The organism is Luteococcus sp. H91, assembly GCF_038433135.1.
Classification (GTDB): Bacteria; Actinomycetota; Actinomycetes; order Propionibacteriales; family Propionibacteriaceae; genus Luteococcus.
Genome location: NZ_JBCDMV010000021.1, coordinates 1 through 113,308, shown reverse-complemented (window position 1 = coordinate 113,308; position 113,308 = coordinate 1). Strand labels below are relative to the sequence as shown.

General features: G+C 66.9%; 106 protein-coding genes, 1 tRNA gene and 1 pseudogene (1 of these 108 cut by a window edge). 55 read left to right on the top strand and 53 right to left on the bottom strand.

What is annotated here, in order from left to right:
- A protein-coding gene (locus AAEX57_RS11855) for an amino acid permease (protein WP_342092338.1) crosses the window boundary here: on the bottom strand, window positions 1-1,244 show its 5' portion. The gene continues 262 nt to the left of window position 1, outside the view; the window shows 1,244 of its 1,506 coding nt (coding positions 1-1,244); it begins with the start codon at window positions 1,242-1,244; the stop codon falls past the left edge of the window.
- Window positions 1,245-1,457: 213 nt separating this feature from the next.
- Here AAEX57_RS11855 and AAEX57_RS11850 point away from each other — a divergent pair, with 213 nt between their 5' ends.
- Window positions 1,458-1,940 carry an acyl-CoA thioesterase gene (locus AAEX57_RS11850; protein ID WP_342092337.1) on the top strand — a complete coding sequence of 161 codons (483 nt, stop codon included), beginning with the start codon at window positions 1,458-1,460 and terminating at the stop codon, window positions 1,938-1,940.
- Window positions 1,941-1,943: 3 nt separating this feature from the next.
- On the opposite strand, the gene AAEX57_RS11845 is transcribed toward AAEX57_RS11850, so the two are convergent.
- Window positions 1,944-2,966: a lactonase family protein gene (locus AAEX57_RS11845; protein WP_342092336.1), complete on the bottom strand. Its 1,023-nt coding sequence runs from the start codon at window positions 2,964-2,966 to the stop codon at window positions 1,944-1,946.
- Between the two features lie 223 nt (window positions 2,967-3,189).
- Between AAEX57_RS11845 and AAEX57_RS11840 the strand changes: the two genes are divergently transcribed.
- Complete coding sequence (locus tag AAEX57_RS11840; protein ID WP_342092335.1) at window positions 3,190-4,425, top strand: carboxylesterase family protein; 1,236 nt, start codon at window positions 3,190-3,192, stop codon at window positions 4,423-4,425.
- A 13-nt stretch (window positions 4,426-4,438) separates the two neighbouring features.
- Here the strand turns inward: AAEX57_RS11840 and AAEX57_RS11835 are convergent, their stop codons facing one another.
- The 10 genes and pseudogenes from AAEX57_RS11835 to efeU all read right to left on the bottom strand — a co-directional run bounded on the left by AAEX57_RS11835 (window position 4,439) and on the right by efeU (window position 13,618).
- Window positions 4,439-4,747, bottom strand: coding sequence for a DUF202 domain-containing protein (locus AAEX57_RS11835; protein WP_342092334.1), 309 nt, complete (start codon window positions 4,745-4,747; stop codon window positions 4,439-4,441).
- A 23-nt stretch (window positions 4,748-4,770) separates the two neighbouring features.
- Complete coding sequence (locus tag AAEX57_RS11830) at window positions 4,771-5,130, bottom strand: YidH family protein (protein WP_342092333.1); 360 nt, start codon at window positions 5,128-5,130, stop codon at window positions 4,771-4,773.
- On the bottom strand, window positions 5,127-5,768 hold the full coding sequence (locus AAEX57_RS11825; RefSeq protein ID WP_342092332.1) for a cytidylate kinase-like family protein: 642 nt from the start codon (window positions 5,766-5,768) through the stop codon (window positions 5,127-5,129). Before AAEX57_RS11825 ends, AAEX57_RS11830 begins: the two co-directional genes overlap by 4 nt.
- 13 nt (window positions 5,769-5,781) lie before the next feature.
- The gene (locus AAEX57_RS11820; protein WP_342092331.1) at window positions 5,782-7,203 is read right to left on the bottom strand and encodes a glycoside hydrolase family 1 protein; all 1,422 of its coding nucleotides are present in this window, start codon (window positions 7,201-7,203) and stop codon (window positions 5,782-5,784) included.
- Window positions 7,204-7,231: 28 nt separating this feature from the next.
- A complete protein-coding gene (locus AAEX57_RS11815; RefSeq protein ID WP_342092330.1) occupies window positions 7,232-9,130 on the bottom strand; it encodes a beta-glucoside-specific PTS transporter subunit IIABC in 1,899 nt (632 codons plus the stop codon).
- A 149-nt stretch (window positions 9,131-9,279) separates the two neighbouring features.
- Window positions 9,280-10,191, bottom strand: a complete 912-nt coding sequence (locus tag AAEX57_RS11810; RefSeq protein ID WP_342092329.1) for a MurR/RpiR family transcriptional regulator — start codon at window positions 10,189-10,191, stop codon at window positions 9,280-9,282.
- Between the two features lie 85 nt (window positions 10,192-10,276).
- The gene (gene efeB / locus AAEX57_RS11805; protein ID WP_342092328.1) at window positions 10,277-11,455 is read right to left on the bottom strand and encodes an iron uptake transporter deferrochelatase/peroxidase subunit; all 1,179 of its coding nucleotides are present in this window, start codon (window positions 11,453-11,455) and stop codon (window positions 10,277-10,279) included.
- A gap of 117 nt (window positions 11,456-11,572) precedes the next feature.
- Window positions 11,573-12,127: an EfeM/EfeO family lipoprotein gene (locus tag AAEX57_RS11800; RefSeq protein WP_342092327.1), complete on the bottom strand. Its 555-nt coding sequence runs from the start codon at window positions 12,125-12,127 to the stop codon at window positions 11,573-11,575.
- A gap of 1 nt (window position 12,128) precedes the next feature.
- Window positions 12,129-12,737: pseudogene (locus AAEX57_RS11795) on the bottom strand (imelysin family protein); the annotation flags it as partial.
- Window positions 12,734-13,618: an iron uptake transporter permease EfeU gene (gene efeU, locus AAEX57_RS11790; protein WP_342092326.1), complete on the bottom strand. Its 885-nt coding sequence runs from the start codon at window positions 13,616-13,618 to the stop codon at window positions 12,734-12,736. The gene efeU and the pseudogene AAEX57_RS11795, both read right to left, overlap by 4 nt.
- A gap of 256 nt (window positions 13,619-13,874) precedes the next feature.
- On the opposite strand from efeU, the gene AAEX57_RS11785 reads away from it, so the two are divergent.
- Complete coding sequence (locus AAEX57_RS11785) at window positions 13,875-16,151, top strand: aminotransferase class I/II-fold pyridoxal phosphate-dependent enzyme (protein WP_342092325.1); 2,277 nt, start codon at window positions 13,875-13,877, stop codon at window positions 16,149-16,151.
- Here the strand turns inward: AAEX57_RS11785 and AAEX57_RS11780 are convergent.
- The 9 genes from AAEX57_RS11780 to AAEX57_RS11740 form a co-directional block, all read right to left on the bottom strand.
- Window positions 16,087-19,221: a hypothetical protein gene (locus AAEX57_RS11780; RefSeq protein ID WP_342092324.1), complete on the bottom strand. Its 3,135-nt coding sequence runs from the start codon at window positions 19,219-19,221 to the stop codon at window positions 16,087-16,089. The two genes, AAEX57_RS11785 and AAEX57_RS11780, sit on opposite strands and share 65 nt — an antisense overlap.
- Window positions 19,222-19,257: 36 nt before the next feature.
- Window positions 19,258-21,000 carry a glycoside hydrolase family 3 protein gene (locus AAEX57_RS11775; RefSeq protein ID WP_342092323.1) on the bottom strand — a complete coding sequence of 581 codons (1,743 nt, stop codon included), beginning with the start codon at window positions 20,998-21,000 and terminating at the stop codon, window positions 19,258-19,260.
- On the bottom strand, window positions 20,997-22,532 hold the full coding sequence (locus AAEX57_RS11770; RefSeq protein ID WP_342092322.1) for a glucoamylase family protein: 1,536 nt from the start codon (window positions 22,530-22,532) through the stop codon (window positions 20,997-20,999). The genes AAEX57_RS11775 and AAEX57_RS11770 overlap by 4 nt, the downstream gene beginning before the upstream one ends.
- Window positions 22,533-22,624: 92 nt before the next feature.
- The gene (locus tag AAEX57_RS11765; protein ID WP_342092321.1) at window positions 22,625-23,452 is read right to left on the bottom strand and encodes a carbohydrate ABC transporter permease; all 828 of its coding nucleotides are present in this window, start codon (window positions 23,450-23,452) and stop codon (window positions 22,625-22,627) included.
- A 1-nt stretch (window position 23,453) separates the two neighbouring features.
- Entirely contained in the window at window positions 23,454-24,398 is a 945-nt protein-coding gene (locus tag AAEX57_RS11760; protein ID WP_342092320.1) for a carbohydrate ABC transporter permease, read from the bottom strand.
- Window positions 24,399-24,402: 4 nt separating this feature from the next.
- Entirely contained in the window at window positions 24,403-25,689 is a 1,287-nt protein-coding gene (locus AAEX57_RS11755) for a sugar ABC transporter substrate-binding protein (RefSeq protein ID WP_342092319.1), read from the bottom strand.
- On the bottom strand, window positions 25,686-26,711 hold the full coding sequence (locus AAEX57_RS11750) for a LacI family DNA-binding transcriptional regulator (RefSeq protein WP_342092318.1): 1,026 nt from the start codon (window positions 26,709-26,711) through the stop codon (window positions 25,686-25,688). The genes AAEX57_RS11755 and AAEX57_RS11750 overlap by 4 nt, the downstream gene beginning before the upstream one ends.
- Window positions 26,712-26,892: 181 nt before the next feature.
- Window positions 26,893-27,099, bottom strand: coding sequence for a cold-shock protein (locus AAEX57_RS11745; protein ID WP_342092317.1), 207 nt, complete (start codon window positions 27,097-27,099; stop codon window positions 26,893-26,895).
- Between the two features lie 238 nt (window positions 27,100-27,337).
- The gene (locus AAEX57_RS11740) at window positions 27,338-27,901 is read right to left on the bottom strand and encodes a sugar O-acetyltransferase (RefSeq protein WP_342092316.1); all 564 of its coding nucleotides are present in this window, start codon (window positions 27,899-27,901) and stop codon (window positions 27,338-27,340) included.
- Between the two features lie 332 nt (window positions 27,902-28,233).
- Between AAEX57_RS11740 and AAEX57_RS11735 the strand changes: the two genes are divergently transcribed.
- Window positions 28,234-29,631, top strand: a complete 1,398-nt coding sequence (locus AAEX57_RS11735; RefSeq protein WP_342092315.1) for an HNH endonuclease signature motif containing protein — start codon at window positions 28,234-28,236, stop codon at window positions 29,629-29,631.
- 208 nt (window positions 29,632-29,839) lie between these two features.
- A complete protein-coding gene (locus AAEX57_RS11730) occupies window positions 29,840-29,977 on the top strand; it encodes a hypothetical protein (RefSeq protein ID WP_342092314.1) in 138 nt (45 codons plus the stop codon).
- 170 nt (window positions 29,978-30,147) lie between these two features.
- Here AAEX57_RS11730 and AAEX57_RS11725 read toward each other — a convergent pair.
- A tRNA-Leu gene (locus AAEX57_RS11725) sits at window positions 30,148-30,230 on the bottom strand.
- A gap of 194 nt (window positions 30,231-30,424) precedes the next feature.
- Between AAEX57_RS11725 and AAEX57_RS11720 the strand changes: the two genes are divergently transcribed.
- Entirely contained in the window at window positions 30,425-30,910 is a 486-nt protein-coding gene (locus AAEX57_RS11720; protein WP_342092313.1) for a lamin tail domain-containing protein, read from the top strand.
- A gap of 22 nt (window positions 30,911-30,932) precedes the next feature.
- Here the strand turns inward: AAEX57_RS11720 and sucD are convergent, their stop codons facing one another.
- Together sucD and sucC are read right to left on the bottom strand one after the other, a co-directional pair.
- On the bottom strand, window positions 30,933-31,814 hold the full coding sequence (sucD, locus tag AAEX57_RS11715) for a succinate--CoA ligase subunit alpha (protein ID WP_342092312.1): 882 nt from the start codon (window positions 31,812-31,814) through the stop codon (window positions 30,933-30,935).
- A gap of 8 nt (window positions 31,815-31,822) precedes the next feature.
- The gene (sucC, locus tag AAEX57_RS11710; protein WP_342092311.1) at window positions 31,823-33,007 is read right to left on the bottom strand and encodes an ADP-forming succinate--CoA ligase subunit beta; all 1,185 of its coding nucleotides are present in this window, start codon (window positions 33,005-33,007) and stop codon (window positions 31,823-31,825) included.
- Between the two features lie 114 nt (window positions 33,008-33,121).
- On the opposite strand from sucC, the gene AAEX57_RS11705 reads away from it, so the two are divergent.
- Window positions 33,122-33,502, top strand: a complete 381-nt coding sequence (locus AAEX57_RS11705) for a globin (protein ID WP_342092310.1) — start codon at window positions 33,122-33,124, stop codon at window positions 33,500-33,502.
- An 81-nt stretch (window positions 33,503-33,583) separates the two neighbouring features.
- Here the strand turns inward: AAEX57_RS11705 and rfbA are convergent, their stop codons facing one another.
- Window positions 33,584-34,450: a glucose-1-phosphate thymidylyltransferase RfbA gene (rfbA, locus tag AAEX57_RS11700; RefSeq protein ID WP_342092309.1), complete on the bottom strand. Its 867-nt coding sequence runs from the start codon at window positions 34,448-34,450 to the stop codon at window positions 33,584-33,586.
- 83 nt (window positions 34,451-34,533) lie between these two features.
- On the opposite strand from rfbA, the gene rfbB reads away from it, so the two are divergent.
- The 8 genes from rfbB (at window position 34,534) to pknB (ending at window position 44,768) form a co-directional block, all read left to right on the top strand.
- Entirely contained in the window at window positions 34,534-35,532 is a 999-nt protein-coding gene (gene rfbB / locus AAEX57_RS11695; protein WP_342092308.1) for a dTDP-glucose 4,6-dehydratase, read from the top strand.
- The gene (locus tag AAEX57_RS11690) at window positions 35,533-36,915 is read left to right on the top strand and encodes a bifunctional dTDP-4-dehydrorhamnose 3,5-epimerase family protein/NAD(P)-dependent oxidoreductase (RefSeq protein ID WP_342092307.1); all 1,383 of its coding nucleotides are present in this window, start codon (window positions 35,533-35,535) and stop codon (window positions 36,913-36,915) included. It begins immediately after the preceding gene.
- Window positions 36,916-37,055: 140 nt separating this feature from the next.
- Window positions 37,056-37,769, top strand: a complete 714-nt coding sequence (locus AAEX57_RS11685; protein WP_342092306.1) for a DUF3662 and FHA domain-containing protein — start codon at window positions 37,056-37,058, stop codon at window positions 37,767-37,769.
- A 3-nt stretch (window positions 37,770-37,772) separates the two neighbouring features.
- Complete coding sequence (locus AAEX57_RS11680; protein ID WP_342092305.1) at window positions 37,773-38,264, top strand: FHA domain-containing protein FhaB/FipA; 492 nt, start codon at window positions 37,773-37,775, stop codon at window positions 38,262-38,264.
- A gap of 1 nt (window position 38,265) precedes the next feature.
- Window positions 38,266-39,702 (top strand): PP2C family protein-serine/threonine phosphatase, encoded by a 1,437-nt coding sequence (locus tag AAEX57_RS11675; protein ID WP_342092304.1) that lies wholly within the window; start codon window positions 38,266-38,268, stop codon window positions 39,700-39,702.
- Complete coding sequence (locus AAEX57_RS11670; RefSeq protein WP_446721142.1) at window positions 39,702-41,120, top strand: FtsW/RodA/SpoVE family cell cycle protein; 1,419 nt, start codon at window positions 39,702-39,704, stop codon at window positions 41,118-41,120. The genes AAEX57_RS11675 and AAEX57_RS11670 overlap by 1 nt, the downstream gene beginning before the upstream one ends.
- The gene (locus AAEX57_RS11665) at window positions 41,117-42,544 is read left to right on the top strand and encodes a peptidoglycan D,D-transpeptidase FtsI family protein (protein WP_342092302.1); all 1,428 of its coding nucleotides are present in this window, start codon (window positions 41,117-41,119) and stop codon (window positions 42,542-42,544) included. The genes AAEX57_RS11670 and AAEX57_RS11665 overlap by 4 nt, the downstream gene beginning before the upstream one ends.
- A 40-nt stretch (window positions 42,545-42,584) precedes the next feature.
- Window positions 42,585-44,768 (top strand): Stk1 family PASTA domain-containing Ser/Thr kinase, encoded by a 2,184-nt coding sequence (gene pknB / locus AAEX57_RS11660; RefSeq protein WP_342092301.1) that lies wholly within the window; start codon window positions 42,585-42,587, stop codon window positions 44,766-44,768.
- On the opposite strand, the gene AAEX57_RS11655 is transcribed toward pknB, so the two are convergent.
- Window positions 44,765-45,412 carry an aminodeoxychorismate/anthranilate synthase component II gene (locus tag AAEX57_RS11655; RefSeq protein WP_342092300.1) on the bottom strand — a complete coding sequence of 216 codons (648 nt, stop codon included), beginning with the start codon at window positions 45,410-45,412 and terminating at the stop codon, window positions 44,765-44,767. The genes pknB and AAEX57_RS11655 overlap by 4 nt on opposite strands.
- 28 nt (window positions 45,413-45,440) lie before the next feature.
- Complete coding sequence (locus tag AAEX57_RS11650; RefSeq protein ID WP_342092299.1) at window positions 45,441-46,160, bottom strand: DUF881 domain-containing protein; 720 nt, start codon at window positions 46,158-46,160, stop codon at window positions 45,441-45,443.
- A 64-nt stretch (window positions 46,161-46,224) separates the two neighbouring features.
- Here AAEX57_RS11650 and AAEX57_RS11645 point away from each other — a divergent pair, with 64 nt between their 5' ends.
- Window positions 46,225-46,512, top strand: a complete 288-nt coding sequence (locus tag AAEX57_RS11645; protein WP_342092343.1) for a cell division protein CrgA — start codon at window positions 46,225-46,227, stop codon at window positions 46,510-46,512.
- A 7-nt stretch (window positions 46,513-46,519) separates the two neighbouring features.
- Here AAEX57_RS11645 and lysS read toward each other — a convergent pair whose 3' ends face one another.
- A complete protein-coding gene (lysS, locus tag AAEX57_RS11640) occupies window positions 46,520-47,986 on the bottom strand; it encodes a lysine--tRNA ligase (protein WP_342092342.1) in 1,467 nt (488 codons plus the stop codon).
- 189 nt (window positions 47,987-48,175) lie between these two features.
- Here lysS and AAEX57_RS11635 point away from each other — a divergent pair, with 189 nt between their 5' ends.
- The 4 genes from AAEX57_RS11635 (at window position 48,176) to AAEX57_RS11620 (ending at window position 53,567) form a co-directional block, all read left to right on the top strand.
- Window positions 48,176-48,460 carry a hypothetical protein gene (locus AAEX57_RS11635; protein WP_342092298.1) on the top strand — a complete coding sequence of 95 codons (285 nt, stop codon included), beginning with the start codon at window positions 48,176-48,178 and terminating at the stop codon, window positions 48,458-48,460.
- Between the two features lie 212 nt (window positions 48,461-48,672).
- Window positions 48,673-49,746 (top strand): ABC transporter substrate-binding protein, encoded by a 1,074-nt coding sequence (locus tag AAEX57_RS11630; protein ID WP_342092297.1) that lies wholly within the window; start codon window positions 48,673-48,675, stop codon window positions 49,744-49,746.
- Window positions 49,747-49,764: 18 nt separating this feature from the next.
- Window positions 49,765-51,498: an ABC transporter ATP-binding protein gene (locus AAEX57_RS11625; RefSeq protein WP_342092296.1), complete on the top strand. Its 1,734-nt coding sequence runs from the start codon at window positions 49,765-49,767 to the stop codon at window positions 51,496-51,498.
- Window positions 51,495-53,567 (top strand): ABC transporter ATP-binding protein, encoded by a 2,073-nt coding sequence (locus tag AAEX57_RS11620; RefSeq protein WP_342092295.1) that lies wholly within the window; start codon window positions 51,495-51,497, stop codon window positions 53,565-53,567. Before AAEX57_RS11625 ends, AAEX57_RS11620 begins: the two co-directional genes overlap by 4 nt.
- Before the next feature lie 3 nt (window positions 53,568-53,570).
- Here AAEX57_RS11620 and AAEX57_RS11615 read toward each other — a convergent pair whose 3' ends face one another.
- Entirely contained in the window at window positions 53,571-54,215 is a 645-nt protein-coding gene (locus tag AAEX57_RS11615; protein ID WP_342092294.1) for a glycoside hydrolase family 19 protein, read from the bottom strand.
- A gap of 103 nt (window positions 54,216-54,318) precedes the next feature.
- On the opposite strand from AAEX57_RS11615, the gene AAEX57_RS11610 reads away from it, so the two are divergent.
- Entirely contained in the window at window positions 54,319-54,846 is a 528-nt protein-coding gene (locus tag AAEX57_RS11610) for a flavin reductase family protein (RefSeq protein ID WP_342092293.1), read from the top strand.
- On the opposite strand, the gene AAEX57_RS11605 is transcribed toward AAEX57_RS11610, so the two are convergent.
- Window positions 54,826-55,140, bottom strand: a complete 315-nt coding sequence (locus tag AAEX57_RS11605) for a BlaI/MecI/CopY family transcriptional regulator (RefSeq protein ID WP_342092292.1) — start codon at window positions 55,138-55,140, stop codon at window positions 54,826-54,828. The genes AAEX57_RS11610 and AAEX57_RS11605 overlap by 21 nt on opposite strands.
- Window positions 55,141-55,230: 90 nt before the next feature.
- On the opposite strand from AAEX57_RS11605, the gene AAEX57_RS11600 reads away from it, so the two are divergent.
- From AAEX57_RS11600 to AAEX57_RS11560, 9 genes are all read left to right on the top strand, one after another.
- Window positions 55,231-56,763: a cytochrome ubiquinol oxidase subunit I gene (locus tag AAEX57_RS11600; RefSeq protein ID WP_342092291.1), complete on the top strand. Its 1,533-nt coding sequence runs from the start codon at window positions 55,231-55,233 to the stop codon at window positions 56,761-56,763.
- Window positions 56,764-56,779: 16 nt separating this feature from the next.
- Window positions 56,780-57,832 carry a cytochrome d ubiquinol oxidase subunit II gene (gene cydB, locus AAEX57_RS11595; protein ID WP_342092290.1) on the top strand — a complete coding sequence of 351 codons (1,053 nt, stop codon included), beginning with the start codon at window positions 56,780-56,782 and terminating at the stop codon, window positions 57,830-57,832.
- A gap of 10 nt (window positions 57,833-57,842) precedes the next feature.
- Window positions 57,843-59,471: a thiol reductant ABC exporter subunit CydD gene (gene cydD, locus AAEX57_RS11590; RefSeq protein ID WP_342092289.1), complete on the top strand. Its 1,629-nt coding sequence runs from the start codon at window positions 57,843-57,845 to the stop codon at window positions 59,469-59,471.
- Window positions 59,468-61,075, top strand: coding sequence for a thiol reductant ABC exporter subunit CydC (gene cydC / locus AAEX57_RS11585; protein WP_342092288.1), 1,608 nt, complete (start codon window positions 59,468-59,470; stop codon window positions 61,073-61,075). The genes cydD and cydC overlap by 4 nt, the downstream gene beginning before the upstream one ends.
- A gap of 118 nt (window positions 61,076-61,193) precedes the next feature.
- Window positions 61,194-63,506 (top strand): LuxR C-terminal-related transcriptional regulator, encoded by a 2,313-nt coding sequence (locus AAEX57_RS11580; RefSeq protein WP_342092287.1) that lies wholly within the window; start codon window positions 61,194-61,196, stop codon window positions 63,504-63,506.
- A 21-nt stretch (window positions 63,507-63,527) separates the two neighbouring features.
- Window positions 63,528-63,851, top strand: a complete 324-nt coding sequence (locus tag AAEX57_RS11575) for a thiamine-binding protein (RefSeq protein ID WP_342092286.1) — start codon at window positions 63,528-63,530, stop codon at window positions 63,849-63,851.
- A gap of 116 nt (window positions 63,852-63,967) precedes the next feature.
- A complete protein-coding gene (locus tag AAEX57_RS11570; protein ID WP_342092285.1) occupies window positions 63,968-65,626 on the top strand; it encodes an NAD(P)-binding protein in 1,659 nt (552 codons plus the stop codon).
- Between the two features lie 92 nt (window positions 65,627-65,718).
- On the top strand, window positions 65,719-69,354 hold the full coding sequence (nifJ, locus tag AAEX57_RS11565) for a pyruvate:ferredoxin (flavodoxin) oxidoreductase (RefSeq protein WP_342092341.1): 3,636 nt from the start codon (window positions 65,719-65,721) through the stop codon (window positions 69,352-69,354).
- A 1-nt stretch (window position 69,355) separates the two neighbouring features.
- On the top strand, window positions 69,356-70,525 hold the full coding sequence (locus tag AAEX57_RS11560) for a dihydroorotate dehydrogenase-like protein (protein WP_342092284.1): 1,170 nt from the start codon (window positions 69,356-69,358) through the stop codon (window positions 70,523-70,525).
- 195 nt (window positions 70,526-70,720) lie between these two features.
- Here the strand turns inward: AAEX57_RS11560 and AAEX57_RS11555 are convergent, their stop codons facing one another.
- The 3 genes from AAEX57_RS11555 to AAEX57_RS11545 are packed head-to-tail and all read right to left on the bottom strand — an operon-like array spanning window position 70,721 to window position 73,564.
- Window positions 70,721-72,976, bottom strand: a complete 2,256-nt coding sequence (locus tag AAEX57_RS11555; RefSeq protein ID WP_342092283.1) for a heavy metal translocating P-type ATPase — start codon at window positions 72,974-72,976, stop codon at window positions 70,721-70,723.
- Window positions 72,977-73,023: 47 nt separating this feature from the next.
- Window positions 73,024-73,233: a heavy-metal-associated domain-containing protein gene (locus AAEX57_RS11550; RefSeq protein ID WP_342092282.1), complete on the bottom strand. Its 210-nt coding sequence runs from the start codon at window positions 73,231-73,233 to the stop codon at window positions 73,024-73,026.
- A 37-nt stretch (window positions 73,234-73,270) separates the two neighbouring features.
- Window positions 73,271-73,564 (bottom strand): metal-sensitive transcriptional regulator, encoded by a 294-nt coding sequence (locus AAEX57_RS11545; protein ID WP_342092281.1) that lies wholly within the window; start codon window positions 73,562-73,564, stop codon window positions 73,271-73,273.
- Window positions 73,565-74,071: 507 nt separating this feature from the next.
- Here AAEX57_RS11545 and dnaB point away from each other — a divergent pair.
- Window positions 74,072-75,847 (top strand): replicative DNA helicase, encoded by a 1,776-nt coding sequence (gene dnaB, locus AAEX57_RS11540; protein ID WP_342092280.1) that lies wholly within the window; start codon window positions 74,072-74,074, stop codon window positions 75,845-75,847.
- 373 nt (window positions 75,848-76,220) lie between these two features.
- Window positions 76,221-76,535 (top strand): hypothetical protein, encoded by a 315-nt coding sequence (locus tag AAEX57_RS11535; protein ID WP_342092279.1) that lies wholly within the window; start codon window positions 76,221-76,223, stop codon window positions 76,533-76,535.
- Between the two features lie 234 nt (window positions 76,536-76,769).
- Here AAEX57_RS11535 and AAEX57_RS11530 read toward each other — a convergent pair whose 3' ends face one another.
- From AAEX57_RS11530 to AAEX57_RS11505, 6 genes are all read right to left on the bottom strand, one after another.
- The gene (locus tag AAEX57_RS11530) at window positions 76,770-77,780 is read right to left on the bottom strand and encodes an SRPBCC family protein (RefSeq protein ID WP_342092278.1); all 1,011 of its coding nucleotides are present in this window, start codon (window positions 77,778-77,780) and stop codon (window positions 76,770-76,772) included.
- Window positions 77,777-78,022 (bottom strand): RNA polymerase subunit sigma-70, encoded by a 246-nt coding sequence (locus AAEX57_RS11525; RefSeq protein WP_446721141.1) that lies wholly within the window; start codon window positions 78,020-78,022, stop codon window positions 77,777-77,779. Before AAEX57_RS11525 ends, AAEX57_RS11530 begins: the two co-directional genes overlap by 4 nt.
- Before the next feature lie 508 nt (window positions 78,023-78,530).
- Window positions 78,531-78,863 carry a GIY-YIG nuclease family protein gene (locus tag AAEX57_RS11520; RefSeq protein WP_342092277.1) on the bottom strand — a complete coding sequence of 111 codons (333 nt, stop codon included), beginning with the start codon at window positions 78,861-78,863 and terminating at the stop codon, window positions 78,531-78,533.
- A gap of 146 nt (window positions 78,864-79,009) precedes the next feature.
- Complete coding sequence (locus tag AAEX57_RS11515; RefSeq protein ID WP_342092276.1) at window positions 79,010-79,165, bottom strand: hypothetical protein; 156 nt, start codon at window positions 79,163-79,165, stop codon at window positions 79,010-79,012.
- Between the two features lie 183 nt (window positions 79,166-79,348).
- Window positions 79,349-79,747, bottom strand: a complete 399-nt coding sequence (locus AAEX57_RS11510) for a DUF6176 family protein (protein ID WP_342092275.1) — start codon at window positions 79,745-79,747, stop codon at window positions 79,349-79,351.
- A gap of 77 nt (window positions 79,748-79,824) precedes the next feature.
- Complete coding sequence (locus tag AAEX57_RS11505) at window positions 79,825-80,187, bottom strand: hypothetical protein (protein WP_342097786.1); 363 nt, start codon at window positions 80,185-80,187, stop codon at window positions 79,825-79,827.
- A 526-nt stretch (window positions 80,188-80,713) separates the two neighbouring features.
- Here AAEX57_RS11505 and AAEX57_RS11500 point away from each other — a divergent pair.
- From AAEX57_RS11500 to AAEX57_RS11470, 7 genes are all read left to right on the top strand, one after another.
- Window positions 80,714-81,496, top strand: coding sequence for a sensor histidine kinase (locus AAEX57_RS11500; protein ID WP_342092273.1), 783 nt, complete (start codon window positions 80,714-80,716; stop codon window positions 81,494-81,496).
- Window positions 81,493-82,146 (top strand): response regulator transcription factor, encoded by a 654-nt coding sequence (locus AAEX57_RS11495; protein ID WP_342092272.1) that lies wholly within the window; start codon window positions 81,493-81,495, stop codon window positions 82,144-82,146. The genes AAEX57_RS11500 and AAEX57_RS11495 overlap by 4 nt, the downstream gene beginning before the upstream one ends.
- A gap of 76 nt (window positions 82,147-82,222) precedes the next feature.
- Complete coding sequence (locus AAEX57_RS11490) at window positions 82,223-82,927, top strand: ATP-binding cassette domain-containing protein (protein WP_342092271.1); 705 nt, start codon at window positions 82,223-82,225, stop codon at window positions 82,925-82,927.
- The gene (locus tag AAEX57_RS11485) at window positions 82,924-84,411 is read left to right on the top strand and encodes a hypothetical protein (RefSeq protein ID WP_342092270.1); all 1,488 of its coding nucleotides are present in this window, start codon (window positions 82,924-82,926) and stop codon (window positions 84,409-84,411) included. Before AAEX57_RS11490 ends, AAEX57_RS11485 begins: the two co-directional genes overlap by 4 nt.
- The gene (locus AAEX57_RS11480) at window positions 84,408-84,911 is read left to right on the top strand and encodes a DUF6578 domain-containing protein (RefSeq protein ID WP_342092269.1); all 504 of its coding nucleotides are present in this window, start codon (window positions 84,408-84,410) and stop codon (window positions 84,909-84,911) included. Before AAEX57_RS11485 ends, AAEX57_RS11480 begins: the two co-directional genes overlap by 4 nt.
- Window positions 84,912-84,981: 70 nt before the next feature.
- On the top strand, window positions 84,982-85,884 hold the full coding sequence (locus AAEX57_RS11475; RefSeq protein ID WP_342092268.1) for a tyrosine-type recombinase/integrase: 903 nt from the start codon (window positions 84,982-84,984) through the stop codon (window positions 85,882-85,884).
- Window positions 85,885-86,030: 146 nt separating this feature from the next.
- Window positions 86,031-86,453: a hypothetical protein gene (locus AAEX57_RS11470; protein ID WP_342092267.1), complete on the top strand. Its 423-nt coding sequence runs from the start codon at window positions 86,031-86,033 to the stop codon at window positions 86,451-86,453.
- Between the two features lie 315 nt (window positions 86,454-86,768).
- Here the strand turns inward: AAEX57_RS11470 and AAEX57_RS11465 are convergent, their stop codons facing one another.
- Genes AAEX57_RS11465 through AAEX57_RS11450 form a run of 4 tightly spaced genes read right to left on the bottom strand, consistent with a single transcriptional unit; the run spans window position 86,769 to window position 88,098 of the window.
- Window positions 86,769-87,161 (bottom strand): type II toxin-antitoxin system VapC family toxin, encoded by a 393-nt coding sequence (locus AAEX57_RS11465; RefSeq protein WP_342092266.1) that lies wholly within the window; start codon window positions 87,159-87,161, stop codon window positions 86,769-86,771.
- Window positions 87,158-87,385 carry a FitA-like ribbon-helix-helix domain-containing protein gene (locus AAEX57_RS11460; protein WP_342092265.1) on the bottom strand — a complete coding sequence of 76 codons (228 nt, stop codon included), beginning with the start codon at window positions 87,383-87,385 and terminating at the stop codon, window positions 87,158-87,160. Before AAEX57_RS11460 ends, AAEX57_RS11465 begins: the two co-directional genes overlap by 4 nt.
- A gap of 54 nt (window positions 87,386-87,439) precedes the next feature.
- Window positions 87,440-87,865, bottom strand: a complete 426-nt coding sequence (locus AAEX57_RS11455; RefSeq protein WP_342092264.1) for an O-methyltransferase — start codon at window positions 87,863-87,865, stop codon at window positions 87,440-87,442.
- A complete protein-coding gene (locus AAEX57_RS11450) occupies window positions 87,862-88,098 on the bottom strand; it encodes a hypothetical protein (protein ID WP_342092263.1) in 237 nt (78 codons plus the stop codon). Before AAEX57_RS11450 ends, AAEX57_RS11455 begins: the two co-directional genes overlap by 4 nt.
- Window positions 88,099-88,194: 96 nt before the next feature.
- Here AAEX57_RS11450 and AAEX57_RS11445 point away from each other — a divergent pair, with 96 nt between their 5' ends.
- Window positions 88,195-88,521, top strand: a complete 327-nt coding sequence (locus tag AAEX57_RS11445) for a HEAT repeat domain-containing protein (protein ID WP_342092262.1) — start codon at window positions 88,195-88,197, stop codon at window positions 88,519-88,521.
- Here the strand turns inward: AAEX57_RS11445 and AAEX57_RS11440 are convergent.
- A complete protein-coding gene (locus tag AAEX57_RS11440; protein WP_342092261.1) occupies window positions 88,472-90,217 on the bottom strand; it encodes a DUF4241 domain-containing protein in 1,746 nt (581 codons plus the stop codon). The genes AAEX57_RS11445 and AAEX57_RS11440 overlap by 50 nt on opposite strands.
- Window positions 90,218-90,400: 183 nt before the next feature.
- On the opposite strand from AAEX57_RS11440, the gene AAEX57_RS11435 reads away from it, so the two are divergent.
- The 4 genes from AAEX57_RS11435 to AAEX57_RS11420 all read left to right on the top strand — a co-directional run bounded on the left by AAEX57_RS11435 (window position 90,401) and on the right by AAEX57_RS11420 (window position 94,237).
- Entirely contained in the window at window positions 90,401-91,444 is a 1,044-nt protein-coding gene (locus tag AAEX57_RS11435; protein ID WP_342092260.1) for a LacI family DNA-binding transcriptional regulator, read from the top strand.
- Entirely contained in the window at window positions 91,441-92,748 is a 1,308-nt protein-coding gene (locus AAEX57_RS11430; protein WP_342092259.1) for an MATE family efflux transporter, read from the top strand. The genes AAEX57_RS11435 and AAEX57_RS11430 overlap by 4 nt, the downstream gene beginning before the upstream one ends.
- Window positions 92,749-92,981: 233 nt before the next feature.
- Window positions 92,982-93,425, top strand: a complete 444-nt coding sequence (locus tag AAEX57_RS11425; protein ID WP_342092258.1) for a cupin domain-containing protein — start codon at window positions 92,982-92,984, stop codon at window positions 93,423-93,425.
- A gap of 23 nt (window positions 93,426-93,448) precedes the next feature.
- Window positions 93,449-94,237 carry a thioesterase family protein gene (locus AAEX57_RS11420; protein ID WP_342092257.1) on the top strand — a complete coding sequence of 263 codons (789 nt, stop codon included), beginning with the start codon at window positions 93,449-93,451 and terminating at the stop codon, window positions 94,235-94,237.
- Here AAEX57_RS11420 and AAEX57_RS11415 read toward each other — a convergent pair whose 3' ends face one another.
- Window positions 94,238-94,816: a DNA-3-methyladenine glycosylase gene (locus AAEX57_RS11415; RefSeq protein WP_342092256.1), complete on the bottom strand. Its 579-nt coding sequence runs from the start codon at window positions 94,814-94,816 to the stop codon at window positions 94,238-94,240.
- A gap of 114 nt (window positions 94,817-94,930) precedes the next feature.
- Here AAEX57_RS11415 and AAEX57_RS11410 point away from each other — a divergent pair, with 114 nt between their 5' ends.
- Entirely contained in the window at window positions 94,931-96,310 is a 1,380-nt protein-coding gene (locus AAEX57_RS11410; protein ID WP_342092255.1) for a hemolysin family protein, read from the top strand.
- Window positions 96,307-97,338, top strand: coding sequence for a CNNM domain-containing protein (locus tag AAEX57_RS11405; RefSeq protein WP_342092254.1), 1,032 nt, complete (start codon window positions 96,307-96,309; stop codon window positions 97,336-97,338). The genes AAEX57_RS11410 and AAEX57_RS11405 overlap by 4 nt, the downstream gene beginning before the upstream one ends.
- 9 nt (window positions 97,339-97,347) lie before the next feature.
- On the opposite strand, the gene AAEX57_RS11400 is transcribed toward AAEX57_RS11405, so the two are convergent.
- The 4 genes from AAEX57_RS11400 to AAEX57_RS11385 form a co-directional block, all read right to left on the bottom strand.
- Window positions 97,348-98,937 (bottom strand): ABC transporter permease, encoded by a 1,590-nt coding sequence (locus tag AAEX57_RS11400; protein ID WP_342092253.1) that lies wholly within the window; start codon window positions 98,935-98,937, stop codon window positions 97,348-97,350.
- The gene (locus AAEX57_RS11395; protein ID WP_342092252.1) at window positions 98,937-99,890 is read right to left on the bottom strand and encodes an ABC transporter ATP-binding protein; all 954 of its coding nucleotides are present in this window, start codon (window positions 99,888-99,890) and stop codon (window positions 98,937-98,939) included. Before AAEX57_RS11395 ends, AAEX57_RS11400 begins: the two co-directional genes overlap by 1 nt.
- Entirely contained in the window at window positions 99,887-100,507 is a 621-nt protein-coding gene (locus AAEX57_RS11390; protein ID WP_342092251.1) for a TetR/AcrR family transcriptional regulator, read from the bottom strand. Before AAEX57_RS11390 ends, AAEX57_RS11395 begins: the two co-directional genes overlap by 4 nt.
- Before the next feature lie 247 nt (window positions 100,508-100,754).
- Window positions 100,755-102,674: a BCCT family transporter gene (locus AAEX57_RS11385; protein WP_342092250.1), complete on the bottom strand. Its 1,920-nt coding sequence runs from the start codon at window positions 102,672-102,674 to the stop codon at window positions 100,755-100,757.
- Window positions 102,675-102,815: 141 nt separating this feature from the next.
- Between AAEX57_RS11385 and AAEX57_RS11380 the strand changes: the two genes are divergently transcribed.
- Both AAEX57_RS11380 and AAEX57_RS11375 read left to right on the top strand, forming a co-directional pair.
- Window positions 102,816-103,274: a hypothetical protein gene (locus AAEX57_RS11380; protein ID WP_342092249.1), complete on the top strand. Its 459-nt coding sequence runs from the start codon at window positions 102,816-102,818 to the stop codon at window positions 103,272-103,274.
- A gap of 343 nt (window positions 103,275-103,617) precedes the next feature.
- Window positions 103,618-104,244, top strand: coding sequence for an HAD-IA family hydrolase (locus AAEX57_RS11375; protein WP_342092248.1), 627 nt, complete (start codon window positions 103,618-103,620; stop codon window positions 104,242-104,244).
- Between the two features lie 18 nt (window positions 104,245-104,262).
- Here AAEX57_RS11375 and AAEX57_RS11370 read toward each other — a convergent pair whose 3' ends face one another.
- Window positions 104,263-105,141: an aldo/keto reductase gene (locus tag AAEX57_RS11370; RefSeq protein WP_342092247.1), complete on the bottom strand. Its 879-nt coding sequence runs from the start codon at window positions 105,139-105,141 to the stop codon at window positions 104,263-104,265.
- Between the two features lie 230 nt (window positions 105,142-105,371).
- On the opposite strand from AAEX57_RS11370, the gene AAEX57_RS11365 reads away from it, so the two are divergent.
- Both AAEX57_RS11365 and AAEX57_RS11360 read left to right on the top strand, forming a co-directional pair.
- Window positions 105,372-106,025 carry a hypothetical protein gene (locus tag AAEX57_RS11365; protein WP_342092246.1) on the top strand — a complete coding sequence of 218 codons (654 nt, stop codon included), beginning with the start codon at window positions 105,372-105,374 and terminating at the stop codon, window positions 106,023-106,025.
- A gap of 599 nt (window positions 106,026-106,624) precedes the next feature.
- Window positions 106,625-107,050 (top strand): hypothetical protein, encoded by a 426-nt coding sequence (locus AAEX57_RS11360; RefSeq protein WP_342092245.1) that lies wholly within the window; start codon window positions 106,625-106,627, stop codon window positions 107,048-107,050.
- Window positions 107,051-107,176: 126 nt separating this feature from the next.
- Here AAEX57_RS11360 and AAEX57_RS11355 read toward each other — a convergent pair whose 3' ends face one another.
- A complete protein-coding gene (locus tag AAEX57_RS11355; RefSeq protein ID WP_342092244.1) occupies window positions 107,177-107,617 on the bottom strand; it encodes an aromatic ring-opening dioxygenase LigA in 441 nt (146 codons plus the stop codon).
- Between the two features lie 354 nt (window positions 107,618-107,971).
- Between AAEX57_RS11355 and AAEX57_RS11350 the strand changes: the two genes are divergently transcribed.
- The 4 genes from AAEX57_RS11350 (at window position 107,972) to AAEX57_RS11335 (ending at window position 111,118) form a co-directional block, all read left to right on the top strand.
- Window positions 107,972-109,003 carry an ERCC4 domain-containing protein gene (locus AAEX57_RS11350; protein WP_342092243.1) on the top strand — a complete coding sequence of 344 codons (1,032 nt, stop codon included), beginning with the start codon at window positions 107,972-107,974 and terminating at the stop codon, window positions 109,001-109,003.
- A 60-nt stretch (window positions 109,004-109,063) separates the two neighbouring features.
- Complete coding sequence (locus AAEX57_RS11345) at window positions 109,064-109,795, top strand: carboxymuconolactone decarboxylase family protein (protein ID WP_342092242.1); 732 nt, start codon at window positions 109,064-109,066, stop codon at window positions 109,793-109,795.
- A 268-nt stretch (window positions 109,796-110,063) separates the two neighbouring features.
- On the top strand, window positions 110,064-110,576 hold the full coding sequence (locus AAEX57_RS11340; RefSeq protein ID WP_342092241.1) for a hypothetical protein: 513 nt from the start codon (window positions 110,064-110,066) through the stop codon (window positions 110,574-110,576).
- Between the two features lie 35 nt (window positions 110,577-110,611).
- A complete protein-coding gene (locus tag AAEX57_RS11335) occupies window positions 110,612-111,118 on the top strand; it encodes a GNAT family N-acetyltransferase (protein WP_342092240.1) in 507 nt (168 codons plus the stop codon).
- A 63-nt stretch (window positions 111,119-111,181) separates the two neighbouring features.
- On the opposite strand, the gene AAEX57_RS11330 is transcribed toward AAEX57_RS11335, so the two are convergent.
- Together AAEX57_RS11330 and AAEX57_RS11325 are read right to left on the bottom strand one after the other, a co-directional pair.
- The gene (locus AAEX57_RS11330) at window positions 111,182-112,027 is read right to left on the bottom strand and encodes a phosphatidylinositol-specific phospholipase C/glycerophosphodiester phosphodiesterase family protein (RefSeq protein ID WP_342092239.1); all 846 of its coding nucleotides are present in this window, start codon (window positions 112,025-112,027) and stop codon (window positions 111,182-111,184) included.
- A gap of 229 nt (window positions 112,028-112,256) precedes the next feature.
- Entirely contained in the window at window positions 112,257-112,565 is a 309-nt protein-coding gene (locus tag AAEX57_RS11325; protein WP_342092238.1) for a hypothetical protein, read from the bottom strand.
- Window positions 112,566-112,949: 384 nt separating this feature from the next.
- Here AAEX57_RS11325 and AAEX57_RS16250 point away from each other — a divergent pair, with 384 nt between their 5' ends.
- Window positions 112,950-113,270 carry an HTH domain-containing protein gene (locus tag AAEX57_RS16250; RefSeq protein ID WP_446721140.1) on the top strand — a complete coding sequence of 107 codons (321 nt, stop codon included), beginning with the start codon at window positions 112,950-112,952 and terminating at the stop codon, window positions 113,268-113,270.
- Window positions 113,271-113,308 lie beyond the last annotated feature (38 nt).

Here is a 113,308-nt window from a genome sequence, read left to right as displayed (position 1 = left end):
GGCAACTCGTCGAGCGAACGGCCCTGGGCGACGAAGGCGCGACGGAATCGGTAGTGGCACCAGGCCACGCCCATCCAGGTGATGAACCCGGCCAGGCCGGAGGCGTTGACCAGCCACAGGTAGGCGCCGCCGTCGCCGATCAGGCTGGCGATGAAGCAGAAGGCGCCGATCACGGTGGTGGCCAGTAGCGCTGCCAGCGGCACACCACGTCGGGTGGTGCGGCCGAAGAGCTTGGGGGCCTTGCCGGAGCGGGCCATGCCGTAGAGCATCCGGGTGGAGACGTACATGCCGGAATTGCCCGCGGACAGGATGGAGGTGAGGATCACCGCGTTCATCAGCGATGCCGCCCCGGCGATGCCGGCCCGCTCGAAGATCAGGGTGAAGGGGCTGACGGCAATGTTGTCGATGTCGGCGCTGAGCAGCCGCTCGTCGGTGTAGCTGATCAGGAAGCCGACCACGGCGATCGCGCCAATGTAGAAGAGCATGATCCGGTAGAAGACGGCCTTGATGGCGCGCGGGATGGACTTTTCGGGGTGCTCGGCCTCCCCGGCGGCGACGCCGATCATCTCCGTTCCCTGGAAGGAGAAGCCGGCGATCATGAAGATGCCCAGCATGCCCTGCCAGCCGCCGACGAAGGGGGCCTCGCCCCTGCTCCAGTTGCTGAAGCCGGGGGTCTGGCCGCCCATGATGCCCAGGATCATCGCCAGGCCGATGACCAGGAAGACGATCACGGTGACCACCTTGATGGACGCGAACCAGAACTCGCTCTCGCCGAAGGTGCCGACGCTGGCGGCATTCAGCAGGAAGAGGATGCTCAAGAAGATGGCCGACCAGATCCAGGCCGGGACGTCGGGCAGCCAGTACTTCATCACCAGCGAGGCCGCCACCAGCTCCGCGGCAACCGTGATGGCCCAGTTGAACCAGTAGTTCCAGCCGGTGGCGAAGCCGAAGGAAGGGCTCACATAGCGGGTGCCGTAGGCCTCGAAGGAGCCCGCCACCGGCAGCCAGGTGGACATTTCGCCCAGCGACTGCATCAGCAGGTAGACCATGAAACCGATCGCGGCATAGGCCAGCAGGGCGCCGCCCGGGCCGGCGGCGTTGATGGTCTGGCCGGAGGCGACGAACAGGCCGGTACCGATGGCGCCGCCGATCGCGATCATGTTCAGGTGCCGGGCGCGCAGACCGCGATGCAGCTGGTGGTCCTGCGCCCCGCCGGGCGGCGTCTGGGTCTGGCTTTCGCCCATGGGATGTCCTTCTCGAAGTGATGGGTTGTCACGCGGGTGACCCGGGGACGTTACCAAATGGCGGTGCCGTCACGCCTGCCATCCCGCCCCCAGTTCAACAAGATTTTCATCCCATACCCAAGTCGGCCGGCATGAGAATGCAAAACCTTTTGAAAAGATCGACTTCTGTCGAAGAATTCACTGCCAGCCACCGAGGGGGCTAACATCTGTGCTGTGCCGAACCCGATGAACTTCCATTCCCGCAAGTGGGTCAAGCCCGAAGACCTCAACGCCAACCAGAGCCTGTTCGGCGGCAGCCTGCTGCGCTGGATCGACGAAGAGGCCGCGATCTACGCGATCATCCAGCTGGGCAACGAGCGCACCGTCACGAAGTACATGAGCGAGATCAACTTCGTCTCCTCCGCGCGCCAGGGCGACATCATCGAGATGGGCCTGGCCGTCGTGAACTGGGGCCGCACCAGCCTCACGCTGAAGGCCGTCGTGCGCAATGTCTTCACCGGCGAGGTGATCATCAAGATCGACAAGATCGTGATGGTCTCCCTGGGCGACGACGGCGAGCCGAAGCCGCACGGCTACAACAGCGTCACCTTCAAGCGCGATCGAGTGCCGCACCGGCTGGCGTCGCGACGCGCGCACGACGCCCCGCCGGTCGCGACCGTCGAGGACGACGCCGATCCGTTTGCCGAGAGCTTCTGAGGCTCAGTCGCTGACCACCCTCGCCCAGTTGGCGCCCTTCCCGTTGGGCGCCTGGGCGACGCGCACCAGCTGACCGTCATCCTCCAGCCGGAACAGACTCACCTGATCCGACTTCTCGCCGGGGCAGAGCACGTGGTTCCCGTCCGGGGTGACGCAGAAGCCGCGGGGCTGCTGCTCTGCCTCGATCAGGCAGACCGGCTCGGCCAGGGTGCCGTTGTCGGCCACCGGCAGCACGGCCAGGGTCGATTCGGTGCGTTCGCTGACCACCAGCCAGCGTCCTTCCGGGCCAGCCAGGTGCAGGTCGGCACCCCAGACATAGTGGTTCTGGATCGGGTCCTCGTCGATCACGCTGGGCTTGAGCCCGCGGTCGGTGGCATGCGCGACGACGCGTTGCTGCAGCGCCAGGACGCCGGTGTGCGGATCGCGGGCGTAGCGCAACACCTCCCCGGTGAATTCCGTGACCACGTAGAGATTGCGGCCATTCCCGGAGGCGATCACGTGCCGCGGGCCGCTGCCCGCGGGGGCGGCAACCGTCGGGGTTGACAGGGGATCCAGCCGGCCGTCGTCGGTGAGCCGGTAGCAGGCAACCAGATCCTCACCCAAGCTGACGAAGTAGCAGTAGCCGTCAATCTCCAGCACGCTGTGCAGCCGCTGGTGCTCGATCGCGGCGGTGGGCTCGCCCAGGACGCCGTCGGTGAGCGGCCAGACCATGCCGGCGCCCGCGCCGTAGTCGGCACCCAGCAGGTAGCGCCCGTCGGCGGTGACCCGCAGGTAGCTGGGGTGGGTTTCCAGGGGCCGCTGCGCGGTCTGGGCCCATTCGCCACTGGCCGGGTCAAGGCTCAGCGTGGCCACCCCAGTGGGCTCCTTCAGCGAGACATGGGCGCGGCGCTCACTGGCGTCGATGGCCATGGCGGAGACCCCCTTGCCGATCTGGCTGGTGGCCAGCGGCGCGAGGGTCTCGCCGTCGAGCGTGAAGGTGGTGATGGTGCCGTCAGCGGCGCAGGTGGTGCTCGCGATCTGGGTCATGCCATCAGCCTATGAGCAGACCGACACCCCCGGCCATCACACCCACATCCCGATGTCGGCAGTTGATCAAATGCCCCACTCCAGCGAGGCGCTTTTCCTTGCATGTCTGAAGAAGCGAGATTATCCACATCCTGTTGACCGATCGGTCAGAGCCGACCTACGGTCGGTGTCACCACAACAACCAGTGCCGTCAACATGACGGCTGGCACCCCTTGGAGCTTCAATGAAGAAGTTGCGCAGTTTGAGTCTGGCCATGGTGTCCGCCCTGGCCCTGACCCCTGCCCTGACAACCCCAGCGCAGGCCGCCGCCAGCACCGAGTTCACCCTGGATGCACAGGTGATCGACGGCGGTCAACAGGTGGTCTCGGTCACGCTGGAGACCACCCGCTACCGGATCAACCCCCGCAGCCTCGGAGTGAACACATTTCGGGTGCACGCAACCGGCCGGAACCCGTATGCATCGCTGTCCCCGAGCCAGGTAATGGGAACCTACGACCGTGACCGGACCATCACGAGCGTCTCGCTGGATCGCGACGGGGACATCGTGATCAAGATGGTCCGCGGCGAGGACGCCCCGGCGGCCTTCACCTTCGGCTGGTCCCAGGAGCAGAGCCGCAACATCATGCTGGACCTCAACTACTCGATCACCCAGCGCTTGCCAATCAAGCTACGCAACGGCCGCCAACTGAAGCTCAGCCAGATCAAGCAGGGCAAGTTGGTGGACAAGGAAGTGGACGCGTTCTCCCACGGAGCGACGGATGACGGCCTCAAGTATCGCCTGTTCACCCCGCACCAGGCCCGACCCAAGAACCCCCGCCCACTCATTGTCTGGTTGCATGGCGGTGGCGAAGGTGGCTGGGCCAAGGCCTACAACAATGACCTCCCGCTGATCGCCAACCGGGGCGCCCTAGCCCTCAGCACCGCCAAGGCGCAGAAGGTCTTCAAGGGCGCCTACGTGGCGGCTCCGCAGGCGGACACTCGCTGGCTGGACAACCCGACCATGGGCTACGCACCCCGAGTGAAGGCCATGATCGACGAGCTGGCCGAGCAGTACGACGTGGATCGTCGCCGGATCTACGTGGCGGGCCCCTCGAACGGCGGCTACATGACCATGCGGATGGTGGCGGACTACCCCAAGCTGTTCGCCGCCAACGTCACCATCTGCCCGGCCCGGGTCTACCAGGACAAGGTGATGGTCAGCGATGCGGACATCCGCAAGATGCGCAAGACACCGACCTGGATCGTTCAGGCGACCAACGACCAGACCCTGCCGTACAAGCCCAATGGCCTGTACACCCACCAGGTGCTGGGCAACTCGACGCTGACGAGCTACCCCGATGTGGCTTGGAATGGACACACTTTCCCTGGCCACTTCTCTTGGGTCTACGTTGCCCGCAATGACCCGGCCAATGCCAAGGGCCAGCACATCTGGCAGTGGATGGCCCAGCAGCACCGCTGAGCCAAGCACCACATCATGTGGCGATCGCCACGAGACCAAGGATGGCCGCCGCGACCGACGTGACGAAGATCCGCGAACCATCAGGCAGTCGAGTCTGGCGCTGATCGATCAGCGCCAGACTCGTGTCCTGATAGCGCCGTCGCCCTCGAGCGATCAGCCACAAGCCGTAGAGCACCACACCGGCGGTCGGCCCTGCTTGAGTCGGATCCACTGGTCGCTTATCGACGCCCAAGATGACAAGGGAGCACGCCAACAACGACAGAGCGCACCTGTCCCAGGCGAGTGCCGTGCGCTCAGGCTGTAGACCCCGGTCCCACGGCACCGTGAATCCTCGGGCAGGTCTGGTCACTGCAGAACCACACCAATGCCCACCAGGACACCCGCCATGACCACACACCCCGCGATTACCAAACCGTGCACCATGGACGGAAGTGGCATCCCCAAACGAAGAGCCCTCTCGACCCGCTTCCATCCCGCCCACGCCTGGACCGGAATGAACGCCCCCACGACAATCAGAAGGACTGAGGCTGCAATCCGACAGTGTGGTTCAAGCGCCAGCGCGAAGGATTCAAGCGCCACCCCGAGCGAGATCATGCCGAGCCCAAAGGTGATCCAAGCCAGAAAGGTCCGTTCATTGGCGAGGGTGAAGCGGGCATCGGGTTCCTCTCCAACCAAATACACAGAGCTTGGGAATCGATGATTCACCGCGCCCCTACCCCGACATACCGTGAAACCAGTTCTTGGGCCTGCACCTCGTCGATCCCCGTGGGGCTGATGGCCGCCGTCAGAATCTCAGCAGACTTCTCCCGGGAAATCCTCCCGGAATCCAACACCAGGTCATAGCCGTCTACACCTCCCCACGGCGTCGACGAGATCGCGTCGTGGTAATTCGCCCGGCTGCGGTCCTCCCGGGAAATTCTTTCCCGTACGGCCTGCTCGCTGGCTTCGAGCAACTCCGGAAAGTGCGGATCGAGGCGCGCGCGTGGGATCCGGGCACTCGGATCGCTGCAGCGCACCATCGTCGAGAAGACATCATCGCGTTCCGCTAAGAGGTGGGCGCCAGCACGCTCATGGATCAGGCAGTCACCCTCCGTGGCAGCCACCCGGACCGCGTCGGACACGGCGGCGCTGACCCGCAGGAATAGCCCGTCACCGCGCAGTTCTTCGGGGCTCGAGTCAGCCGCGGTGGCGTCGACTTCTGCGAGCACTTCGGGGGTCAGCCAGCCCTGCCCGGACAGGGCACACAGCTCTGGTCCCTCGATCAGGTGCATCCCCGCCTGTTGACCGACGATCACCGAGATCCACCGCCCCATGGCGCAGTATTGGGAATCGATCACGACCACCCGAACCCGATCCTCAGGCTTTCTCATCATCTTCCTCCAGCGAAGCCCCATTGGTGGCGATCACCTGCTGATACCAGTAGAAGGAGTCTTTGCGACGCCGGTTGAAACTCCCCCGGCCATGGTCGTCCACGTCGACGTGCACGAAGCCGTAGCGCTTCGACATCTCCCCGGTGGAGGCCGCCACCAGGTCAATCGGACCCCATGCTGTGTATCCGATCACTGGCAGTCCATCGAGCTCAATCGCCTTGTGCAGTTCACGCAAGTGAGATTTCAGGTAGTCGATCCGATAGGGATCGTGGATGCTGCCGTCCGGGTCAACCACATCGAGCGCACCGAGGCCATTCTCGACGATCATCATCGGTAGCTGATAGCGGTCCCACATGAGATTCAATGAGTAGCGCAGCCCCTGGGGATCGATTCCCCAACCCCATTCCGAGCGTTCCACATGTTCGTTGCGATACCCGGTCTCAATGCCATTGAGCCCCTTGAAGATGCCCTGGGTCTTCTGACCCGTGACGTGAGTCATGTAGTAGCTGTAGGTGAGGAAGTCAACCGTCCCCCGCCTGAGGGTCTCCAGATCTCCCTCCTGCACAGGGAGCTGAATTCCCAGACGCTCCAATTCCTTCAACTTCTGCGGCGGGTAGTAGCCATGGCACATCACGTCGGCGTAGAACAGCATCTGCTGCATGAACCGCATCGTGCCAATCATGTCCGAGGGGTCGGGCGATGCCGGGTAGGCAAAATGGCCGCAGTACATCATCCCGACCTTGTTTTCCGGGTCGATCTCGTGCGCACGCTGCACCACCAGCGCCGAGGCCAGGAACTGATGGTAGACGGCCCGCATGCGCACCCCCTCGTCGTCGGAATCGATTCCCGCGGAAACCCAAGGCTGGGTGGACATGCAATTGATCTCGTTGAAGGTCAACCAGCGGCACACCCGCCCCTTGTACCGCTCCAGCACGGTGGTTGCGTAGCGGACGTAATGGTCCACCACCTCCTGCCCCTCCCATGAGCCGTACTTCTGCAGCCCCAGCGGCGTTTCGAAGTGGGACAGGGTTACGAGTGGCTCGATGCCGTGCTTCTCCAGCTCGTCAAAGATGCGATCGTAGAAGGCCAGACCCGCCTCATTGGGCTTCTCGTCGTCCCCATTGGGGAAGATCCGGGTCCAGGCGATGGACAGGCGATAGACCGTGAAGCCCATCTCGGCCATCAAGTCGATGTCCTCCACGTAGCGGTGGTAGTGGTCCGATGCAGTATGCGAAGGGTAGAAGCGGCCTGGCTCGACGCCCTTGGTGATCTGGCGCTTTCGGACGCCGCGTGGCCCAAGATCCATCACGTCGGCGGTGGACAACCCCTTGCCATCCGCATCGTAGGCACCTTCGAACTGATTGGCGGCGGTGGCGCCGCCCCACAGGAAGTCGCTGGGAAATGTCATGGTTGATTAATCCTCTGGTTCCGCGATTTCAGACGGTCAGGGTGAGAATGGTGTCGCCCACGCGGACGCGGCCATTGGCGACCGGCCGGACCGCACCGAAGCTCTTGCTGTTGGTGATAACGACGGGAGTGGTCAGGTCATATCCCGCTGCAGCAATAGCCTCGACGTCGAACTCCACCAGCAGGTCTCCCCGGGTGACGCGATCTCCCTTGGCGACATGCGTGGTGAAGTGCTCCCCCTGGAGTTGCACTGTGTCCAACCCCACATGCATGAGCAGTTCGGCCCCGGCGTCGGTGGCGAGACCCACCGCGTGCCCGGTGGGGAACATGACGGTCACAGCCCCGTCCGCGGGTGCTACGAGACGCCCCTCGGAGGGGACAACCGCGACCCCCGGGCCTAGGGCCCCCCGCGCAAAGACAGCGTCCTTGACGCTCTCCAATGGCAGCACCTCGCCTGCCAAGGGCGACTGGATCTCCGTATCCATGGGACCAGCAACAGCTGGCAAGGCCGAACTGTCTTCCGCAGGGCCCGGGACGGAAGCCTTGGCAGCGTCCGCGGACTCGTCGATTCCCCAGACCAGGGTGATGGCAAAGGCGGAGGCGAAAGCCACGGCCACCCCCACCACCGCCCAGATGAGCACGGACAGGTTGGCGGGATTCTTGGGATCGATGTAGCTGGGAAGTGCCAGCAGCCCGGGAGCCACCTGGGCAAAGCGCCCGACTCCCATGAAACCGATCAACAAACCGCCAATCCCTCCACCAATCATGGCTGCGATCAGCGGGCGCTTGAAGCGGAGGTTGACGCCATAGAGTGCCGGCTCGGTGATCCCGAGCACGGCCGTGAAGCCCGAGGATCCGGCCAAGGACTTGGTATTGACATTCTTGGCGCGAAGGGCAACTGCCAGGGCAGCCCCACCTTGGGCAACATTGGAGACGAGCATGCCGGGGCCAACCACCGGGTCCTTTCCCGTCGTGGCAAGCAGATTGATGCCGACGGGAATGATGCCGTAGTGCATTCCGGTCATGACCAGCAGTGGTGTGAAGGCGCCCATCAATCCGGGCACCAGCCAAGGGGCTGTCTGACTGAGGGAGGTGACTCCCGAGCCCAGGGCCATGCCGATCCAGTTGCCCAGCGGCGCCAGGCCAAGAAAACCCACCAGACCAACGACGAAAGATGTGAGCAACGGTGTGCTCACCATGTGCACGGCTTTCGGCATGATCTTGTTGGCCAAGGGTTCCACGTAGCTCTGCAGCCAGACCATCAAGAAGATGGGAATCACGGATGAGGCGTAGTTGACGGGCTGAACGGGAAGTCCGAACACCTCGATTGTTGGTCCGCCTGTCCTGGCTGCCGTGACCATCTGGGAGAAGGCCGGGTGGATCAGCATCGCCCCTAGTGCCCCCGCCACATAGGGGTTCACCTTGAACTTCTGGGCCGCCGACACTCCCAAGAGGACCGGGAGGAAGTAGAAGGCAGCGTCGCCCATGAAGTTGAGGAAGACGTAGGTTGGCGACTGCGGCGTCAGCACCATGGTCGCCAGCAGGATGGCGGCAACCGCTTTCAGCATGCCGCCGCCCACGATGGCCGGGACGATGGGGAAGAAGGCCCCGGCAATGATCCCGAGCACGCGCCCGACGATGCCCTGTTCGGGATCTTCCACCTGATCGCCGGAGGGGGCACCGGCTCCGACCGCGTCGGAGACCTCCCGATGGAGGGCCTGGACACCGGGCCCGATCACGATCTGGTACTGGCCGCCCTTTTCCACGACGTCGACGACGCCCTTGACCGCAAGCAGCGCGGTGGTGTCTGCGAGGGTCGCGTCGGCCAGCTGGAATCTCAACCGAGTGGCGCAGTGACCCACCGAGACCACATTCGACGGCCCACCGACCTTCTCGACGATGCTGGCCGCAAGGTCCTTGTTCCCCATGCTGTCCTCCTTGATCCGATGGGATATGGATCGATCCTTGACCAGTCACCAACTGGTGTGAAGCAGGCGGACAGCTTCCCGAACAACGTTCCGGGAGAGTTCAAACTGGAAGCACCGCAACGTGCAACAGTGTTTCCACCCTCGACCGCTCAGCGGCCCGGGCTGGAGGCCCTCACGTCATCCAGCTGATCCTGAAGGATGGGATTGGAAGAGTACCTGCGTCTTTCATAGTCGTGCCCCAAGACGGTACGCCGACGCAGGTTATCTTCATGGGCCAGCTGAAAGACCTCGGAGTACACCAGGTCCAGCAGAAGGAGCGTGGAGACATTCATGGCGTAATCGCCCACCTTCTCCACCAGCCGTTCACGGGTTGAGACCCTCAGCACCGCAGTGGCCAGCTCGATCAGTCGATTGTGGCCGAATGAAGTGATGGCGACTACGTGCGCTCCTTGCCTGCGTGCAGCGGCAGCGCAACGTAGACCCTGGACAGTCTCGCCCGAATAGGAGATGACGAACAGCACATCCCCTTTCCTCATCGCACGCGCTTGGTAATACGCCTGGTCGCCTTGTGACTGCACCGTGACAACCCGACCAAGACGGAGCATCTTGTCCATGAAAGTGGTGGCCAGCGCCGCTTGCACTCCCGAGGAGAAGACGACCACATGCTCCGCATCATCGATGGCCTTGGCCACCCGGCGCAGCTCCGCGCCCTCCAGCAGTCCCATGGTGTCGTGGATCGTCTCCACATACACGGCAGAGACGCCCCCCGCCACCGTATGGGTGTCATCGCCCGGTGAGAAGGGATGGTTCACGTCGATGTCAGTGAAGGCGCTGCGCAGATAACGCAGTTCATCGAGCCATGCCTCCCGAAACTCTGGATAGCCAACGAACCCCAGACGTTGACAGAAGCGGACCACGGAGGAGGGAGCGGTGTGCGCCTCTTTCGCGATTGCTCGCGCCGAGAGCGCACGGATTCCCTCCTGGTGCTCCAGCAGTGTCCCGGCCACGACCCGCTCTACGGCCGTGAATCCATCCTTGGCCCTCAGCTCGTCGGTGATCATGCCCTCGCCTCCGTCCTTCACTGCCGAGGAATGGCACGCGATGACAGGATCGTACGGTGGACCGCGCCCTGCGGACATCGCCGGCCTAGGATTCCAACAACCGCTGCCCCACGTACTCGCCGTCCCCGGCGCCTGGGGGCACCGCGAAGAGCCCGGAGCCGACGTGCTGCAGGTATTCCTGCATCAGGTCGGACTTGGACATCTTGGTCTGCATCGGGATGTAGTGGGTGCGCGGATCGGTGACGAAGGCGATGAAGAAGAGCCCCGCCGCCAGCCGGCCGAACTCGTCATTGCCGTCGACATAGTTGTAACCGCGACGCAGCAGCCGCACCCCCTTGTTCTGGGTGGGGTGGGCGACCCCGACGTGGCTCTGCAGCGAGACCAGCGGATTGCCCTCGCGTCCCTTGAGCGAGAAGTCCGGCTGGCTGAACTCGGTGCCGCCGCTCAGGGGAGCACCCTCGGCCTTGGTTCGCCCGACGATGTCCTCCTGTTCCCACAGGCTGGCGCGGTCCCAGGTCTCGATCCGCATCGCGATCTTGCGGGCCACCAGGTAGCTGCCGCCCTCCAGCCACGGCGCCTTCGCGTCGGCACCGGTGGGCACCCAGACGTGCTGGTCGATCGCCCCGGTCTCCTCCGCGCGCAGCCCCATCGTCCCGTCCTTGAAGCCGAACAGGTTGCGCGGGGTGCTCTCCGCGTCACTGGTGGACGACGTGCGCCCGAAACCCAGCTGGGACCAGCGCAACCGAGCCCGGCCCATCGCGATCCGGGTGAGATTGCGCACCGCGTGCACCGCCACCTGCGGATCGTCGGAGCAGGCCTGGACGCACAGGTCGCCGTCGCTGAGCTGCGGGCGCAGGTCGTCGCCGGGGAAGTGCGGCAGCCGGGTCAGCGCCGCTGGCCGTCGCGACGCCAGCCCGAAGCGGTCCTTACCGCCGCCGTCGGCAGCCCTGAAGAGGGTCGGGCCGAAGCCGAAGGTGATGGTCAGCCCGGCCGGCGGCAGGCCGATCACCTCACCGGTGTCGTCCGGCAGCGCATCGTAGGGGCCGGAGAGCGGGCCGAGGCTGCCGGCACCCAGCCCCTCGGCCATCCGCTCGGCGGCATTGGTCCAGTCGGTCAGCAGCGCGATCAGGTCTTCCCTGGTGGCGCGGGGATCCAGGTCGAAGGCCGCGAAGTGCATCCGATCCTGTGCCGCGGTGGTGATCCCCGCCTGGTGAGCGCCGCGGAAGGGGTAGCGACGCTCGGCGGGATTCTCCTGGACGGGCACCGAATCTCCGGTCGAGTGCGCGGGGGGTGAGAATGGCCGCGGCGGAGAGGCCGCCGGCGGCGACGGCCCCGGCGCCCGTCGCGCCCAGCAGGCCGCGACGGGACAGTCCGGAATCACTCACGCCAGCACCGCCGCGGTCATCTTGCTGAGCGGTTCGGACAGGGCGTTTACCGAGTCGGAGAGTTCCTTGACCTGCTCCTTGGTGAGCTTGTCGTAGCTGACAAAGCCGTTGCCCTGCTTCTGCGCATCTAACAGCTTCTGCAGGTTGGCGAATTCCTTCTCGATCTGGCCGTCCAGGGCGGCATTCTTCTTCTTGAGCAGAGGACGCAGGCCCTCCCAGGCGACGCGGGCGCCATCGATGTTGGCCTGGAAGTCCCACAGGTCGGTGCGGCTCCAGTACTCCTCCTCGCCGGTCACCTTGCCGCTGGCCACCTCGTCCAGCAGGCCCTTGGCGCCATTGCTGATGTCGTCGGCGGTGAAGGTGAGCTTGCGGGTGCGCTGGTGCAGCGTCTTGGTGTCGGCCAGCAGGGTGTCGGCGATCTTGCCGCGCTCCGCGGCACTCATGGCCTTGTAGCCCCGGGCGCGAGCGGGCCACAGGTCCTTCTCCAGCCGGTGCCAGCCGGTGCCAGCCGGTGAAGGTCTGGCCCTTCTCCAGATCGGCCTCCCGAGCATCCATCCGGGGATCAAGGTCGCCGAAGCTCTCCGCGACGGTCTCGACCCGCTCCCAGTGCACCCGGGCGTCGGGGTAGAGGGCGCGGGCCTCGTCGTCCTTGCCGGCCTTGACCGTGGCCACGAACTTCTCGGTCTTGGTCAGCAGTTGGTCGGTCTGGTCCTTCACATAGCTGGCGTAGGCCGTGCTGGCCTGCTCGACGAACTGCTTGTCGTCGCCGGTGGGGCCCACCTGCTCGCCGGAATCGGTGACGACGAAGGGCGCACGGATGCCCTCGCCGACCATGCCGGGCTTGCAGGCGGTGAAGTAGTCGCCGGCGGGGATGCTCAGCACCAGGTCACGCGACAGGCCGGGGCCGATGTTCTCCACCTCGCCAACGATCCGCAGACCGTCGGAGCCCAGCACGTAGAACTCGTTGACCTTACTGCCGTTGTTGGTGACGCTGAAGGTGACGGTGCCCGACGGGGCCTTGGCGGAGGCCACCTCGCAGGAGCTGTCACCGGCCTTCACGCTGAGGTGCCGCTCGTCGCTGGGGGCAGCCGCGTTGTTGTCGGTGCAGCCGGCCAGGGCGAAGGCGCCGATGGCCAGCAGCGCGGTGGTCTTGCGGATCATGCACGGCCTCCAATGGTCTGGGGCGTCGACGCCGCCGATTCGGTTGTGGGGGTGTCTGTGGTTGGGGTGTGCGCGCGTCGCAGGCGCTGGATGAACAGCGGCGACATGATCAGCAGGTAGACCCACCAGGCGATGGCCTCCAGCACGGTTGCGGCGGGCGAGAAGTTGAACACACCCTTGAGCAGGGTTTCGATGATGCTGCCGGGCGGGATGGTGCCGCTGAGGTCATAGGCCAGGGTGTTGAGCCCGGGCAGGAAGCGGGCCTCCTGCAGGTCATGGATGCCATAGGCCAGGACGCCGGCGGCGATGATGACCAGGAAGCCGCCGGTCCAGGCAAAGAACTTGGAGAGGTTGACCTTGACGGTGCCGCGGTAGATCAGCCAGCCGATCACCACCGCCACGGCGAGCCCGAGCAGGGCGCCGATCAGCGGTTCGATGGTGGACTGGCCGTCGCGCGACGCGGCGCGGGTGGCGGCCCAGATGAACAGGGCGGTCTTCAGACCCTCGCGGCCGACGGACAGGGTTCCGACCAGCGGCAGCGCCCACCAGGACTCCCCCGCGGCGTCCACCTGGCTGCGCAGCCCGCGCGCCAAGGTACTGCCCGCCGTGGCCATCCACAGGATCATCCAGGTGACCATCCCGACGGCGACGATGGACAGGCTGCCGCCGATCAGCTCCTGAGCCTCGAAGGTGAGCCCCTTGGGGCCGAAGGTGAGCACGGCGCCGAAGACGAGCGAGACCACAATGGCGATTGCGACGCCGGCCCAGACCCGGGAGAGCAGGGCGCACCGGTTGGTCTTGACCAGGTAGGCGACCAGGATGCTGACCACCAGCGAGGCCTCCAGGCCCTCGCGCAGGCCGATCAGAAAGTTCCCGAGCAAGAAATCCCCTAGGTTTAGATAAGGCTTGCCTAACCTAAAACCAAATGGGATCAGGGGGCAACCGACCGACGCCGGACCGACGCGGCGATCCAGACCGTCGACCCACCCACTCCTTGAACACCGTTCAAGTTTGGGTGTTAACGTGACTCCATAGACTGCAAACACGACGGGGTGGCGCATGAATGGCTGGGTCCAGTGGGCGACGCAACGCTCCGAAAGGGCTGCACACACAGGAATTCAGCGGCTCACCCAAGCCGTGGATCCCGATGCCGTCGATCTGGCCTCCAATGACTACCTGGGGCTCAGCCACCACCCGAAGGTCCGCTCCTGTGCAGCACGACATCTGCAGGGCGGACCCTTGGGAGCCGGCGCCTCACGCGTCGTCACCGGAAGCCATCCCGCGCACGCGGAACTGGAAGGTGAACTGTGCGCCCTGACCGGTGCCAGCGCTGCATTGGTCTTCTCCTCGGGATATACCGCCAATCTCGGGGCGCTCGGCGCGCTCGCCGGGCCGAGGAGCCGTTTGCTACTGGATGAGCAGGCGCACGCCAGCCTGCACGATGGTGCCCGGCTGGCCCACGCAGAGGCGCTCACCTTCCGGCACAACGACCTCACCGAGCTGAGCCACCTCCTGCAGGACGACGGCGGGAGGCGGACCACCGTCGTGGTGGAGTCGGTCTACTCCGTGCTGGGCGATGCGGCTCCCTTGGTGGAGGTGGCGGCGCTCTGCCGCAAGTTTGGGGCGGCACTGGTGGTGGACGAAGCGCACACCATCGGCACTCTCAGCGAGGGCAGCTGGGCCCGGCGCGACGGCCTTTTCGATCATGACGCCGAGGCACCACCCGTCGTGGTCACCGCCACCTTGTCCAAGGCGCTGGGCGCGCAGGGCGGAGTCATCCTGCTGGGCGGCGACCATGCCGACCTGTGGCGAGCGCACATGGTGAATCTGGCCCGAGCCTTCATCTTTGACACCGCCCTGGCACCCGCGGTCGCCGCCGGCGCCGCGGAGGCCTGCCGATTGGCTCGCACGACCAACCTGCCCGAGTGCTTGGCCAGCAACCGGGCGCTGATCGTGGACCAGCTTCGAGGCCGTCCCGGCACTGCCCGTCACCTCGAAATGGGGGCTGGGTCGGTGATCTCGTTGCGGATGCCCAGTTCGGCGAGCGCTCTGGCGGCGAGCCAAGAGTTGCGCGACCGGGGGATCCTGGTGGGGTGCTTCCGGCCGCCCAGCGTGCCGGACCGGATTGCCCGCCTACGCCTGACGGCGCACGCCGACACGAATCCAGAACGACTCGTGCTGGCGCTGACCCAGATCGCCGACGTGGTGGAGGCGGCCTGGGGCGAACCCACGCGCTGCCCCTTCAACCATGCCGATGGCCGCCCGAGCGACCACCGTGAGCTTGCGCTGGTGTCCGATCCCGACGACGTCCGTGAGGTCCTGGGCAATCCCGATCTCTTCGCCGCCGACAATGCCCTGCGGGCCCTGCGCCCCTTCACCCGGGAGGCGGCGCGGGTACTCGTTCGCTCGGGATTCAAACTGCCCCCGGTTCTGGCTTCGGCCAATGGGGCGCAGCACCGCGACGTGCGTCGAGTGGTGACGCCCTTCTTCTCCCCGGCCCGGGTGAAGGCGCAGCGGGAACTGGTGCAACGCCTGGTTCGCGAGCAACTCACCGAGCTGGGAACAGGGCTGGAGGGAGGCGTCGATCTGGCCAGCACCGTGGCAGCACATGCGCCCGCTCGGATTGCGGCCGAACTGACTGGCGTTCCCAATCCACCACACGAGGATCTGGCGCGCTGGAGTGCTGATTCCCTCGAACTGTTCTGGGGTTGGCCGGACGACGATCGCCAGCTGCAGCTGGCCCATTCCGCCGCCGAATTCCACCCTTGGTTGCGTCAGACCGTCCGGGACAGCGCTGGCACCCGAAATCTGTTCGGACGGTTGGCTGCCGAAGGCGTCGACGAGGAACGGATCATCTCGCTGGGCTACTTCCTGGTGATCGCCGGGCAGGAAACCACCAGGATGCTGATCGCCACCTGCCTGCACCACGCGGCGTCGGACCGCGAGCGGTGGACAGCCTGCGGCGATGAAGACCGTGGCGAGCAAGCCACCGCCTCGCTGGTGCACGAGGTGTTGTCCGAGATGTCGTCGGTGCCCACTTGGCGCCGGATCGCCACCCGGGACGGCGAACTGGCCGGCAGGCCGATCACGGCTGGCGAGGAGGTGCTGGTGCAGTTGTCCGGTGGACATGCGGCGCCCGACCAAGCGGACCCGTCACTGGCCTTCGGCTACGGCATTCATCGTTGCCTGGGCGCTGCCCTAGCGGAGATGGAGGCTGCTGTGATCCTGCACGAGACCACCCGCGCCCTGCCGGATGCCCAGCTGGTCAGCGGAGGCACGGTCTGGCTGCGGCTCCTGAGCTTCCAGTGTCCCCGCTCGGTCGTCGTGACCTCCCATCACATGAAGGCGTTCATTCCTGCCCCACCCAGACATCCAGATCCACGGGACCATCCGTTAGGGAATCCAGTGGGGTGATCATTCGTACGCCCGGCCGCCGGTAACGGGATCCAAGCGCTTCCACGTGAGCTGGAGCACCGTTCACCCACAGCTTCGTAACACCATGGCCGTCACCCGCCACGTGATAGGTCAGGCGCAGTTCGCGCCCGTCGACATGGACGGTGGCCCGCAAACCATCGAGCACCGCGGGCAGCACCGGATCGATCTCCAGGCCTGCGGCCCTGCGCCGGACGCCGAGGATCTTCTCCGTCACCAGCCGAAGAACCAGCCCGGGGCCCGACGAGTAGACCCGCCAACCTCCCTCGAAGCATGTCCGGGGGTCGAAGAGTTCCTGGGCGCGGTCGCTGGCGTCGTAGCGATCCGTGAACCAGGCATCGGATGACGAGTAGTAGCAGTTGGCCTGGCGAGGCGCCGCACCGGGCACTCGCTCAGACAGCCCGATCGGCACCACCTTGAGCAGCTCCGCCCAAGCCTGATCCGCCAAGCCCAGATGGGTCAGCGCCTCGACATGGCGCACGTGCGCGTGGGTGTACATCAGGCCAATCTCCCGGCCCCAGAACGTGGCAGCCTCGGCGCGCTTGAAGACCTGCATGGTGCCACCGGAGTACTGCACTGGGGTATCGAAGAGGTAACTTCCGGTGGGTCCGGCCAGGTGCTTTTCGATCAACCGTAGGTGACCGAAGGCCTGCTCGCGGCTCAGCAACTCGTCGCTGATGGCATGGATCATCTGGAGCACCCCATGGTGCAGGCCGGTCCGCTCGTCCCGTGGGTGCACCAGGTGCTCGACGGCGTCTGTGATCACGGCATAACCGGCCAATTCGTCGTCCACCAAGAGGACCTCGTCGAGGGCCGCCCGGGTTTGCTCGACGATGCCGGCCAGCCGTGCGGCCAGATCCGGCCAAATCCCGTCGAGTTGTTCTGCGAGCAGCCCCAGGGACTGGATCTCCAGCTCGGTGGTCCAGGTGGAACACATCTCCAAGGCCAGTTCGGGACGGGCTGGTTGCAATGAGTCATTCCAGTCGCCGTGCCCATAGGCGGGCAGCCTTTCGTCGCGTGTGCGATGGGCGCAGATGTTGTCCACAGCGCGCTCGACGTGCCGTCGCAGTGGCTCGGGCGGCAAGATCGCGTCGTCACCGACCAACCTCGTCTGCTCTTCCAGAATCGAGGCATCGCCGGTGACGGCGAGGTATTCGGCCAGAGCCAGAAGCGGCCAATAGACCACGTCACCATGCGCCTCCCGGTGACCCGGCGCAGCCATCTCCGGCAGAAAGTGAAACCACTGCGGCCAGCCGCCGTCGTCCTGCTGCCCTGCAAAGATCTGCACTAAGGTCTGGCGCAGCGCCGGGACCTCATCGGTGGCCAACAGCAGTCCCACCGGCCCCTGGCAGACATCACGAACGCCCCAAGCGCCACCGGTGTACTGCTCGAGCCCGCGAGGTGCCTGGAAGTGCACTGCGGCATCATGGGCCAGACTCTGCATGAAGTGCCGAAGAGCCCTGACCTCGGGATGCCCCGAAACCTCCAGCGACGGCACGCGCCAGCTGTGTGCGACGTCCGCCGGACGATCATCGGCGGGGATCTGCAGGGCGACGTCCAGGCACTCCGCCGCTTCCACGGTTACGGTCCGCAGGGCCAGACCACGGGAGGTCTGGTCGGCGAAAAGGGAGGCATCGCCGCACAGGTGGCCGCTCGAAGGGTGCACCTCGAGTCCGTCGTGTTCCTCGGCCAAGACCAGCATCAGGTTCAGTGGCTTGCCATCAACGCCGACCCGGACCTGTAGGCCATGGTTGTTGCGCAGTTGGACCCGCACGTCGACGGTGCTTCCCGCCAGTTCACCGGCCAGTTCGTAGCGCCACTCGGCGCTCAGGTCAGCGACCCGCCACAAGGTGGGGGTCGTGAGCAGCTGCCAGTCCCCTCCCTCCTGAGCCACGAGCAGCCGAAGCCCGGCGGCCTCGGTGAGACCCAGATAGGAGCGACGGATACTGAGCCGTTCATTCGCCGACGCCGGCCCAAGCGTCAGCTGGGAGGCGAAGACTCCGGACATCCAGGCGGTGGAGGCCAGGGCACTCCCGTCGGCCTGTGGACCGGGTGAGAAGTGCATGATGGCGCCGTGCGGGCGCAGCACCCGCTTCTCCTTCGCTGCGGTCACCACGTGCTCGTTGCCGGTGAAGCCTGAGAGGAGCCGGCCGTCGACGTCGTGTTCGGCAAGTTCCAGCGCACCAACAGCGGCTGTGGATTCCTCGGCCACCGGCGCCACCCGCACCGGGCTGAACACGGTGGACACCACCGGCGTGGTCGCCTGCACCTGCGGGACGGGAGCCCACTTACGCTGCGCAACCCGCTCGCGCAGCAGGGCGGCATCGTCGGCGCCGGTTGCGGCTGGATGGTCAGCCACGGGAGCAAGCCAGAAGACACCCTCACGTCTCTCGCCCGGCTCCAGCATGATGGGTGCGGTCTGCAGCGCAGCCAAGGTGTGTTCGTGTTGAAGTCGCGCGCTGGGCAGGTCTCGTGTCAGATCCAAACCCTCTCCACGGTCCTGGTCCAGCAGCTGCAGGGCGTCAGTGGCCCAACCCACGACCGGCTCACTGCTTCCCAAGGCCACCCAAGGCTGGGTCTTGCCGGGCATGTTCTGCCGCACGGCCAGCGCCATCGATTCGCCCAGGGTGACGGGGGTGAGGTCCAGATACTGGCTGACGTAGTACTCGCTGCGCCTCAGGTCCTCCCACGGCGTGAGGGCGACATCCAAAGTGCAGACCAAGTCAATGGTCACCGACTGGCTGCTGGTGTTGGTGACAGCCCAGCGCCAGCCGGGCAACTCAGGGTGGTCGGCATCGAACCAAGCCAGATGCTGCAGCCCGTCGTGCTCTCCCACGACGCCGGTCAGGTTCCCCACAGGAAAACTGTGTCCGTCGCTGGCGGGGCCGGTGAGCGGACGGGCCGACAGCGCGCAGCCCTCTCCTCGTGTTCTCAGCCACAGGTTGGCGGGCCCTGCCTCCAACTCGGTGGCCGCGTAGAGCAGCAGGCTCAGGCCGTCAACCTCGAGCTGTTGCAGGGCACCAGACGAGGTGGTGCGGACGGTGGTGGTCATGCTGAACTCCTGGTGGAAGGGCTTGGCAGAAATGGGTCAGGCTGGCTGGATGCCAGCGCCGTACTCAAAGAGCGGGTCGACGGTGTCCCCGGGAACATCCTCCCGGGATTCGCGCACCGCATCCATGGAGCGCGGCAGTTGGAAGGGCAGGCGCCCCCGAGGCGGGATCACACCGGTCAGAGCGTCGAGCCAGGCGGCGTCGCTGACGCCAAAGGTGACTGTCAGTGCCGAGGTGCACTCCAGCAGCGATGTGAGAATGGCCGGGCGGTTCAGGTTCACGTCGAGCACCAGCGGGCAGTTCGACGCGATCCGGGCCAATCGGATGGCCAGTCCGGGCTGGAAATCCAGCGAGCCCTGTCGGAACCACTTCTCCAGGAAGAGATCATCGCGGGGTTCGAAGGGGGCATCGATCCGGACCAGCGCAAGGTCGGCCGCCTTGGGGTGGTCGACCGCCTGGAATCCGGCGGCCCGCAACGCCTCGGGAGCGATCCCCTCGGCGTACACCCGGGGCCCGGGGCCCAGCGGCAGACCCAGCTTGTCGCGTAGCAGCACAACAGACTCGGACTGAGTGCGTCTACCCAGGGCAACATCCTCGAGCCGGCCCGTATTGGCTGCGGCCGCAGTCTCGTCAACGAAGGGATCATCAAAGAGTCCCAGACGCACCTTGAGGGTCAGTAGGCGCCGGGCCGATTCGTCGATCCGGCTCTCGGGAACCTTCCCATCGCGCACCACCTCCAGCAGCAGCTCGGTGCATTCCTCGCCGCCGAACTGGTCGCAGCCAGCATCAAGCAGTTTCAGCATCCGGCCCTTGGCGTCCAGCTCCTCGACGCCCCAGGCTCGGGCGGGCAGCACCTGATCGCCGACGTGGTTGTCGTTGACCAGTTCCCAGTCGCTGACGATGACCCCATCAAAGCCCAGATCCTGTCGCAGCAACCTGGTCAGCACGGTCTTGTTGAAGCCAAAGCCGACGCACTCGACGGGCTCACCGTCGATCAGCAGTTCCACGGGCTTGCCATAATAGGGCATGATCGCGGGCGTCCCGGCGGCAATCGCCCGTCGGAAGGGCTCCAGATGCTCCTGAAAACGGCCGCCCGGGTAGACCTGCTCCTGGCCATAGGGGAAGTGGGCGTCCTCGCCGTCCTTCTGGGGGCCGGCTCCGGGGAAGTGCTTGGTGACCCCGGCAACCGACGTGGCGCCGAAGCCGTCTGGCCCCGCCAGTCCTTCCAGGTAGGCGGCAACCAGTTCCGCCACCAGAGCAGCGTCCTGACCAAAGGTCTCCCGCTGACGCCCCCAGCGGGGTTCGGTGGCCAGATCCGCGGTGGGATGCAGGGCCATGGTGATACCCAGCGCTCGGTACTCGCGGCGCACCACGTCGGCGAAGCGCCGCACCAGATCCGCATCGCGCACCGCGGCCAGGCCCAATGGTTCGGGCCAGACGGAGAGGAACCCAGCACTCCAGGACGTTCCGGCATTCTGCACATGAGCGTGCCGAGGATCGGTGGAAATGGTGACGGGGATGCCGTGGGACTCGCGGGCCAACCGCTGCAGGGCGTTGTACCAGCGAGCACCGCTGGTGGCGTCGGGAATGTGGTGAATGTTGAAGTGCGTCATGCACTTGTCCACGACGACGTGTCGGGTGGCGCTCTTGCTGATCTTGCCCGGACCGTCGAGCAGTTCACCATGAGGACCCATCTCGATCACGGTGTGGAACATCAGCCCGACCTTCTGTTCCAACGTGAGCCGGCCCAGCAGTTCGTCGACCCGCGAGTCCACTGTCATCGGACGATCCCCGCTCCAAAGGTCTCCATACCGATCACAGGGCGTAGGGTCTGGGCAACCTCGCGGGTGGCGAACCACTTGCGCATGCCGCCATCCAGCAGGATGTTGCCCAGAGCAGCCATCACCATCGCCTGGTCCAAGGAAAGGTAGCGGCGCGCCACCTGGCCGGACCTGGTGGCGGCAGCATCGTAGAAGCCGCCCTTGCCATAGCACTTGAGCTCGGACTCAATCCGCTGCAGGTTGCGGAATCCCTCCTTGTGCTCGTACATCATGCCGAGGAAGCCAGCGTGCGGGGTGACGACACCGTCGCCATAGAACTTGGGCGGGTTGTCCCAGCGGTAGTCGGTCTTCTCTTGGTCGCTGAAGTAGCCCTCCGGGTTCAATCCCAAGGCGTCCACGCCGTATTCGCGGTAGCCTCCCGCTGGGTTGGAGCAGGGGCTGAAGCCCCAGTAGCCATACTTCGCCTCCAACAGGCCGTGCTCTCGCTGGGCGCGGACGTGCAACGGGTGGTTGATCCCCCAGCTCCTGGGGCCCCATTCCGCCTCCGGAACGAACAGGTCGGGCATCAGTTCCTCGAACATGCTGCCGCCCCAGCCGGGCACGATGTGCATGCCACGGTAGGTGTGGGTACCTTCGTAGACGTCTACGCCCAGGTAGGTCTGATTGGCGCCGACCGTGGGCATCTCCGGCCAGGTCCAGTCAGCCGGGAAGGTCCGCCAGGTGGCGAAGTAGGCCGCCGCCGGAATCTGACCTCGCATGATGCCCAGGTAGGTCACCATTCTGGCTTCGCTGATGGCGGTGTCGTAGTGATGCGTGGCGGTGTACCAGATCGGATCACCACCGACACCGTTGATCGGCTCCTTCGCCACGACGTCGTCGCGGTTGGGCTTGCGGGTGTAGAAACCGCCATAGGTGGCTCCGGGCTGCTTTGCATACTCCCGGTCGAAGAAGACGTCCCAACGCATCGGTTCGAAGAGGTCCAGTGCAGCCTTCCGATTGGCCGGGTCGCCATTGGCTACGAGCCAGAGGGCGGCGCCGAGCCAGCCCATGTCCACACTTGAGATGAACGGGTCGATGTGGTTGCCGTTCTCCGGCCACGTGTGCAGCAGGGCACCGGTGGCCTCGTCGTACCAGTTGTAGTACATGCCTGAGGGCTCGTGCCGTTCCATCGTCTTCAACGACGTCAGGGTGCGCGCGATCCGCGCCGAGGCGTCTGCTTCGGTGATGATGCCCAGGTCACGGGCGACCATCGCGCTCCAAAGCAGACCGCCGATGTTGGTGGGCGAGGTGAACCCCGATCGGCTGGTCAGATCGCCGTCGATGTTGTCCGCGACCAGGCCTGTGACCGGGTGGCTCATCGCGTCCAGCGAGCGCCAGGTGTCGGTGGCCCAGCGCACGAGGGTCTTGCGCTGGCCCGGGGGGAACTTCTTCCACGTGGGGCCTGCGGCCTGCGCATTGGCCGCTGTGGGGAGAGTACTGGCGACGGCCGCTCCGGCCAGACCGCCGAGGATGCTGCGTCGGGATACCTGCATGGTGACTCCTTCGTCAACGGGGTACTGCATCTGTGGGGGCCCTCGCCGAATGGATCCCCATGAAGGGCCCATCCGGCGAGGGGGTCTGCGGGTTACTTCAGTCCAGTGCTGGCGATGCCTTCGATGAAGTAGCGCTGGAAGAACAGGAAGACGGCCAGGATCGGCATCACGACCAGCGTCGCGCCGGCCAGCAGCAGGCCATAGTCCGTCTGATTCTGGCCAGTGGAGACCAGTGCCAAGGCGACGGGCAGGGTGTAGGTCTTGTCCGACGAACTCACCACCAGCGGCCACAGGAAGTTGTTCCAGGAGCCCAGGAAGGTGAGGATGCCCAGGGTCGCGAAAGCCGGGGTGGCCAGCGGCAGGAAGATCCGGAAGAAGATCCCCAGCTCGCCCACACCGTCGATCCGTCCGGCTTCGATCAGGTCACGTGGCAACCCCAGGAAGAACTGCCGCATCAGGAAGACGCCAAAGGGCTGTACCAGGAAGGGCAGGATCAGCGCCGGCAGGGTGTTGGCCAGTCCCATGTTCACGATCAGCACGTACTGCGGAATGAAGGTGACCAGACCGGGAATCATGAGGCAGCCCATCACGGCGCCAAAGATGAGCTTCTTGCCCGGGAAGGCCAGGTGAGCCAAGGCATAGCCGAGCATTGAGCTGAAGAGCAGGTTGCCGAGGGTCACGGCCACCGCGACGATCGTCGAGTTGGCGAAGAAGCGGCCCCAGGGCTGGGAGGCGAACAGCCGTCGGAAGTTGTCCAGCGTCGGGTGTTGCGGCAGCCACTTGGGCGGTACCGACATCAACTCACTCTGGGTCTTGACGCTGCCCAGCAACATCCAGACGAAGGGCAGCGCCACCAGGAAGAGCACGACCGTGAGCAGCAGGTAGAGCCACCACCGGGAACGGAAATCACTGTCCTTCATGTCAGTCCTTCTCCCTGGTCAGGCGGAATTGCACGACGGTCACCAGCGCGACCACCACGAAGGTGAGGTAGGCCATGGCCCCCGCAACGCCGTAGTTGCCGTAACCGAACTGCTGGTAGGTGTACATGGACGCGGAGATGGTGGAGTTCAGGGGCCCACCCTTGGTCATCACGAAGGGCTCCTCGAAGAACTGCAGGTAGCCGATCGTGGTGGTCACCAGGACGAACAGCAGCGTCGGCCGCAGTTGCGGAAAGGTGATGTTGGTGAACCGCTTCCACGGGCCGGCACCGTCCAGCATGGCGGCCTCGTGCAGACTCCACGGCACGGCCTGCAGGCCCGCCAGGAAGATGATCATGCCGGTGCCGAAGTTGCGCCACGTGGTGAGCATGATCAGGCTGAGCAGCGAGGTGTGCGTGTTGTTCAGCCAGTTGGGCCCGGTGATGCCGATCCAACCGAGCATGGTGTTGATCAGACCGGCATCGGAGAGCAGGAACTTCCAGACCACGGCCACCGCGACGATCGACGTGATCACGGGGGTGTAGAAGCCGACGCGGAAGAGCGACCGGAAGCGCTTGACGCCCTTGTCCAGGGCCACGGCAGCAGCAAGGCCGGCCGCCATGGTCAGCGGGACGCCAATCACCACGAACATCAGGGTGTTCAGCGCGGCCCGCTGGTAAACCGGATCGGACAAGGCCTTCTGGTAGTTGGCGAAGCCCACCAGATTCACCGCGAAGGGGGTGCGGATGTCGCGAATGCGCATGTCGGTGAAGCTCATGAACAGCGACTGGATCACCGGCCAGGCGGTGAACGTGACGAACAGAAGCAGGAAGGGCAGCGAGAGCAGGAGCCCTGCGCGTGCCTCCCGGGCGTTCCGGTGCGTCTTGCGACCGAAACGCTCGGGAGTGCTGCCGACTGCTCCGGGAGTGATTCCGGGCAGGGCCGACATGAGATCAGCCGATGCCGATGCTGGTGGCTTCGGTCTGCGCCGTCTTCAGGGCCTCGGCCGGGGCCAGACCGGACTTGCAGACCTTCTCGACCTGCGCGTCCATCTTGCCGGCCACTTGCTCCCAGGTGCCGATCGACGGCGGGGCGTAGGCGGTCTTGAGCTGCTCACCGAAGACGCTCAACTTCTCGTCACTCTTCAGCGAGGGATCCTCCCAGGCATCCTTCACCGACGGCAGGTCGGTGGAGGACTTGTACCACTTCAACTGGGTTTCCTTCTCGGTGAGGAACTGCACCAGCTTCCAGGCGGCGTCGCGGTTCTTGGTGTTCTTGAACACACCCAGGTTGGCGCCGCCGACGAAGGAGGCCGAGCTCTCCTTCTTGGGCATCGTGAAGACGCCGTACTTGTCCTTGAAGGAGTCACCGCCACCGGCCTTCTCGACGGCCGCCATCATCCACGGGCCTGAGATGAACATCGGAGCGACGCCATTGGCGAAGTCCGCTTCGGCCGGGGAGGAAGAGATGGCCTTGTTGGCCAGCCCTTCGGTGAAGTAGCTCTGGTAGTAGGTCAGGGCCTCCACATTCTTCGGGTCATCGAGGGTGAAGGTCTTGGCGTCCTCACTCATCAGCTTGCCGCCATTGCTCCACATCATCGGGGCGTAGGTCTGCCAGGCGCCCTGGCCACCGGGCTGCAGGTTCAGGCCCACCTTGGCGCCCGCCTTCTCCTTGTACGCCTTGGCAAGGGCCTTCAGGCCGTCCCAATCCGTCGGGGTTTCGGTGATACCCGCCTTGGTGGCCAAGTCCTTCCGGTAGTAGACGCAGCGGGTCTCGACGTACCACGGCACGCCGTAGGTGGCGCCGTCCACCACATTGGTCTTCTGGGCGCCCTCGAAGAACTTCGCGTTGTCGATATTGCTCGGAACCTGGTCGAGCGCCCCCAGGCCGACGAACTCACCCATCCACGTGCTGCCAACCTGGGCCAGATCAGGGGTGGTACCGCCGGCGATTGCGGAAGTGAACTTGTCATGCGCCGAATCCCACGGGATGGGGGTGACGGTGACCTTGCAGTCGGGATTGGCGGCCGTGAAGTCCTTGATCAGGGCCGGCAGCTTCTCGCCTTCGGCGCCCATCGCCCAAACGGTGAGGCTACCGGTGGCCTTGCCCTCGGCGATGGCTGGGGCGGCGGAGCCGCTGGCTCCACCCTCGGTCTTGGACTGGCGTCCGCAGCCAGTGGCGGCGCCAGCGATGGCCAGTGCAGTGAGGCCAACGAAACCTCGACGAGTGATTGCGGTCATGGGAGCTCCTTGATGCTGTGGAAGGTCGAACACCCACACGACGTGCGGTGGGCAAGGGTTGCGGGGAGGGTGACGGCCTCTTCTCTGGGACCGTCCCCAGCAATCCGCTGGGCCAGTCGAGACACGACCAGCCCACCCAACTGGCGTACCGGTTGGGAGATCGAGGTGAGGCCAGGTTCGACATACCGCGCAGTCACGGTGTCGTCCCAGCCCGTGATGGCGACGTCGGCGGGAACCGCGACACCGCCACGTTGCAGGGTCTGCATCACAGCGAGTGCCAGCTCGTCATTGCCGCACACCAGTGCATCGTGGGTGAACCCGTCGGCCAGCAAACGTTCGGCAAAGGCGCGACCATCCTGTTCCGACGGGAAAATGGGGTAGGTGGTGGGTTCCAGGTCGGCCCGACTGACCGCGGCGACGAAACCGTCGTGCCGCATGCCCAGATCGCTGCCACGTTCGGGATTGCCGACGAAGGCCAGCCGCCGACGCCCGCCGTCGATCAGGTGCTGGGTGAGCCGGTCGGCCGTACTGGCGTTCTCCACGAAGAAGGCATCGCTACCGGGCACCTGCGGGCGGGCGGCCGTCACCACCGGTCGGGTACGGGCAATATCCGCGATCAGCTGAGAGTTGGCCGCACTGCGCGCCATGAAGGCCAAGCCGTCCACCTGCGCTGCGAGTGTGCGAACGGCCGTCCGGCAGTCCTGCCGGGGATTGGCCAGAGTGATGATCACCGACAGGTTCTGCGCGCTGGCCGCGGTTTCGAAACCCACCAGCAGATCCGCATAGTAGGGGCCGTCGATATGGGGCAGGACCAGACCGAGCGCATTGGTACGACTACCAGCCAGGGCACGCGCAGCGGCCTTGGGGAGATAGTCCAGTTGCTGCGCAGCCTCCCGGACGCTCAGCTTGGTGGCATCGGAAATCCGGGGATCGTCCCGCAGGGCGCGGGAGACCGTGGCTGTCGACACGCCGGCGCGCTGGGCCACCTGATAGATGGTGACTCCCGCCTGCCGTGTGCTCATGCTGGTCTCCGTCGACTGGTGTCGTGCATCCTGCGCCATGCAAGCGCTTGCACTACCTTGATGAATCGACGGTAACACGTTGGTTAAGTGCTTGCAATAGGGCCTGCATCCGTGGGGTCTCCAACAAGCGACGAAGGCCGCCGCCCCGAGGGGCAGCGGCCTTCGCCGTGAAGTGCTGGGGTCAGCGCAGAACGGTGATGTTCGACGCCTGGGGGCCCTTGGGGCCCTGCTCGAGGTCGTACTCGACCTTGTCGTTCTCGTCCAGCGAGCGGAAGCCGCCCGAGTTGATCGAGGAGAAGTGGGCGAAGACGTCGGCCGAGCCGTCGTCGGGCTGGATGAAGCCGAAGCCCTTGTCAGCGTTGAACCACTTAACGGTACCTGTAGCCATGATGTTTCCTTCAGGAAAGTGGAGTGACCGCGAATCGATCACTACCGGGGACTTGCTCGTCACACAATTCAGAAGGAACCACTACCGAAGTACCAAAAACCAACTGCCGAACAATGATGTCAGCCTACGGGAGTTCTGGAGCGCCGCTGACCAATCCACCGGCAAAGTGCCTGAAATTGACCTATAACCCCTTGTCACAGCGCTGAAATTAGTTTCATCCAGCCCCCCCCGGATGGCGTCAGATCTCACGAATCACCCGCGCCGGCACCCCGGCAACGATGGTGCGCGCGGGAACATCCCTGGTCACGACGGAGCCCGCGCCGATGATTGCACCGTCGCCGATGGTCACTCCGGGCACCACGGTGACCCGGGCGCCGAACCAGACGTCGGAACCGATGTGGATCGGCGCCGGGATCATGTCCCCTCGGCGCTCGGGATCCGTGCCGTGATTCAGCGTCGTGAGGATGGCGCCGTGCCCGATCAGGCTGCGGTCGCCGATCCAGATGCCGCCCGTGTCCTGGAAGGTGCAGCCGATGTTGATGAAGACCCCCTCGCCCAGGTGGGTGTTCTGCCCGAACTCGGAGTAGAACGGCGGAAAGAGAGCCACCGACTCCGGCAATTCCTGCCCGATCAGCTTGCCCAGCAAGGATCGGATCTCATCGGGGGTGTGATGCGAGCCATTCAGTTCCGCCGTGATCTGCTGTGCCCGCTGGGCGGCCTCGAACATGAACCGGTGCGCCTCGGAACCGGCCGGCACCAGTTCGCCCGTCGCCATGATGTCCAGAAAATCGTTGAGTTCCATGACTCCATGGTCACAGAGCGTCCAACCATCTGACACAGGTGGTGCCCGCGGGGCAGCAGGCAGACCGGTTCGCCCCGATGTCATGGGGTGGGCTAAGGGTTCCGACGCACGTCGAGGTGGCCTGGCTGACGCCCGAGGGTCGCCGCTCGTACTACGACGCCGAGATCACCATCACCCACGTGGAGTGACCGCTTGCGCCTTTTGTCAGTGGGAGGTGATGTACTTGAACCAAGGTCAAGGCAGGTGAGATAGAACGCTTCAGAAGGCCTTGACTCAGACACCTTGAGTGATAGAATTAGAATACAAAAACGAGCACTTCGGGGGAGGCCGCGATGAGCACATCACATGAGGCTCGGCTGTCTGACGACTCCCTCGCGCTGATTCGCGAGATCCAGCAGGAGCGCCACTCCCGGGCGATGAGCGAGGCACGCGAGTTCGAGGCAATCGCCCGCTTTGCGGACCTGAATTCCACCGTCGACGATCAGGACTGGTTCGTCGTGCCCGGTGCAGAAAAGCTCGTCCAGGTGGGCTCCGACGGTACGCCGGAAGTGGCCGGCTTCTGCACGCTCGAGCTGGCCGCAGCGCTGCGAATTCGGGTCGGTGAGGCCCACTGCCTTCTGTCCAACTCCCTGGACATTCGGCATCGCTTCCCACAGCTGTGGCAACGGGTGATGTCCGCGGAGTTCCCCGTGTGGCTGGCCCGACGGATCGCCTCGCGCACACAGCAGTTGGACGCGCACCAGGCCGGTTTGATCGACCTTCACCTGGACCGGATGGTGGAAGGCATGTCGCCCACCCGGGTCCTTCGGCTTGTCGACGGTCTGGTGCTGGAGCATCTGCCCGCCGAGCAGGCCGAGGAACAACACCAGGCCGCCCTGACACATCTCGGGGTGTGGGTGGAGCAGTCCTCCGGCGGGGTGGCCAGCGTCGCCGCCAACCTGAATGCCGCGGACGCGGTCTTCCTGGAGGCCCAGCTCAGCCGACTCGCGCAGATCCTCTCGGAGGGCGGAGTGACGGATCCGGAGCAGGCGCGCCGGGCCCAGGCCCTGGGGATTCTGGCCGGGACGCCTGCGCGTGCACTCCAACTGCTGCAGGCTGCGGAGCAGGAGCCGTTGCCCACCGGGGAGAGCTTCCAGGAGATCTGCCGTCGCGACGGGCAGGCTGGGCACACCTGCGGCAGCATCACCGTCGACCCCGACACGCTGCTGCCCAAGGCAAAGATCGTCGTCCACCTGACTGACACCACCCTGGCGGAGCAGGACGGTCTGGCACGCAGCGACCAGTTGCGGCCCGTGCTGGCCAGCTGGCTACGTGACCTGTTGGGGCATGCGCGCATCACGGTGCGCCCGGTGATTGACCAGAACCAGCTGGCCCCCAGCGACTCCTACGAGTGCCCGCCCACCATGCGGGAGGCAATGGTGCTGCGCAACCCCTACGAGGTCTTTCCATGGTCGACGAGGCATTCCGACGGTCTGGATCTGGACCACACCGTGCCGTGGGCACCGCGCGGCGGCGTGACCCACCCCAGCAACCTTGGCCCGCTCAGCAGGCTGGCACACCGCGGCAAGACCCACGGGCATTGGCAGCTGGCCCAGATTCGGCCGGGGATCTATCTGTGGAGATCGCGCCTCGGCGAGGAATTCCTCACGACGGGCAGCCGGACCATCTACCTGGGCAACGCCGGTCCACCACCCCAGGAGCAAGGCACATCCCTGCCCACGGCCGCCTGACGGCCCCGGACCTCCGCTACGAGGTATGCCTCCGCTTCCCATAGGCCTCGACACTCGAGCGCACCACCGACGTGCCCGGGCGCGGGGCCGGATGCCCTGTCCTGCATCACTATCGATCGAGCTGGAGGACCGGCTGGTTGAGCTTTCGCAGGGTGCCGCCGAGGGCGGCGACCGGGAACACTGATGGAACCCGGACACCGTCGCGGCAATGCGCCGGTCACCACTGAACCACCGGCTGGCGCCCGACGGCGAATCGCATCGCGACGTCCAGGCCCGCATGATCGAGGCCCTGCGGAGCCTCCGGCTCGCCGTGGACGACGACGCAATCACCGTCCTGGAGGCGTGAGACCCCAGGGAGCCTGGAGCTGGGTGGGACCCTTCGCCACCGCGCAGCAGCAACTCGTTGTGGCAGCCGCTCCAGGGACTGCCGGAAGAATCAACGCCTGCGCGGTGGCGCGAGGACACCGTTGCACAATGTGAAAGGCCCCGATCCTAAGATCGGGGCCTTTCACATTGTGCGCGAGAGAGGAGTTGAACCTCCACGTCCCAAGGGACACTGGCACCTGAAGCCAGCGCGTCTGCCATTCCGCCACTCGCGCATCACCTTGTTCTCCAGAACTTGTTCCGTTGAACGCAGCTCGAAAAAGATAGCACAGCTTTGGCAGCCCTTGCACATCGAGCCCCAGAAGAGCCCGCCAAGCACGCTTTGACCGCCCGGAAGGAGCCACCCCAGCGGAGTTGGGCATTTGTCTCAGTCATATGATGATCTCTCCTTCAACAACTCGGAGACATCATGCGCCGTCGCGCCCTCTCACCCCTGCTGATCGCCGGTCTGGCCCTCGCCCCGCTGGCCGCCGCTCCCACCCCCGCCCATGCGGCCAGCGGCGTCAGGTTCACGACGTGGGTCGCGAACCCCTCGGGTTCCGATGCCAACAACAACACCGGCTGGAACCGGGAGTACATCACCATCAAGAACACCTCGCGCCAGAAGGTGATCCTCACCGGCTGGGCGGTGCGGGACAGCAAGAACAAGCACAGCTTCACCTTCCCCAAGGGCTTCACCCTCAAGCCGGGCGCCCAGGTGATCCTGCACAGCGGGAGGGGGCGCAACAGCGCAACCCACCTGTACTTCAACCTGGGCGTGAAGGGCACCACCGGCAAGGGCCGCGTCGGCTACGTGTGGAACAACACCGGCGACACCGCCCAGCTGCTCAAGGGACGCGCAGTGTCGGCCAGCTGCACCTACAAGCCGACAAACTCCGGCACCAAGGCCTGCTGACCCAGACAGATCATGCGTGGGCTCACAGCCCGCGCATGATCTGCTTCATCAACTCCGCGGTCTCGGACGGGGTCCGGCCCACCTGCACTCCGGCCGCCTCCAGGGCCTCCTTCTTGGCGGCGGCAGTGCCGGCCGAACCGGAGACGATCGCGCCGGCATGGCCCATGGTCTTGCCTTCGGGCGCGGTGAAGCCAGCGACATAGCCGACCACCGGCTTGCTCACGCTCTGTCGAATGTAGTCAGCGGCCCGCTCCTCCGCGTCGCCACCGATCTCGCCGATCATCACGATCGCATCGGTCCCGGGATCCTCCTGGAAGGCCTGGAGGCAGTCGATGTGCGTGGTCCCGACGATCGGATCGCCACCGATCCCCACGCAGGTGGAAAAACCGAACTCCCTGAGTTCGTACATCATCTGGTAGGTGAGCGTGCCGGACTTGCTGACCAGCCCGATCCGGCCCGGCCCGGCGATCGTCGCGGGGATGATGCCGGCATTGGACTTGCCGGGCGAGATCAGCCCCGGGCAGTTGGGGCCGATCAGTCGCGTCGACGACCCCTCGGCCATCCGATGGAAGCGGGCGGTGTCCCCAACGGGAATACCCTCGGTGATGCAGACCACCAGCTCCATCTCGGCCTCGATGGCCTCCTCAACGGCCTTGCCGGCGTGCGCGGCGGGCACGAAGACCACGGAGACATTCGCACCCGTCGCCTCCCGCGCCTCGGAAACCGACCCGAAGACGGGCACCGGGTCCTCCTCGAAGCGCACCGACTCACCGCCCTTGCCGGGAGTGACGCCGCCGACGATCCGGGAGCCGGACATGATCATCCGCTGGGTGTGCTTGCGCCCCTCGGAGCCGGTCATGCCCTGCACGATGATCCGCGAGCTGTGGTTCAGGAAGATCGACATGACGCTCCTCAGTTCTGCTTCTCGACAGTGGCGGCCAGCTCCGCGGCCTTGCGGGCGGCCTGGTCCATGGTGTCCACGACGGTCACCAGCGGGTGGCCGTATTCGGCCAGGATCTCCCGGCCCACCTCGACGGCATTGCCGTCCAGCCGCACCACCAGGGGCTTCGACGCACGGTCACCCAGCTCGGTGAGCGCCGCGACGATGCCATTGGCCACCTCATTGCAGGCCGTGATCCCCCCGAAGACGTTGACGAAGACGCTCTTCACCTGCTCGTCGGAAAGGATGATCTCCAACCCGTCGGCCATCACCTTGGCACTGGCGCCGCCTCCGATGTCCAGGAAGTTGGCCGGCCGGGGCTTGCCGGGCAGCCCCTCCCCCGCCGCCGCGACCACATCCAGAGTGCTCATCACCAAACCGGCCCCATTGCCGATCACGCCCACCTGGCCGTCCAGCTTGACGTAGTTGAGCCCCTTCTCCTTGGCCCGAGTCTCCAGCGGATCGTCGGCCTCGACGTCGGCCAGACCCGCGTGCTCCGGATGCCGGAAGCTTGCGTTCTCGTCCAGCGTGACCTTCCCATCCAGCGCCAAGATGCCACCGTCACCCGTCTTGACCAGCGGATTCACCTCGACGAGCGTCGCATCCTCGTCCCGGTAGACCTCCCACAGCAGTTTCAGCACCGGGGCGATCCGCACCGCGTCGCGCACCCCGAAGCCAGCCTCCTGCAGAATCTCGCCCGCCTTGTCGTCGTCGATCCCGACCAGCGGGTCGACGCCCACCTTGGCCAGCGCCTCGGGCCGCTCGACGGCCAGTTGCTCGATGTCCATCCCACCCTCGCGGGAACACATCGCCAGGTAACGCCGCTCGGCCCGGTCCAGCAGCAGGGAGAAGTAGTACTCCTCGGCAATGTCGGCACCCTCGGCCACCATCACCCGGCGCACCTCGTGGCCCTTGATGTCCAGCCCCAGGATCTGCTCCGCGGCCGACGCCGCCTCGTCGGGACCCTTGGCCAGCTTCACGCCGCCGGCCTTGCCGCGGCCACCGGTCTTCACCTGGGCCTTGACGACGACCACCCCGCCGCCCAGGTCCTCGGTCGCGCGGCGCGCCTCGTCGGGTGTGCTGGCGACCACGCCGCGCAACACGGGAACACCGTGCTGCTCGAACAGGTCTCGTGCCTGGTATTCGTAGAGGTCCACTCTGACTCCACTGATCAGGGGCGACGAACGCCCGCGTCGGCTAACCTCACCAACGCTAACAAATGTGACGAAGTTCACACCAGATCCGGCGAAAAGTCTGACCAGAATGGCTGCATGAGCGAGAACTTCTACGAGGCCGTCGGCGGGCACGAAACCTTCGAGCGGCTGGTCCGGCGCTTCTATGAGCAGGTGGCCGACGACCCGGAGTTCCGCGCGCTCTACCCGGAGGAAGACCTGGGCCCGGCCGAGGATCGGCTGCGCACCTTCCTGGAGCAGTACTGGGGCGGCCCCAAGACCTACCAGGAGAACCGGGGCCACCCGCGACTGCGTCTGCGGCACAACGTCTTCCGGATCACGCCGATCGAGCGCGACACCTGGCTGCGCTACATGCTGACCAGCCTGGACGAATTGCAGCTCCAGCCGGAGCACGACGCGGCGCTGAGGGATTATCTGACCCGCGCCGCGCACTCGCTGGTGAACACCCTGGAAACATAGAAAGCTGCCCCAACTCTCACGCTGGGGCAGCATTCTGAAGGCTTGCTGTTCACCTGTGGGATGTCACCATTCAGCAGATGTTCAGCGGTTGTCCAGCAGGCCGACCAGGTAGTCACCGTAGCCAGACTTGGCGAGCTTCTCGCCGCGCTGGCGCAGGTCGTCGTCGCTGAGGAAGCCCAGGCGCCAGGCGGCCTCCTCGGGACATCCGACCTGCAGACCCTGCCGGGCCTGGATGGTGCGGACGAAGTTGCCGGCGTCGTTGAGCGAGTCGAAGGTGCCGGTGTCGAGCCAGGCGGTGCCGCGGGGCAGCACCTCCACCTGCAGCTTCTGACGCTCCAGGTAGACACGGTTGACGTCGGTGATCTCGTACTCACCGCGGGCCGAGGGCTTGAGCGACTTGGCGATCTCGATGACGTCCTCGTCGTAGAAGTACAGGCCGGGCACGGCGTAGTGGCTCTTGGGCTGCTTGGGCTTCTCCTCCAGGGAGAGCGCCATCTGGTTCTCGTCGAACTCGACGACGCCGTAGGCCTCGGGATGTGCAACCCAGTAGGCAAAGACGGCGGCACCGTCGATGTCGGCAAAGCGGTTCAGGCGGGTGCCAAGACCGGAGCCGTAGAAGATGTTGTCGCCCAGCACCAGGCAGACCTTCTGCCCCTTGGCGAAGTCCTCGCCGATGGTGAAGGCCTGGGCCAGGCCCTTGGGTTCGGGCTGGACGGCGTAGCTGAGGTTCACCCCGAACTGCGAACCGTCGCCCAGCAGGCGCTTGAAGCCGTCGGCCTCGTGCGGCGTGGTGATGATCAGGATGTCCCGGATGCCCGCGAAGATCAGCGTGGACAACGGGTAGTAGATCATCGGCTTGTCGTAGACGGGCACCAGCTGCTTGCTGTTGGCCATCGTGATGGGATGGAGTCGAGTCCCGGACCCCCCGGCGAGAATGATTCCGTACATGGGCCCAGTCTGGCATCCACAGCGTGTCACGGCTGCTGTCCACGCCGGACCACAAAATCACCACTGCCGGTAGGCTGCCAGCCATGTCCAACATTTTGTGTACCGGTGGAGCGGGGTTCATCGGCAGCAACTTTGTGCGGTACCTGCTGGCAAACTCCGACCATTCCGTAACCGTCATCGATGCCCTTACCTACGCAGGAAACCGCTCGTCATTGGACGGGCTCCCAGCCGATCGTTTCGAGCTGGTGGAGGGTGACATCTGCGACGCTGCGCTCGTCGACAAGCTGGTCGGGGCCAGCGACATCGTCGTGCACTTCGCCGCCGAGTCCCACAACGACAATTCACTGAACGATCCGTCGCCGTTCATCAAGACCAACCTGATCGGCACCTTCACGCTGCTGGAGGCGGTGCGCAAGCACGGCAAGCGTTTCCACCACATCAGCACCGACGAGGTCTATGGAGACCTGGAGCTGGACGATCCGGCCAAGTTCACGGAGAACACGCCGTACAACCCGTCCAGCCCGTACTCCTCCACCAAGGCCGGCAGCGACCTGTTGGTGCGCGCGTGGGTGCGCAGCTTCGGGATCACCGCGACGCTGAGCAACTGCTCCAACAACTACGGGCCCTACCAGCACGTCGAGAAGTTCATTCCGCGCCAGATCACCAATGTGATCTGCGGCATCCGTCCCAAGCTCTACGGCGCCGGCGAGAACGTGCGCGACTGGATCCACGTCGACGACCACAACTCGGCCGTGCTGGAGATCATCAACTCCGGCCGCAATGGCGAGACCTACCTGATCGGCGCCAACGGCGAGAAGAACAACCTCGAGGTCATCAAGCTCATCCTCAAGATGATGGGCAAGAACGAGATGGACTTCGACCACGTCAACGACCGCCCGGGCCACGACATGCGCTACGCCATCGACAACACCAAGTTGGTCGACGAGCTGGGCTGGCAGCCGCAGTACAAGGACTTCGAGAGCGGCCTGCAGGCCACCATCGACTGGTACCAGGCCAATGAGGCGTGGTGGCGCCCCATGAAGGAGGCCACCGAGGCCAAGTACGCGAAGGCTGGTCAGTGAATGGCTGAGCTCGAGGTTCGTACCACCCCGATCCCGGGGATGCTCGTCCTGACGCTGCCGATGCCCGGTGACAACCGGGGCTGGTTCAAGGAGAACTGGCAGCGGGAGAAGATGCTCAAGCTGGGCCTGCCGGACTTCGGTCCGGTGCAGAACAACATGAGCTTCAACACCTCCAAGGGTGCGACGCGCGGCCTGCACGCCGAGCCGTGGGACAAGTACGTGTCCCTGGCGACGGGACGCATCATGGGCGCGTGGGTGGACCTGCGCGAGGGTGACTCCTTCGGCGCCAAGTTCTCCCTCGAGATGGGCCCGGAGACGGCGGTCTTCGTGCCGCGCGGCGTGGCCAATGGTTACCAGGCCTTGGAGGACGGCACCGCCTACACCTACCTGGTCAACGACCACTGGAGCCCCGAGGCCCGCAGCCAGTACACCTACCTCAACCTGGCCGACGAGACCGCCGCCATCCAGTGGCCGATCCCGTTGGACCAGGCCGAGATCAGCGATGCGGACAAGCAGCACCCGCGGCTGGGCGACGTCGTCCCGATGAAGCCCGCCCGCACCGTGGTGCTGGGTGCCAAGGGCCAGCTGGGCCAGTCGCTGATGGCGCTCCTCCCGGACGCGACCGGCATCGACCGTGATGAGCTGGACCTGAGCGACCGCGAGGCCGTGCAGGCGTACAACTGGAATGGCATCGGCACCATCATCAATGCCGCCGCCTACACCGCCGTGGACCTCGCCGAGACCGACGAGGGCCGCAAGGACTGCTGGGCCGCCAATGTGCACGCCGTGCAGAACCTGGTGGAGGTGGCGCGTGAGCGTCGCATGCGCCTGGTGCACGTGTCGTCGGACTATGTCTTCGACGGCACCGTCGTGGAGCACGACGAGGACGAGGCCTTCAGCCCGCTCGGCGTGTACGGCCAGACCAAGGCCGCCGGCGACGCGTTGGTGGCCACGCTGCCGCGACACTACATCGTGCGCACCAGCTGGGTGATCGGTGGCGGCAAGAACTTCGTCGGCATCATGGCGGACCTGGCGAGCAAGGGCGTCAAGCCCACCGTCGTCGCCGACCAGCACGGCCGCCTGACGTTCACGCAGGATCTTGCCGCTGGCATCGTGCACCTGCTGGACTCCGAGGCCGCCCCGGGCACCTACAACCTCACCAACACCGGCGAGGTGCAGTCCTGGGCGGACATCGCCAAGCAGGTCTTCGAGATGTGCGGCAAGTCCGCCGAGGACGTGACCCCGGTCACCACCGAGGAGTACGCCGCCGGCAAGAAGATCAGCCCCCGCCCGACGCACAGCGCGTTGAAGCTGGACAAGATCGTCGCCGCCGGCTTCACCCCGGCCCCGGCCGGGCAGCGCCTGAAGGAGCTGCTGGGCTGACTGGCCCAACGGGCTGATGCCTCTACCTCCGTGGTCCGACATCCCGTTCAGACCCACGGATGTAGGGGCTTCAGCCCAACCCCGGTAGGATCGATCGAGCCAGACGTGACAGATGCGTGAACTTGACCCAAGGAGGGCAGATGGGACTGTTCGATCGGTTCGAGAACAAGATCGAGGGTGCCGTCAATGGTGTGTTCGCGCGCGCCTTCAAGGGCGACGTGCAGCCGGTGGAGATTGCCGCCCGGTTGCAGCGCGAGCTGGATGCCGAGGCGAAGTTGCTCAGCCGCGACAAGCGCCTGGTGCCCAATGAGTTCACGGTGCAGCTCAGTCAGCACGACTACGACCATCTGGTGCCCTATTCCAAAACCCTGACCAGCGAGATCGTCCCCGAGCTGCGCGAGCACGCCGCCGAACGGCACTACGTCTTCAACGGCCCGATCTCCATTGCCTACGAGCTGGCCCCGCAACTGCCCACCGGCCGGTTCACGGTCAGCAGCGCCGCCGTCGCCGGCATCCAGCAGGCCGACGGGCCCGCGTCCACCACCATGATCCGCCGTTCCACCCTCGTGCTTGAGGTCAACGGTGTGCGTCACCCGCTGACCGCCCCCGGCCTGCTGATCGGCCGCGGTTCGGAGGCCGACCTGCGGATCAATGACCCGGGCGTCTCCCGTAGGCACGCCCAGATCCACGTCCGCGGCACCGGTGACGACATCCAGATCAGCATCGAGGATCTGGGCTCCACCAACGGGATCATCGTCAACGGCTCCAAGGTGGCCCAGGCCCAGCTGGACGACGGGTCCCGGATCGAGATCGGCTCCACCCGGATGCTGGTGCACTCCCCGGTTGGGGCGTGACCCTTGCCAGAATTCCTTGCCGCCGCCCTGAGACTCGGCTTCCTGGCCCTGATCTGGGTCTTCATTGCCCTGGCCGCCGGAGTGATCCGCACCGACATCTTCGGTGAACGACCCTCCGCAGGCACCGCTGGGGGCGGTCGACGTCGTTTCGGCCGGAACAAGGCCGCCGCCGCCCAGCCCGCCGCCGTGGAACCCAGGAATGAGATCGCGCGCCAACTGGTGATCACCGAGGGCCGCAGCAAGGGCACCGTCTGCCCGCTGGAAGGCGTGATGGGCCTGGGCCGCGCCCCCAGCTCAACCATCATCATCGACGACGACTTCTCCTCCTCCCGGCACGCCATCCTGCGCCCCGATGCCGACGGCTCCTGGGTGCTGGAAGACCTGAACAGCACCAATGGCACCTACGTGAATGCCGTCAAACTCACCCAGCCGACCCGGGTGGGCCCCGGCGACCTGATCCGGATCGGGCGGACACAGCTCAGGCTGGAGCCCTGACATGACCTTCTCGCTCGACTTCCGGGCCCACTCCGAAGTCGGCCTGGTGCGTCGCAACAACCAGGACTCCGGATACGCGTCGCCCACCATGCTGATGGTGGCCGACGGGATGGGGGGCGCCGCGGCGGGTGACCTGGCCTCCACCGTCGCCATCCGGGAGATCCTGAAGTCCGACGCCCACTACGAGCTCGACCAGACCGCCGAGGTGCTGGCCGGGGCGCTGAGCCGCGCCAACCACAGCATCGCCGACCTGGTGCAGGCCGATCCGGCGCTGGACGGAATGGGCACCACTGTCTGCGGTGCCCTGTTCACCGGCACCGACCTGGGCATGGTGCACATCGGTGACTCTCGGGGCTACCTGCTGCGCGACGGGGTGCTGCACCGGCTCACCCATGACCACTCCTGGGTGCAGTCGCTGGTGGACGAGGGCAAGATCAGCCTGGACGAGGCCGCTGTCCACCCGCACCGCTCCCTGCTGTTGAAGGTGCTCAACGGCCAGGGCGTCCACGAGCCCGACCTGGACCGGGTGGAGCTGATGCCGGACGACCGGCTGCTGTTCTGCTCCGACGGCCTGTGCGGCTTCGTGCCCGACGAGGTGATCCGGCAGATCATGCTGCAGAGCACCGATCTGGACGATGCCATGGCCCAACTGGTGGCCGCCGCCCACCGCGGCGGCGGCGCCGACAACATCACCGTGCTGTTGGCCGACGTGCTGCCGCACAGCGAGGCGCTGGCCGCGCTGGAACCCGTCATCGTGGGTGCCGCACTGGACGGCGAGGTGCCGGAGATCGAGGAGCACACCCTGGTGGGGCTGGTGTTGGACGAATCCGACCTCACCCCGGAGCCGCACGCCACCGGCGAACGCGTCGTCGAGGAACCCGACCGGCGGGTCCTGAGCGAGGCCGAGGCCACCCGCTACGCGCCCAAGGGCGGCCGCCGTGGACCGCTGGTGACCGGGCTTGCCCTGGTGGCCGGCATCGCGCTGGTGCTCGGCGGTGGAGGCTATGGCGCCTGGCACTACAGCCGCACCCAGTACTTCGTCGGCACCCAGGACGAGCAGGTGGCGATCTTCCGCGGCGTGCCCGGCGAGATCCTCGGCGTACCGCTGAGCGAGGTGGCCGAACCGTCCACGGTGCGGGTCGGTGACCTGCCGGTCTTCTTCCAGCAGCAGGTGCGCACCACCATCCCGGTATCCAACCTGGACGCCGCGCACACCACTGTCGCCCAGCTACGCACCCGCGCCGACGCCTGCATCCGCAAGCGCGCCAGCGCCAACACCCAGCCCAGCGCCCCTGGCGGATCCGCGTCAGCCAGCGGAAGCCCGTCGGGCACCCCCGGCCCCACGTTGAGCGCCGATCCGGCCACCCCGGGCCCGGGCCTGCCCGCCCCCCACCCCTCCGCCAGCGAATCGGCCCCCAGCGATCTGGAGGAGTGCTGATGAGCGCCCAGGTGAACGACGGCCTGAACACCGTGCGCTACGTGTATCGGCGCCGACGCAATGTGGAACTCTTCATGGACCTGTTCGCCCTCTGCTTCGGCCTCGGCGGCTGGGCCCTGACCCACCTCAACCTGTACGGCAGCATCCCGGCCAACTGGCCGGTGGTGGTCGGCACCTGGGTGGGGCTCGGTCTGGCGCTGCACCTGGTGGTGCGCTGGAAGTTGCCCTATGCGGATCCGCTGATCCTGCCCAGCGTGCTGCTCCTCAACGGACTGGGCTTGGCGATGATCCACCGAATCGACCAGATCCCGATGCCGGAGAAGCCGGCCCTGCACCGGGCCGACACCCAGGTGATGTGGACCGTGCTCGGGATGATGCTCTTCGTCGGGGTGGTGGTCTGGCTGCGCGACCACCGACGGCTGCAGCGCTTTCCCTATCTGCTCTTCCTGACCGGCCTGGTGCTGCTCCTGCTGCCCTTGGTGCCCGGCCTGGGCGTGGCGCAGTACGGCGCACGGATCTGGATCCGGGTGGCCGGTTACTCCTTCCAGCCCGCGGAGATCGCCAAGGTGGTGCTGGCCATCGCCTTCGCCGGCTACTTCACCGACCATCGCGAGGTGCTGGCGCTGGCCGGCAAGCGCTTCGCCGGGATCGACTTCCCCCGGCTGCGAGACCTGGGGCCAATCGCCATCATGTGGCTCGCGGCCCTGGCGGTGCTGGTCTTCCAGAATGACCTGGGCACCTCGATGCTCTTCTTCGGCCTGTTCGTGGTGATGATCTACATCGCGACGGAGAAGGCCGGCTGGGCCATCCTCGGCCTGGTGATGATCGCCGTCGGCGGCGTGCTGGCCTACCAGTTCGCCGGGCACGTCAAGGTGCGCGTGAGCTCCTGGCTGCACCCCTTCGAGGACTACGAGGCCAACTACCAGGTGATCCAGGCGCAGTTCGGTTACGCCTGGGGCGGTCTGACCGGCCGCGGCTGGGGCCTGGGCCGGCCCGGGCAGACCCCGCTGGCCTGGAGCGACTTCATTGCCGGCGCGCTGGGTGAAGAACTGGGCATCATCGGGCTGATGGGGATCGTGATGGTCTACGCCATCATCGTCTTCCGCAGCCTGCGGATGGCCTTGGCGGCCCACGAGGCCTTCGGCAAGCTGCTGGCCTGCGGGCTGGGCTTCGTCTTCGCCCTGCAGGTCTTCGCCATCATTGGCGGCGTCACCCGGCTGCTGCCGCTGACCGGCCTTACCACCCCCTTCATGAGCCAGGGCGGTTCCGCGCTGATCTCCAACTGGGTGATCGTCGGGATCCTGCTGGTGATCAGCCACCAGGCCCGTCGCCCCGGCGTCACCGCCGCGCCCAGCACCGATCTCAGCTTCGAGAACGAGGACACCTTGCAGATCCCGATCAGCAGGGGGCAGGCATGAACGGTCCGATCCGACGGGTGGCGATCGTCGCCGCCATCATGTTCTTCTCCCTGCTCGCCAATGCCAGCTACCTCTCGGTCTTCCGGGACCAGTCGCTGGACGCGGATTCGCGCAACCGTCGCACCCGCGACGCGGAGTTCGCGATGGAACGCGGCGCCATCCTGGTGGGCAACAGCCCGATCGCCCAGACCAAGCCCAACACAGGACGGTTCAAGTACAAACGCAGCTATGCCGACGGGAGCCTCTGGGCCCCGGTGACCGGCTACTACTCCTACGACTTCGGCCGGGCCGGGCTGGAATCCAGCTACAACACCCAGCTCTCCGGCACCGACGACAGCCAGTTCTTCAAACGGCTGATGGACACCATCACCGGCTCCAAGCCGGCCGGCGGATCGTTGCAGACCACCCTGGACGCCAAGGCGCAGCGGGCCGCCAGCAATGCCCTGGGCACCCGCAAGGGCGCCGTCGTCGCGATCAACTACCGCACCGGCGCGGTGCAGGCCCTGGTCAGCAAGCCCAGCTATGACCCCAATGAGCTGGCCACGACCGACCTCAAGGCCGCCCAGACGGCGTGGAAGAAGCTGAACTCCCAGACCGGCCGGCCGATGAACAACCGCGCCACCAAGGAGATCTACCCGCCCGGCTCCACCTTCAAGCTGGTCACCGCCGCCGCCGCACTGGAGGCGGGTCGCACCGCCGACTCGACGGTGGCCTCGCCTGCGTCGCTGACCCTGCCGCAGAGCTCCACCAAGCTGACCAATGAGGTGGATTGCGGCGGCGCCAACAGCACCATCGACAAGGCGCTGCAGGTCTCCTGCAATACCGCCTTCGCCAATCTCGGCATCGAGCTGGGGGCCGACGCCTTGCGCGAGCAGGCCCAGAAGTTCGGCTTCGACGCCTCCCTGGAGGGCGACCTGAACCCGGTCACCAGCCACTTCCCGGCCAACCCCGACAAGCCGCAGACCGCGATGAGCGCCATCGGGCAGTTCGACGTCGCGGCCTCCCCCCTGCAGATGGCGGTGGTGGCCGCGGGCATCGCCAACGACGGCCAGGTGATGCAGCCCCACCTGGTCAAGGAGGTCCGCAACCCGGACCTTTCGACGCTCACCAAGAATGACGGCAAGAAGCTGCAGCGGGCGATGAGCGAGCAGAATGCCAAGGCGCTGCAGCAGATGATGGTGCACGTGGTGGAGAACGGCACCGGACGACGCGCGCAGGTGAACGGGGTGACGGTGGGTGGAAAGACCGGCACCGCCCAGTCCGATCCCAAGCGCCCGCCCTATGCCTGGTTCGTCGGCTTTGCGCAGGATCCCGACGTGGCCATCGCCGTCTTCATCGAGGACGCACAGGTGCAGCGCAGCGACATCGCTGGCGGCGCGCTGGCCGGCCCGGTCTTCGCCTCCGTGGTGGAGGCACTGAGATGAATCGACCTACCCTGGCCGTTCTGACGAAAGGACAGTCCCGATGACCCAGCACGATGCGGTGCTTGGCGGGCGCTACAAGCTCGACCAGGTGATTGGTCGCGGCGGCATGGCCGAGGTCTGGCGCGCGCTGGACATCAGGCTCGGCCGGGATGTCGCCGTGAAGCGGCTGCGGGTGGATCTGGCCACCGACCCCACCTTCCAGGCCCGCTTCCGCCGCGAGGCCCAGTCGGCGGCCGGGCTGAACCACCCCAACATCGTCTCCACCTATGACACCGGCGAGGAGCCCGACGCCAAGACCGGCGTCGCCGTTCCCTACATCGTGATGGAACTGGTGGAGGGTCACACCCTGCGCGACCTGCTGCGCGCCGATCGCCCGATCCGCCCGGAGAAGGCCTTCGAATGGACCCAGGGTGTGCTGGACGCGCTGACCACCAGCCACAAGGCCGGTATCATCCACCGCGACATCAAGCCCGCGAACGTGATGTTGACCCCCGCCGGTCAGGTGAAGGTGATGGACTTCGGCATCGCCCGGGCGGTGGCGGACACGTCGGCCACCATGACCCAGACCGCCGCGGTGATCGGCACCGCCCAGTACCTCTCCCCCGAGCAGGCCCGCGGTGAGACCGTGGACAACCGCTCCGACATCTACTCGTCGGGCTGCCTGCTCTACGAGCTGCTCTGCGGGCGCCCGCCCTTCGTCGGGGATTCGCCGGTCAGCGTCGCCTACCAGCATGTCCGTGAGGCCCCGGTCCCGCCATCGACGCTGGACCCGGAGCTGACCCCGGAGATGGACGCCGTCGTGCTGAAGTCGCTGGCGAAGGACCCGGCGGACCGCTACCAGAACGCCAAGGAGATGCGCGATGACATCGCGCGGTTGCTGAACGGGCAGTCCGTGCAGGCCCTGGTGCCGCCCGAGCCGGTCGCGGTCACCCCCGCCGTCAGCTCCACCGCGGCCACCGAGGTGGTGCCCACCCCCGCATCCGCGGCCAGCGCCAGCCCCGTCGCCACCGCCACCAGCGCCAACGAACCACTCGTCGAGCCCGAGCCCGAGCTCCAGGAGGATCCGAAGAAGCGCTCCGCGATCGGCTGGATCATCGGCCTGTTGCTGGCCGCCCTGCTGGCCCTGGGCGGGATCAGCGCCTACGTCTTCCTGCGCAACCCGGACGACCCGAACATGGCCGCCGTGCCGTCGGTCTACGGCCAGACCGAGAAGGCCGCCACCAGCGAGCTCACCTCGGCCGGCTTCAGCGCCAAGCCGGTGCACACCAACCTGAAGGACACCACCACCGTCGACCAGGTGGTGGAACAGGATCCGCCGCAAGGCACCAAGGCCAAGAAGGGCTCCACTGTCACCATCACCATCAACGACGGCCCACAGACCAACAAGATCCCCACCGGCATCGTCGGCAAGACGGAGGATGAGGCCCGCAAGGCGCTCACCGACGCCGGATTCAACGCTTCGTACATCACCACCAAGGAGGCCAGCGAGGATCAGGAGAAGGAGCATCTGGACTTCACCAAGGGTCAGGTGGTCACCTCCAATCCCGCCCCAGGTGCCGACGTGGTACCGGCCGAACAGAAGGTGGTGCTCTACCTGGCCACCGGGCAGTCCACCGTGCCGAACCTGGCCGGGCTGAACGCGGAGGATGCCAAGAAGGCCGCCGCCCAATCCGGCTTCAAAGACGTCGTGGTGGAGCACGTCAACGTCTCCGACGAATCCCAGAAGAGCAAGGTGCAGAGCCAGAACCCGGAGCAGGGCGAACAGGCCGACCGCACCCAGATGATCACCATCACGATCGGTGACTACACGCCCAAGGCCACCGCCCCCGCCACGCAGGCACCGGCTGAGGTGGAGGTGCCCAATGTCACCGACAAGGACGAGGCGACCGCCACCGGCATCCTCAAGCAGGCGGGCTTCAAGGTCAAGGTGAACCAGGCCGAGGTGAGCGACGAGAAGCAGAAGGGCATCGTGGTCTCGCAGGACCCGGCCGGTGGCAAGGCCCGCAGGGGAAGCACCGTGACGATCGGTGTCGGAAACTACACGCCACCCACCACCGCGGCCCCCAGCAGCGAGCCGACCGAAACCCAGACCAGCAGCAAACCGGCCGAAACCCAGACCAACAGCAAACCGGCCGAAACCCAGACCAGCAGCAGACCGGCCGACCCGCCCAACACCCAGCCGGCCGGGACCACCACCGGGCCGGCGGCGCAGAAGACCCCCTAGGCCAGCTTCATCAGCGGGGTGAGCCCGGCGGCCCGGCGCACCGCGTCGGCATCGCCGCACTCGGCCAGCCACCGGCCGAGCATCTGGTAGCCGCCCTCGGTGAGCACGCTCTCCGGGTGGAACTGGACGCTCTCGGTCGGGTGATCACGGTGCCGCACGCCCATGATCACGTCATTGGCGGTGCGAGCGGTCACCCGCAGGCAGTCGGGCAGGGTCTCGGGCAGGATCGCCAGCGAGTGGTAGCGGGTGCAGGTGATTGGGCTGGGCAGATCCGCGAAGACGCCGTCGTGCTTGTGGAAGACCTCGCTCACCTTGCCGTGCAGCAGTTCGGGGGCGCGATCCACGACGCCGCCGAAGGCCACCGCCATCGACTGCAGACCCAGGCAGACCCCGAAGATCGGGATCCGGCCGCTCAGGCTGCGCACCACGTCGATGCAGACGCCGGCATCCTCGGGCGTGCCCGGCCCGGGCGACAGCAGCACGCCGTCGAAGGTCTCGGCCCAGGCGTCGGTGAACCTGCCGCCGGCCAGGAAGCGCTCGTCGTCATTGCGCCACACCTCCACCTCGGCACCGATCTGCGCCAGGTACTGCACGAGGTTGTAGACGAAGCTGTCGTAGTTGTCGATCACCAGGATGCGGGCCATGGCGACCATTCTGGCCGACGCAGCCGGGTCACCGCTGCGCCGTGGCGCCCCTGAGATCCAGCGCATCCGAGTACCCCGGCATGGTGACGCTTGCCAGTCGCTCCTGCTTCCACCCCAGCCGGTAGGCGTCAACATATTCCCGGTAGATCGCCACATCGCGGCTACCCGCCAGGGTGGCGCTCAGCCGCTGCGGGTCTCCGATCGCGGTGATCACATAGGGCGGCGCATAGGGCACGCCGCGCAGCACGACGGTATTGCCGACACACTTGATGCCGGTCAACGAGCTCACCCGCTGCCCCTGGATGGTCATCGCCTCCGCGCCGCCCAGCCACAGCGTGTTCACCACCATCTGGATGTCCTGCTGGTGCACCACCAGCAGGTCCTCGTCGATGCTGATCGGCTTCACACTCAACGGGGCATCGGTCAGGGTCACCCGGACCGCGGGGCCGTGGACCGGTGTCATCGCGGCCTCGGCCGCAGCGGCCTCCAGCTGCGGGCGGCCAACTCCCCCGTCGATACCGGCCCGGCTGGTCAGCTCGTCCACCTCGGCACGCTGCGTGGCCACCCGTTCGGCGAGCTCCACATTGCGCCTCGCCTGGCTGCGCACCAGCCCCGCCAGGTCGTCGTTGCGATCCGGCCGCAGATCCCGGCCGCCACTGGTCTGGGCGCTGACCGTCATCATCAGCCCCACCAGGGCGAGCACCAATACCGACGCGAGTCGGCGCAGGAATCGGGCTTTCGGGGGCACGTCAACTAGGCTACCGGCAGTGAACCGGCCACCCGCCGGTCAGCGCGCCAACCAGGAGAAGGTCTTGCCCGAGTCGAAGGTCCGGAAAGATGCCGCCGCCAAGCACAAGGCGGAAGCCAAGCGGGAGCTGGCGGACAAGCGCCGCGATCGCGAGCGCCACACCCCCACCCGCAGCACCGCGTGGGTGCCGTGGGCCTTTTCCATCACCGGTCTGCTCGGCGTCGCCTGGCTGGTGGTCTTCTACATCGCCGGCGACAGGATCCCCGGCATGCGTGAGCTCGGCAACTGGAATGTGCTGGTGGGCATGGGGCTGATGATGGCGGCCTTCGGCCTGGCCACCCTCTGGAAGTAGGCCCCGCTCACCCCTGCGGCTTGAGCAGCGGGAACAGGATCGTCTCCCGGATGCCGGCATTGGTGAACAGCATCACCAGCCGGTCGATGCCCAGGCCCAGGCCGCCCATTGGCGGGCAGCCGAATTCCAGGGCGTTCAGGAAGTCCTCGTCCAGCTGCATCGCCTCGGGATCACCCGCGGCGGCGGCCAGCGACTGCTTGGTCAGCACCTCGCGCTGGACGACGGGGTCCACCAGCTCGCTGAAGCCGGTGCCGCGCTCCATGCCACCGATGATCAGGTCCCAGGCCTCCACCAGGCCGGGCTCGCTGCGGTGCGGGCGGGCCAGCGGCTGGGCGATCGCCGGGTAGTCGCAGACGAAGGTGGGGTTGATCAGCGTCGGCTCCACCACCTCACCGAAGAGCTCCATCGCCAGCTTGCCGGCCGACCATTTCGGGTCGTGGTCGATCTCCCGCTCCTCCAGCAGCTGGACAAGCCGCTCGGCGGGGGTGTCGATGGTGATCGTCTCCCCCAGCGCCTCGGACAGGCCCGGGTAGAAGCTCAGCCACGTCCACTCGCCGTCCAGGTCGATGGTGCCCTTGTCGGTGGCGATCTGGTGGATGCCGGTGGCCTCGGCGGCCGCCATCACGACGTCCTTGATCACGTCGGCGATGGTGAACTGGTCACCCCAGCTCATGTAGGCCTCCAGCATGGAGAACTCGGCCGAGTGCGAGGAGTCGATGCCCTCGTTGCGGAAGATCCGTCCCATCTCGTAGACCCGGTCCGCTCCGCCCACCATGGCGCGCTTGAGGTACAGCTCCAACGCGATCCGCAGAGTCATGTCGATGTCGAAGGCGTTCAGGTGGGTGTTGAAGGGGCGCGCGGCGGCACCGCCGTGCACCAGCTGCAGCGTCGGGGTCTCCACCTCCAGGAAGCCCTGCGCGTCGAGCGTGCGACGGATCGCCTGGTAGATCGCGGCGCGGGTGCGCACCATTTCCCGAGCCTCCTCGCGCACCACCAGATCCGCATAGCGCTGGCGAACCCGCGCCTCCTCGGAGAGTTCCTTGTGCAGCGTGGGCAGCGGGCGCAGCGCCTTGGAGGCCATCTTCCACTCGGCGGCCATCACGGACAGCTCACCACGACGGGAACAGATCACCCGGCCCCGCACCCAGACGAAGTCACCCAGGTCGACGTCGGCCTTCCAGGCGGCCAGGGCCTCCTCGCCCACCTCTGCCAGGCTGAGCATCACCTGCAGCCGCTCGCCGGAGTTCTCGTGCGTGAAGCCGTCCTGCAGCGTGGCGAAGGCCAGCTTGCCGGTGTTGCGGATGAAGACCACCCGACCGCCGATGGTCACCTCGTCGCTGGTCTCCTCACCGGCGCTCAGCTGGCCCCACGCCTGGCGCACCTGCGCCAGCGTGTGGGTGCGGCGCAGGTCGGCCGGGTAGGCCTGCTGCCCGGCGGCCAGGATCCGCTCGCGCTTGTCGCGTCGCACCTGCATCTGCTCGGGGACGGAGGCCTCGACGGCGGGGCTGGCGGACTGGGGCTGGTTGTTCTGGCTCACCGGCACAGCCTATCCGTCGCGCCTGCCATTCCGCGAAGCGCGTAATGGGCTGCGCCGCCCCCCGGGCACCTCTAGCGTGGGGCGCAGATCGATCCGCGCACGCCAACCGCACGCCAAGGAGAAGTCATGAGCGAGAACAATCGCTTCGCCCCGGACGCCGACCAGGATCCCGGCCAGCTGGGCCAGATGATGGGGGGCGCCGAGAACCTCGACCTGCAGCCCACCGGCGACGATGTTGCCCCCAGCCCCGTCGAGTCCGTCGGCGAACCCCGTCAGGACGACAGCCAGGCCGACCGGGTCCGCGAATCCGGGCTGCCCGACGATGGCCCCTACGGCCGCGACAGCGACGGCAACCACCTGGGCAATGAGGACGGCGCGGTGCAGACCGGGCTGGACCAGCAGCAGTACTGAGCCGCCGCACTGACCGGCTGCGCCAGCGCGCATCCTTGACGCCGATGCCATCGGCGATGACCTGCCACTGCACCACGGACAGGTCCCGAGCGATGGCATCGGCGTCGACTTGTTCCACCGGGCGCCGTGTTGGCCGCGCTGACCCGGCCGACGGTTAGCCTGCAGTCCCCCGTGATTGGAACTCTCCGCAACCAGTGAAAGAGCGTGTCCCGATGTTTCGATCCATCCGCGTCAGCGCCGCCATGGGCCTGCTCGGCAGCCTCGTCCTGGCAGGGTGCAGCACCAGCAGACCCACCACCACCTCGACGCCTGACCCGCTGCCCACGACGGCCAGCTCACAACCGTCGCTGAAGCCCAGCTTCCCGTTGACCATCACCAACTGCGGCCGCCAGCTGCGCTTTGACCGGGCCCCGCAGCGAACCGTGGCGCTCAGCCAGGCCTCGGCGGAGACCCTGCTCTCGCTCGGGCTGGAGGCTCAGGTGGCGGGCACCGCTGGCTGGACCGACGACGTGTTGACCCCGGTGGCCAAGGTGAACAAGACCGTGCCCCGGATCAGCCGCGAGACGCCGAAGATGCCCGCGGTGCTGGCCAAGAAGCCCGATCTGGTCACCGCCTCCTTCACCGAAGCCCTGACCGAGGAGCGGGCCGGGAGCCCGTCGCAGTACGCCGCACGCAAGGTGCCCAGCTACATCTCGCCCACCGGCTGCGCGGCTGGCGGGGATCCCAATGACTCGTCGGCCAAGGGTGCCCGCAAGACCAAGTTCCAGATGAAGGAGGTCTACCAGGAGATCAATGACCTGGCGCGGATCCACGGCGTGCCCCAACGAGGCGCCGATCTGGTGACGGATCTGGACAAGCGACTGGCGTCGGTGGTGAAGGCCTCCCCCAGTCGCAAGCCCACGGTGGTCTTCTGGTTCTCCGGGATCGAGGAGCCGCGAGTGGCCGGCGGCACCGGAACGGCGCAATTCGTCAGCGACCACCTGGGGCTGACCAACATGTACGCGGACCGCAAGGAGCAGTGGGCCGAGGTGACCTGGGAGGACGTCGCGCGCAAGAACCCGGACATCATCGTGATCGCCAGCCTGGATCGCAAGGACGAACCGGCCGAATACGCCCCCGGCAAGATCTCCACCCTGGTGAAGAATCCCACCACCGCGACGATGAAGGCCGTGAAGCAGGAGCAGTACATCACGGTGCAAGGAGTGGAGCTCAGTCCCTCCCTGCGCACGGTGGACCTGGCCGAGAAGATGTCCACGGGCTTGTTCCAGTTGGGGCTGGTGCACTGAAGGCGCTTGAATGAGCGAGTGCTGATCAAACTCATCAATCGCTACATCAAGCCCTACTGGGGTCTGATCGGCATCGTGCTGCTGCTCCAGCTGGTGGCCACCATCGCCTCGCTCTACCTGCCCAACCTGAACGCCCGGATCATCGACCAGGGCATCGCCAAGGGCGACACCCACTACATCTGGACCCACGGCGGCTGGATGCTGGGCGTCAGCCTGGTGCAGGTGCTGGCGCAGGTGGCGGCCACCTGGTTCGGCGCCCGCGCCGCCATGCAGTTCGGCCGTGACGTGCGCGCCGCCATCTTCGGCCGGGTGCTGGGCTTCAGCTCCCGCGAGCTGAACCACTTCGGCGCCCCGTCACTGATCACCCGCACCACCAATGACGTGCAGCAGGTGCAGCAGCTGGTGCTGATGACCTGCGTGATGATGATCAGCGCCCCGATCACCATGGTGGGCGGCGTGATCATGGCCGTCCGGGAGGATCCCGGGATGAGCTGGCTGATCGTCGCCGCGGTGCTGGCCCTTGCCCTGGGGGTCAGCCTGCTGATCTGGCGGGTCACCCCGCTCTTCGGCGTGCAGCAGACCCGGATCGACGCCCTCAACCGGGTGCTGCGTGAGCAGATCACCGGCATCCGGGTGGTGCGCGCCTTCGTCCGGGAACCTCACGAGGCCGCCCGCTTCGAACGGACCAATGCGGATCTGACCAGCACCACCACCAGCGTCGGGCGGCACATGGCCACCATGTTCCCCTTCGTGATGCTGATCATGAACCTGGGCTCGGTGGGCGTGATGTGGTTCGGCGGACACCGGATCTCCGACGGCCACATCCAGGTGGGCCAGCTCACCGCCTTCCTCACCTACCTGATGCAGATCCTGATGAGCGTGATGATGGCGACGATGATGCTGGTCTTCGCGCCCCGCGCCGCGGTCTGCGCCGGCCGGATCATGGAGGTGCTCGAGACCGAGAGCACCGTCGTGCCGCCCGTCGACGGCGTCACGCACCTGCCCGGCCAGGGTGTCCTGCAGTTGCGCGACGTCGAGTTCAGCTACCCGGGCGCCGAGGCCCCGGTGCTGAGCCAGATCTCCTTCGAGCTGGCCCCGGGCCAGACCACCGCGATCATCGGCGCCACCGGCTCCGGCAAGTCCACCCTGGTCAACCTGATCCCCCGGCTCTTCGACGCCACCGGCGGCCAGGTGCTGGTGGACGGCATCGACGTGCGGGAGCTGGATCCGGACACCCTGTGGGCGCGGATCGGCCTGGTTCCGCAGAAGCCCTACCTGTTCAGCGGCACCGTCGCCTCCAACCTGCGCTACGGCAAGCCCGATGCCACCGACGACGAGCTGTGGGCGGCGCTGCAGACCGCACAGGCCGCGGACTTCGTCCGGGAGATGGACGGCCAGCTCCAGGCCGAGATCAGCCAGGGTGGCACCAATGTCTCCGGCGGCCAACGGCAGCGGCTCTCGATTGCCCGGGCGCTGGTGAAGAAGCCCGGCATCTACGTCTTCGATGACTCCTTCAGCGCATTGGACGTCGCCACCGACGCCCGGCTGCGCGCCGCCCTGAACCGACAGACCGCCGACGCCGCCACCCTGATCGTTGCCCAGCGTGTCTCCACCATCCGGGAGGCCGACCAGATCCTGGTGCTGGAGGACGGCCGGATCATCGGCCGCGGCACCCACGACGAACTGCTGGCCAGCTGCCCCACCTATGCGGAGATCGTCGACTCCCAGCTGAGCGCCGAGGAGGCAGCATGAGCAAGCACGCGCAGACCGACGCGCCCGAACGCGACGACACCCCCGTAACTCCCCGGCGCGGCCTGGACGAGACCCTGAACGCGGACCAGCAGGCGGCCCTGGCGGTGGACAACGAGACCGCCCCCGCCCGCCCCAAGCACGGCGGCGGGCGGCGACAACACGGCCCGATGGGGATGGGTGCCGCCGTGGAGAAGCCGGTCAACTTCGGCGTCTCGCTGCGCCGGCTGCTGGGCCACCTGCGTCCCGAGCGCACCCTGATCCTGCTCACCATGACGATGGCCGCCGTCGGCGTGCTGGCCAATGTGGTGGGCCCCAAGATCCTGGGCCGGGCCACCGACGTGATCTTCGCCGGCGTGCTGGGCAAGATGCTGGGCGCCCAGGCCCCGGCCGGCACCCCGACCGCCGCGATCCTGGAGAAGATGCGCGCCGCGGGCCAGGGCGACCTGGCGGACATGGTGCAGAAGATGAACGTGGTGGTGGGCCAGGGGATCGACTTCGATCGGTTGGGCCGGATCCTGCTGCTCGCCCTGGGCCTGTTCGTCGCGTCGGCGCTGCTGGCCTTCCTGCAGGGTTGGCTGCTGAACGGCGCCGTGCAGCGCTCCATCTACCGGATGCGCCAGGAGGTCAGCGCCAAGCTGGATCGGCTGCCGCTGAGCTACTTCGACAAGCAGCCCCGCGGGGAGCTGCTCAGCCGGGTGACCAATGACATCGACAATGTCTCCCAGACGCTGCAGCAGACCCTCTCCCAGCTGCTCAATGCCCTGCTGACCCTGATGGGCGTGCTGGCGATGATGTTCTGGGTGAGCTGGCAGCTGGCGCTGGTGACGCTGCTGATCCTCCCGATCTCTGGTGTGCTGGCCGGCGTCATCGGCAAGCGCTCGCAGAAGCTCTTCGCCCAGATGTGGAAGTCCACCGGTGAGCTCAACGGGCACATCGAGGAGGCCTATTCCGGGCACGCCCTGGTCAAGACCTTCGGCCGCCAGCGAGAGGTGGAGGCGGTCTTCGCCAAGCACAACGACGGGCTGTTCAAGAGCGCCTTCGGGGCGCAGTTCATCAGCGGCATCATCATGCCGGTGATGTTCTTCGTCGGGAACCTGAACTACGTTGCCATCGCCGTGATCGGCGGGCTGAAGGTGGCCTCGGGCTCGATGCGACTGGGCGATGTGACCGCCTTCATCCAGTACTCCCGGATGTTCACCCAGCCGGTCACCCAGGTGGCCAGCATGAGCAACCTGTTGCAGTCCGGGGTCGCGTCGGCCGAGCGGGTCTTCCAGGTGCTCGACGCACCGGAGCAGTCCGCCGAGGCGAGCGGTCAGCTGCCGCTGCCGACCACCGGCCGGGTGGTCTTCGAGCACGTCGACTTCCGCTACCTGCCGGATCGGCCACTGATCAATGACCTGAACCTGGTGGCCGAGCCGGGCCAGACCGTCGCCATCGTCGGCCCCACCGGAGCCGGCAAGACCACCCTGGTGAACCTGCTGATGCGCTTCTACGAGCTGCAGGGCGGGCGGATCACGCTGGACGGCGTCGACATCTCCACCGTGCCCCGACGCGAGCTGCGCGACCGGATGGGCATGGTGCTGCAGGACACCTGGCTGTTCGGCGGCACCATCCGGGAGAACATCGCCTACGGCAGGCCCGACGCCACCGAGGAGCAGATCATCGCCGCCGCCACCGCCGCCTATGTGGACCGCTTCGTGCACTCACTGCCAGACGGGTACGACACGGTGATCGACGAGGAGGGCTCCAATGTCTCGGCGGGCGAGAAGCAGCTGATCACCATCGCCCGCGCCTTCCTCAGCGACCCGGCGATGCTGATCCTGGACGAGGCCACCAGCTCCGTCGACACCCGCACCGAGGTGCTGGTGCAGCACGCCATGGCCGCGCTGCGCACGGATCGGACCAGCTTCGTGATCGCCCACCGACTGAGCACCATCCGCGACGCCGACCTGATCCTGGTGATGGAGAATGGCGCCATCGTCGAACAGGGCACCCACCACGAACTGCTTGAGGCGAAGGGCCACTACCACGAGCTCTACCAGAGCCAGTTCGCGGCGCCGGTGGGGTGAGGCTCAGCGCCGTGCGCAGACGGTCTTGCGGGGAGCGTTCTTGCCGCTGAGGATCTTGTAGGCCCGCTTGAAGTCCGCGCAGCGCTCTCGGTCCTCCCGGGCGCTGGGTGCATAACCGATGTTGCGGTTGACCCGCCCCATGTCAAAGCGGTCGGCGGCCCGGTTGGTGCCCGGGCGAAGCTCGGTCCAGTACCAGGTGGCGATGGCGGCCGAGTACCGCGGCGAGGCGGCCGCATTGGGATTGCGCTCCAGGTTCACGCCGAACTCGCGGCTGGCAGCGCCGTAGTTCCAGGAGCCGGTCAGCTGGATGTAGCCGCGGCCCTTGTACCGAGCGCGCACACCATCCTCATGCGCGCTCGGATCCATCCGGCTCTCGTTGACCAGGGTGGCCAGGAAGGCGGCCTTGCGCTGCGGGGTGGTGATCCCGGCAGCACGCATCTCCCGATTGAGGGCCGGCAGGTTCTTGGCCACCCGCGGATGGTTGGACACCCGGGCACCGAACATGGCCTTCAACTGGGAGTGGGTGACATCGCCCTTGGCGGCCTCGGCCGGCGACGCCGCCGACAGCTGCAGGCCCGCGGCCAGCGTCAGGCCAGCGACAAGGGGAACGATCGGGCGGATGATGTGCTTGTGCTGCGCAGCGCTCACGGGGGAGTCTCTCTGTGTCTGTGCTGTGGGGCAGGACCAGTCTTGCATGAAAATTGACTGAGAAACCAATTCAGGATCATCTCATGATGCACGAAGGAGATCGATGAGCATCCACCCCGAACACCCCTTTGACGACGGTCGACGCGAGCCCGCCCGACAGTTGCGCGCCCGACTGGGTTCGCGGGTGTGCCTGCTGACCGCCGGCGAGGGGCGCACGCGAGCGGGCTGGACGGTAAGCGCCGTCCTGCTGGTGGACGGCGATCCGTGGCGGGTCCTTGCCCTGGTGGATCCCGACAGTGACCTGTGTGAACGGGCCGAAGGGACCGGGTGCGCCGTGCTGCACCTGCTGGCCGACGACCATCGCTTCCTGGCCGACGCCTTTGCCGGCCTGGCCCCGGCCCCCGGCGGGCCCTTCACCCTGGCCAGCTGGGAGCAGTGCGGCGCGGGGCCGCGGCTGATGGAGGTGGCCAACTGGGCCGAGCTCAGCCTGGAGAGCGCGCAGGATCTTGGCTGGTCACGCCAGCTGGTCTTCACCGTCGACGAGGCCCACACCGGCACCGACGAGGCGCCCCTGCACCACCTGCGCGGCCGCTACCGCACCCTGGGCCCCTCAGGTGAGGGCTCGTCGTAGGGTCTCCTGCTGGGCCCCGGTCAGGGTCTGGGCGAAGCGGGTCAGGGAATCCGCCTGGTCCGGCCCGGCATGGCTCAGGGCGTCCTGCATGGAGGCCACCACCAGCTCCGCCCGGCTGCGTCCGGCGGTGTACAACCAGAGCCGACCGGCCCGCTCGCGGTGCACCACACCCTTCTTGGCCAGTCGATCCAGGACGGTCATCACGGTGGTGTAGGCCAAGGTCTTCTCACTCAGCAGACTCTCATGAATTTCTCGGACGGACGCGGGTTTTCCTTGCTGCCATAGCTTTTCCATGATGCGCGTCTCAAGCTCCCCAAGTATGGCCATGGACGCAGTCTAGAACGAAGATGGCTACCTACGACAAGAGGTAGTAACGTCCGCCTCATGGACGCTCAGGTCATTGCCAGATGGCAATTCGGGATCACGACGGTCTACCACTTCCTGTTCGTTCCGCTGACCATTTCGCTGTCGATGCTGGTCGCGGTACTGCAGACGATCTGGTACAGGACCGGTAATGACAACTTCCTTCGCCTCACGAAGTTCTTCGGGAAATTGTTCCTGATCAATTTCGCCGCGGGCGTCGTCACCGGCATCGTGCAGGAGTTCCAGTTCGGCATGAACTGGTCCGAGTACTCCCGCTTCGTCGGCGACGTCTTCGGGGCCCCGCTGGCGCTGGAGGCGCTGCTCGCCTTCTTCCTGGAGTCCACCTTCATCGGCCTGTGGATCTTTGGCTGGGACAAGCTGCCCAAGAAGCTGCACCTGACCGCGATCTACCTAGCCGCGATCGGCACCATGCTCAGCGCCGTGTTCATCCTGGCCGCCAACAGCTGGATGCAGAACCCCGTGGGAGCCACCTTCCGCAATGGCCGCGCGGAGCTCACCGATTTCGGCGCCCTGCTCACCAACCCAGTCTTCCTGGTCACCTTCCCGCACCAGATCAGCGCCTCCTACATGGTGGGTGGCGGTCTGGTTGCCGGCCTGGCCGGCTGGCACCTGGCCCGGCTGAACAAGGCCCGCAAGAATGCCCCCGAGGGAACCGACCTGCACTACACCGGCACCACGGTGAAGGCCGAGCACATCGAGCGCGACATCACCACCTGGCGCTGGGCGGCCAAGTTCGGCGCCCTGGTGCTGCTGGCCGCCTCGCTCGCCGTGATGGGCTCGGGAGACCTGCAGGGCAAGGTGATGACCACCGTCCAGCCGATGAAGATGGCCGCCGCCGAGGCCCACTACGAGACCGAGGACAGCCCCGACTTCTCCGTCGTCACCGTCGGTTCGCTGGACGGCACCAAGGAGGTCTGGTCCATCAAGGTGCCCAAGCTGCTGGCCTTCCTGGCCCACGGCAACTTCGACTCCCAGGTGCAGGGCATCAATGACCTCACCCAGCAGTACCAGGACAAGGGCTTCATTCGCGACGACGGCACCCAGACCGAGCTGCAGAAGCAGTATGCCGAGGTGCTCAAGCAGATGCCCGTCGACGCCCGGCCCAATGTGGTGGTCAGCTACTGGACCTTCCGGATCATGATGGGCCTCGGCTTCGCCGGCATGGCCATCTCCGCGTGGATCCTGTGGGCGCTGCGCAAGGGTCGCAACCCGATGCCCGGGCGCGTGTGGATGCTGGCGATGGGGATGCTGCCCTTCCTGCCGGTCTTCGCCAACTCCTTCGGCTGGATCTTCACCGAGATGGGTCGCCAGCCGTGGATCGTGGCCGGCGTCCTGCCCACCTGGACCGCCGTCAGCCCGTCGGTCAGCACCGGCGAGGCGATCACCACGATGGTGCTGTTCACCCTGGTCTACGGGGCGCTGGCCGTCGTGGAGTTCGGGCTGATCCTGAAGTGGAACCGGGCCGGCCTGCCCGAGGTTGCCCCCGTCGAGATCAACCAGGACGAGGATGCTCCCTTGTCCTTCGCGTACTGAGGAAGGTTGAGCACCCATGACCCCCATGCATGCCGACCCGACCACGCTGCAGATGGTGTGGTTCGGTCTGTCCGCCGTGCTCTGGCTCGGCTACCTCTTCCTGGAGGGCTTCGACTACGGCGTCGCGATGCTCTTCCCGATCCTGGGCCGCAATGACGCCGACCGTCGGGTGATGATCAACACCATCGGGCCCGTCTGGGACGGCAATGAGGTGTGGTTGCTGACCGCCGGTGGCGCCATGTTCGCCGCCTTCCCCGGCTGGTACGCCTCCTTGTTCAGCGGCCTCTACCTGCCGCTCTTCCTGGTGCTGGTGGGCCTGATCCTGCGCGGCGTCGCCTTCGAGTACCGCGCCAAGCGGGACAGCGCCCAGTGGAAGGCCGGGCTGGACTGGTGCGCCACCATCGGCTCCTTCCTGCCCTCGCTGGTCTTCGGCGTCGGCTTCGCCAACTTCGTCAAGGGCATCAAGGTGGGCTCCGACCAGCTGATCGCCCAGGGCTTCTGGAGCCTGTTCAACCCCTTCGCCCTGCTGGGTGGCGTGCTCTTCGTGGTGCTCTTCCTGGCCCACGGCGCCGTCTTCATTGCGCTCAAGACCAAGGGCAGCATCCGCATCAAGGCCAATGCCTTTGCCCTCAAGGCCACCCTGGCCGCCGCGGTGCTGATGGCCGCCTTCGTCGTCTGGCAGAACATCGCGTGGCCGGCCGCCGAGAGCTCCTGGCTGGGCACCGCCGCCACCGCCTTCTGCTGGGTGGCCGGTTCGATGGCCGTCGCCTTCCTGTTCCTCTCCTTCGCGATGGTGAAGCAGAACCGCGACGGCTACGCCTTCCTGTTCACCGGTCTGGCGATCGCCGCCCTGGTGATCGACATCTTCGTCAAGATGTACGGCAACCTGGGCTTCATCAGCCTGGACGCCGCCAAGCCGCTGGACATGACCACCGCCTCCAGCTCGCCGTACACGCTGACGGTGATGACCATCGCCGCCGGCTGCGCGGTGCCGGTGGTGCTGGGCTACCAGGCGTGGAGCTACTGGGTCTTCAGCAAGCGGATCAGCACCAAGAACCTGCCCGCATAGACTCGCGGGCATGGCAGGACCCATCGACGGCCGCCTGGTGCGGCGTGGCAGGGCGACCAGGATCTTCCTGGTCGCCCTTGCCGTGGTGGGGCTGGTGCAGGCGGTCGCGATCGTCGCCCAGGCCCGGCTGCTGGCCGACGCCATCTCCTCGGTCTTCGCCAGTCACCGGCCCGACGGCCTGACCGGGTGGATCGCCGGCCTGGCGGCGGTCTTCACCCTGCGGGCGCTGCTCGGCTGGGCCGCGGAGAGCCTGGCCCACCACGCGTCGGCCCGGGTGAAGGCCGGGCTGCGGACCGATCTGGCCCGGGCCCGGCTGGCCCGCCCGGCGGACGCGTCGGTCAGCTCGTCGACGCTGGTCACGCTGACCACCCAGGGTCTGGACGCGCTGGACGGCTACTACTCCAAGTACCTGCCACAGCTGGTGCTGGCGGTGATCGTCCCGCTGGTGGTGGGTGTGGTGATCCTCAGCCAGGACGTGGCGAGCGCCGTGATCATCGCCCTCACCCTGCCCCTGATCCCGGTCTTCATGGCGCTGATCGGCTGGACCACCCAGAAACAGGTGGAGCGCCGCTGGCGGGTGCAGACCCGGCTGGCCAACCACTTCGCCGATCTGGTCTCCGGCCTGGCCACCCTGCAGGCCTTCGGCCGGGCCCGCGGCCAGCGCGAGGGGCTGCGGGTCACCGAGCAACGCAATCGGGCCGAGACGATGAAGACCTTGCGGGTGAGCTTCCTGTCCTCCTTCGCCCTGGAACTGCTGGCCACCCTGAGCGTGGCGGTGGTGGCGGTCACCGTCGGCTTCCGGGTGGTCTTCGCGACGATGGACCTGCGCACCGCCCTGTTCGTGTTGATCCTGGCACCGGAGGCCTACCTGCCGCTGCGCCAGGTGGGCACCCACTACCACGACGCCACCGACGGGATGGCGGCTGCCGACCAGGCGCTGCAGATCATCCAGGCCGCGAATCTCCCCGGGGGGCCCGCGGCCGGTGGGGCGTCGGGCGGGCCCGTGGCGGAGATCCGACTGGAGCACATCAGCCTGACCTGGCCGGGAGCCCCATCGCCCGTACTCGACGACGTGACGCTCGACCTGGCTCCCGGGGAGGTGGTGGCCCTGCAAGGGCCGTCGGGCGGCGGCAAGTCCACCCTGCTGGCGGTGCTGATGGGCTTCCGGACGCCGGATTCCGGCCGGGTGCTGTGCGGCGGGGAGGACGTGCTGACCAACCCGGATGAGTGGCGACGCCGGCTGGCCTGGGTGGGTCAGGAGCCGGGCATGCCCGAGCCCACCATCGCCGGCAACATCGCGATCGGCGCCCGCCGCGAGGTCGGACGCGTCGAGCTGCGTGAACTGCTCGACCTGGCCGGCGGTCCGGAGCTGGAGTTGGACCGTCCGGTCGGTGACGACGCGGAGGGCCTGTCCGCCGGCGAACAGCGACGGGTGGCGATCGCCCGCGCCCTGCTCCGGCTGCGTGACGGTGCATCCCTGCTGGTGATGGACGAGCCGACCGCCGGGCTGGATGCCGACGCGGAAGCCGCGGTGATCGCCGCCGTCCGGGCCTCCGGCGCGGGCGCGCTGGTGGTCAGCCACCGCCCGGCGGTGCTGGCGATGGCCGACCGAGTGGTCACCGTCGGGGGTGCGCGATGAGACTGGCCCTCCAGATGCTCGACGCCGTGCCCGCTGGCCGGCGGCGCTTCGCCCTGTCCACCCTGCTGGCGGTGCTCGCCTCCGGCGCCTCGGTGGCGCTGATGGGCGTCTCGGCCTGGCTGCTCAGCCGGGCGGCGGAGCATCCCCCGGTGCTCTACCTGGAGGCCGCCGCCGTGGGGGTGCGCTTCTTCGGCATCCTGCGCGGCGTCGCCCGTTATGGCGAACGACTGGTGGGCCATGACCTGGCGCTGCGGATGCAGGGCACGCTGCGGCTGCACAGCTACGAGCGCCTGAGCCAGACGACGCTGCTGGGCCGCAGCCGCGGAGACCTGCTCGCCCGGGTGGTGGCCGATGTGGAGGCGATCCAGGACGTGGTGGTGCGGGTGGTGGTCCCGCTCTGTTCGGCGAGCATCGTGATGCTCGGCACCTCGCTGATGCTGTCGCTCTTCAGCCCCGGTGCCGCGGCTGTCCTGCTGGGCACGGCGTTGCTGGCGGGGATCGCGCTGCCGTGGCTGGCCCAGCGGCTCAGCCGGGCGGCCGACGCGGATGCGGTGGCCGCCCGGGCCGAGCTGGCCGTCGCCATGGACGAACTGGCCCACAATGCGATCGACCTGGTGGCCTACGGCCGTCAGGCCACCAGCCTGGAGCGTCAGGCCGCCGTCCAGCGGCGCCTGGAACTGGCCGATCGACGCGCGGCCTGGACCCGCGGGGTGGCCACCTTTGGTCAGCTGTTGGCGGCCGGGTTCGCGGTGATCGGCGCGCTGTGGATCGGTGCGCACGCGGTGGCGGACCAACGATTGCTGGGCCGTGACCTGGCGGTGCTGGTGCTCACCCCGCTCGCCCTGCACGAGGTGCTGGCCAGCTTCACCCAGGCCGCCCAGACGTGGACCCGGGCGCGCACCAGCCTGGGCCGGGTCTCCGCCCTGCTGGCCGAACCCGCCGTCGGGCAGGGGGATCGCCCCACCGCGGAGCCCACGGATGATCCCGGGATGGAGCTCCGCGAGGTGAGCATCGGCTGGCCCGGTCAGGATCCGCTGGCCGTCGGGCTCAACCTGGAACTGCGCCCCGGCGATCGGCTGGCGGTCACCGGGCCCTCGGGCGTGGGCAAGACCACCCTGGCCGCCACCATGATGGGGCTGATCCCGCCGCAGGCGGGGACGGTGAACCTTCGCGGGCAGGTGGGCTACCTAGCCCAGGACGCCCACATCTTTGCCACGACGCTGGCCGAGAATGTCCGGATCGGGAACAAGGACGCCACTGACGACCAGGTCGTCGATGCCCTGCGACGAGCTGGTCTGGAGCTCGATCCGCAACGAGTCGTCGGGGAGCACGGAGCGACGCTCAGCGGCGGCGAGATCCGCCGGGTCGCCCTGGCCCGGGTGCTGGTGGGCGGGGCCTCGGTCTTCATTCTGGATGAGCCGACCGAACACCTTGATCGTGAAACTGCAGATGCCCTGATGGCGGATCTGTGGCGTGGGTGCGGGAATTCACCACTTCTGGTGATCACCCATGATGCGGCCATTGTCTCGTCCTGCAACAGAATGCTGGCCCTGCGGCGGTCCCCGGAGGCGGGACGGGCACCATCACCCCCCCGGATGATCTGACGGGTGCCATGGCCCCTCTCGCCAATTAGCCTGATCAGGTGGGTCACTTCCTGACCAACTGGTCTCTTCTTCTCGGGGGAGGTGAAAGGTGGACCAGATCGAACCTTCCAGGGGCACCGTGCCCCGCCGTCTCATTCATCACCTGGATCGACTACTCGCGGCCCGGGTCGCGGTGATTTCCGCACCCGCTGGCCACGTCAAGGACGAACTGGTGGCCGCTTGGCTGCAGAGCCAGCCCGGACTGGCCCACCGGCCGATCCGATCGGCCGAAGACCTTGCCGCGGTGGCCGATTGCCATCCGACGGGCGAGCTGCTGGTGCTGGTGGTCAGCGGCGAGGAGCTGTTGGCCGATGCCACCGTCGTGAGCCGAATCCTTGAGCTGGTGGAGGCCGATCCCGACATCCGGGTGATCTTCGTCGGGCGACGTCGGCCCGCCGCGCCCTTGGGAACCCTGGCGGCCCGGGGCCAACTGGTGGATCTGGACGGCAGCCAGCTGGCCTGGACGCGCGACGAGGTGGCCGCGCAGCTGGCCGAGCGCAACCCGGAGCTCACGCAGAGCGGGCTGGACGTGATCATGGCCAGTACCCATGGTTGGCCAGCGGTGATTCGCATCCTGGCCTCCGAGCGGCTCCGCTGGCCCCGTTCGGCCGCCCTGAATCGGCTCCTGGACAGCTACATCGCCGAGGAGGTGGTGGCCGGGCTCGACGACCAGGACATCGAGCTGTTGCACCAACTGGCCGCACCGCCGAGCCTGGATTCCCAGGCCGCGGCGTGGATGACCGGCCGCAGCGATGCCGTCGCACAACTCACCCGTCTCCAGGCGCGGGGCCTGCCACTCACCTGGGATGCGGACAATTCCATTCGGCTGAATCCGGTGCTGCGCGACTACCTGCAACGCTGGCTGATGCAGCACGAGCCGCACCGCAAGGACGAGCTGACCGCGCGGGCCACGCTGTGGCTGCGCAGTCGGGGGCGACCGTTGGCGGCGGTCGAGCTGGCGATGGAGCAACACCTGGTTGATCTGGCCTGGCGGCTGGCGGCCGAGTACCTCACGGCGAACCTGTACCGGCCGGAGCTGGAGCACACCCTCCCCGAGCTGACCGAGTTGCTCCCGCCCGGCTGGGAGATGGACTCGGTGCGGGCCATCACCCAGGGACTGGCAACCCCGTCGACCATGATCGCCCAGATCAGCGCGCTCGACCCACAGCTGTTCACCCAGAACAGCACCGGGAGCCTGGGTTATGCCAGCCTGGTGCTGGGCACCCTGCGTCGGGCCGGCTACCCGTCGGACATCGACGTCTCCACGGCACTGCAGATCGCCCGCGATGCCGACAGCATCATGGAAGACGAGCTGGATCTGGCGCTGGTGGCGGTGCTCCGGCTGGAGCACGGCCTGTGGCTGCTGCACCAGTGCCGGATGAGCGAGTCGCGGGACGTGCTGCTCTCCAGTCTGGGGCTCGCCCGGGTGCAGGACGTCCCCTGGGCGATCGCCACGGCCTTGTCCGCGCTGGCCTTCATCCATGCCGAACAGGGCACCGTCATCGAGGCCACCCAGCTGGCCGATGAAGGCCTGCAGTACAGCGCCGAGGCGGCCTTCACCAGCAACGCGGTGACCGAGTACGCGGTGCTGGCGAAGGCCCTGGTTGCGGTGGACACCGGGGACCTGGCGATGGCCCAGCACTGGGCGCAGCAGGTGGTGGAGCGAGAGGAGCATCCGGTGGAGACCGATGGCCTGCGCACCCACGTTCTGGCGATCTACCACGTCTTCCGGGAGGATCCGCGCCAGGCCCGGCACCTGGTGCGCGCCTACCGCGACCAACCGCATCCGCCAGCCAGCCCGTTCGACGAGTTGGTGGTGGGAATGGGCGCCTTCAATGCGGCGCTGGCGGATCATGACCTGGCTGCCGCTTCCCGGGAACTGGAGCGACTGATGGCCCAGCCACTGGCCGAACGACAGGCCAGCCTGGCGGTGCCCCAGGCCCGGCTCGCCCTGGCCCAGGGGCAGCCGGAGCGCGCGCATGAACTGCTGCATCCGCTGGTGGTGAGCCATCGGCCCTTGAGCGACCATGCCAAGTACACCTTGTTCATGCTGATGGTCTTCGGCACGGCGGCCGACCAGTTGCACCGCAGGGACGAAGCCACCCAGGCCTTCCAGCGCGCCACGGTCCTGGCCGAGCGCCTGGGGCTCAACACCCCGAATGCCCGGCACACCCGGATCGCGGGCACCCGCCCGAAGATCCCGCTGACCGAGGCGGAACGCAATGTGCTGTTGAGCCTTGAGCCGGGGCGCACCCTGTCGGAGACGGCCGACGGACTGTTCATCTCGCTGAACACGCTCAAGACCCACCTGCGTCGGATCTACAAGAAACTGGGGGTGGCCAACCGGGAGGAGGCCATCGAACGGGCGCGAATCCTGGGTCTGCGCTCCTGAGCCGGACGTAGACTCGGAGCCATGCTCGTAGCCTTCAGCGTTGCCCCGTCCGGCGTCGGCCCCAAGGGCGGCGACAATCCCGACGCATCCGTGCATGATGCCGTCGCCGCGGCCGTCAGGATCGTGCGCGAATCCGGCCTGCCCCATCGCACCGACTCGATGTTCACCACCATCGAGGGCGACTGGGACGAGGTGATGGACGTGATCAAGCGCGCCACCGAGGCCTGTGGCCAGTACGGCAGCCGGGTCGCCCTGGTGCTGAAGGCGGACATTCGTCCCGGTCGCACGGATGAGATGACCGCCAAGCTGGAGCGCCTGGAGGCCGCGCTCGAGGCCCAGGGCTGACCAGCACACCCCTTCCGCCACTTAGGCAACCCTAAGCCGATTTGATCCGGAAACGCCGGTTACTATCGCCTGTAGTGGACGCAACCGGTCGCGTCCCACGCGGAAGGGAATCGCTCATGACCCAGCCAGTAACCGACCCCCAGGGTGAGGGTGCCGCTCGCGACATCACGCAGCTGCCGGACTTGGCAGGCGCGGCCGGACGCGTTGGCCCGGTCCGCACCCGGATGCCCGTCTACGTCGATCTGCTGCCCCCTTGCAATGCCGGCTGCCCGGCCGGTGAGAACATCCAGGAATGGTTGCGGCTGATCAAGCACGGCCAGGAGGAAGCTGCCTGGCGGCAGCTGACCCGGGACAATCCCTTCCCCGCCATCCACGGCCGGGTCTGCTACCACCCCTGTGAGAATGTCTGCAATCGCGTCGAACTGGACGGTTCGGTGAGCATCCACTCCGTCGAGCGCTTCCTGGGCGATGCCGCGATCGAGAAGGGCTGGGCCTTCGAGAAGCCCCGCAACAACACCGGCTTCAAGGTGCTGGTGATCGGCGCCGGCCCCTCGGGCCTGAGCGCCGCCTACCACCTCACCCGACTGGGACACGACGTCGAGATCCGCGACTCCAGCGAGAAGGCCGGCGGCATGATGCGCTGGGGAATCCCCGAGTACCGCCTGCCGCGCCATGTGCTGGACGCCGAGATCAAGCGCCTGACCGACATGGGCGTGCGGATCACCCTGAACCACACCGTCGAGGACCTGGAGAAGGAGCGCACCGAGGGCGGCTTCGACGCGGTCTTCGTCGCCGTCGGCGCCCACCTCTCCAAGCGGGTCGACATCCCCAACCAGGACGCGTCGCGGATGGTTGATGCGGTCAGCTTCCTGCGCGACGTCGCCAGCGGCGAGCGCCCGGTGATCGGCCGCAAGGTGGCCGTCTACGGCGCCGGCAACACCGCGATGGACGCCGCCCGCGTCGCCCGCCGGTTGGGCGCCGAGGAGTCGGTGATCGTCTACCGGCGCACCAAGGAGCAGATGCCCGCGCACGCGATCGAGGCCGAGGAGGCCGAGCGCGAGGGCGTCAAGATGAACTGGCTGCGCACCATCAGCTCGATGGAGGAAGACGACCTCACCGTCGAGATCATGGAGTTGGACGAGAACGGCAAGGCCCGCGGCACCGGCAGGTTCGAGAAGCTGGAGGCCGACACCGTGATCCTGGCGATCGGCCAGGATGCCGACACCCGCTTCCTGCACGGCATCCCCGGGATGACCTTCGACGGTGACGTGGTCAACGTCAGCCCCGACACCCTGATGACCGAGGTGCCCGGCATCTTCGCCGGTGGCGACGCCGTGCCCAGCGAGCGCACCGTCACCGTCGGCGTCGGGCACGGGAAGCGGGCCGCCAGGCAGATCGACATCTGGCTGAACCAGTACGTCGGCAACGATCCGGTCAAGCACCCGGTGGTGAAGTTCGACGACCTGCACCTGTGGTACTTCGGCGCCGGGCACACCCGTCGGGAACAGCCCGAGCTGGCCGAGGATGCCCGCGGCACCTTCGACGAGGTGGTGGGCGGCCTGACGCCCGACCAGGCGATCTTCGAGGCCAAGCGGTGCCTGAGCTGCGGCAACTGCTTCGAGTGCGACGGCTGTCTGGGCGCCTGCCCGGAGGATGCCGTGATCAAGCTCGGCAAGGATCACCGCTACCGCTTCGACTACTCCAAGTGCACGGGCTGTGCGACGTGCTACGACCAGTGCCCCGTGCACGCCATTGAGATGATCCCGGAGGCCTGAGAATGATCGAGAAGCAGAAGTCCTACAAGCTGTTTCCGCAGGAACCGGTCCGCGACCAGCGCAGCGGCACCTACGGCGCCTTCGTACCGCCCATGCCGGAGAGCGTCACCGCGCCCTATGGCCAGCCCGGCGGCCACGACGCCCAGTCCGGCGAGAGCGAGCGGATGATCGTCGACGGCAATGAGGCCGCCGTCGACGTCGCCTACCGGCTCAACGAGCTGTGCAGCATCTACCCGATCACCCCCAGCTCCACCATGGCGGAGCTGGCCGACGAGTGGGCCAGTCACGGCCGGACCAACATCTTCGGCCAGGTGCCCAGCGTGGTGGAGATGCAGTCCGAGGGTGGCGCCGCCGGCGCCATGCACGGTGCACTGCAGGGCGGTGCCATGTGCACCACCTTCACCGCTTCCCAGGGCCTGCTGCTGATGATCCCGAACATGTACAAGATCGCCGGTGAGCTGACGAGCACGGTCTTCCACGTCGCCGCGCGTTCCCTTGCCACGCAGGGATTGAGCATCTTCGGTGATCACCAGGACGTGATGGCGGTGCGCCAGACCGGCGTCGCCCTGCTCAGCTCCGCGAGCGTGCAGGAGGCCCACGACATGGCGCTGATCAGCCAGGTGGCCACCATGCACACCCGCATTCCCTTCGTGCACTTCTTCGACGGCTTCCGGACCAGCCATGAACTGAACACGCTGCACCGCCTCTCCGACGACGTGCTGCGCGCGATGGTCTCGGAGAAGCTGGTGCAGGAGCACCGCGCCCGGGCGCTGAGCCCGGCCAATCCCTTCATCCGCGGCACCGCGCAGAATCCGGACACCCACTTCCAGTCCCGCGAGACGGCCAACCCCTTCTACACCTGGGCTCCGTCGGTGACGCAGAAGGTGATGGACAACTTTGCCTCGCTGACCGGCCGGCAGTACAACCTGGTGGACTACTACGGCGATCCCGAGGCCGAGCAGCTGGTGGTGGTGATGGGTTCGGGCGCCGAGACGGTGCGCGAGACCATCGACTACCTGGCCCGGCAGGGCCGCAAGGTGGGCATGCTGCAGATCCGGCTCTACCGCCCCTTCCCGACCGAACAGCTGCTGGCGGCCATTCCGGCCAGCATCCAGCGGATCGCGGTGCTGGACCGCACCAAGGAGCCGGGCGCCGGCGGCGAGCCGCTCTTCCTGGACGTGATGACCGCGCTGGGCGAGGCCGTCAGCCGGGGCCAGCGGCCCTTCATGCCGCTGGTGATCGGCGGCCGTTATGGCATCTCCAGCAAGGAGTTCACCCCCGGCATGGTGGTCGGGATCTTCGACGAGCTGGGTCAGGAGCAACCGAGGCCGCGATTCACCGTCGGCATCAACGACGACGTATCGCACCTGAGCCTGCCCTATGACGCGGATCTGGACATCGAGGACTCCGCGACACTGCGGGCCGTCTTCTACGGCCTGGGCTCCGACGGCACGGTGGGCGCCAACAAGAACACCATCAAGATCCTGGGTTCCGACGCCGACACCTATGCCCAGGGCTACTTCGTCTACGACTCGAAGAAGTCCGGCTCGCGCACGGTCAGTCACCTGCGCTTCGGGCCCAACCCGATCAAGGCGCCCTATCTGGTCAGCAAGGCCGGCTTCATCGGTTGCCACCACTGGTCCATCCTGGAGCGGGTCGATGTGCTGGAATTCGCCCGCAAGGGCACCACGCTGTTGATCAACTCGCCCTACCCCGTCGAGGAGGTCTGGGACAAGCTACCCGAACCGCTGCAGACCAAGATCATTGATCTTGGAATTGACGTGCACGTGGTGGACGCCAATGCCGTGGCCCGCGATGCCGGGCTGGGCGGCCGCACCAATACCGTGCTGCAGACCGGTTTCTTCGCCATCTCCGGCGTGCTGCCCAAGGACGTGGCGATCGAGAAGATCAAGAAGGCGATCACCAAGACCTACTCCAAGAAGTCGATGGAGATCGTTGCCAAGAACCACAAGGCCGTCGACAAGTCGATCGAGCACCTGCACCACCTGGAGGTGCCGGGGCAGACCACGTCGGAGCACGGCCTGTTGGCTCCCGTGCCGGAGGGCGCCCCCAAGTTCGTGCAGTCCGTGACGGCGCCAATGCTGGCCGGGCGCGGCGACGACCTGCCGGTCTCCGCCCTGCCGGTGGACGGCTCCTACCCGTCGGGCACCACCAAGTATGAGAAGCGCAACATCTCCGACCTGATCGCAGTCTGGGATCCGGAAGCCTGCATCCAGTGCGGCAACTGCTCCTTCGTCTGCCCGCACGCCGTGCTGCGCGCCAAGTACTACGGCCCCGACGCACTGGATGGCCAGCCCGACGGCTTCGAGACCGTCGAGTTGGACGCCGCCGGTCTGCCGGACACCCGCTACACCCTGCAGGTCTACGCGGAGGACTGCACCGGCTGCGGGTTGTGCGTGGAGGCCTGCCCGGTGACCCCGATCGGCCAGCCCACCCGCAAGGCGATCAACCTGGCGCCGGTGCTGGACCGCACGGAACAGAAGAAGAATGTCGACTTCTTCGAGACCATCCCGGTGAACGACCGCTCCCGGGTGGACTTCGGCACGGTGCGCGGCACCCAGTTCCTGGAGCCGTTGTTCGAGTTCTCCGGGGCCTGCTCCGGCTGTGGCGAGACGCCCTACCTGAAGTTGCTGACCCAGCTCTTCGGTGATCGCACCAGCGTGGCCAATGCCACCGGCTGCTCGTCGATCTACGGCGGCAACCTGCCCACCACCCCGTGGGCCAAGAATGCCCAGGGGCGTGGCCCGGCCTGGTCCAACTCCCTCTTCGAGGACAATGCCGAGTTCGGTCTTGGTCTGCGACTGGCGGCCGACTTCCACACCAACCTGGCCCGGACCCGGTTGGCCGAGCTCCGCACGGAGATCGACGATGACGCGCTGGTGGACGGCCTGTTGGATGCCGAGCAGAAGCAGGAGATTGATCTTGCTCGCCAGGCCGAGCGACTGCAGCGGCTGCAGGAGAAACTGGCCACCATGAGCGGCCCCAAGGTTGCCGATCTTGCCAGCGTCGCCGACCATCTGCTGCGTCGTTCGGTGTGGATCGTCGGCGGCGACGGCTGGGCCTATGACATCGGCTCGGCCGGCGTGGACCACGTGCTGGCGTCGGGCCGCAATGTCAACATCCTGGTGCTGGACACGGAGGTGTACTCCAACACCGGTGGCCAGAGCTCCAAGTCGACCCCGATGGGCGCGGTGGCCAAGTTCGCTTCCGGCGGCAAGATCACCAACAAGAAGGACATGGCCATGCAGGCGATCGCCTACGGCAATGTCTACGTCGCCCGGGTGGCGATGGGCGCGGATCCGCAGCAGACCCTGAAGGCCTTCCGGGAGGCGGAGGCCTATGACGGCCCGAGCCTGATCATCGCCTACAGCCACTGCATCGCCCACGGCATTGACATCCGCAAGGGCCTGGATCAGCAGTACATGGCGGTGAACTCCGGCCACTGGCCGCTGATGCGCTACAACCCGGCCGTGCGCAATGCGGGCGGCAACCCCTTCCTGCTGGATTCACCGCGGCCGCGCTTCTCGCTGAAGGAGTACCACTCCAAGGAGTTGCGCTTCAAGATGCTGTTCAATGCCGACCCCGATGAGGCCCAGCGCCTGCTGGAGCTGGCCCAGGAGCAGGTGGAACGTCGCTGGAATGACTACGAGCGGATGGCCACCCGTCACGCCGACGAATTCGCCGCCGATGCCCGAAAGGACGCCTGACATGCCCGAGATGGATGAAGCCCTCAAGGCCGCCATCGCCTCCGCCGCTGCCAAGTCGGCCGCGGGTTCCAATGCGACCGACAAGCTGCGCCCCGGGATCGTGCCGATCCGGCCCACCAGTTCCGCCCCCACCGAGGGCACGTCGGCCACGCCCACCGTCGACGGGGTGGATCTGACCACCAGTTACCTCGGGCTGCAGCTGAGCAGCCCGGTGGTGGCCTCGGCCGGCCCGCTCTCGCAGAGCGTGGACGGGATGCAGCAGCTGGCCGAGGCCGGCGTCGGCGCCGTGGTGATGTACTCGCTCTTCGAGGAACAGCTGCGGCACGAGGCGGCCCGCGCCGAGGCGATGACCCAGCTGCACGAGGAGAGCTTCTCCGAGGCACAGACCTACTTCCCCACCCCGGCCTCCAACAGCGGTGGCATCACCAGCCGCTACCTGGAGCTGCTGGAGGCGGGCGCCAAGAAGCTGGAGATCCCGCTGATCGCGTCGGTCAACGGCGCCACCCACGGCGGATGGGTGGATGTCGCCCGACGGATGCAGGATGCCGGCGCCGCCGCGATCGAGCTGAACGTCTACCTGGTTCCCGGTGAACTCAGCCTGTCCGGCAACGACGTCGAGCAGCGCCATCTGGAGATCCTGCAGGGGGTCAGGGACGCGGTCAGCGTGCCGGTGGCCATGAAGCTCTCGCCCTACTTCAGCTCCTTCGGCCACCTGGCCGTGCAGCTGGACGAGGCGGGCGCCGACGGGCTGGTGCTGTTCAACCGCTTCCTGCAGCCCGACGTGGACATCGAGAAGCTGGAGGTCGTGCCCGGGCTGGAGCTCTCGCAGCCCCATGAGGCACGCCTGCCGCGCACCTGGATCGCCGCCCTGCGCGGCCGGGTGCAGGCCTCGCTGGCCGCCACGACGGGCGTCGAGACCGCCGACGACGTGGTGAAGTACCTCTTGGCCGGTGCGGACGTGGTGATGACCACCTCGGCCCTGGTCCGGCACGGTGCGGGCTACGCGGCGCAGCTCAATGCGGGTCTGGCCAGCTGGCTGAAGCGCAAGGAGCTCAGCCTGGATCAGGCCCGTGGCCTGCTGGCCATCCCGGCCGACGTCGACGCGGATGCCTACGAACGCGCCGGCTATGTGGCGGCGCTGGAGAAGGCCAAGGCCACCTACGGTCGCTGACCGACGAAAAAGGGCCGGACCCGTCGCCCCCGAGGCGACGGTGTCCGGCCCTTTTGTGTCCGCTCACAAGGACTCGCCACTCCCCCGAGTAGTCTCGAGGCCCTGTTTGCCGACCACATCCATCGTGTCATCGGCGTTGGCCATCTCCCAGAGGATGCGGGTGATTGTCCGGGTGACAAGGGTGACGCCTTCGGGTTATGCAGCCAATGATCGGAAGGCGCGCAGCCGCAAGCTGTTCAGCACGACGAAGACCGAGCTGAAGGCCATCGCGGCACCCGCGAACATCGGGTTCATGTATCCGGCCGCGGCCACCGGAATCGACACCACATTGTAGAAGAAGGCCCAGAACAGGTTCTGCTTGATCGTGGCCAGGGTGCTGCGGCTCAGCCGGATGGCATCCACGGCCAACATCAGGTCAGGTCGCATCAGGGTCACGTCGCTGGCCGCGATCGCCGCATCGGTGCCGGAGCCCATCGCGATCCCCAGATCGGCCTGCGCCAGCGCGGCGGCGTCGTTCACCCCGTCGCCGACCATGGCCACCTGACGGTGCTTGTCGCCGTGCATCGCCTCCTGCGCCCGCTGGACGACGGCCACCTTGTCGGCCGGCAGCACGCCCGCGTGCACCTCGTCGATGTCCAGCCCCTCGGCCATCGCCCGCGCCGCCCGCTCGTTGTCACCGGTCAGCATCACGGTGCGCAGGCCGAGCTTCTTCATCTGGGCGATCGCGGCCATGCTGGTGGGCTTGATGGTGTCGCTGACGGCGATCGCTCCCCGGGCCCGGCCATCCCAGGCGATCAGGATCACGGTCTGGCCCAGGGTATTGCCCTTGTCCACCGCGGCCACCAGCTCCGCCGGGATCTCCACCCCGGCCTCGGTCAGCAGCGCGGCATTGCCGGCCAGTGCCTCCCGACCGTCCACCCGGCCCCGGACACCCCGTCCGGGAAGGTTGGCGAAGTCCAGCACCGTCACCGCCCTGACGCCGGTCTCGGCCGCCCGACGGGCGATGGCCTGGGCGATCGGGTGCTCCGAATGGCCCTCCAGCGCCCCGGCGATCCGGACCAGTTCGTCGGGTTCGACGCCCGGCAGGGCCGTCAGGCCGGCCACATTCATCTCGCCGGTGGTGATGGTGCCGGTCTTGTCCATGATGACGGTGCCGATGTTGCGGGCCTGCTCCAGGGTCTGCGGGCCGCGGATCACGATGCCCAGCTGCGCGCCCTTGCCGGTGCCGGCCAGCAGGGCCACCGGGGTGGCCAGGCCGAGCGCGCACGGGCAGGCGATGATCAGCACCGCGACGGCGGCCGACCAGGCGAAGGCGATGCCGGTGCGCTCATAGAGCCGCCAGCCGATGAAGGTGGCCAGCGCAATGACCAGCACGATCGGCACGAAGACGCCGGAGATCCGGTCGGCCAGGGCCTGCACCTGGGTCTTGCCGGTCTGGGCGGCCTCCACCAGGCGGCTGATCTGGGAGAGCTGGGTATTGCTGCCGATGGCGGTGGCGCGCACCACCAGCCGACCGGTGGTGTTCATGGTGGCGCCGATCACGTCGTCGCCCACGCCCACGTCGACCGGGACGGACTCGCCGGTGATCATGGAATTGTCCACCGAGCTGGCGCCCTCGATCACCACGCCGTCGGTGGCCACCTTCTCGCCCGGACGCACGACGAAGCTGTCGCCCTGTCTGAGCGCGGCGATCGGGTGCCTCGTCTCCACCCCGTCGCGCAGGATGCAGACCTCCTTGGCGCCCATCTCCAGCAGTGAGCGGAGCGCGGCGCCGGCCTCCTGCCGACTCTGCGCCTCGATCCAGCGGCCCAGCAGCAGGAAGCTGATGATGGCCACCGCGCCCTCGAAGTAGATGTTGCCCGCCGGGGAGCTGTGCCCCAGGTGCAGCTCGAAGGGATGCTTGTAGGGGATGTAACCGGCATAACTGAAGAACAGCGAGTACAGGCTCCAGCCGAAGGAGGCCAGCGTGCCCAGGCTCACCAACGTGTCCATGGTGGTGGTGCCGTGCCGCAGGTTGACGAAGGCCGCCTTGTGGAAGGGCCAGCCGGCCCAGAAGACCACCGGGGTGGCCAGCACCAGGCTGAACCACTGCCAGCCCGGCACCTGCAGCGGCGGCACCATGGCCATCAGCACCACCGGGATGGACCAGATGAAGGAGCGGATCATCCGCAGCTTCAGGTCACGGGCGTGGTCGACGGGGATGGCGTCGGGCACCGGGATGGAGGCACCATAGCCGGCCTGCTTCACCACGTCGATCAGGTCCGGGACGGTGACACTCGGCGGGGCGAGCAGGTGCACCTTCTCCGTGGCGTAGTTGACGCTGGCCTGCACCCCGTCGACCTTGTTCAACTTCTTCTCGATCCGGGCGGCACAGGAGGCGCACGTCATCCCCTGCAGGTCGAGTTCGACGGACTGCCGAATGTCCTGGCGGGGTTCGAGGGTGGTGGTCAACGGGGCACAGCCTTTCGGGATGCGTACACGCGGGATGCGTGCGTGGGTCAGTTCTTGGCGACGGTGTAGTCGCCGGCCTCGGCGACGGCCTCGGTGATGACGGCGAAGTCGATCTCGGCGTCGCTGGTGACGGCCATGCTGCCGCCCTCCAGCTGCACCTTGACGGCCTGCACGCCATCCAGCGCCTCCACCTCTTCGGTGACGTGGTTGACGCAGTGCTCACAGGTCATGCCGGTGACGGTGTAGTTGGTGATCATGGTTTCTCCTTGTGGTGTGGGATTGTGCCGAGCAAGATCAACTGCGGACCAGCCGGGCGATCGCCTGGCTGGCTTCCTTGATCTTGAGGTCCGCCTCGTCGCCGCCCTGTTGCGCCGCGTGCAGCACGCAGTGGCTCAGGTGTTCGTCGAGCAGACCCAACGCGACGGACTCCAGCGCGCTGGTCATGGCGGAGATCTGGGTGAGGATGTCGATGCAGTACTTCTCGTCCTCCACCATCTTCTGCAGCCCACGCGCCTGTCCCTCAATCCGCTTCAGGCGGTTGAGGTAGGCATCCTTGTTCTCGATGTATCCGTGGTGGGCGTGCTCCATGCCGACGATGGTACCCCCCTTGGGTATGCCACCCAAGTCCGAGGGCCACAGAGGCCAGGAATTGCCACTGTTGGGTAGCTCACTGGGCAACGCCGCAGGTCAGCCCCCAGTTGCCCACGCCCATCCACAACGAGCTGTGGACAACTGCTGTGGAAAGCCCCCGTCGAGGCATGCCAGGCGACCCCTGTCAAGCGGACCGATAAGCACACGTCGTTCACCCTAGTCAATCCCGGAAATTTGTCGACAGGTCGCGAAAAGTCGCGAAGTGCCTAGTCAGATGCTCTTATGTGGATCAGCCGAGAACCCTGTCCACCATTCATCTCCAGTTCTCCACAAGGTCGTCCCGGCGTGTTCCACAATGATCCCCGGGTTGTCCACATGCCCTGTGGAAAACTCCGGTGGACCGGCTTGTGGAGGTGCTGCGCCGGGGGTAGGTTGGCCCGGCGCAGAAGTGTCAGAGGCGCCCCCTAGGGTGACTGTCAGACACGTTGACCGGAGGGGGCCATCATGAGCGAATCCTCGTACGAGGCGCCGCCGCAGGGCGGTGGCGGGGGCGGGATCGACCGCACTCCCCCGCAGGATCTGGCCGCCGAGCAGAGCGTGCTGGGTGCCATGCTGATGAGCAAGGACGCCATCGCCGATGTCGTCGAGGTGCTCAAGGGACGCGACTTCTACCGGCCCGCGCACGAGCTGATCTACGACGCGATCCTGGACCTGTACGGCCGGGGGGAGCCGGCCGACCCGGTCACCGTCGCCGACGAGCTGGGCAAGCGCGGCGAGATCTCCAAGGTGGGTGGGCACGTCTACCTGGCCGACCTGCTGGCCAGCGTCTCGATTGCCGCCAATGCCGGCTACTACGCGGAGATCGTGCGGGACAAGGCGGTGCTGCGTCGCCTCGTGGAGGCGTCGATCAAGATTGCCCAGATGGGCTACCAGGGCCAGGGCGACGTCACCGATATCGTCGACGCCGCCCAGCAGACCATCTATGAGGTCAGCGAGGGCAAGACCAGCGACGATTACAAGCCGCTGAGCATGCTGATCGAACCCGCGATCGACGAGATCGAGTCGATCGCCAACCGCGGCGGCGAAATGAGCGGCGTGCCCACCGGCTTCGCCGAACTCGACGACCTGACCAACGGCCTGCACGCCGGCCAGATGATCATCATTGCCGCGCGACCCGCGGTGGGCAAGAGCACCCTGGCCCTGGATTTTGCCCGGGCGGCGTCGATCAAGCACAAGCTGACAACGGCTTTCTTCTCTCTGGAGATGAGCCAGACCGAGATCGTGATGCGTCTGCTCTCGGCCGAGGCCCAGGTGCCGCTGAACCACATCCGCGGCGGCAAGATGACCGAGGAGGACTGGAGCCGGGTGGTGCGCAAGACCTCCCAGGTTTCCGAGGCGCCCTTCTTCATCGACGACTCGCCGAACCTGACGATGATGGAGATCCGCGCCAAGGCGCGTCGCCTGAAACAGCGCCACGACCTGAAGCTCGTGATCATCGACTACATGCAGCTGATGACCTCGGGCAAGAAGGTGGAGAGCCGCCAGCTGGAGGTTTCCGAGTTCTCCCGCCAGATCAAGCTGCTGGCCAAGGAACTCCAGATCCCCGTGATCGCGCTCTCGCAGCTGAACCGTGGCCCCGAGCAGCGCACGGACAAGAAGCCGATGCTCTCCGACCTTCGCGAGTCGGGCTGTCTGACGGCCGGGGCGGCGATCTTGAAGGCCGACGGCACCAGTGTCACCTTGGGAGAACTGGTCGAGTCAGGCGCTCGAGATGTCGAGATCCAGTCCATGGGTTCTGATGGCACGATCATCACCGCCAATCTCACCCATGCCTTCCCGTCCGGTCGCAAGACGACCTACCTGATGCGGCTCGCCACTGGACATCAGATTGAGGCGACCGGCAATCACAAGTTCTTTGGCCCCGATGGATGGTCACGGCTGGAAGATCTGTCGACAGGCGACGAACTCGCAGTAGCTGTGGGAGAGAAGCCCGAGTGGACCACCATTGATTCGATCGAAGAGATCGGTGAGCGCGACGTCTTTGACGCCACCGTCGAGGAAACCCACAACTTCGTGGCCAATGGCATCGTTGCGCACAACAGTCTGGAGCAGGACGCCGACATGGTGATCCTGCTGCACCGCGATGACGTGTACGACAAGGAATCCAGCCGCGCTGGTGAAGCGGACCTGATCGTCGCCAAGCACCGAAACGGCCGTACCGACACCGTCGTGACCGCCTTCCAAGGCCACTACTCCCGCTTCGTGGACATGCAGCACTGATCGGAGCCGGCCAGCCGCAGATGTCGAGATGCAGCGAAGACTGAACACGAGCCTGAATATTCTGAATATGAAGTTTCTAAGAAAGATGCTGTTGCCCTTGCGGTCATCACTCGACCGTGCTTTGGATCCCGTGGGATTCCGAGCTGGGTGTGGCGCCAGTGCCGTCCATCGCTGTCGCCCCCTCGCCGGTCCAGCTACGCGCGGGCGCTGACAGGGTTGAAGGATCGCCGGCGCCTGCTGGGTGAAGGACTTGGACCGGCTGGCGGGAGGCGCGTGACATCGATCATCTGCCGAGAGGCGTGCATCATGCCCGTGGCTGAGTCGTATGTCTGTCAGGCTGGTGGCATTGGACCGACAGGTAGGGGGATGGCTGATGGACTCGGATGTGCCTCGCGAGGAGTTCCGCGCGGCTTTGGAAGCACGCAAGGAACTAGGACCCGACATGGAGGATGCGGTCGTCGACTCGTTCGTCGCGAAGGTCGAGAGTGCCCTTGAGAAGCGGCAGCAGGCCGATCCGCCGGCTCCGGATCAACCGAAGTCCCTGGCATTGGCGATCGTCTCGGTTGTCATGGGAGCAAGCATGCTGCCTGTGGGGATGGAGAGCACAAGGGGCGCTCTAATGCTCGCGATGGTCTGGATGGGGATCATCGTGGTCAATGTGCTCTTCAACGGGCGCGGACGGAAGTAGCAGGTTCACCTTCGCTGTGGCAGGCGCCTCGAGAAGCACGCACATGCCGCTAGTCGAGGCGTCGGCAAGGTTGCTCTAGGGCCTCGAGGGATCCCAACCCGTAGGTTCTCTCGGGGTTTCACTTTGAACGGCGTCCCCGCCGGGGGCCGTTGTTCAAAGCACGGAGCGGGCCGGTGTGCGATCTTCGCTGCATCTCGACATGTGGGTTCCGGCGAAGCCGATGCAGCGAGGTGGTCAGCTTTGTGCTCCGCGGAAGACCCTGCTGATGCCAGTGGCGACCTGGTTGGTCTGAAGCCACACGATGTACCGATGGAAGGGGATAGTGACGGCCGCACGCAGCCCCAGTCGCGGTGCCCGCGCCGCCTGGAGGTTCTGCCAGGAGAAGGCCACCTTTGCCTGGGTGCCGCCCTCAGCAGGGGCAAGTTCGATGCGGATGATGCGCGTGTTCGACCCCGGGGCGTCAGGCAGAGCGAAGCGCCACTCGACCGTGGTCGGGGGTACGAGCTCGTGCAGCTCGACGTGCAACCTCCGGAGCTCCGGCTTCACCTTGAGTGGCGTACCATCGGCGCGTTGCATCACGGCGGCGGCCACCCACGACGCACCGGTGCGCACCTCGGAGCCTGCAGCGTCCTCGACCTGGCCGATCCACGGCTCCCATTCTGGTAGCCGCTTCGGGTCGGCAACCAACGCCCACACATCACCGATCGACGCAGGAACGAACACCTCCTGCGTACGAGACAGGCTCCCTAACCTTGGAGCGCATGCGGGTGCCTTCTCTTCCGAGCGCTCAGCCTCATCCAATCGGGCAAGCACCTCCCGGGAGGAGGTACCCAGACGGTGGAGTAGCTCGTCAATGAATCCGGAGGGTTCACCCACCAACTGACGAAGGACGTCGGCGGCGTCACCCTTCCCACGCTCACGAGCGAGGGTGAGGACCGCCCAAGCCCGCTCGCTCCAGTCGTAGCCGCCGGTCTGGTGGAAGACGATGGGTCCGGGCTCGGGAGACTCGACAGTGACGCCGAGTGAGGCGATGTTGTGCTCGTGCAAGGCTTCGACGGCGTCACGCGCCGTATCCAAGGTGATGCCCAGGTCACGGAGCACCTTCCCCGCGACCTGTTCGCTTACCGTCAGGGCCGTGAAGAGGTGGTCGATGTCCGCCTCGCGTTGCCCGTAGCGGGAAGCCTCCTCCATGGCGACGACCGAGAGGTTCTGGACCGTGGCCAGGGCGTCGGTGTACTTGCTCATTTGTTCCTCCTGGGAACCGGAATGGTCGGGTCGATCTTCTTCGAGTACTTCTTGTGCACCGCTTGGCGGCTCACCCCGAGGGCGTCTGCGATGTCCTGCCACGACATGCCGGCGCGCAAACCTGCCTCGACCTGAGCCAACTCCAATTGGTCGGAAAGCCGTCGGAGTGATGCCACGGCGCGTAGTCCTGTGCGTGGATCGCTGGTGTCGGCAGCAACTCCGGCGAGCTGTGATGACTTCATGATGTCAACTTACATTGCTAAGGGGCTGCAGGCAGCCAAAGTTGCCAAAACCGGGCTCTTCTCGTGCAGCTCTGATGCGGTGAAGTGCGACTCCGAGTGTGGGCGTGCCGGTATCCGTTGGTGGTCTAAGGCTCAGTGGAGGGCGACAATCAAGTCATGGTGTCTTGGAGCTCGGAATTGGCTGACTGTTCGAAGCGTCTCGCTGCAGCCTGTGGGGAGCAGGGGCTGTCCTGCCGCTCGGCCCGTCACGTCAAGGGCCTGTGGGTTGCCGAGGGGGTTGACGTTTTCGATGACTGGACCGAGGTCCTCGAGGTTCAGCGCAAGCGTCGTCCATGGGCCCAACGATGGACTCAGGTTCAGACAGTGGAGCAAGGGTCTGCCGTGAGCTTGGTTGACAACTGGCTTGTGGCATTACGCCCTGACGTTTGGGGCAGCCCGGCAATCGCCGCTGCGATGACCACGGAACGGCACCCCGGAACAGGCGCTACCGACTCAGTGACCTCTGGAGCTAGTTCTCGTTCATGCGAAATTCGACGCTGCGCAGTGCCCGCTTGAAGTGGGATTCGGCTGCGAGGATCTCCAGGGCCGACGTGGCCGGCCCAAAGACCCGCAGCAGGCTGAACTGGTACCGCTGCGGATGCTGCTTGTCGAGCTTGGCCAACTCCTGCATCGCGACATTGCCGCCATGCCCGTCCGCCGCGTAGGCCACCCACCGCCCCAACGCACCGTCCGCACCGTCAGCCTTGCCGACATACTGCCTCCCGTCCCGGGTTTCGGTGATCAGGTAGATGGCCTCCACCGACGACAACGCGACCCGCCAGTCCGCATAGCGGGGCTCCACGACGATCTGCTGCAGACCACCTCGAACTGAGCGGCCAACGACCCAGACTTCGCCCAGTTCACCGCATCCTTCGACCACTCGATCACCAACTGGCCCTGCAAGGCCGACACAAGATCACTGGGGACTAGGTCGAAGACCCGCTGGTTCTATTCCGTATCGATGCTGAGCAGGCCGCGGTTCTCGTACACGTACGCCAGACGGCACTGGCGCCCGCCCTCGGCCATGAAAATGAACCACCACCGCGGCGGCACCGTCGGGATCTTGCTGTGCTTGACCTCCTGCACCTTGGTGAAGTCCAACACCACTTGCCGCGTGGCCAGCGCCGGGGAGACCAACCCACCGGGCCGATAGGTGGGTGATTTTGCCGATGACAGCCGTAGGTGGCGGGCCCTGTCGGCTTGGGGCAGGTCTACCGCAACTCGCTCGGCGCAAGGCTGCGGCGAGCTTCCAACCAAGCCGAAATGCCGTCTGCTGACTCAACCCTCCTAGCTGGATCGCCCTGTCCTGCCCCACGTGGTCATCGCTTGCATGACGTGGGTGGGGGCCAGCAGGAACATGGGTTCGAGGGGTTCCCAACCCTTCTCCTTGACCTGCATCGCATAGTCGAGATGATCAGCATCGAGCTGGGAGTCAACGTCCAGCGGTTCTCCGTCCACACCGGTCAACCCGACGTGATAGATCCACGTTTGCCCGTCCACCTCGGTGTGCAGGAACCACGCCTCGAACGCGGACCGCTCCCCTGCCAGAGTTTCGACGCACTCGTCGTAGCGGGAATTGAGCATTTGCATCCACTCCCGGGCCAGCATCTCTTTCCCCTTCAAGACCCGGGCACGCGCCAGTTCCAGGCGCAAGTCCCGCGGCACAGATGGAGGCATGTCACTCATGAGCTCATCATCTCAAGACACACACTGTCGTCTGCGTAGGGCGTCTCGCTCTTCTGCCGCTGGCAGGGAGCCGTTAATCAGTCGTGCTGACCTGTGCGGAGCAGATCCAGGCTTACACCACCGCTGTGGGGCCTGTGTTGCTCTATCGCGAAGGCGTAGCAGTAGCCGGCAGGGACTTTTTCGCGGGCGAACCGGAAGACCTTCAGGACGTCGCCGCCAAAGAACCGATAGGTTCGTGCCTTGTCCCAGCGCGAGGGTTCGTCGGCCCACCCTGTGTCCGCCTGCCCGGGTGCGAAGCCGACCCGGTAGATCGGATGAGTCTCGACGCTCACCACGGGCGGGGTCCCCGGAACGTATTCCAGTCCGCCCAGCGCCTGTGGATCGTCCACAGGGTCGGAGTGTGGGGTTGGCCAGTGCTCAGATTCGGGTGAGGACTCCATGTGTCCGAGACTAGGACTCCGCTCCGCTTGCTGGAGTGCGCTTGCCTGGGTTCGTGACAGTCCCGAGCTGACGGCGAACCGTCGCTTGCCGGTTGGCTGGGTCCTGCCGGGGTCGGATGAGTGAAGGCCTGTCGTCGTCTAGCTTTGCGGTGTGAAGCAACCTCCGTCGTTGGATCTGGCCCTGGCGGCAGCCGCCGTGGCGGTGACCGTCCTCGAAGGTTGGGCTCTGCTGCCCATGTATGGCCCGACCTGGTTTGTACTTGCCTACGTGGCCACGTGCCTGGGTTTGTCCGTCACGGTGGCTCTTCGAAGGGTGTTTCGCCGTTCGATGTTCTGCCTCTCGTATGCCTTGCTGGCAGTGATGGGCGTGGTGGTCTGGGCCGCACCGGTGAATCTGGGGGTGAGTCCTCTGATCGTGTGTGCGCCGTTGTCGCTGGCGGTGGTGGCTCGGTGGGAGCCGCCCGCATGGGGTGCTGCGGCGTTGCTCCTGGGACTGTTAGGCGTCTTGATCGCCCCAACTCATCGGATGCCGGCGCCCTCTCACGGACTGGATGCGGTGTCGGTGCTGGTGATGGCCGGTACCTATGTCTGGTTCACGGGCCGCCGCCGGGTGGCGCTGGACTACGACCGTCGACTGGCGGAGCAACGTGAGGTGATGGTGGTGGAGGCTGCTGCCGCTCAGGATCGCGCCCGTGCCGAGGAGCGTTCTCGGATCGCGCGGGAGTTGCATGACGTGGTGGCCCACAGCTTGACCGTCGTCAATGTGCAGGCTGCGACGGCGCTGGCGCTGGGGGATCCGGCCGGAGGACGAGCAGCGCTGGCGACGATCCGTGACGTGAGCCGGCAAGCACTGGCCGAAACGCGGTCGGTGGTACACATGCTGCGGACCACCGAGACGATGGACGTCTCCGGGGAACTGCGCACCATCGGGGAGGTGGTCGACCAGGTCCGCGCAGCAGGAGTGCAGGTCGCGTGCGACCTGCCCGATGCGGCCCTGCTGGACCGGTGGCAACAGCAGTGGCCGGTCGCCACCCGGTTGGCGGTGGTTCGCCTCGTCCAAGAGTCCATGACGAATGTGCTGCGCCACGGCGGGAAGCAAGCCAGAATCACGCTGGGCGCCGACACCTCCCACATCACGCTGCGGGTCACCAACGACCTGCGCCCCGATGCGGCCCCGCACCCGCCCGGATTCGGGCTGGCGGGAATGCGGGAACGGGTCGACCTGCTGGGCGGCAGCTTCGCAGCCGGGCCGGTGGGCAAGGTCTTCGAGGTGAAGGCCACCATCCCCTTGGAGAAGGAGGTCCGATGATCCGGGTGAGTGTGGTCGACGACCAGCCGCTGCTCGTCGCGGCCTTCCGGGCTCTGATCGACGCGCAGCCCGACCTGACGGTCATCGGTGTCGGTGCGAACGGCCAGGACGCCATCACGCTCGCGCAAGCCGGTGGCGTGGACGTGTTGCTGCTCGACATCCGCATGCCCGCTCTGGACGGCGTGGCTGCCACCCGGCAGATCACGGTCCTGCCCGATCCGCCCCGGGTCTTGATCCTGACCACCTTCAATGTTGACGACCTGGTGGTGAGTGCGCTGGCATCCGGGGCGCGAGGTTTCCTGCTCAAGGATGCCGAGCCTGCCACCCTGTTGGACGCGATTCGTCGCGTGCACCGCGGCGAGGGCGTGATCGACCCACAGGCAGTCCCCCACGTGCTGCAGGCCTTCGACCACCCCGAGCACCCGCTAGGACCGCCGGTACGGGTCCCCGGGGCCGAGGACCTCACGGCCCGCGAGCGGGACGTGCTGGACCTGATCGCGCGCGGCGCCACCAACCAGGAGATCGCGGCCAGCCTGTTCATCGGGGAAACCACCGTGAAGACCCACGTCGGGAACCTGCTGATGAAGCTGCAGGCCCGCGACCGGGTAGCGCTGGTGCTGCTGGGTCTGACCCTTGGTCTCGGTGGCTGACTCCTACCGTGGGAGGAGGGCCACAACCCTTCCGTGACAGGAGGTTTCACCGCCCACGAGTCGAAAGACTCGAACCATGAACGAAACTCCTTGGGTCGGCTGTGTGGGCCTGACCAAGTCCTTCGGATCCCAGCAGGTGCTGCGAGGCCTTGACATGCGCGTCCGGCCCGGACGGGTGTACGCCCTGCTGGGGCGCAACGGCGCTGGCAAGTCCACCACCCTGAAGATCATGCTCGGCCTGCTGAAGGCCGACGCCGGACAGACCTTCGTGTTCGGTGAACCTTTCACCCGACCCGCCCTGGCCCGGGTGGGCGCGTCCATCGACGGACCAGCCATCTACCCTCACCTGTCGGCACGCGACAACCTGCGGGTGCACGCGCTGCTCTCCGGCGCCAGCCCGAAACAGGTTGACATCACGCTGGCCCAGGTGGGCCTGGCCCAGACCGGCAACAAGCGCGCCAAGAGCTTCTCCACCGGCATGAAGGGCCGCCTTGCACTGGCCATCGCGCTGCTCACCCAGCCCGACCTCCTGGTGCTCGACGAGCCGCAGAACGGCCTGGACCCCGAGGGCATCGTGGAGCTGCGCCGCAGCCTGCGCGACTACGCCGCCAGCGGCCGTACCGTGATCATCAGCTCCCACCAGCTGGGCGAGGTGACCCAACTGGCCGACGACATCGGGGTGATGAACCACGGCGCCATGGTCTACGAAGGCCCCCTCGAGGGCTTCGCTCACGGCGACCTCGAGGATGCCTTCCTCGCCGCCACCCAGGAGCAGGCATGACCAGCCCGTCGCTTGGTGCGGTGCTGCGGGCCGAGGTCCTGCGCTCCAAGCACACCGCCACCCGCATCTACGTCCTCGCCGGACTGTTCCTGACCGCTGAGGCGGCGTTCTCGTGGAAGGCCATCGCCACCCGCGCCCTGACCGGATGGGAGCAGCTGATCCCGCATGTCGTGCTCTACGCCACCGGCCTGTGCTGGCCCCTGGCCGCCCTCATCGTGGCCCTCACCGTGCACCGTGAGGCCGATGCCCGGGAAGGTGGCACACTGTGGCGGCCCGTCGACCCCCGCACCACGCGAAGCACACGCGCCGTCGTGCTGGGCGCCGCCCTGGTCGGGTTCGTGGTGTTGTTCGTGATGGGGCTGCTGCTGGTCGGAGCATTGTTCGGCTTGCCCCACCCGCCGGTCGGCCGCTTCGCGATGCTCGCCCTGTCCCTGTCCTGCCAAGCGCTGCTCGCCGGCGCCTGTGCCTACCTGCTGGCACCGCTGTTGGGGGTCATCGCCACCACCATCCTCGCCCTGGTCGTCCAGATCGTCGCCACCATCGACGCCGAATCCGCCACATGGGGGCTCAAGCCCTGGTCCTGGCCGCTACGCGCCGCACTGCCCTACCTGGGCACCCACGCAAACGGCGTTGGCCTCGAACCGGATTCCCCGCTGCGGACCATGAGCCCCATCGCACCACTGGTCGGCACGATCGTGCTGGTGGTTCTCGTCACCGCCGCGGCCGTCCGCTGGCCGCTGCACCGCCCCCGGATCACTCGACGTCACTCTGCGCGGCGCGATGCCGTGGTGCATGCCACCCCAGCCACACCGCTGGCGCTCACCTTCACCCAACCGTCGAGACCCGCCCATCCGGTGCGGGCCGCGGCGCTCACGCTCACTCGGCGCGGTGTCGCTGCCCTCACTGTCGCGGCCTGTCTTTCGGTGCTGCTCGTGACTTGGTCGTGGCGCCAGCAGAGCTATCTGACTGGTTTCAGCAGCTGGCTTTTGATCCCCTTGGGCACCGCGATCCTCGCCACGATCAGCTGGGCAGCACTCGAGCCGGCGCTGCGCATCACCGCACTGCGTCGCCGTCCTGAAGCCCTGGCACGCGACGTGCTGCTGGTCGACTCGATCGTCCTGCTGCTGGTCACCGCCAGCATCGCCCTCTGCGCCCAGAGCCTCGGCATCAGCAGCCCGGCGCGCTTTGTGGCGCTGAGCCTGATCGTCGGGGAGGCGAACCTGCTCGTCTGCCTGGCACTCACCGCTCGGTGGGGAACCGGTGCCAGCATCGGTACCACCCTCGTACTCATGGTCACCGGGGCGCTGTTCGGTGGACAGCCCGAACTCGCCCGCACCACCGTGTGGGTCGTCGCGCCCTACGGATACCCCCTCAACGCCACCTCCGCCGGCCGCCTCACGACGGTGATCGCTGTCCTGGCCATCACCCTCACCCTGTCCTGGATCGCTTGGACCCGCACCTTGCGTCGCCGCGCAGCCCAATGACCACCGACCTCACACCCACCGACGATGGCCCGCGCCGCCGCCAAGAGCGCCACTCGATGACACACACCACCTCCGGAACAGCACTCATCTGGATCGACCTGTGGGAGTACCAATGCTGTGGCACACCCCTCCACGCTGGGGACGTCGCCGACCTCACCGTCTCCCATCTCGCGGAAGCCGACCACTGGCAGACGGCAACGGGAGAGCCCATCACCCTGAGCGCCGGCCACCACAATCGGCCACCGGACAGCTGGCATATCCGCGTGCATGTCGATGACCTGTGGGAAGCCCGAGCAACAGGTGAGAACCACCTCCGACCCGAGCCCTTGTGCCTCAAGCCCATCCGCGTCATGAAGCCCTGGGACGAGGACTGGCAACCAGCCGCTCAGGATGGAGAGCCCGCTGGCTGGATCATGCGAGCAACCATCCTGGGCGAGCTGCCCCCGCGCCCCAACAATCTCCCCTACGGCAATAACCCCAGGCCCCATACAAGCGAATGACCCAGTAGTCAACCCCAGCAGAGACCACCCGTTGCTCCCGCCGGACCACACGAGACAAGCGGGCACACCGATGAGCATCCCGATCCCACTGTTCGACTCCACCGACCCGATCGTGCGGGCCGTCGCCGCGCACCTGGCTCGCTACAAGGGACTCACCCGCTCCCACACCGAGTCCGACCTGCGCATCTGGTTGCGCTGGTGCGCCGAACACCGCCTCGACCCACTGAAGGCCGAACGCGCGCACATCGAGCTCTACGTGCGCTGGATGCAGGAAGTCCGCGGGTTCAAGGCCTCAACGATCTCCCGGCGGCTGTCTGTGGTGATCGGCTTCTACCGCACCTGCGCCATCGACGGCATCATCCCCACCTCGCCAGCCGAGCACGTCAGGCGCCCGAACGTGCCACCCGAGTCACCCACCCTGGGCCTGTCCCACCTGCAGTTCGAGGCCATGCTCACCACCGCCAAGGCCTCCACGAACATCAACGACTTCGCCTTGGTCGCCATGCTCGGCCTGTTGGGCCTACGCATCTTCGAGGCCTGTGGAGCGAACATCGAAGACCTGGGCGAGGAGCACGGACATCGCGTCCTTCGGGTGCGGGGCAAGGGCGGCAAGGTCGTCCAGACCCCACTCCCACCAGCCGTGCAGCGAGCTATCGAGCGCGCCGTCGACGGCCGCATGTCGGGCCCGATCCTGCGCTGCACACGCGGAACCCGGATGGACCGTCACTCCGCCACCCGACGCCTCCGCGCTCTTGCGAAAGCGGCGGGTGTAACGACGGCGCGGATGCATCCGCACATGCTGCGCCACACCTTCGTCACCACCATGCTCGACGCCGGTGTCGACCTCCGGGACGTGCAGATCGCCGCCCGACACGCCGACCCTAGGACGACGATGCGCTACGACCGCGCCCGCAACAACCTCGACCGGCACCCCAACTACATCCTCGCCGCCTACATGGCCTCCGGAACCTGACCGCAAGACGCACTACTTTGCCGCGTCCAGCGCGTTGTGGACGCCCCCCTTCGGAGGCCGCCCACTACTCGTGATTATCAGCTGACCAACGTCACGCAGGTGAGACACTTGAGTCAGGTACGACTCCCCGCCTAGGAGGTTCCACCATGACCGATTCGCTCCACATCCGTGTCGAGCCGTACCTGATCCAGGGTTCGGGAGATCTCCTGCTCCGGGTTAGCCCCGAACTCACAGACGAACTGCTGGCTGCGCTGCAAGCCGGAGGCTACGAACACTCCTTGGCGGCGGAGTTCTCCAGCGGTGTCGTGGACACTCTCATCCACGTAGGCGGAGTCAGCGGAGTCATGGGTGGGGTCGTCGGCAGTCTCAAGGGTCTCGAGGCGATCATCGTGACGATCATCAAGCGGCACGACGGCACGAAGGTTTCGTTCGAGGTGGGTGGTATCAAGGCCAGCGCCGAGGGTGGGCCGCTCCACGAGCTTGAGGAAGCCGTGACGCGGCTCATCGACAAGGGCAGGGAAGTCCAAGAGCTGTCCAACGAGGACAGCCCCAAGGAACTCGACGACTGATCCAGATGATGCCCGGTCAGTCCTTCGGCGGCAGGGGGAGGCGCCTGGCCTGCTTCTCACCGCCCGGGCTGGCGCGGTGGCGCAGGATCACCTGCGGACTGCCACCTCCCCAGCCCGTACCGGCGAGAATCACGAGGACATACGTCCTGTTCTGCCGCTGGTCGAGCTGTAGGCAATGTTGCCCTGTGCGGTCCCTGGCAGCCCGAACCGCAGGTTCTCTCAGCCTTCTACTTTGTACGACCGCCTCTCCGAGGGCCCAACGTTCAAAGTCGTGAGCGGGGCGTCGTGCAAAGTTCGCTGCATCTCGACAGCAGATCAAGTCGTACGAGACATCAACCTGATGTCGGCGCGGTGACCGCTCGTCCGTAGCTTGCGGTCGCATGTCACCACGGGTGCCCTCAACGCCTCGGCCAGCGCGAGGTACGAGGCGTCATACGAGGTGAATTGGTGACGCAGTTCCCAGATCCTGCCGCCCAAGGGCTCGAGATCGTAACGTTCGATGCCGAACGACCAGTAGTCGTCCAGCGCCTGCTTCGCTCGTTCTGGGGGGATGGCGCGACCCAGTTCGAGACCTCGCAGCACGGACATCACCTCGACATCGAGAAGGTGCGGAGCATGAAGGTCTCCCTCCAGCAGGCCCAAGAGCTCATCGGATGGTGCGGCCCCGACCAGCGCCTCCACCATGGCCGACGCATCGAGCACGATCACCGACGCGCCGCCTGGACCTCGTCGACGATGCGCTGGGTGGACACGCCCGCGCTGCGATCTCGTGTGCGGAGCCGGGCGGCGACCTCGGCATTGCTGGGCCGGGCCGCAAGGGTGGCCAGCTGGGCATTCACGTAGGCGGACAGGGACTGTCCCTGTGCAGCAGCTCGTGTCTTCAACGTCTCGGCAACCGCTTCGGGAACCTCACGGATGTAGAGGGTTGTCATGATCAGAATGCTAGCACTTTGCAAGCGCTTCGGGCATGCCGTCAGACTGCACGGTCAGCCCTCGAAGGTGGCATGGACAGCCGTCCAGGCGACCAGGTCATCCAGATCATCCGCCGAGCCGCCCGAGCAGCGATCCTTGCTGACCAGCAACAACCCGGCACCCACCGGCACCAGACTGCTGCGGCAGCTTGGGGTCGCGTCCACCAGGGCCCGGAAGCCCGCCACCTGATCGGCGTGGGAGATGCAGTTGTCCACCACCAGCAGACCACCGAGCCCGAGAATCCGCCACAGATCGGGCCAGTAGGACACGTAGGCGGGTCGTTCGGCGTCGAGGAAGACCACTGGCCAGCCCTGCGTCTGCTCGCCGGCCAGCACCTGCCCGGCATCGGCGACGCGCTGCTCCACCACCTCCGCCAGCCCGGCCGCGGTGAGATTCCCCGAGGCCTCCTCGGCCCGTGCCGGATCATTCTCGACGGTCACACGTGACCGCCCGTACCCTCCAGCGCGTCGGCGATCCAGATGGTGGAGTAGCCGTTGGACGTCCCGAGCTCCAGAACCTTCATCGGGGCGATGCTGCGGATCAGCAGGTTCAGCAACTGGGCGCTGTCCGGCTCCAGGTTCCGGCGTCGGTCAAGCCGGTCCGGCTGACCGGCGTCGAAGTCCCGCCCCTCTCGCCACAGCCGTTCCAGCAGCTCTACTCGCGTCTGTTCCATCTGACGAGACTAACGATTCGCCGGGCTCAGACTGACGATTCGCCGCGCCCCAGAAGGGCTTGAACCTCACGTAACGTCAGGTGCTCGGCTGGGGCCATGGCCACCACCAAGCACCCCACGGACCAGTTGCTCGCCGCGCTCGCGAGCCCCTCGCCGGACGTCCGACTGCACGCCGCGATGGCGATCGGCACCACACCGGATGCCGCCCGCCTGCCGCGGCTGCTGGAGCGTTGCGCCGTCGAGCCGGACTTCTATGTCCGCGAGATGCTCACCTGGGCCATCATCCAGTTGCCGCGCGAGCTGACGGTGCCCGCGGCGCCAGCCCTGACCCATGGCCGGGGCCGGCGACGACGAGTGGCCCAGAGTCGGGCCGTCAGCCCTTCGAGTCCCGCCGCGAGACCCGTCCACCGTAGAGATGGGTGACCACGCAGAGTGCTGCAGCCAGGGCGCAGAGCCCCAGCGTCGCCAGCGGTGCGACGGGGCACAGGCCCGCGCCCACCACGAGGAGCACCTGAGCGACGGCCGTGGCCACCGATTGCGCCCGCAGGTCCGGGTACAGCCGGGCAAGGTGCTGCTTGACTGCCGCGCGTCGCTCTCCGAGCCCCCGCTCGGCAGCGCTCAGTCGCAGGCGATCGCGCGTCGTCACCACCAGCACCACCGCCAAGAAGCCCCACGCAATCCACGGCCAGGACAGGCTGAGCGGCACCACAACCAGCGCCCCCACCAGAGCCAGGACCAAGGCACGCATGCCCATCAGTTCGCGCCGGCTCTCCTCCACGTGCCAGACCACGGCGTCATGGGGATGCACCCCGTCCACCGTTGGCCAGCGCTCACCCAGTTCCTCGCGGAACTCCGGAAAGACAGTCAGCGGTTTCAGGGCAAGCCACGCAGGCAGCAAGGCCTGTCCGAGCAGCATCGCCGCCCATGCGCCGAGCTGTGGGCTCCACGGCAGCCGCCCCCAAGCGGCCAGGTGGAGCAGCGACGAGCCCACCAATGCCAACGGACCGTGCGCCCAGAGCGGGACATTGGTCCTGGTGCCATCCCGGCTCCCCAGCAGGATGCTCACCGCCATACCGGCCGCGCCACCGGCCAGCAGGTGCAGCAGCACCGGAACCGGCCAAAACACCTCCACCAGCAGGATCCCGCCCAGCAGGAAGATCCCGGCGAACCAGAGCATGGTGCAGACGGCGCCATCGTCCTCCTGCCCGTCGTCACCCCGACGGCGACGGCCCATGGCCACCATGACGCCCAGTGCGATCGGCGGCAGGAGCGCCGCCCAGGCGAAGACTCCGGGGGAACGGCCGTGGACGTGCTTCCAGAGCACCAGGCCGGGCAGGCAGACCAGGGCGAGGAGCAGGACGGCCCCGACGGCGCGGATGGTGGCTGACATGGGCGCCTTCGGCTCGTCCGCGGTGGTTGGTTGGGTCTGGTCCTCGTCGTCGAACTCATCGTCGACGTCGTCTTCATCCTCCAGCAGCTCCTTGGGCCGGGGGCCGTCGATGACCTCGAAGTCGAGGTGCACGGCGAGCAGGCGTCCGTTGGCGTCGAAGGCGCGCACGACGGCATAGCCACCATCCCCCCAGCCGGCGCCGGCGCCAACCACGCCTGCGCCGCGGACGTCGTCGATGAATCCGTCCACTGCAGAAACCGATGACTCGGAGAGCTCGAGCCAGCGTTCCGTGGCTTCCTCGTGGTCACGCTCCGACTCGTGGAGAGCCCGGAAGGTGCTGTGCTCCATCATGGCGGCCACCCCGGCATCCACCCCGACGGCCTGTACGTCCCCGTCCTCGTCGAGCAGCGTGCCCAGACTCGCCGTCGAGGTCCGGACCTCATCCAGGGGCGCCAGCAACAGACTGAGTGCGGAATTGCGGCAATGACTGCCGTCCTGCCCCTCGGAAACGTCGGCCACGGTGACGTAGACCTCGTGCTCCCCCGCGGGGATCTCCAGCTCCACCTGCGAATCCATCGTGTAGGGGTCTACGCAGGCCAGCCACCCATTGCGCAGCTCGAGTGTGCCCATGAATTCGGTGCGCAGCCGTGCCGGTCCGTCGTCGCCAAGCAGACGGGCGGGGCCTTCACCCAGCGCCCAGATGGGGCTGCCCGATGTCGGTGTGGTCATGGAACTCCTGTCTGATGCGGACCACGCAGGGTGCCCCGGGGCCGACCATCGACCCTAGTACGGCGCGGTTCCGCTGTTCGACAGGAGATAGGCCCCGAGGACCCCGATTGCCCACTTTAACGTTAAAGAACAGACTGGAGTGAGCGCCCGCACCGGGGCACAGAGCACTGCGGGGAGTCGATCATGGTGACGATGAAGGATGTGGCCCAGGTGATGGGAGTGTCCGTCATGACGGTCTCCAATGCCTTCAACCGCCCCCACCAACTGTCCCCTGACCTGCGCAAACGCATCCTGGAGAGGGCCGAGAGGATGGGCTACGGCGGCCCGAATGCGTCAGCCCGCCAGCTGCGCTCCGGGCGCACCCATGCCTTCGGCGTGATCTTCACCGCCGGCATCGAACATGCCCTCACTGATCCCTACTCGGTGACCTGGCTGGGAGGTCTGTCCTCCGTCCTGGAGCCCGCCGGAGCCAGCCTGCTGCTACTGGCGATTCCCGACGGTGACCTCGACCCGATCCGTCGGGCCAGCGTCGACGGCTTCGCAGGTGTCTGCGCCACCGGGCCCATGATGGAGGTTGCCAGGCGCCGTGGACTGCCCGTCGTGACCAGTGACCCGATGGAAGCGGACGGCTCATGGGTGGGCATCGACGACCGTCAGGCCGGTCTCGACATCACCGCCCACCTGCGCCACCTCGGACACCGGCGCATCACCATCGTCGCCGATGCCCCCGGCAGCCACGAGCTGAGGCTGCTCAGCACCGCGGACTACCGGGCAGGCCTGCAAGAACTGGATGACGAAGGGATCTACCCGGTGTGGGGACGCGACCAGGGCGTGCTCGACGGGCTGGACGGGCTGTCCGTCGACGTGGTCACCGTCCCGAGGAATACCCGCCACCATGGACAGCAGGCCGCTTCACGGGCGCTGGACCGTCCAGATCATCCCACCGCGGTGCTGTGCCTGAGCGACATGCTGGGCCTGGGCGTGCTCGACGAGCTGACCGAACGGGGCCTCACCCCCGGCCATGACGTCGCGGTGACCGGCTTCGACGACCTGCCGGACGCCTGCGCTGCGGGCCTGACCACCATCCGGCAGCCGATCCGTGAGAAGGGCCGGCTGCTGGGAGAGTTGCTGCTGCACCCGGACCGCAGCGATCGCCAGATCATCCTCCCCCACGAGCTGGTCGTGCGCTCCAGCACCGACCCCGCACCCGACGGGGTGATCCCGTGAGACGCGTCTTCGCGCTGGCAATCCCCATCTCCTTGCAGAGCCTGCTGATGGCGATGCTCTCCCTCACCGACCAACTGATGGTGGGTCAGCTCGGCAGCTCGGTAGTCGCCGCCACGGGGATCGGTGCCCAGCTCGGCATGCTGGTCACCGTCGTCGTCACCACTGTGGGGACCGCCTTCAGCGCCTATGCCGCGCAGTACCACGCCACCGGGCGCACCGAACAGTTCAAGGGGACTGTCCTGCTGGCGGCCGTCGCGGCCCTGACCCTCGCCCTGCCGGTGGCCCTGGTCGGCAGCCTCAACCCACAGGCCGCCATGAGCCCCTTCACCCATGACGCCCAGCTGGTCGACGTGGGTTCACCCTTCATCCGCTGTCTGACACTCTCCCTGCTGCCAGCCGCCCTCACCATCGTCTGCACGGCCGCCCTGCGCTCCATGGGTCACGTCCAGCTGCCGCTGTACGCCTCGCTGGCGGCAATCGCGGTGAACCTGGGCTTGGACTGGGTGTTGATCTTCGGGCAGTTCGGCGCACCACGGCTCGGCCTGCTCGGCGCCGGCATTGGCACGCTGTCCGCTCGGCTGCTGGAGCTCGGGCTGGTGATCGCCAGTCTGGTGCGCCTCGTCGGCGGCCATGAAGGCTGGACACTGCTGCCCCGCAAGACCAGCTGCGCCATCGCCGGGACAGCCGTACCGCAAGTGGCCACCGAACTGCTGTGGGTGTTCAGCGAGAACACCTACACCGGCGTCTACGGCCGGATCGGCACACAGTCACTGGCCGCGATGGCCCTCACCTATCCCCTGCAGAGCATGATCTTCGGGCTCACCGGTGGCCTGGCGGCAGCCGCCATCCCGATCCTGGGAGAACACCTGGGTCATCAGCGACGCGACGCCGCACTCGCCGACGCCCGGCTCCTGCTGCGGATGGGGATGGGTGGCGCGGTTCTCATCGGCGCGGGGCTGTTCGCCCTCGCACCCCGCTACGTCGGCCTCTACTCCGTCGATGGCGCGACGGCCATGCAGGCCACAGCAGTACTGCGGATCCTGGCGTTCTATCTGGTGGTGAAGGTGTCCAATCAGGTGATCTCGGGGGGCATCCTGCCGGCGGGTGGGGACAGCCGCTTCCAGCTGCTCAGCGAAAGCCTCGCCACGTGGCTCGTCGGCGTGCCCCTCGCCCTCGCCAGCGCCTTCCTTCTTCACCTGCCCTTGCCCTGGGTCTATGGGCTGCTCAGCCTGGAGGAGGTGGCGCGCTTCGTCATCGTGCGCCACCGCGTTGGATCCGGGAAGTGGATGCGGATCAGCGCGTGATTCCCCGTGGCCTCAACGCCTGGGCACAGACAATCCGGCAGCGACAAGGCCCCGACTCGCGGTTGGTACTGCGCCCGACGCCCTTCCCGAGCAGCCAGTACTTCTCGGCGAAGCAGTCTCGGCACCCCTGAAGGCATCGTGGGAGAGGGCTGCCCGTACCCCTCAGAACTCTGGAAAGCAGCGTCGCCATCGGTGGAGACTGGTGACACCGCAGTCATATCCGAGGAGAAGCCATGAAGTACGCAGACCGGGAGTCCTTCGAGCAGGCCAACATGTTCGGCACCGGCGCGCCGAACGATGCCTACACCCAGTACTTCATCGGGCAGTCCTTCCTGAACGGCCTCAACCAGCCCACCGACGAGGTTCCGCTCGGGCTTGCCAATGTCACCTTCGAGCCGTGCTGCCGCAACAACTGGCACAAGCACAACGCCAACTCCGGTGGCGGGCAGGTACTGATCTGCACCGCCGGCGAGGGCTGGTACCAGCTGGAGGGCCAGGAACCCATCGAGCTGAAGGAGGGGATGGTGATCGTCGTCCCGCCCAATGCCAAGCACTGGCACGGCGCCAAGGCCGACAGCTGGTTCAGCCACATCGCCTTCATCCTGCCCGGCACCGATCAGAACAACGAGTGGCTGGAGCCCGTGGACGACGAGTACTACGCCGCACTCAAGGGCTGAACCGACACGCGAGAATGGTCGACATGAACGAGCCCTTCGCCTACTTCGAGCGCGAGACCCACGACCGCTTCCGGCCCACCGAGCATGTAGGTGGCGCGTGGAAGACCGACGAGCAGCACATCGCGCCGGCGATGGGCCTGCTGGCGCACATGTTCGAGACCGACCATCGGGAGCGCCGCGGCGACGACGGCCTGGCGCTCTCCCGGGTCTGCTTCGACATCTTCGGGGTGCTGCCGATCGAGCCGGTGGACGTCTCGGTGGAGATGGTGCGCCCTGGTCGCTCGATCGAGCTGGTGGAGGCCCGGCTGGACCATGACGGCCGGACGGCGCTCACGGCGCGGGCCTGGTTTGCCAGCACGGCGGACACCTCCGCCCTGGCCGGTAGCAATTTGACAGCCATCCCGGGGGCCGACGACCTGCCGGCCTGGGAGATCGCCGACCGGTGGCCCGGTGGTTTCATCGACTCGCTGGAGGCCCGGCACCGACAGATCGAGCCCGGGCATGCCATCACCTGGATCCGTACCGACGCGCAGCTGGTGGCCGGGGAGCCGGTCAGCCCCACCGCGGAACTCTTCGCCTTGATCGACGTCGCGAATGGGCTGGCGCCGCGGGTCTCCCCCGATGAGGCGATCTTCCCAAATGTGGACCTGACCGCCCACCTCTTCCGCGAGCACCACGGCGAGTGGACCGGCTTCGACACCACGGTCCACTTCGGCCCGGCGGGCGTCGGATTGACCCACACCGTCCTGCACGACGATCGGGGCCCCTTCGGCACCGTGGCGCAGAGCCTCACCGTGCGGCCCCGCTCCTAGTCAGCGGGCCCAGGGCTTGGAGACCCAGGGATTGCCGCGCAGGTAGAAGCGTCGGGGCGCGTCGGCATTCCTGGTGATCCCCACCCGCGTGGTCACCACGATCTGGTCCGGCGCGACGCCAGCTGCGGGCACCAGTTGCAGCGGGGGCAGGGCAAGGTCATGGCCGCGCAGTGGCAGGGTGATCCCCAGGGCCTGACCCAGTTTCCCCGGGCCATTGGTGAGCTCCACCCCGGCGCGTCCGTGGCGCCGGCGCCGCATCTCGTCGAGGCCCTCCAGCGGTTCGGCCGCGCGCAGCAGCACCCCACAGCCGTAGCCCTCGTCCCCCACCACCACATTCATGCAGTGGTGCAGCCCGTGGATCAGGTAGACATAGGCGTGGCCGGCGGCCAGGAACATGGCGTCATTGCGAGCCGTGCGGCCGTGGTGGGAATGACTGGCGGGATCGTCCTGGTCATAGGCCTCGGTCTCGACGATCCGCACCCGCAGCCGATGCCCGTCCACCTCCCGGACCAGTTCGCAGCCCAGCAGGCGTCGCGCGGCCTGCTCGGCGTCGGCGGGCAACCAGCTCCAGTCCTGCATCCCGCCAGCCTACGTCGATGCCCGGGACCATTTGGCACACATTGCTAGCGTCGTCGACATGCCGCTTCCTCCGGATGACTGCTTCTGTCCTGTGCCCATCCAGATGACCCGGCCATGAGTGGGACCCTGCTGTTGCTCGTGGGCGGGCTGCTGGCGATCCTGTTGATCATCGCCGCCAATGGGTACTTCGTCGCCCAGGAGTTCGCCTACATGTCGGTGGACCGCAACCGGCTGACGGCCCAGGCCAATGCCGGTGACAAGGCTGCGGGCCGCGCACTGGAGGTGACCCGACGCACCTCCTTCATGCTGTCCGGTGCGCAGTTGGGGATCACCGTGACCGGCCTGTTGATCGGCTACGTCGCCGAACCCATGGTGGGTCGGGCGCTGGGGGAGCTGCTGGGCGGGGCCGGTGTCTCGACGGCCGTCAGCGTGTCGGTGGGCACCGTCGGCGCCCTCGCGCTGGCCACCCTGGTCCAGATGCTGCTCGGGGAGCTCTACCCGAAGAATCTGGCCATCGCCAATCCCGATCCGCTGGCCCGCGGACTGGCCCGCTCCACCTTGGTCTACCTCAAACTCTTCGGCTGGCTGGTCTCCCTCTTCGACAAGGCGGCCAATCGGCTGCTGCGGCTGGTGGGCATCGAACCCCTGGAAGACCTGGACAGCACCGCGAATGCCGAGGACCTGGAACGGATCGTCAGCGATTCCCGCAACAGTGGCGACCTCACCCCGGAGCTGTCCACCCTGCTTGGCCGGATCCTGGACTTTCCGGACCGTGACGTCGATCATGCGATGATCCCGCTCAGCCGGGTCTCCACCCTGCGTCCGACGATGACGGCCGCCGAGGCCCTGGAGCAGATGGCCACCGGCCACACCCGCTACCCCGTGATCGGTGACGAGCAGGAGCCCCTGGGCGTGCTGCAGCTGAATGACGCCCTCCGGGTGCCGGCTGCCGAGCGGGAGCAGCGGCAGGTGGCGGAGTTGATGCGGGCCCCGGTGGTGGTCCCCACCCTGATGCCACTGCCCAATGCCGTCCAGGAGCTGGACAGGGCCGGGCAACAGATGGCCCTGGTGGTGGACGAGTACGGCGGCTTCACCGGCATCGTCACATTGGAGGACCTCGCCGAGGAGCTGATCGGTGAGATCACCGACGAACACGACGACGAGCCCTCCGAGCAGATCACCAGCCTGGCCGACGACGGGTGGCAGCTGGACGGCGATGTGCACCTGGACGAGGTGGAAAGGTTGATCGACCGACCCCTCCCGTCGGGTGACTACGAGACGGTGGCGGGTCTCCTGATTGCGCACCGGAGAGAGCTGCTGCAGGTAGGTGACGTGGTCATGATCGAGCTCCCACCGGATCCGGAGAGTCTGCTGGATGAGAACCCGACGAGCGAAGCCGCCCGCTTCGAGGTGCTGGGGATTGGCCGCCACGTGCCCGACCAGGTCACCCTGCGCCTCGTCGAGGTCGAGGACCGGAAGGAGGACCAGCCGTGAGTGGGCTCGTCGTGATCCTGGCCACCATTGCCCTGATCGTGGCCAGCGCCTTCTTCGTCGTCGTCGAATTCGCCCTGCTCGGAGCCCGACGGCATCGGCTGGAGGCCGAGGCATCCGAGTCGCGCTCCGCGCGGGCGGCCCTGTTGGGGATGAACGAGTTGACGATGATGCTGGCCGGTGCCCAGCTGGGCATCACCGCCTGCACCTTCGCCCTGGGCGCCGTGACCAAGCCCGCCCTGGATGCTGCCCTCGGGCCAGCCCTGGTGATGCTGGGGGCACCCCGATGGGTCTCGGGCACCGTCTCCTTCGTGCTCTCGATGCTGATCGTCACCTTCCTGCACCTGGTGGTTGGGGAGATGGCGCCCAAGTCCTGGGCCATCGCCAATCCCGAGCGGGCGGCCAAGCTGGTGGCACCCGCCGCCAGGGCCTTCGTCTGGCCGCTGCGCCCGCTGCTGTCCGGGATCAACCACCTGGCCAATCGGCTGGTCTTGGCCAGCGGTGTCACGCCGGTGGATCGCTCCGCCGTCGGCGGTCAGGATGCCGAGACCATCCGGCAGTTGGTGGAGCAGTCCGCCGCCCGCGGTTCGCTGGATCGTCAGGTCACCGACCAGATCAGCGAGGTGCTGGACCTGCAGGAGCTGACCGTCGCCGACCTGCACCCCCGGCCGATCGGGGACTTGACGCTGCCGGCCGAGGCCACCATGGAGCAGGTGCAGCAGCTGGCCAGCAAGGCCGGTGCGGTGCGGGTCTTCCTGGCCGGCCGGGGTACGCCGCGGGTGGTCCATGTGCGGGACACCCTGGGGCGACCCGCACAGGAGGCCGCCGCAGCCGTTGCCAGGACCGCCCTGGTCCTGCAGGCCGGGCTGCCGGTCAACCAGGCCCTGCAGCAGATGCGATCCAGCTCGGAACAGCTCGCGGTGGTACCGGCCACCGCCGAGGAGGGGGACGGCGATCCGGGGCGGATCGGTCTGAGTGACATCCTGCAGCGGCTGATGCCGCATGCGCCGGAGCCTGCCGCGGAGAGTTGAGCCGGCCCCTCAGACCACGTCGCGACGACCGAAGCCCAGGAAGCCCACCAAGAGGAAGCCGCAGGCCACCAGCGCCAGCCAGGCCAGGTTGCCCCAGTCCGGATCGGCGGCGATCACCAGCGGCACGTGGTGCAGCGGGCTGATCGAGAGCATCCACTCGGGCAGCTTGAAGGACGGCCCCAGCAGGGTGATGCCGAAGGTGGCGACGATCACCAGCCAACCCACCAGCCGCTTGCTCGGCTTCGCACCCACCGCGGCGGTGCCGATGCAGGTCAGCACCCAGACGGCGGGGATGGTGCACAGCGCCTGACGCAGCACGTCGCCGAAGCTGAAACCGGCGTCGCTGCGGGAGACCACCCAGCCCATCACGGTGCCCTCCAGCGCCAGGCAGCAGGCGACGGCACCCAGCGCCAGCAGCACATTGGTCGCGAAGTAGCGCGGCCGACGAACGGCCCCGGCCAGCAGCGGCTCGATCCGGTAGGCGGTCTGCTCGGCGTGCATCCGCATCACCACCTGCGCTCCGACGATCGCGGCGATGATCCCGCCGATCTGCAGGATGGTGGCGACGAAGGCGAAGCTCAGCTCCTGCGGGCTGGTGGCCCCGGAGGCCAGGATCTGTTGCGCGGCGGGATTGTCGGCCAGCAGGTCACCGGCGGAGGAGGCCAGGTTGCCGAAGACCAGCCCCAGGAAGGCGAAGGCACACAGCCAGGTGACCAGCGCCGCGCGGTGCAGCCGCCAGGTCAGGGCCGTGAGGCCGAAGCGTGGGGCGGAGGCGGGCCCGGGGCGGGGCACGATCATCCCCAGCCCGAAGTCGCGCCGGTTCTGCAGCACCAGCGCCGACCCCACCAGCACCACGGCGAGCGCGACGACGGGCAGCAGCGGCCACCAGCGGTTCTCCACGGCGGGCAGGGTCTTCTCCAGCCAGCCGAGCGGGGTCAGCCAGAGCGTCCAGTCGGCGGCATCGGAGGAATCCAGGTAGCCACGCAGCACGAAGAAGAAGCCCAGCGCGCCGATCGACAGGGTGCTGGCGGTGCGGGCATCGGATCCGAGCTGGGCCGCGACGGCCGTCACCGCGGCGAAGAGCAGCGCGGAGCAGGCAAAGCTGGCGCTGATCACCGCCGTCGGCGCCACCTCCCCACCGGAGACCCAGGTCAACAGGAAGCAGAAGACCCCAAGCGCGACGGCGGCGATCACACCCATCAGCACTGCCACCAGCAACCGGGCCTGCCGGGTGACCACACCGGAGGCGATCAGTTCGGCCTGGCCGGAGTCCTCGTCGGCTCGGGAATTGCGCACCACGATCAGGATGCCCATCAGGCCGGCGAAGAAGGCGCCCAGCGAGCCGGCCCGCCAGGCGTTGAAGCCGTCATTGGTGAGCAGGTTGCGGGCGGGGCCGAAGATCAGTTCCATCGCCGGGTTGGCGCCCACCGCGACGGCGAAGGCCCGCCGGTCGGGCAATTCAGGAAAGATCCAGCGCCAGGCCCAGATGGAGCTGGCCGACAGGACGGAGATCAGCACCACCCAGGGCGCGATGTTCTTCCGGTCCTGCTTGAGGGTGGCCTTCAGCAAGGGCTTGAGGCCGGTGAGTGCGGCGGTCATCAGACGGCCTGTTCGTCGTAGTGGCTGAGGAAGAGGTCTTCCAGCGACGCCGGGCTGACGTCCAGGCTGGTCAGCTGGCAGGGCACCAGCGCGGCCATCGCCTCGTTGACCCGCTCCGGCGCGACGGTGGCGTGCAGCCGTCCGCGGGCATCCAGCGTGATGTCGGTCAGCGGCGCCAGCGCCGCGTGGTCGGCCGGCGGCCTGGCCAGACCGGCGGTAATGGTGAGGTGGGTCTGGCCGCGCAACTCGTCGAGAGTGCCGGTCTGCACGATCCTGCCGGCGCGGATGATGCTCACCCGATCGGCCAGCGCCTCCACCTCGGTCAGGATGTGCGAGCTGAGCAGCACGGTGCGGCCCTTGGCCTTCTCCTTCGCGATCTCGTCCTGGAAGACGGCCTCCATCAGCGGATCCAGGCCGCTGGTGGGCTCGTCCAGGATCAGCAGCTCCACATTGGAGGACAGGGCCGCGACGATCGCCACCTTCTGCCGGTTGCCCTTGGAATAGGCGCGGCCGCGCTTGGTGGGATCCAGCTCGAAGCGTTCCACCAGCTCATCTCGTCGGGTGCGATCCAACCCGCCGCGCAGGTTGCCCAGCAGGTCGATCGCCTCGCCGCCGGTCAGGCCGGGCCAGAGGGAGACGTCGCCGGGCACATAGGCCAGGCGCCGGTGCAGCTCGATCACGTCGCGCCATGGATCGCCACCCAGCAACCGGACGGTGCCGGCATTGGCGCGCAACAGGCCGAGCAGCACCCGGATGGTGGTGGACTTGCCGGCGCCATTGGGGCCCAGGAAGCCGTGCACCTCCCCCGTCTCCACCTGCAGGTTGATCCCGTCCAGGGCGGTGAAGGAGCCGAAGCGCTTCACCAGATCCTCGATCTGGATGGCGGGCGGCTGCTCGGGGCGGGCGTGCCGCGGGATCACGACGTCGGACGCGGCGTCGGGAATGGTGCTCATGGGTGTTGCCCTTCTGCGGTGGGGAGGTCGTCGAAGAGGTAGTGCCGCACGACGGGGGTGTAGGTGGCGACGAGTTGTTCCCGGTCGAAGCCGGTCAGGGGTTCCAACTCCAGGAATCTGCGCACCACCAGGGCGCCCAGCAGTTGGCTGGCGACCAAGCTGAAGCGATGTTCGGCCTCGTCCTGGGCAATCCCGAGCCGTGCGGTGACCGGCGTGATGATCGACCTGACCACGAAGCTCTTGAGCGCATCCAGCGGCATCTGACCGGACATCGCGCGGCGCAGCATGGCCTGCATGGCGGGGCCGGTGACCGGCCCCTCCCAGACGGTGAGGAAGGTGTTGACCAGCCGCTCGGGCAGCAGGTCGTCGTCACCCTCGGCCAGCAGCTCGGCAATCCGGGCGGGCACATCTGCCGGAATCTCCAGCGCCTCCCGGAAGAGCCCCTCCTTGCCGCCGAACCAGTGATTGATCATCGAGGGGTCAACCCCAGCCCGGGCGGCAATGGCACGCACCGAGACCTGGTTGAAGTCGCGTTGGGCAAACATTTCCCGGGCGGCCGCGACGATCGCCTCGCGGGTGTCCCCCTGACCCGGCCGACGGCCGATCCTCGGAGTCATGCAAGCACCTTCCACCAGAACTCAACTGTTGTTGAGTTCAAGTGAACTCCCCAGCTTCGACAAAGTCAACATCCGTTGAGTATTCGGCAGGCCCCACCGCTTCGACCGGCTGATGGACCTGGTCAGGCACTGGGCCGATGTGCCCCCTGGCGGCCGTGGGCCACCGGCATCATGGCAGGAATTGTGGACGTTCCAGCCAGCCGGGACGCCGGGCTCAACAGCTACCCCTCAGCCCTTCGGCACCCTGCTAGTCGCCCCGACTGCGGGTGTCGGGCTCCACGTACTCACCCTTGGCGTAGTCGTATTCCACCGGATTGCCGTCCTCGTCGGTGCGGGTGTACCACTCGGTGACTTCCGGCGCCGTGGAATCGAAGTCGCCACCCGTGGCCCGCTCGTCGGACTCGTCGATGGGCTCAACCACCAGGGCGAAGTTGTCGCCGTACTCGGTGACACCGTGCTTGACCGCCTTCTGGATGGCCTGCTCCTGGTAGTGCTCGCGGATGGCCTGCGGGTCATTTCGGAGCATCTTGACCAGGGCGACGGCCATCAACACCAGCACCACCGCAAAGGGCAGGGCCGTGACCACCACCAGGTTCTGCAGGCCCTGCAACGCGTTCTGGCCGCCGAAGAGCAGGATGACCACGGCGATGCCCGCCATGCAGAGTGCGAAGAAGGCGGTGATGAGCTTGTTCGGTTCCGGATTGCCCTTCTGTGCCAGCTGGGAGTTCACCAGTGACGCCGAATCCGACGTCGTGACGAAGAAGATGCCCAGCATGACGATCACCAGCGCGGACACGATCCCGCCGCCAGGCAGTTTCTCCACCACCTGGTAGAAGATCTCGGCCGGCAGCGGCAGGGAGGCAGCTGTGCCGTCCGGTGCGATCGCCTGGGACATGTCGCCGGCGGCAGCTGCTCGTCGCTGCAACCAGATGGCCGTGCCGCCCAGAATGGCGAAGGCCAGCACGATGATCGACGACGGGATCAGCAGCACCCCGAGGACGAACTGGCGAATGGTGCGTCCGCGGGAGATCTTGGCCGTGAAGACACCGACGAAGGGTGCCCAGCTCACCCACCACGCCCAGTAGAAGGTGGTCCAGGAGGACAGGAAGGTCTGCATCTCGGGGCCCTCCGCCATGTTGGCGCTGAGCATGTCCGGCATGTGGCCGAAGTACTCGACGATGGCGGCGGGCACCATGTTCATCAGGAAGGCCGTCGGGCCGACCACGAAGAAGAACAGGGCCAGGCCCAGCGCCATCACCATGTTGATGTTGCTCAGCCAGCGGATGCCCTTGGCGACGCCGGAGACCGCCGAGATGATGGTGGCGATGGTCAGCACCCCGATGATCACCAGGGCAAGGCGGTTGCCCGTCGGGCCCCAGCCGGCGACGATCTCCACCCCGCGGGCGATCTGCAGGGCGCCGATGCCCAGGGTGGCGGCGGTGCCGAAGAGGGTGGCGATGATGGCCAGCGCGTCGATGATCCGCGCGCCGGGGGTGTCGGTGCGGCCACTCCACAGGGAGGTGACCACGGCACTCATCAACGGCACCTTGCCGCGACGGTAGGAGGCGTAGGCGACGGACAACCCGACGATCGCGTAGATCGCCCAGGCATTCAGCCCCCAGTGCAGCGCGGCCTGCGCCATCGCACCCTTGACCGCATTGGCCGTGTTGGCGTCGTAGTGCGCGCCGGGGCGCGGGCTGAGGTAGTAGGTCAGCGGCTCGTAGGGCCCGAAGAAGATGATGCCGATACCGATGCCGGCGCCAAAGAGCATCGCGGCCCACGAGCCTGTTGAATATTCCGGCTGCTCACCGTCCAGGCCCAGGGTGATCTTGCCGAACCGGGAGAAGGCGATCACCAGCAGGAAGAGCACCATGGCGATCGCCAGGATGTTGAACATCCAGCCCAGATTGCGCATCACCCAGTTCAGTGCGGCCGTGGAAACCCCGAAGACCTGCTCCGGCGCGGCCAGGCCCCAGGCCACGAAGCCCACGATCAAGGCACCAACGGCGAAGAGGATCACCTTGTCAACGCCGTAGCGGATCTTCTGGTCCTCGACGGAGACGCCCGGGACGAGGGCCGGATGGATCTTGTGCGGGTAGTTCACCTCCCGCAGGAATTTGCGCGTGGCACGGGCTTTCGGGGCGCGTCGCGGTTCTGGATGGCTCACGAATTCTCCTGATGTCGGACAGCCCCGAGGGGCTCGGCACCCGTTCACGGTAACCGCATCGGTGATGAATTTCTGCAAGACCGCCCCGAAAGATGCCCACCTCAGACAAGCTTCCGGCGCGGGGCCGCCTACGCTGGAGCCATGAACAAGGGGTGGCTCGCCGCGGTCGGCGCGATGCTGACGCTCTGGGTGATCGTGCTGGGCGCACCGTGGTTCGGCTCCCGGATCGCGGCGTCGCGAATCCCCGACCCGGACTCCGCGGAGATGCGGGCCGAGGTTGCCCGGGTGGCGGGGCTGGCCGCCCGGGAGGACTTCCCCAAGGGTGCCAACTGCGCGGTGAAGGTGCTGCGGGTGGAGGCCGCCACCACCTGGGCCTGGGCCCATTGCGTCGGCTGGCAGTCATCCAACGACGGATACTTGGAGGCCGGGTGGTCGTCGCCGATCCGGGTGGACGGACAGGTGGTCGTGCGACCCGAGGATGGTGCAAACAACGGCAGCAGCGTCAAGGAGATGATGCCGTGGGATCTGCGCCATCTGGTCTTGCGCAACCCGGGGAAGGCCCAGCCTGCCGAGCCCCAGCTCCCCGCCAAACCGGGCTGATCACATCCATCGGGTGATGTGATCGATGTAACCCGTCATTTGTCCCCCGTTCACGGGACATTTCACCCCCGCTTTCTGTCGTCGGCCTGAAATGCGCCGCCCCCTGAACAATTTTCCTTGCCGACGACCCCGCCAGGGTGAATCCTGAGGTCATCGCACGGCGGCCTTATGGGAGTGGGGACGCCGACGCGGCCCCTCGCGAGAGGGGCTTGGAGGACTGTTCCGGACAACGATGTTCGGGACGATGGTTGTTGGCGGCGTTCGGGGGATCGCTGCCAGCAGATGCTTGGGCCCGTCGGCGGAACCGCTGACGGGCCCGAGCGCTCTTCCCTACAGTTGCACCATGTACCGACATCTCTTCTGGGACCTCGGCGGCACCCTGGTGGACACCTATCCCGCGCTTGATGCTGCCTTCGCGGACGTGGTGCTCCGCCGGGGGCAGATGATCGACGTGCGGGAGGTGGCGCGACTGACCCGCCGTTCCACCGGCGCGGCTGTCGCGGAGCTGTCCGGGAGTTTCGGGATTGACCCGGGCGAATTCGAGGCGGCCAATGCCCAGCTCAAGGAGTTGTGGAAGACCCAGCCGCCGCCCGCGATGGCCGGGGCCGCGGCCCTGCTGGATGAGGTCAGTGCAACCGGCGGGCTGAACCTGGTGGTCACCCACCGCGATCGGGCCAGCGCGCTCTCCCTGCTGGAGGGCCTGGGCCTGCGCGTGGATGATCTGATCTCGACCGCGGACGGCTACCCGCGCAAGCCGGATCCCGCCATGTACGCCGCACTGCTGGAGCGGCACGGACTGGCCGCCGACGACTGCCTGGCCGTCGGCGACCGGCCGATTGATGCGACCGCCGCCCATCACGCCGGGATGCGGGCCGCCATGCTGGAATCCCCCGAGGCACCCGTCGACGACGACGCGGAGTACTCGGTGGCGACGCTGGACGAACTGCGCCCGCTGCTCGGGCTGGACTGACCTGGCCTGCGGGCCGGGTCAGACCTGACCGTCGAAGCCCTGCCCCGCCTGGCTCCAGCGCCGCTCGATGGCCTCCAGTTGATCTTGGTCCAGCGGACCCTTCTCGATGCTGGCGACAGCCTTTGCCAGATTGTTGATCTTGGAGGTGCCCATGATCGCAGCACAGACGCCCGGGGCGTAGGCGCTGAACCGCAGGGCGAGGTCCAGCGGATCGTCGCCCAGGTCATAGGCCAGAGTCTGCAGCCGATCCCAGTAGACCTCGCCGTAGACGCCGTCGGGACGAGCGTCGTACTGCCACACAGCGTTGGCAATCGGACGCTTGGCGATCACCCCCAGGCCGCGCTCGGTGGCCAGCGGCAGGGCGTGGTGCAGGCTCCACTGGTCGGCCAGGTTGACGCTGGTCTCCACCGACGCGAACCGGCCCGACTCGATGGCCGCGACCAGTGAGTCGTTCTCGCCGGAGTAGGCGGCAAAACGCACCTTGCCCGCGGCGACCAGCTCATCCATGGTGTCCGCCAGGGTGCCGTCAGCAAGGTAGGACTTGTCGCAGGAATGCAGGTGCAGGACGTCGATCCGGTCGGTCTGCAGCCGCTGCAGGGAACGCTCGACGCTGGCCCGGACATTCGCCGGGGTCCAGTCCTCGGTGCCCTCGACGTTGTGCCCGCACTTGCTGCTGAGCACATACTCGTCGCGACGGTGGCGCAAGTGGCGTCCGATTCGCTCCTCCGAGAGGCCATAGCAATCGGCGGTGTCGATCAGCGTGATGCCGAGGTCCAGCACCGCATTGAGGACCCGCCCGGCGTCGGCATCGTCCAGATCGTGCGCGCCCACCTGCCCGGCGCCCAGACCAAGCACGGTGACATCAAGTCCAGTGTTGCCAAAGGGATTTCGCTGCATGCCGCGACTCTACGGGCCCGGCACCGGTGGGCCAAGCGTCCAGTTCCGAGAAGTGACCGCCAGATTCGGACCGAGGGGTGGGACGCCCGCTCGGCCCGGGTCCGGGTGGTGCTTTCCGGAGGTCGCTTTTCGGAACCGGCCGGGATTCATCGACCAGCAAAGAAACCCCGGATTCGCGGGGGGTCAGGGCGAGTTGTCCACAGTGCTCGAAGTTGTCCACAGGCATGACTATGAGGGTTGGCACAATGCGGGCCGAGTGGCAGATTGACCGTGTCGCCGACGACCCGGGAAGTGAACTCATGCGCAAAGCCGTCAACCTGTTGCTGGTGGTGCCGTTGCTGATCGGGTGCTCGCCCGAGGCGCCCTCGGGGGACGGCTCCCCGACGCCGAGCAGCCCCTCCCTGACGTCAACCAGCCCCACGCCGAGCGCCAGCCCGTCGATGGACCCCAGCCAGGACCCGCTCTACCTGGAGGCAGTGGAGGTATACAAGGCCTACTTCGCGGAACTCACCAAGGCAGAGATGAGTGGGTTCAAACCAAAGTCACTATCACCCATGATTGATCCATACGTGACTGGGACGATGAAGACCGCGGTCGAAGCCGGTTACACCACAGACCGATCCTCGGGACTTGTCTTCCGCGGCACGAGCCCTGCACGCATCTCTCAGATCGGGGCGAATCCTAGGGCATCGCGCAACGCTTCAGTGGTGAGCATCCGCGTTTGTGTTGATGCTCGACATCTGGAGATCATCAGGCGCGACGATTCAACTCGTGTGGGACAGGGTGTTCTGGCCTATAAGGAGGTCTACTTCATCCGCGAGTCGGGCAGGCTGATGGCCGCTGTGCAAGACAGCAAGGAAGTCGAGTCGTGTCCGATCAACTAGTCATGTGGGCCGCGGTGGGAGCCCTGGCGCTCGCCCCAGTGCTACCCCAGGAGCAGGGAGCCCCCGGTTCAACTGAGAACACGAGCATGGGCACTCGCGTCACAGCCCAGCCCCACGGGGCGTCGGTCAGCGCGCGTAGAGAGGGCACGCAAAGAACCCTTAGGGTGAACGGCTCCCCGCGCTCGACATCTGGCTCTTCCAGCGTCGGGTCCACCGCGGGGATGAGTATCGGCAGCCCCGCGCGCAGCAATAGGGGTGGCTACGTCAACCCTACTGTCGCCCGGGCCTACGCCGCCGCCCGTCGGGGCCCTGTGAGCGCACCATGGATCGGCAACGCTGCATACCTCGATCGCAGCGGCGGGTGGGATCAGTACTTCAGGTACCGGTTCGTCTTTCCGACCAACGCCCTGAGGGCTGCGGTGGCCCCAGCTGGGGGCGCGGCCGATCCACTCGCGACATGGAGTAATACGCGCATCGGACTTGGTGCCCCGGCTGGGCCAAGGCCTCAAGGCCAGGCCATCACCCCAACCAACGGCGGTGCTCCGGCCGCTGCTCCGGTGATTGACGTCGTCACGATCGTCAATCAGGCGGTCGCGTCCGTGAAACTCCCGGAACCCAGCATCAAGATCGGTCCGGAGCCGGAGGTGAACGAGTGGAAGATGATCGCTGTGGGTCAGCCGGTGTGGCTGTGGACCGCCGACGCCAAGGACATCGACGCGTCGAAGACCGAGCAGGGGATCGCCGTGAAACTCGTTGCGACGCCGGCCAGCACCACCATTGACCTGGGCGATGGCAAGACCATCACCTGCAAGACGAGCACCCCGCGCCCGGCGGACGCCAAGCCGATGGACAAGTCGCCCGACTGCGGCCACACCTGGCTCAAGGCCGGGAATCACACCGTCACGGCCAGCACCAACTGGGAGATCCAGTGGAGCGCCCTCGGCCAGTCGGGAACGCTACCGATGGAGCGCAGCGCCAGCCGCACCGTCGAGGTGGGCGAGCTGGCCTCCGTCGTCGTGCGCTGAACCACTCCCCCGCCCGTCGACTGTGCACCCCGGCACTGCTCTGCGCAGCGGTTGCAGCGCGTGCACAGTGCAATGCCGGGGTGCGCAGTGCCGGGCCCGCTTCACGGGCGGGACGTGCGGGAATGGTCAGTCGTCGCCGAGGGTCAGGGCGACGGCGCCGGTCAGGGCGCCCATGCCCACCACCAGGGCGGAGACGCCATAGGCGAGCACCGAGGTGAACAGCGAGGCGCGGACGAAGTTGGCCTGCATCACCATCTCCCGCGGGCCAGCCAGGGCCTCGGCCTTCTCGGTGTCACCGGCCGCATTGGCCGCCATGTACTCGTCGCTCAGCTCGGCGAAGGTCTTGCCGCCGCCGATGTGCTCGGCGTGCGAGCCCACCACATTGGCCTGTTCGAAGGCGGTGACGGGGCCGGCCACGGTCTTGCCACCCAGCTTGGCGCTGTCCGGGTGGACAGTGATCCGCTGGTCCTTGAGCTGCTTGGTGATGGTGGCCCAGGCCGCGGCGCCACTGCCGATCAGGGCGGGGCTGGCGACGGCAAGAAGGGTGCGGGCTGCGGTGTTGCTCATGGTGAAGACTCCTGTTTGGGTTGAGATACACCGGCATAACGTTGAACCTTCAACTTCTATTCCCGTGCCGTGCCTGCCCCTCCGAAACCGGTCCCACTCGGGCCGGGGTGACCGGATTGGTCCGAGCCCTCACCGCGTGAGGCGGCGCTGAAGGCCTACCAAGAACCCGCCCGCCCCGCCGAGATTCGGCCCCCTCCGAGCGACATTTCCGAGAATTGACCTCCAGATTCAGGCAGCTGCGCGCCTGACGCGGGTTCCCCCGCGGGCGACCCGGGGAGTGCCGAAATTCTGGAGGTCAATTCTCGGACAGCTTCCCCGAACCACGTCTCCCCACAACGTCCGTAGGCTGGGCCCATGGCGCTGGAGATGCTGATCGCCCGCAACCCGGAGGAGGACACCTCGCTGCCCTACCTGGTGTGGCTGCCGCTGGGCGACGGGTTGGTACTCAAGACCAAACAGACCTGGCCGCGCACCGGCAAGCTGTACTGCCATCCTGCGTCGTGGCCGGACAACGCGGAGATCCTGGAGCGGCTGCCGGTGACCTCCTGCACCCGTCGGGGTGCGGCGATCGATCTGGTGCTGGCGCGCGGACGGGAGAGCCGGTCACAATTCGTGATGACCAGGGTGCGGGGTGGCCGGGAGGCGATCTTCTGGCAGACCGCCCGCACCGCCAAGCAGGCCCGTCCGATGGCCACCGTGCCGAAGGCCCGGGCGTCGGGGCAGGCCGAGATGGAGATCATCGTCGACTCGCACGAGCGCTATGCGTGGAGATTCGACGAGCTACAGGTGACCACCCGAAAGGCACCGCTCAAGGCCGGTGACTACGCCGTTCAGGTCGACGATCAGGTGGTGGCCGCGGTCGAGCGCAAGAGTCTGGAGGATCTGTCCACCTCCCTGCTGACCGGCAAACTCACCTACCAGCTGGCCGAATTGGCGTCGTTGCCGCGGGCCGCGCTGGTGGTGGAGGAGCGGTACTCGTCGGTCTTCAAGCTCACCCACGCCCGGCCGGCGCAGGTGGCCGACCAGCTGGGCGAATGCCAGGTGCGCTTCCCGCACGTGCCGATCATCTTTGCCGAGAACCGGAAGCTGGCGCAGCAGTGGACCTACCGCTTCTTCGGGGCGGCACTGGCCGAGCACGAGCAGGAGGGCCCGGCGCTGGCGAGGCTCTCGGCGATGCCACCCGTTCCCAGCGCTGATTCCCTTGCTGGCAAGGAGTCGACGGAGAAGACGCTCAGCCCGCAGCAGGCCGCCCACGTGCTGGGCATCAGCCGGCCGACCCTGCTGAAGATCCTGGACCGCGGGGAGATCGCCTGGGAGCGAGTGGGCCGCAACCGCGTCATCCGGTTGGCGGATCTGGTGGCATACCAGCGCGAACACCCGAAGTAAGCGGGTGAGGGGTGCTGGCAGGCCCTCCCTCCCGCGGCGCCACGGGTGTTCCATGGAGTCATGACCGACAGCAGCTTCCAGCGTCGCCACGACGCGCTCCGCCAGACCGACCCCGAGTTCGTGGAGTGGTTCACCCGCTTTGCCCGCGACGAGGTCACCGCCCACGGGCAGGTAGACGTGCACACCCGCCAGTTGGTGCGGCTGGCGGCCCTGTTGGCTTGTCAGGCTCGGGTCGAGTTCCGGGAAACGGCCGAGGTGGCGCTGGACGACGGCCTGACCCCCGTCGAGCTGAAGGAGCTGGTCTACCAGGCGACGCCGTACCTGGGCGTCGGCAAGGTGCGCGACTTCCTGGAGATCAGCAACGAGGTGCTGGCCGCGCGCGGGGTGGCCCTGCCGCTGGAGCCGCGGGGCACCGTCACCCCGGATACCCGTCGTGACCAGGGGTGGAAGGCGCAGACGACGATCTTTGGCGAGACTCCCATCCGCGCCATGCACGACGCCGCCACGGAGGAGACCCGCTGGGTGCAGGAATGGCTCACCGCCAACTGCTTCGGCGACCACTACACCCGCGACGGGATCGACCTGCGGACCCGTGAGCTGCTCACCCTGGTGCTGCTGATCTCGCACGGCGGCTGCGACGCGCAGGTGCGCGGGCACGTCGCCGGGAATGTGAATGTGGGCAATGATCGCGGGGTGCTGCTGGCGGTGCTGAGCCAGCTGGTGCCCTACATCGGCTACCCGCGGACGCTGAATGGGCTGGCCGCGATCAACGAAGTGGCGCCCGCACAGTAGCCGGAGGAGCTCGACCTTGGAGGGGCAGCCGGGCGCACGTCGGCCGGCTGAGAGGACATGTCTCCCAAGGTTCCGAAAACCGACCTCCAGATGTGCGCCCGCCGAGGTCCCCCCGCAGGACTCAACCCTCCAAGGGTGAATTTGGTGGTCAACTCTCGGAAATGGATGCCTGAGCCACGCATGGCCGGCGGACGCGCCAGCCTCGCGGGAGCGCTTCACGGCCCGTGACATAGTGGAGCCTGACCGCACGCCCAGGAGGAAGCACCCCGTGGTAGCCAAGAAGCCCCCGCTCAAGATCCCCAAGACCGCCGGCGAGGCCGCCACCCTCCTGCTGCAGCAGGCATTGCACGCCGCGAAGGACCCCAAGGCCGTCGCCGCATTTGCGGCTGCTGCCGCCACCAATCCCACGGTTGCTGCGGCGGTGAAGGCGATCCGGGGCAAGGCCCACGGCCAAGTGACCGGGCCAGTGAGTGACCAGGTGGAGAAGCAGATCCTGCTGGTGCAGGAGGCGATGCGCAGCTACGCCACCATGCCCGACGTCGATGCCCCGGTTCAGGAGTGGAACCGGCGGATCTCCCTGCTGCGGCACAAGGCGCCGCTGGTCGACGGCCTGGTCGGCAAGGACCACCAGAGGGCGGCCAAGGAACTGCTGAAGGAGAGCAACTCGCTCATCCTGGACGTCGCCAATTTCGGGCTGGACGGCGAATCCGCGGCTGCGGCACAGCCCAAGAAGAAGCTCCCCGGCCTCACTCTGAAGAAGAAGACGACCAGCGCCAGCTGACAACGCAGGGCTCGGGCGACACCTACTCTGGCCGCATGGCGTTGATTCTGGTGACCCACGTGCAGCTCCGGCCGGCGACGCTGGATGACGCCCAGCTGATCAGCCGCTGGGTGGCCAGCCCCGACGAACTACTGGTCTTTGCCGGACCAAAGCTGGCCTTCCCGCTGGATCCGCAGGCGCTGCTGGACACCAGCCGCGATGGCTGGACCGTGTGTGCCCTCCGTGTGGACGGGGAGCTGGTGGGCACCGGCTCCTTCATCCTCCGCGACGGCGGGGTGCATCTGGGGCGGCTGCTCGTCGACCCGCAGCACCGGGGCCAGGGGCATGGCCGCACCTTGGTGAAGCAGGTACTGGAGCATGCCCGGCTGCACAGCCCCGAGCTGGCCCGGGCAACCCGCGCCACGCTGAACGTCTTCACCGACAACCTCGCTGCGCGGAGCCTGTACGATTCGCTGGGCTTCCAGACCACTGGCGAGGGCGAGCTGCACGATGGGCGCGAATCGGTGCGAATGGCCAAGGCGCTCGGGTCGGACATCAAGTAGTGCCGGACACAGCAGACGCGGCCTGCCCACAGGAGCAGACCGCGCCCAGCCAGTGACAATTGCTCAGGCCGTCAGGAAGGCCTCCAGACCAGCCAGGTCATCGGTGTTGATGTAGTCGACGCCAGCCGCGGCCAGCTCCTTCCACAGCGCTTCGCGAGCGGGGCCGGCAATGTCATTCGTCGCCCAGAAGCGGACGGTGTAGCCAGCCTCGTGCGCGGTGGTGACGTAGTCAATGAGCTTGGCGCGCTCGGCGGTCGGCATCTCACCGACGCCATGCCAGGTGAACAGCTTGGTCCAGTTCTCGCTGACCAGCGGCATCAGGGCCGGGCTCTTCCCCGACCGCAGGTCCGTGGAACGGCCGTCGTAGAAGCCGCGACGCACCGAGGCATCGGTCATGGTCTGCAGCGGACGGTTGCCGGAGATCACGGCGGTGACGGGGCCTTGCTTGACCTTGCCGTGGCTGTAGCGGGTGAAGACCTGCGGGTACTGGGCCAGCGCCTGCTCGATGGCGGCGTAGGTGGACTCACCCTCGGTCTTGATGTCGATCAGCAGTTGCAGCGAGCCGTCCCAGCCGGGGTACACGCTGCGACCCTTGCCCTTGGCGATCTCGCGCAGCGGCTCCAGGTAGAGGCCCTTGAGGGTGCGGGTGGGGTCGAGGTCTTCCTTGTCGTGGGCGATCAGCAGTTCGCCGTCGACCAGCCAGACGTCAGCCTCAAGGGAGACGAAGCCGTGGGACAGGGCGTCGTAGAGCGGCCGGGTGTGCTCGTAGTCGTTGTGGGCATGGGTTTGGGCAACCGGGGTGCCGAGCTCGACGGGCTGGGCGCGCTTGGCGTGTGCCGGGGTGAGGCCGGTGAACACCAGCAGCGCGGCGAGCACCGTGGTGACGAGGGCCAGAATCTTGCGGGACATGGACATGCCTTCCTTGGGGGGGGTGTTGAACCCTGCAAGGAAAGCGTGACGGGATGACCGGTTGAGGAATGATCGGTGGACAACACGTGAGCAACAGTCAAGGGGTATCCGGACATCAGACCGAGACCAGCCGGTGACCGGCCTCACACTGGTCGCCTACTCCGCTGAGGCGAGCTTCTGCAGGGTGCTCCACAGGGCCTCCCCCAACACGGTGACCTCCCCGTTGACCTCACGCGGTGGCTTGATCGGCGGCCGCTCGCCAAGCCTGATCCGGCGTACGACCGCGTTGTTCGGCAGGTCGGGATGCGGCACGGATCCCCTCCCACGCGGCAAGGATCCGGGAGCATTCCAGCACGTCATCCGACGAGTACCAGCCCCGGATCAGGTGGATGACGATGGCCACCAGCGGGCTGGTCTCAGCGACGGGCAGCTGCGCCGGGACGTCCCGTTCGGAACCCCCAATGACGTAGTCGCGGACCAGACGCTGATGGGCGACGGCATCCTCGTACAGGGATACCGGGTGGGGCGAGTTTGCCACCGAAACGGCCCTGGCCGATCCGGGCTCCACGATGGCCCTGGTTCGCCAGGCAGTGGCGCTGCGGCGTGAGCTCAGGCCACAGGAGACGATGCGATGGCCTGGGAGCGGACACCTGCCGGAGGTGTGATCGCTCACTGCGGCGGCATGGTTCAGATCGTGCTGGCCATGGGTACGGCCGAGCAACTGACAGAAGGCACAGTGCTGATCGCGTCGACGCCGGTCGACGGAGGACGATTGCCGGCCGGCAGGTGTGCCTGGGTACAGGGCCAGGGATAACTGCCCCCACTGCGGATTCTCACAGTCGTTTCCGCATCCGTTCCGGAAGATTGCGCGCTGGAGGTGTAGTCACGCCGCCCCTAGCCTCGAAGGCGAAGGGAGGTCCTCATGGATGAGCGACTCAGCACTGTGCTGGACATGTTGGAGCAGAGCGACTCCCGCACGTCCGAACAGCTCGCCTCCGAGCTGGGGGTCACCTCCAGAACCGTACGCACGCTCATCTCGCAGTCACAACGCCAGTTGCGTGCCATCGGAGCGGAAATCGAGTCCAAGCCCGGTGTGGGATACCGGCTCGTGGTCAGCAACCGCTGTCGACGACGGTCGAAAAGGGAGCCAGTAGCGACGGTCGAAAAGGGGGCCACGCGATCACGATGGAGGGATGATCAGCGTGGATGTGTGGGCCGAGATTCGGTATCTGCATGCCAGTGAGGGCCTGTCGGGCAGGGCGATCGCGAAGCGGTTGGGGG

Excerpts from the sequence above, each read along its gene's own strand:
- AAEX57_RS11845 (WP_342092336.1), bottom strand. The coding sequence starts at position 2,966 with ATGACCCAGATCGCGAGCACCACCTGCGCCGCTGACGGCACCATCACC.
- AAEX57_RS11840 (WP_342092335.1), top strand. The coding sequence starts at position 3,190 with ATGAAGAAGTTGCGCAGTTTGAGTCTGGCCATGGTGTCCGCCCTGGCC.
- AAEX57_RS11820 (WP_342092331.1), bottom strand. The coding sequence starts at position 7,203 with ATGACATTTCCCAGCGACTTCCTGTGGGGCGGCGCCACCGCCGCCAAT.
- AAEX57_RS11815 (WP_342092330.1), bottom strand. The coding sequence starts at position 9,130 with ATGGGGAACAAGGACCTTGCGGCCAGCATCGTCGAGAAGGTCGGTGGG.
- AAEX57_RS11810 (WP_342092329.1), bottom strand. The coding sequence starts at position 10,191 with ATGATCACCGACGAGCTGAGGGCCAAGGATGGATTCACGGCCGTAGAG.
- AAEX57_RS11800 (WP_342092327.1), bottom strand. The coding sequence starts at position 12,127 with ATGCTCGGGAGGCCGATCTGGAGAAGGGCCAGACCTTCACCGGCTGGC.
- AAEX57_RS11780 (WP_342092324.1), bottom strand. The coding sequence starts at position 19,221 with ATGACCACCACCGTCCGCACCACCTCGTCTGGTGCCCTGCAACAGCTC.
- AAEX57_RS11775 (WP_342092323.1), bottom strand. The coding sequence starts at position 21,000 with ATGACAGTGGACTCGCGGGTCGACGAACTGCTGGGCCGGCTCACGTTG.
- AAEX57_RS11770 (WP_342092322.1), bottom strand. The coding sequence starts at position 22,532 with ATGCAGGTATCCCGACGCAGCATCCTCGGCGGTCTGGCCGGAGCGGCC.
- AAEX57_RS11765 (WP_342092321.1), bottom strand. The coding sequence starts at position 23,452 with ATGAAGGACAGTGATTTCCGTTCCCGGTGGTGGCTCTACCTGCTGCTC.
- AAEX57_RS11760 (WP_342092320.1), bottom strand. The coding sequence starts at position 24,398 with ATGTCGGCCCTGCCCGGAATCACTCCCGGAGCAGTCGGCAGCACTCCC.
- AAEX57_RS11755 (WP_342092319.1), bottom strand. The coding sequence starts at position 25,689 with ATGACCGCAATCACTCGTCGAGGTTTCGTTGGCCTCACTGCACTGGCC.
- AAEX57_RS11750 (WP_342092318.1), bottom strand. The coding sequence starts at position 26,711 with ATGAGCACACGGCAGGCGGGAGTCACCATCTATCAGGTGGCCCAGCGC.
- AAEX57_RS11745 (WP_342092317.1), bottom strand. The coding sequence starts at position 27,099 with ATGGCTACAGGTACCGTTAAGTGGTTCAACGCTGACAAGGGCTTCGGC.
- AAEX57_RS11740 (WP_342092316.1), bottom strand. The coding sequence starts at position 27,901 with ATGGAACTCAACGATTTTCTGGACATCATGGCGACGGGCGAACTGGTG.
- AAEX57_RS11735 (WP_342092315.1), top strand. The coding sequence starts at position 28,234 with ATGAGCACATCACATGAGGCTCGGCTGTCTGACGACTCCCTCGCGCTG.
- AAEX57_RS11730 (WP_342092314.1), top strand. The coding sequence starts at position 29,840 with ATGCGCCGGTCACCACTGAACCACCGGCTGGCGCCCGACGGCGAATCG.
- AAEX57_RS11720 (WP_342092313.1), top strand. The coding sequence starts at position 30,425 with ATGCGCCGTCGCGCCCTCTCACCCCTGCTGATCGCCGGTCTGGCCCTC.
- sucD (WP_342092312.1), bottom strand. The coding sequence starts at position 31,814 with ATGTCGATCTTCCTGAACCACAGCTCGCGGATCATCGTGCAGGGCATG.
- AAEX57_RS11705 (WP_342092310.1), top strand. The coding sequence starts at position 33,122 with ATGAGCGAGAACTTCTACGAGGCCGTCGGCGGGCACGAAACCTTCGAG.
- rfbA (WP_342092309.1), bottom strand. The coding sequence starts at position 34,450 with ATGTACGGAATCATTCTCGCCGGGGGGTCCGGGACTCGACTCCATCCC.
- rfbB (WP_342092308.1), top strand. The coding sequence starts at position 34,534 with ATGTCCAACATTTTGTGTACCGGTGGAGCGGGGTTCATCGGCAGCAAC.
- AAEX57_RS11690 (WP_342092307.1), top strand. The coding sequence starts at position 35,533 with ATGGCTGAGCTCGAGGTTCGTACCACCCCGATCCCGGGGATGCTCGTC.
- AAEX57_RS11685 (WP_342092306.1), top strand. The coding sequence starts at position 37,056 with ATGGGACTGTTCGATCGGTTCGAGAACAAGATCGAGGGTGCCGTCAAT.
- AAEX57_RS11675 (WP_342092304.1), top strand. The coding sequence starts at position 38,266 with ATGACCTTCTCGCTCGACTTCCGGGCCCACTCCGAAGTCGGCCTGGTG.
- AAEX57_RS11670 (WP_446721142.1), top strand. The coding sequence starts at position 39,702 with ATGAGCGCCCAGGTGAACGACGGCCTGAACACCGTGCGCTACGTGTAT.
- AAEX57_RS11665 (WP_342092302.1), top strand. The coding sequence starts at position 41,117 with ATGAACGGTCCGATCCGACGGGTGGCGATCGTCGCCGCCATCATGTTC.
- pknB (WP_342092301.1), top strand. The coding sequence starts at position 42,585 with ATGACCCAGCACGATGCGGTGCTTGGCGGGCGCTACAAGCTCGACCAG.
- AAEX57_RS11655 (WP_342092300.1), bottom strand. The coding sequence starts at position 45,412 with ATGGCCCGCATCCTGGTGATCGACAACTACGACAGCTTCGTCTACAAC.
- lysS (WP_342092342.1), bottom strand. The coding sequence starts at position 47,986 with ATGCAGGTGCGACGCGACAAGCGCGAGCGGATCCTGGCCGCCGGGCAG.
- AAEX57_RS11635 (WP_342092298.1), top strand. The coding sequence starts at position 48,176 with ATGAGCGAGAACAATCGCTTCGCCCCGGACGCCGACCAGGATCCCGGC.
- AAEX57_RS11630 (WP_342092297.1), top strand. The coding sequence starts at position 48,673 with ATGTTTCGATCCATCCGCGTCAGCGCCGCCATGGGCCTGCTCGGCAGC.
- AAEX57_RS11620 (WP_342092295.1), top strand. The coding sequence starts at position 51,495 with ATGAGCAAGCACGCGCAGACCGACGCGCCCGAACGCGACGACACCCCC.
- AAEX57_RS11610 (WP_342092293.1), top strand. The coding sequence starts at position 54,319 with ATGAGCATCCACCCCGAACACCCCTTTGACGACGGTCGACGCGAGCCC.
- AAEX57_RS11605 (WP_342092292.1), bottom strand. The coding sequence starts at position 55,140 with ATGGAAAAGCTATGGCAGCAAGGAAAACCCGCGTCCGTCCGAGAAATT.
- AAEX57_RS11600 (WP_342092291.1), top strand. The coding sequence starts at position 55,231 with ATGGACGCTCAGGTCATTGCCAGATGGCAATTCGGGATCACGACGGTC.
- cydB (WP_342092290.1), top strand. The coding sequence starts at position 56,780 with ATGACCCCCATGCATGCCGACCCGACCACGCTGCAGATGGTGTGGTTC.
- cydD (WP_342092289.1), top strand. The coding sequence starts at position 57,843 with ATGGCAGGACCCATCGACGGCCGCCTGGTGCGGCGTGGCAGGGCGACC.
- cydC (WP_342092288.1), top strand. The coding sequence starts at position 59,468 with ATGAGACTGGCCCTCCAGATGCTCGACGCCGTGCCCGCTGGCCGGCGG.
- AAEX57_RS11575 (WP_342092286.1), top strand. The coding sequence starts at position 63,528 with ATGCTCGTAGCCTTCAGCGTTGCCCCGTCCGGCGTCGGCCCCAAGGGC.
- AAEX57_RS11570 (WP_342092285.1), top strand. The coding sequence starts at position 63,968 with ATGACCCAGCCAGTAACCGACCCCCAGGGTGAGGGTGCCGCTCGCGAC.
- nifJ (WP_342092341.1), top strand. The coding sequence starts at position 65,719 with ATGCCGGAGAGCGTCACCGCGCCCTATGGCCAGCCCGGCGGCCACGAC.
- AAEX57_RS11560 (WP_342092284.1), top strand. The coding sequence starts at position 69,356 with ATGCCCGAGATGGATGAAGCCCTCAAGGCCGCCATCGCCTCCGCCGCT.
- AAEX57_RS11550 (WP_342092282.1), bottom strand. The coding sequence starts at position 73,233 with ATGATCACCAACTACACCGTCACCGGCATGACCTGTGAGCACTGCGTC.
- AAEX57_RS11545 (WP_342092281.1), bottom strand. The coding sequence starts at position 73,564 with ATGGAGCACGCCCACCACGGATACATCGAGAACAAGGATGCCTACCTC.
- dnaB (WP_342092280.1), top strand. The coding sequence starts at position 74,072 with ATGAGCGAATCCTCGTACGAGGCGCCGCCGCAGGGCGGTGGCGGGGGC.
- AAEX57_RS11535 (WP_342092279.1), top strand. The coding sequence starts at position 76,221 with ATGGACTCGGATGTGCCTCGCGAGGAGTTCCGCGCGGCTTTGGAAGCA.
- AAEX57_RS11530 (WP_342092278.1), bottom strand. The coding sequence starts at position 77,780 with ATGAGCAAGTACACCGACGCCCTGGCCACGGTCCAGAACCTCTCGGTC.
- AAEX57_RS11525 (WP_446721141.1), bottom strand. The coding sequence starts at position 78,022 with ATGAAGTCATCACAGCTCGCCGGAGTTGCTGCCGACACCAGCGATCCA.
- AAEX57_RS11510 (WP_342092275.1), bottom strand. The coding sequence starts at position 79,747 with ATGAGTGACATGCCTCCATCTGTGCCGCGGGACTTGCGCCTGGAACTG.
- AAEX57_RS11505 (WP_342097786.1), bottom strand. The coding sequence starts at position 80,187 with ATGGAGTCCTCACCCGAATCTGAGCACTGGCCAACCCCACACTCCGAC.
- AAEX57_RS11500 (WP_342092273.1), top strand. The coding sequence starts at position 80,714 with ATGCCGGCGCCCTCTCACGGACTGGATGCGGTGTCGGTGCTGGTGATG.
- AAEX57_RS11495 (WP_342092272.1), top strand. The coding sequence starts at position 81,493 with ATGATCCGGGTGAGTGTGGTCGACGACCAGCCGCTGCTCGTCGCGGCC.
- AAEX57_RS11490 (WP_342092271.1), top strand. The coding sequence starts at position 82,223 with ATGAACGAAACTCCTTGGGTCGGCTGTGTGGGCCTGACCAAGTCCTTC.
- AAEX57_RS11485 (WP_342092270.1), top strand. The coding sequence starts at position 82,924 with ATGACCAGCCCGTCGCTTGGTGCGGTGCTGCGGGCCGAGGTCCTGCGC.
- AAEX57_RS11480 (WP_342092269.1), top strand. The coding sequence starts at position 84,408 with ATGACCACCGACCTCACACCCACCGACGATGGCCCGCGCCGCCGCCAA.
- AAEX57_RS11475 (WP_342092268.1), top strand. The coding sequence starts at position 84,982 with ATGAGCATCCCGATCCCACTGTTCGACTCCACCGACCCGATCGTGCGG.
- AAEX57_RS11470 (WP_342092267.1), top strand. The coding sequence starts at position 86,031 with ATGACCGATTCGCTCCACATCCGTGTCGAGCCGTACCTGATCCAGGGT.
- AAEX57_RS11460 (WP_342092265.1), bottom strand. The coding sequence starts at position 87,385 with ATGACAACCCTCTACATCCGTGAGGTTCCCGAAGCGGTTGCCGAGACG.
- AAEX57_RS11450 (WP_342092263.1), bottom strand. The coding sequence starts at position 88,098 with ATGGAACAGACGCGAGTAGAGCTGCTGGAACGGCTGTGGCGAGAGGGG.
- AAEX57_RS11445 (WP_342092262.1), top strand. The coding sequence starts at position 88,195 with ATGGCCACCACCAAGCACCCCACGGACCAGTTGCTCGCCGCGCTCGCG.
- AAEX57_RS11440 (WP_342092261.1), bottom strand. The coding sequence starts at position 90,217 with ATGACCACACCGACATCGGGCAGCCCCATCTGGGCGCTGGGTGAAGGC.
- AAEX57_RS11435 (WP_342092260.1), top strand. The coding sequence starts at position 90,401 with ATGGTGACGATGAAGGATGTGGCCCAGGTGATGGGAGTGTCCGTCATG.
- AAEX57_RS11425 (WP_342092258.1), top strand. The coding sequence starts at position 92,982 with ATGAAGTACGCAGACCGGGAGTCCTTCGAGCAGGCCAACATGTTCGGC.
- AAEX57_RS11420 (WP_342092257.1), top strand. The coding sequence starts at position 93,449 with ATGAACGAGCCCTTCGCCTACTTCGAGCGCGAGACCCACGACCGCTTC.
- AAEX57_RS11415 (WP_342092256.1), bottom strand. The coding sequence starts at position 94,816 with ATGCAGGACTGGAGCTGGTTGCCCGCCGACGCCGAGCAGGCCGCGCGA.
- AAEX57_RS11410 (WP_342092255.1), top strand. The coding sequence starts at position 94,931 with ATGAGTGGGACCCTGCTGTTGCTCGTGGGCGGGCTGCTGGCGATCCTG.
- AAEX57_RS11400 (WP_342092253.1), bottom strand. The coding sequence starts at position 98,937 with ATGACCGCCGCACTCACCGGCCTCAAGCCCTTGCTGAAGGCCACCCTC.
- AAEX57_RS11395 (WP_342092252.1), bottom strand. The coding sequence starts at position 99,890 with ATGAGCACCATTCCCGACGCCGCGTCCGACGTCGTGATCCCGCGGCAC.
- AAEX57_RS11390 (WP_342092251.1), bottom strand. The coding sequence starts at position 100,507 with ATGACTCCGAGGATCGGCCGTCGGCCGGGTCAGGGGGACACCCGCGAG.
- AAEX57_RS11380 (WP_342092249.1), top strand. The coding sequence starts at position 102,816 with ATGAACAAGGGGTGGCTCGCCGCGGTCGGCGCGATGCTGACGCTCTGG.
- AAEX57_RS11375 (WP_342092248.1), top strand. The coding sequence starts at position 103,618 with ATGTACCGACATCTCTTCTGGGACCTCGGCGGCACCCTGGTGGACACC.
- AAEX57_RS11370 (WP_342092247.1), bottom strand. The coding sequence starts at position 105,141 with ATGCAGCGAAATCCCTTTGGCAACACTGGACTTGATGTCACCGTGCTT.
- AAEX57_RS11365 (WP_342092246.1), top strand. The coding sequence starts at position 105,372 with ATGAGGGTTGGCACAATGCGGGCCGAGTGGCAGATTGACCGTGTCGCC.
- AAEX57_RS11355 (WP_342092244.1), bottom strand. The coding sequence starts at position 107,617 with ATGAGCAACACCGCAGCCCGCACCCTTCTTGCCGTCGCCAGCCCCGCC.
- AAEX57_RS11350 (WP_342092243.1), top strand. The coding sequence starts at position 107,972 with ATGGCGCTGGAGATGCTGATCGCCCGCAACCCGGAGGAGGACACCTCG.
- AAEX57_RS11345 (WP_342092242.1), top strand. The coding sequence starts at position 109,064 with ATGACCGACAGCAGCTTCCAGCGTCGCCACGACGCGCTCCGCCAGACC.
- AAEX57_RS11335 (WP_342092240.1), top strand. The coding sequence starts at position 110,612 with ATGGCGTTGATTCTGGTGACCCACGTGCAGCTCCGGCCGGCGACGCTG.
- AAEX57_RS11330 (WP_342092239.1), bottom strand. The coding sequence starts at position 112,027 with ATGTCCCGCAAGATTCTGGCCCTCGTCACCACGGTGCTCGCCGCGCTG.
- AAEX57_RS16250 (WP_446721140.1), top strand. The coding sequence starts at position 112,950 with ATGGATGAGCGACTCAGCACTGTGCTGGACATGTTGGAGCAGAGCGAC.